At 39.3% G+C, this 115,343-nt stretch carries 90 protein-coding genes and 2 tRNA genes (2 of these 92 running past the window's edge); 60 read left to right on the plus strand and 32 right to left on the minus strand.

Going from position 1 to position 115,343, the window contains the following annotated elements; genetic code table 11:
* The 5 genes from AABJ44_RS02970 to AABJ44_RS02990 form a co-directional block, all read right to left on the minus strand.
* Positions 1-707: the 5' end (the start) of a substrate-binding and GGDEF domain-containing protein gene (locus tag AABJ44_RS02970; RefSeq protein ID WP_338370373.1), read on the minus strand. Its footprint begins 1,192 nt before the window's first position; 707 of the gene's 1,899 nt are visible here — the first part of the coding sequence; its start codon is at positions 705-707; the stop codon falls past the left edge of the window.
* Positions 708-750: 43 nt separating this feature from the next.
* Positions 751-2,913 (minus strand): ATP-dependent DNA helicase RecG, encoded by a 2,163-nt coding sequence (recG, locus tag AABJ44_RS02975; RefSeq protein ID WP_338370374.1) that lies wholly within the window; start codon positions 2,911-2,913, stop codon positions 751-753.
* 38 nt (positions 2,914-2,951) lie between these two features.
* Entirely contained in the window at positions 2,952-3,545 is a 594-nt protein-coding gene (locus AABJ44_RS02980) for a YggT family protein (RefSeq protein WP_074641100.1), read from the minus strand.
* On the minus strand, positions 3,542-7,270 hold the full coding sequence (dnaE, locus tag AABJ44_RS02985; RefSeq protein ID WP_338370375.1) for a DNA polymerase III subunit alpha: 3,729 nt from the start codon (positions 7,268-7,270) through the stop codon (positions 3,542-3,544). Before dnaE ends, AABJ44_RS02980 begins: the two co-directional genes overlap by 4 nt.
* Positions 7,271-7,358: 88 nt before the next feature.
* On the minus strand, positions 7,359-9,245 hold the full coding sequence (locus tag AABJ44_RS02990; RefSeq protein WP_338370376.1) for a methyl-accepting chemotaxis protein: 1,887 nt from the start codon (positions 9,243-9,245) through the stop codon (positions 7,359-7,361).
* Positions 9,246-9,467: 222 nt separating this feature from the next.
* On the opposite strand from AABJ44_RS02990, the gene AABJ44_RS02995 reads away from it, so the two are divergent.
* The 3 genes from AABJ44_RS02995 (at position 9,468) to gltX (ending at position 14,164) form a co-directional block, all read left to right on the plus strand.
* The gene (locus AABJ44_RS02995) at positions 9,468-11,129 is read left to right on the plus strand and encodes a putative bifunctional diguanylate cyclase/phosphodiesterase (RefSeq protein WP_338370377.1); all 1,662 of its coding nucleotides are present in this window, start codon (positions 9,468-9,470) and stop codon (positions 11,127-11,129) included.
* The gene (locus AABJ44_RS03000) at positions 11,130-12,506 is read left to right on the plus strand and encodes a sensor domain-containing diguanylate cyclase (protein WP_338370378.1); all 1,377 of its coding nucleotides are present in this window, start codon (positions 11,130-11,132) and stop codon (positions 12,504-12,506) included.
* Between the two features lie 86 nt (positions 12,507-12,592).
* Entirely contained in the window at positions 12,593-14,164 is a 1,572-nt protein-coding gene (gltX, locus tag AABJ44_RS03005) for a glutamate--tRNA ligase (protein ID WP_338370380.1), read from the plus strand.
* On the opposite strand, the gene AABJ44_RS03010 is transcribed toward gltX, so the two are convergent.
* On the minus strand, positions 14,159-14,605 hold the full coding sequence (locus AABJ44_RS03010) for a low molecular weight protein-tyrosine-phosphatase (RefSeq protein ID WP_338370381.1): 447 nt from the start codon (positions 14,603-14,605) through the stop codon (positions 14,159-14,161). The two genes, gltX and AABJ44_RS03010, sit on opposite strands and share 6 nt — an antisense overlap.
* Positions 14,602-15,366, minus strand: coding sequence for an HAD family hydrolase (locus tag AABJ44_RS03015; RefSeq protein WP_338370383.1), 765 nt, complete (start codon positions 15,364-15,366; stop codon positions 14,602-14,604). The genes AABJ44_RS03010 and AABJ44_RS03015 overlap by 4 nt, the downstream gene beginning before the upstream one ends.
* Positions 15,367-15,540: 174 nt before the next feature.
* Here AABJ44_RS03015 and AABJ44_RS03020 point away from each other — a divergent pair, with 174 nt between their 5' ends.
* Entirely contained in the window at positions 15,541-18,417 is a 2,877-nt protein-coding gene (locus tag AABJ44_RS03020; protein ID WP_338370384.1) for an EAL domain-containing protein, read from the plus strand.
* 14 nt (positions 18,418-18,431) lie between these two features.
* Here AABJ44_RS03020 and urtA read toward each other — a convergent pair whose 3' ends face one another.
* The gene (urtA, locus tag AABJ44_RS03025) at positions 18,432-19,628 is read right to left on the minus strand and encodes an urea ABC transporter substrate-binding protein (RefSeq protein WP_338370385.1); all 1,197 of its coding nucleotides are present in this window, start codon (positions 19,626-19,628) and stop codon (positions 18,432-18,434) included.
* An 18-nt stretch (positions 19,629-19,646) separates the two neighbouring features.
* Positions 19,647-22,679, minus strand: coding sequence for an adenylate/guanylate cyclase domain-containing protein (locus AABJ44_RS03030; protein ID WP_338370386.1), 3,033 nt, complete (start codon positions 22,677-22,679; stop codon positions 19,647-19,649).
* Positions 22,680-22,805: 126 nt separating this feature from the next.
* Between AABJ44_RS03030 and AABJ44_RS03035 the strand changes: the two genes are divergently transcribed.
* Genes AABJ44_RS03035 through AABJ44_RS03080 form a run of 10 tightly spaced genes read left to right on the plus strand, consistent with a single transcriptional unit; the run spans position 22,806 to position 37,651 of the window.
* Positions 22,806-23,312 carry a chemotaxis protein CheW gene (locus tag AABJ44_RS03035; RefSeq protein ID WP_338370387.1) on the plus strand — a complete coding sequence of 169 codons (507 nt, stop codon included), beginning with the start codon at positions 22,806-22,808 and terminating at the stop codon, positions 23,310-23,312.
* A complete protein-coding gene (locus tag AABJ44_RS03040) occupies positions 23,299-23,742 on the plus strand; it encodes a hypothetical protein (protein ID WP_338370388.1) in 444 nt (147 codons plus the stop codon). The genes AABJ44_RS03035 and AABJ44_RS03040 overlap by 14 nt, the downstream gene beginning before the upstream one ends.
* Entirely contained in the window at positions 23,739-24,791 is a 1,053-nt protein-coding gene (locus tag AABJ44_RS03045; RefSeq protein ID WP_338370389.1) for a chemotaxis protein CheB, read from the plus strand. Before AABJ44_RS03040 ends, AABJ44_RS03045 begins: the two co-directional genes overlap by 4 nt.
* The gene (locus tag AABJ44_RS03050) at positions 24,788-26,179 is read left to right on the plus strand and encodes a CheR family methyltransferase (RefSeq protein ID WP_338370390.1); all 1,392 of its coding nucleotides are present in this window, start codon (positions 24,788-24,790) and stop codon (positions 26,177-26,179) included. The genes AABJ44_RS03045 and AABJ44_RS03050 overlap by 4 nt, the downstream gene beginning before the upstream one ends.
* Positions 26,180-28,285: a hybrid sensor histidine kinase/response regulator gene (locus AABJ44_RS03055; protein WP_338370391.1), complete on the plus strand. Its 2,106-nt coding sequence runs from the start codon at positions 26,180-26,182 to the stop codon at positions 28,283-28,285.
* Positions 28,278-30,128, plus strand: coding sequence for an adenylate/guanylate cyclase domain-containing protein (locus AABJ44_RS03060; RefSeq protein ID WP_338370392.1), 1,851 nt, complete (start codon positions 28,278-28,280; stop codon positions 30,126-30,128). Before AABJ44_RS03055 ends, AABJ44_RS03060 begins: the two co-directional genes overlap by 8 nt.
* 13 nt (positions 30,129-30,141) lie before the next feature.
* Positions 30,142-31,959 (plus strand): methyl-accepting chemotaxis protein, encoded by a 1,818-nt coding sequence (locus AABJ44_RS03065; RefSeq protein ID WP_338370393.1) that lies wholly within the window; start codon positions 30,142-30,144, stop codon positions 31,957-31,959.
* Positions 31,959-33,749: a methyl-accepting chemotaxis protein gene (locus tag AABJ44_RS03070; RefSeq protein WP_338370394.1), complete on the plus strand. Its 1,791-nt coding sequence runs from the start codon at positions 31,959-31,961 to the stop codon at positions 33,747-33,749. Before AABJ44_RS03065 ends, AABJ44_RS03070 begins: the two co-directional genes overlap by 1 nt.
* A gap of 25 nt (positions 33,750-33,774) precedes the next feature.
* Positions 33,775-36,477 carry a hypothetical protein gene (locus AABJ44_RS03075; RefSeq protein ID WP_338370395.1) on the plus strand — a complete coding sequence of 901 codons (2,703 nt, stop codon included), beginning with the start codon at positions 33,775-33,777 and terminating at the stop codon, positions 36,475-36,477.
* 10 nt (positions 36,478-36,487) lie between these two features.
* Entirely contained in the window at positions 36,488-37,651 is a 1,164-nt protein-coding gene (locus AABJ44_RS03080; RefSeq protein WP_338370396.1) for a tetratricopeptide repeat protein, read from the plus strand.
* Between the two features lie 277 nt (positions 37,652-37,928).
* Here the strand turns inward: AABJ44_RS03080 and AABJ44_RS03085 are convergent, their stop codons facing one another.
* Together AABJ44_RS03085 and AABJ44_RS03090 are read right to left on the minus strand one after the other, a co-directional pair.
* A complete protein-coding gene (locus tag AABJ44_RS03085; RefSeq protein ID WP_338370397.1) occupies positions 37,929-38,534 on the minus strand; it encodes an SGNH/GDSL hydrolase family protein in 606 nt (201 codons plus the stop codon).
* Positions 38,535-38,568: 34 nt separating this feature from the next.
* Positions 38,569-38,892, minus strand: coding sequence for a PQ-loop domain-containing transporter (locus AABJ44_RS03090; protein ID WP_074641059.1), 324 nt, complete (start codon positions 38,890-38,892; stop codon positions 38,569-38,571).
* 173 nt (positions 38,893-39,065) lie between these two features.
* Between AABJ44_RS03090 and AABJ44_RS03095 the strand changes: the two genes are divergently transcribed.
* The 3 genes from AABJ44_RS03095 (at position 39,066) to AABJ44_RS03105 (ending at position 41,855) form a co-directional block, all read left to right on the plus strand.
* Entirely contained in the window at positions 39,066-40,697 is a 1,632-nt protein-coding gene (locus AABJ44_RS03095; RefSeq protein WP_338370399.1) for a sensor histidine kinase, read from the plus strand.
* Positions 40,690-41,391 (plus strand): response regulator, encoded by a 702-nt coding sequence (locus tag AABJ44_RS03100; RefSeq protein ID WP_338370400.1) that lies wholly within the window; start codon positions 40,690-40,692, stop codon positions 41,389-41,391. The genes AABJ44_RS03095 and AABJ44_RS03100 overlap by 8 nt, the downstream gene beginning before the upstream one ends.
* Positions 41,392-41,453: 62 nt before the next feature.
* Positions 41,454-41,855, plus strand: a complete 402-nt coding sequence (locus AABJ44_RS03105) for an RrF2 family transcriptional regulator (protein WP_074641053.1) — start codon at positions 41,454-41,456, stop codon at positions 41,853-41,855.
* 1 nt (position 41,856) lies between these two features.
* On the opposite strand, the gene AABJ44_RS03110 is transcribed toward AABJ44_RS03105, so the two are convergent.
* Both AABJ44_RS03110 and AABJ44_RS03115 read right to left on the minus strand, forming a co-directional pair.
* Positions 41,857-42,525, minus strand: a complete 669-nt coding sequence (locus AABJ44_RS03110) for a hypothetical protein (RefSeq protein WP_074641051.1) — start codon at positions 42,523-42,525, stop codon at positions 41,857-41,859.
* 84 nt (positions 42,526-42,609) lie between these two features.
* On the minus strand, positions 42,610-43,728 hold the full coding sequence (locus tag AABJ44_RS03115) for an aldo/keto reductase (RefSeq protein WP_338370401.1): 1,119 nt from the start codon (positions 43,726-43,728) through the stop codon (positions 42,610-42,612).
* A gap of 251 nt (positions 43,729-43,979) precedes the next feature.
* Here AABJ44_RS03115 and AABJ44_RS03120 point away from each other — a divergent pair, with 251 nt between their 5' ends.
* Complete coding sequence (locus tag AABJ44_RS03120; RefSeq protein ID WP_338370403.1) at positions 43,980-46,076, plus strand: SpoIIE family protein phosphatase; 2,097 nt, start codon at positions 43,980-43,982, stop codon at positions 46,074-46,076.
* Here AABJ44_RS03120 and AABJ44_RS03125 read toward each other — a convergent pair.
* From AABJ44_RS03125 to AABJ44_RS03135, 3 genes are all read right to left on the minus strand, one after another.
* Complete coding sequence (locus tag AABJ44_RS03125) at positions 46,073-47,779, minus strand: carbon starvation CstA family protein (protein WP_338370404.1); 1,707 nt, start codon at positions 47,777-47,779, stop codon at positions 46,073-46,075. The genes AABJ44_RS03120 and AABJ44_RS03125 overlap by 4 nt on opposite strands.
* A gap of 68 nt (positions 47,780-47,847) precedes the next feature.
* A complete protein-coding gene (locus AABJ44_RS03130; protein WP_338370405.1) occupies positions 47,848-48,351 on the minus strand; it encodes a DUF8052 family protein in 504 nt (167 codons plus the stop codon).
* A gap of 101 nt (positions 48,352-48,452) precedes the next feature.
* On the minus strand, positions 48,453-48,878 hold the full coding sequence (locus AABJ44_RS03135) for a DUF1016 N-terminal domain-containing protein (RefSeq protein WP_338370406.1): 426 nt from the start codon (positions 48,876-48,878) through the stop codon (positions 48,453-48,455).
* A 301-nt stretch (positions 48,879-49,179) separates the two neighbouring features.
* Here AABJ44_RS03135 and AABJ44_RS03140 point away from each other — a divergent pair, with 301 nt between their 5' ends.
* On the plus strand, positions 49,180-49,524 hold the full coding sequence (locus AABJ44_RS03140) for a hypothetical protein (RefSeq protein ID WP_338370407.1): 345 nt from the start codon (positions 49,180-49,182) through the stop codon (positions 49,522-49,524).
* Positions 49,525-49,567: 43 nt separating this feature from the next.
* The gene (locus AABJ44_RS03145) at positions 49,568-50,623 is read left to right on the plus strand and encodes an ankyrin repeat domain-containing protein (protein ID WP_338370409.1); all 1,056 of its coding nucleotides are present in this window, start codon (positions 49,568-49,570) and stop codon (positions 50,621-50,623) included.
* A 441-nt stretch (positions 50,624-51,064) separates the two neighbouring features.
* Here AABJ44_RS03145 and pta read toward each other — a convergent pair whose 3' ends face one another.
* Positions 51,065-52,096 carry a phosphate acetyltransferase gene (gene pta / locus AABJ44_RS03150; RefSeq protein ID WP_338370410.1) on the minus strand — a complete coding sequence of 344 codons (1,032 nt, stop codon included), beginning with the start codon at positions 52,094-52,096 and terminating at the stop codon, positions 51,065-51,067.
* Positions 52,097-52,493: 397 nt separating this feature from the next.
* On the opposite strand from pta, the gene AABJ44_RS03155 reads away from it, so the two are divergent.
* The 4 genes from AABJ44_RS03155 (at position 52,494) to AABJ44_RS03170 (ending at position 56,384) form a co-directional block, all read left to right on the plus strand.
* Entirely contained in the window at positions 52,494-52,979 is a 486-nt protein-coding gene (locus AABJ44_RS03155) for an Lrp/AsnC family transcriptional regulator (protein ID WP_074641036.1), read from the plus strand.
* Between the two features lie 100 nt (positions 52,980-53,079).
* Positions 53,080-54,252 carry a pyridoxal phosphate-dependent aminotransferase gene (locus AABJ44_RS03160; protein ID WP_338370411.1) on the plus strand — a complete coding sequence of 391 codons (1,173 nt, stop codon included), beginning with the start codon at positions 53,080-53,082 and terminating at the stop codon, positions 54,250-54,252.
* A 23-nt stretch (positions 54,253-54,275) separates the two neighbouring features.
* Positions 54,276-55,634 carry a tetratricopeptide repeat protein gene (locus AABJ44_RS03165; protein WP_083379665.1) on the plus strand — a complete coding sequence of 453 codons (1,359 nt, stop codon included), beginning with the start codon at positions 54,276-54,278 and terminating at the stop codon, positions 55,632-55,634.
* A gap of 3 nt (positions 55,635-55,637) precedes the next feature.
* Positions 55,638-56,384, plus strand: coding sequence for an RsmE family RNA methyltransferase (locus AABJ44_RS03170; protein WP_338370413.1), 747 nt, complete (start codon positions 55,638-55,640; stop codon positions 56,382-56,384).
* Here the strand turns inward: AABJ44_RS03170 and AABJ44_RS03175 are convergent.
* A complete protein-coding gene (locus AABJ44_RS03175; protein WP_074641032.1) occupies positions 56,377-56,730 on the minus strand; it encodes an ArsR/SmtB family transcription factor in 354 nt (117 codons plus the stop codon). The two genes, AABJ44_RS03170 and AABJ44_RS03175, sit on opposite strands and share 8 nt — an antisense overlap.
* Positions 56,731-56,918: 188 nt before the next feature.
* Here AABJ44_RS03175 and AABJ44_RS03180 point away from each other — a divergent pair, with 188 nt between their 5' ends.
* The 9 genes from AABJ44_RS03180 to AABJ44_RS03220 all read left to right on the plus strand — a co-directional run bounded on the left by AABJ44_RS03180 (position 56,919) and on the right by AABJ44_RS03220 (position 69,029).
* Positions 56,919-59,768 carry an efflux RND transporter permease subunit gene (locus tag AABJ44_RS03180; RefSeq protein WP_338370414.1) on the plus strand — a complete coding sequence of 950 codons (2,850 nt, stop codon included), beginning with the start codon at positions 56,919-56,921 and terminating at the stop codon, positions 59,766-59,768.
* A gap of 175 nt (positions 59,769-59,943) precedes the next feature.
* Positions 59,944-60,735 carry an outer membrane lipoprotein-sorting protein gene (locus AABJ44_RS03185; RefSeq protein ID WP_338370415.1) on the plus strand — a complete coding sequence of 264 codons (792 nt, stop codon included), beginning with the start codon at positions 59,944-59,946 and terminating at the stop codon, positions 60,733-60,735.
* Positions 60,736-60,837: 102 nt separating this feature from the next.
* A complete protein-coding gene (locus AABJ44_RS03190; protein ID WP_338370416.1) occupies positions 60,838-62,520 on the plus strand; it encodes a hypothetical protein in 1,683 nt (560 codons plus the stop codon).
* A 64-nt stretch (positions 62,521-62,584) separates the two neighbouring features.
* Positions 62,585-63,397: a hypothetical protein gene (locus AABJ44_RS03195; RefSeq protein WP_338370417.1), complete on the plus strand. Its 813-nt coding sequence runs from the start codon at positions 62,585-62,587 to the stop codon at positions 63,395-63,397.
* The gene (locus tag AABJ44_RS03200; protein WP_338370418.1) at positions 63,384-64,259 is read left to right on the plus strand and encodes a hypothetical protein; all 876 of its coding nucleotides are present in this window, start codon (positions 63,384-63,386) and stop codon (positions 64,257-64,259) included. Before AABJ44_RS03195 ends, AABJ44_RS03200 begins: the two co-directional genes overlap by 14 nt.
* Positions 64,260-64,262: 3 nt before the next feature.
* Positions 64,263-64,946 carry a 16S rRNA (guanine(527)-N(7))-methyltransferase RsmG gene (gene rsmG / locus AABJ44_RS03205; RefSeq protein ID WP_338370419.1) on the plus strand — a complete coding sequence of 228 codons (684 nt, stop codon included), beginning with the start codon at positions 64,263-64,265 and terminating at the stop codon, positions 64,944-64,946.
* 37 nt (positions 64,947-64,983) lie between these two features.
* Entirely contained in the window at positions 64,984-66,144 is a 1,161-nt protein-coding gene (locus tag AABJ44_RS03210) for an aminopeptidase (RefSeq protein ID WP_338370420.1), read from the plus strand.
* Between the two features lie 3 nt (positions 66,145-66,147).
* Positions 66,148-68,175 carry a putative bifunctional diguanylate cyclase/phosphodiesterase gene (locus AABJ44_RS03215; RefSeq protein WP_338370421.1) on the plus strand — a complete coding sequence of 676 codons (2,028 nt, stop codon included), beginning with the start codon at positions 66,148-66,150 and terminating at the stop codon, positions 68,173-68,175.
* Between the two features lie 50 nt (positions 68,176-68,225).
* Positions 68,226-69,029 carry a M15 family metallopeptidase gene (locus AABJ44_RS03220; protein WP_338370422.1) on the plus strand — a complete coding sequence of 268 codons (804 nt, stop codon included), beginning with the start codon at positions 68,226-68,228 and terminating at the stop codon, positions 69,027-69,029.
* Between the two features lie 17 nt (positions 69,030-69,046).
* On the opposite strand, the gene AABJ44_RS03225 is transcribed toward AABJ44_RS03220, so the two are convergent.
* Positions 69,047-71,137 carry a [Fe-Fe] hydrogenase large subunit C-terminal domain-containing protein gene (locus AABJ44_RS03225; RefSeq protein WP_338370423.1) on the minus strand — a complete coding sequence of 697 codons (2,091 nt, stop codon included), beginning with the start codon at positions 71,135-71,137 and terminating at the stop codon, positions 69,047-69,049.
* A 117-nt stretch (positions 71,138-71,254) separates the two neighbouring features.
* Between AABJ44_RS03225 and AABJ44_RS03230 the strand changes: the two genes are divergently transcribed.
* The gene (locus tag AABJ44_RS03230) at positions 71,255-72,085 is read left to right on the plus strand and encodes a Cof-type HAD-IIB family hydrolase (protein WP_338370424.1); all 831 of its coding nucleotides are present in this window, start codon (positions 71,255-71,257) and stop codon (positions 72,083-72,085) included.
* 25 nt (positions 72,086-72,110) lie between these two features.
* Here the strand turns inward: AABJ44_RS03230 and AABJ44_RS03235 are convergent, their stop codons facing one another.
* On the minus strand, positions 72,111-73,271 hold the full coding sequence (locus AABJ44_RS03235; protein ID WP_338370425.1) for a class I SAM-dependent methyltransferase: 1,161 nt from the start codon (positions 73,269-73,271) through the stop codon (positions 72,111-72,113).
* Between the two features lie 318 nt (positions 73,272-73,589).
* Between AABJ44_RS03235 and AABJ44_RS03240 the strand changes: the two genes are divergently transcribed.
* A complete protein-coding gene (locus AABJ44_RS03240) occupies positions 73,590-74,345 on the plus strand; it encodes a ParA family protein (protein WP_074641004.1) in 756 nt (251 codons plus the stop codon).
* Positions 74,338-75,306, plus strand: coding sequence for a ParB/RepB/Spo0J family partition protein (locus AABJ44_RS03245; protein WP_338370428.1), 969 nt, complete (start codon positions 74,338-74,340; stop codon positions 75,304-75,306). Before AABJ44_RS03240 ends, AABJ44_RS03245 begins: the two co-directional genes overlap by 8 nt.
* On the opposite strand, the gene AABJ44_RS03250 is transcribed toward AABJ44_RS03245, so the two are convergent.
* Both AABJ44_RS03250 and AABJ44_RS03255 read right to left on the minus strand, forming a co-directional pair.
* Positions 75,303-76,655, minus strand: coding sequence for an aminopeptidase (locus AABJ44_RS03250; protein WP_074641001.1), 1,353 nt, complete (start codon positions 76,653-76,655; stop codon positions 75,303-75,305). The two genes, AABJ44_RS03245 and AABJ44_RS03250, sit on opposite strands and share 4 nt — an antisense overlap.
* Before the next feature lie 9 nt (positions 76,656-76,664).
* Positions 76,665-77,699 (minus strand): LacI family DNA-binding transcriptional regulator, encoded by a 1,035-nt coding sequence (locus AABJ44_RS03255; protein WP_074640999.1) that lies wholly within the window; start codon positions 77,697-77,699, stop codon positions 76,665-76,667.
* A 60-nt stretch (positions 77,700-77,759) separates the two neighbouring features.
* Between AABJ44_RS03255 and AABJ44_RS03260 the strand changes: the two genes are divergently transcribed.
* The 7 genes from AABJ44_RS03260 to AABJ44_RS03290 all read left to right on the plus strand — a co-directional run bounded on the left by AABJ44_RS03260 (position 77,760) and on the right by AABJ44_RS03290 (position 83,500).
* Positions 77,760-78,239, plus strand: coding sequence for a hypothetical protein (locus tag AABJ44_RS03260; protein ID WP_338370429.1), 480 nt, complete (start codon positions 77,760-77,762; stop codon positions 78,237-78,239).
* Between the two features lies 1 nt (position 78,240).
* Entirely contained in the window at positions 78,241-79,386 is a 1,146-nt protein-coding gene (locus AABJ44_RS03265; protein ID WP_338370430.1) for a hypothetical protein, read from the plus strand.
* Positions 79,387-79,405: 19 nt separating this feature from the next.
* Positions 79,406-80,140, plus strand: a complete 735-nt coding sequence (locus AABJ44_RS03270; RefSeq protein ID WP_338370431.1) for a FecR family protein — start codon at positions 79,406-79,408, stop codon at positions 80,138-80,140.
* An 18-nt stretch (positions 80,141-80,158) separates the two neighbouring features.
* The gene (locus AABJ44_RS03275) at positions 80,159-82,300 is read left to right on the plus strand and encodes an energy-coupling factor transporter ATPase (protein WP_338370432.1); all 2,142 of its coding nucleotides are present in this window, start codon (positions 80,159-80,161) and stop codon (positions 82,298-82,300) included.
* Positions 82,297-82,875, plus strand: coding sequence for an NUDIX hydrolase (locus AABJ44_RS03280; RefSeq protein ID WP_338370434.1), 579 nt, complete (start codon positions 82,297-82,299; stop codon positions 82,873-82,875). Before AABJ44_RS03275 ends, AABJ44_RS03280 begins: the two co-directional genes overlap by 4 nt.
* Positions 82,876-82,894: 19 nt before the next feature.
* Positions 82,895-83,380, plus strand: a complete 486-nt coding sequence (locus AABJ44_RS03285; protein WP_338370435.1) for a hypothetical protein — start codon at positions 82,895-82,897, stop codon at positions 83,378-83,380.
* Between the two features lie 48 nt (positions 83,381-83,428).
* Positions 83,429-83,500, plus strand: a tRNA-Cys gene (locus AABJ44_RS03290).
* Between the two features lie 112 nt (positions 83,501-83,612).
* On the opposite strand, the gene AABJ44_RS03295 is transcribed toward AABJ44_RS03290, so the two are convergent.
* Positions 83,613-85,031, minus strand: a complete 1,419-nt coding sequence (locus AABJ44_RS03295) for an alanine/glycine:cation symporter family protein (RefSeq protein ID WP_338370436.1) — start codon at positions 85,029-85,031, stop codon at positions 83,613-83,615.
* Between the two features lie 139 nt (positions 85,032-85,170).
* Between AABJ44_RS03295 and AABJ44_RS03300 the strand changes: the two genes are divergently transcribed.
* From AABJ44_RS03300 to AABJ44_RS03340, 9 genes are all read left to right on the plus strand, one after another.
* A complete protein-coding gene (locus tag AABJ44_RS03300; protein WP_338370438.1) occupies positions 85,171-88,194 on the plus strand; it encodes a leucine-rich repeat domain-containing protein in 3,024 nt (1,007 codons plus the stop codon).
* 11 nt (positions 88,195-88,205) lie between these two features.
* On the plus strand, positions 88,206-90,368 hold the full coding sequence (locus AABJ44_RS03305; protein WP_338370439.1) for a hypothetical protein: 2,163 nt from the start codon (positions 88,206-88,208) through the stop codon (positions 90,366-90,368).
* A 9-nt stretch (positions 90,369-90,377) separates the two neighbouring features.
* The gene (locus tag AABJ44_RS03310; protein ID WP_338370441.1) at positions 90,378-91,385 is read left to right on the plus strand and encodes a glycosyltransferase family 2 protein; all 1,008 of its coding nucleotides are present in this window, start codon (positions 90,378-90,380) and stop codon (positions 91,383-91,385) included.
* A gap of 167 nt (positions 91,386-91,552) precedes the next feature.
* Complete coding sequence (gene prs, locus AABJ44_RS03315) at positions 91,553-92,791, plus strand: ribose-phosphate diphosphokinase (RefSeq protein ID WP_338370443.1); 1,239 nt, start codon at positions 91,553-91,555, stop codon at positions 92,789-92,791.
* A 13-nt stretch (positions 92,792-92,804) separates the two neighbouring features.
* A complete protein-coding gene (locus AABJ44_RS03320; RefSeq protein ID WP_338370444.1) occupies positions 92,805-93,917 on the plus strand; it encodes an FGGY family carbohydrate kinase in 1,113 nt (370 codons plus the stop codon).
* Positions 93,904-94,554, plus strand: coding sequence for an HAD family hydrolase (locus AABJ44_RS03325; RefSeq protein ID WP_338370445.1), 651 nt, complete (start codon positions 93,904-93,906; stop codon positions 94,552-94,554). The genes AABJ44_RS03320 and AABJ44_RS03325 overlap by 14 nt, the downstream gene beginning before the upstream one ends.
* Positions 94,555-94,562: 8 nt before the next feature.
* Positions 94,563-95,405, plus strand: a complete 843-nt coding sequence (locus tag AABJ44_RS03330; protein WP_074640964.1) for an MBL fold metallo-hydrolase — start codon at positions 94,563-94,565, stop codon at positions 95,403-95,405.
* Positions 95,406-95,466: 61 nt separating this feature from the next.
* A tRNA-Arg gene (locus AABJ44_RS03335) sits at positions 95,467-95,540 on the plus strand.
* A gap of 31 nt (positions 95,541-95,571) precedes the next feature.
* Positions 95,572-96,885 carry a cyclic nucleotide-binding domain-containing protein gene (locus AABJ44_RS03340; RefSeq protein ID WP_338370446.1) on the plus strand — a complete coding sequence of 438 codons (1,314 nt, stop codon included), beginning with the start codon at positions 95,572-95,574 and terminating at the stop codon, positions 96,883-96,885.
* Here the strand turns inward: AABJ44_RS03340 and AABJ44_RS03345 are convergent.
* Entirely contained in the window at positions 96,882-98,558 is a 1,677-nt protein-coding gene (locus AABJ44_RS03345) for a formate--tetrahydrofolate ligase (RefSeq protein ID WP_338370448.1), read from the minus strand. The two genes, AABJ44_RS03340 and AABJ44_RS03345, sit on opposite strands and share 4 nt — an antisense overlap.
* 155 nt (positions 98,559-98,713) lie before the next feature.
* On the opposite strand from AABJ44_RS03345, the gene AABJ44_RS03350 reads away from it, so the two are divergent.
* Positions 98,714-99,367 (plus strand): hypothetical protein, encoded by a 654-nt coding sequence (locus AABJ44_RS03350; protein ID WP_338370449.1) that lies wholly within the window; start codon positions 98,714-98,716, stop codon positions 99,365-99,367.
* Here the strand turns inward: AABJ44_RS03350 and AABJ44_RS03355 are convergent.
* From AABJ44_RS03355 to AABJ44_RS03370, 4 genes are all read right to left on the minus strand, one after another.
* Positions 99,334-100,080: a pseudouridine synthase gene (locus tag AABJ44_RS03355; protein WP_338370451.1), complete on the minus strand. Its 747-nt coding sequence runs from the start codon at positions 100,078-100,080 to the stop codon at positions 99,334-99,336. The genes AABJ44_RS03350 and AABJ44_RS03355 overlap by 34 nt on opposite strands.
* Positions 100,081-100,095: 15 nt before the next feature.
* On the minus strand, positions 100,096-101,457 hold the full coding sequence (locus tag AABJ44_RS03360) for a citrate/2-methylcitrate synthase (protein ID WP_338370452.1): 1,362 nt from the start codon (positions 101,455-101,457) through the stop codon (positions 100,096-100,098).
* A 138-nt stretch (positions 101,458-101,595) separates the two neighbouring features.
* On the minus strand, positions 101,596-102,207 hold the full coding sequence (locus AABJ44_RS03365) for a helix-turn-helix domain-containing protein (RefSeq protein ID WP_074640952.1): 612 nt from the start codon (positions 102,205-102,207) through the stop codon (positions 101,596-101,598).
* Positions 102,185-103,264, minus strand: a complete 1,080-nt coding sequence (locus AABJ44_RS03370; protein WP_338370453.1) for a hypothetical protein — start codon at positions 103,262-103,264, stop codon at positions 102,185-102,187. Before AABJ44_RS03370 ends, AABJ44_RS03365 begins: the two co-directional genes overlap by 23 nt.
* Positions 103,265-103,396: 132 nt before the next feature.
* Here AABJ44_RS03370 and AABJ44_RS03375 point away from each other — a divergent pair, with 132 nt between their 5' ends.
* Complete coding sequence (locus tag AABJ44_RS03375) at positions 103,397-104,683, plus strand: vWA domain-containing protein (RefSeq protein WP_338370454.1); 1,287 nt, start codon at positions 103,397-103,399, stop codon at positions 104,681-104,683.
* Between the two features lie 44 nt (positions 104,684-104,727).
* Here the strand turns inward: AABJ44_RS03375 and AABJ44_RS03380 are convergent, their stop codons facing one another.
* Positions 104,728-105,126 carry a tetratricopeptide repeat protein gene (locus AABJ44_RS03380; RefSeq protein ID WP_074640948.1) on the minus strand — a complete coding sequence of 133 codons (399 nt, stop codon included), beginning with the start codon at positions 105,124-105,126 and terminating at the stop codon, positions 104,728-104,730.
* A gap of 41 nt (positions 105,127-105,167) precedes the next feature.
* On the opposite strand from AABJ44_RS03380, the gene AABJ44_RS03385 reads away from it, so the two are divergent.
* The 3 genes from AABJ44_RS03385 to AABJ44_RS03395 are packed head-to-tail and all read left to right on the plus strand — an operon-like array spanning position 105,168 to position 107,832.
* Positions 105,168-105,641: a hypothetical protein gene (locus AABJ44_RS03385; RefSeq protein WP_338370455.1), complete on the plus strand. Its 474-nt coding sequence runs from the start codon at positions 105,168-105,170 to the stop codon at positions 105,639-105,641.
* 5 nt (positions 105,642-105,646) lie between these two features.
* Positions 105,647-106,609, plus strand: a complete 963-nt coding sequence (galE, locus tag AABJ44_RS03390; RefSeq protein WP_074640944.1) for a UDP-glucose 4-epimerase GalE — start codon at positions 105,647-105,649, stop codon at positions 106,607-106,609.
* Complete coding sequence (locus AABJ44_RS03395; RefSeq protein WP_338370457.1) at positions 106,609-107,832, plus strand: M20 family metallo-hydrolase; 1,224 nt, start codon at positions 106,609-106,611, stop codon at positions 107,830-107,832. Before galE ends, AABJ44_RS03395 begins: the two co-directional genes overlap by 1 nt.
* Before the next feature lie 515 nt (positions 107,833-108,347).
* On the opposite strand, the gene AABJ44_RS03400 is transcribed toward AABJ44_RS03395, so the two are convergent.
* Together AABJ44_RS03400 and AABJ44_RS03405 are read right to left on the minus strand one after the other, a co-directional pair.
* On the minus strand, positions 108,348-109,424 hold the full coding sequence (locus AABJ44_RS03400; RefSeq protein ID WP_338370459.1) for an MraY family glycosyltransferase: 1,077 nt from the start codon (positions 109,422-109,424) through the stop codon (positions 108,348-108,350).
* Positions 109,425-109,439: 15 nt separating this feature from the next.
* Positions 109,440-111,098, minus strand: a complete 1,659-nt coding sequence (locus AABJ44_RS03405) for a hypothetical protein (RefSeq protein ID WP_338370460.1) — start codon at positions 111,096-111,098, stop codon at positions 109,440-109,442.
* 67 nt (positions 111,099-111,165) lie between these two features.
* Here AABJ44_RS03405 and aroA point away from each other — a divergent pair, with 67 nt between their 5' ends.
* The 3 genes from aroA (at position 111,166) to AABJ44_RS03420 (ending at position 114,795) form a co-directional block, all read left to right on the plus strand.
* Entirely contained in the window at positions 111,166-112,518 is a 1,353-nt protein-coding gene (gene aroA, locus AABJ44_RS03410; protein WP_074640938.1) for a 3-phosphoshikimate 1-carboxyvinyltransferase, read from the plus strand.
* Positions 112,505-113,674, plus strand: coding sequence for a DNA adenine methylase (locus AABJ44_RS03415; RefSeq protein ID WP_338370461.1), 1,170 nt, complete (start codon positions 112,505-112,507; stop codon positions 113,672-113,674). The genes aroA and AABJ44_RS03415 overlap by 14 nt, the downstream gene beginning before the upstream one ends.
* Before the next feature lie 74 nt (positions 113,675-113,748).
* Positions 113,749-114,795, plus strand: a complete 1,047-nt coding sequence (locus tag AABJ44_RS03420) for an endonuclease/exonuclease/phosphatase family protein (protein WP_338370463.1) — start codon at positions 113,749-113,751, stop codon at positions 114,793-114,795.
* 3 nt (positions 114,796-114,798) lie between these two features.
* On the opposite strand, the gene AABJ44_RS03425 is transcribed toward AABJ44_RS03420, so the two are convergent.
* Positions 114,799-115,343: the 3' portion of a Smr/MutS family protein gene (locus AABJ44_RS03425; protein WP_338370464.1), read on the minus strand. The gene runs 19 nt beyond the window's last position; the window shows 545 of its 564 coding nt (coding positions 20-564); the start codon falls outside the window, past its right edge — the gene reads right to left on this strand; the stop codon is at positions 114,799-114,801.

The following is a 115,343-nucleotide window of genomic DNA, read 5'->3' on the forward strand; positions in this document are numbered from 1 at the left end:
TAAAATGTTGAGGCAAAAGAGATTTTATCAAAGCCGGTTACAATAAAATCCTTAGGTACTGAAAATCCATGGTCTCTCAAACCAATACAGACTGCAATGGCAATATTGTCATTTGCACAGATAAAAGCATCCGGTGGATTTTCCCGCTTAGTTAACTCCATCGCATATTTAATACTTGTAATATATTCCCAGTTTGTATAGCGGATATTTTCGTCTTTAAGTTCAATTCCATTTGTTGATAAGGCTTTTCTTGTTGCATCTAGACGTTCATTTGAATCTGGATGTTCTTTTGTTCCTGCAAAAAAGGCTGGATTTTTTATATGATGTTCCTTAACAAGATGGTCAACCATTTCGAACATGCCTTTGTAGTTATCAATTCCAACATAACTGAGGCCATCTAACGGGACTCCAATACTGACAGACGGTACATCATTTGCTACCAGAAGCTTTGATATATTATCTGGATTATTTCCGGTGTTAAGCATATTTGAAAAAACTATGGCACCGTCAAAGTTCTTGTAATCTGAAAGATAAAAAATGGAATCTTCGCCCTTTTGTCGGGATTCCGGGTGGCTGAACGCTGCAAAACTTAAAAATAGAAAGATATCAATGTTTTGTTTATCAGTTACTTCCTGAATTCCTTTAAGAGCCTGTGCGATTCCAAGATTGTTCCAGCCGTTGGCGAAAACTGCAATTCTCCGTTTCATATCTATAATTATATTACAGAAAATTCAATAATTAAATAAAAAATTATTTTTCCGAGATAAAAGAAAGTGCATCTGTTCGGGCATCCTGCATAATGCCCATGTCGCGGGAAAGATCTGCTATTCGGAAACCGAGTTCTCCTGCCTGAACTGTGCCGTTGAGTTCTCCAGGACCTCGGGTTTTAAGATCCTGCTCTGCGATGAAAAATCCATCTGTGCTCTGGCGGAGGGCTTTCATTCGTTCAATGCCGGTTTCTGTAATGTCTTTGCTGTAAATAAGGAAGCAGTAAGACTGAGCGGTGCCGCGGCCAACTCGTCCTCGCAGCTGATGAAGCTGTGCCATACCAAAACGATCTGCCTGTTCAATTACCATACAGGTTGCATTCGGGACATCGACACCTACTTCGATTACTGTAGTTGCGGCGAGTATTTGAATTGCACCGTCACGGAAGGCATTTAGAATCTGAACCTGTTCTTCTTCGTCGACCTTACTGTGCACAAGAGCACATTTATATTGAGGATAGATGTGGTCACGCAGGTGGGTAAAGGCCCGCTCTGCCGATTTTATGTTTTCATCGCTGTCGATTGCCGGATAAACAAAATATGCCTGATGTCCCTGAGCGAGTTCCTTACGTACGGCTTCGTAAGCATTGATTTCGTTTCCTTCTTTTACAAGATAGGTTGTGACTGGTTTTCGTCCGGCTGGCATTGTATGAATAGATGAAATATCGAGATCTCCAAACACTGTGAGGGCAAGACTTTGTGGAATTGGAGTTGCGCTCATCATAAGTAGATTCGGTTCGAATGTCATGCCGCGGTTAGTTACTCTACCTTTTTCTAGAATTGCCTGGCGCTGTAAAACTCCGAAGCGATGCTGTTCATCAATTACAGCGAGCTTCATATCCTTGTACTCAACATTTGATGAAAAAAGTGCGTGTGTACCAACGACAATATCAATATCGCCTTCTTTAAGGGCTTTGAGCAGCGGGGTACGGCCTTTCGCACGGAGATTTCCGGTAAGGAAGGCTGTTCTTACTCCAAGTGGTGCCAGAAGTTTTGCAGTAGTTTCAGCATGCTGACGGGCAAGGATTTCTGTTGGAGCCATAAAAGCACACTGACCCTTCCAGCTGATTATTCTCAGACAAAGGAAAAGTGATACAAGCGTTTTTCCAGAGCCTACATCTCCCTGAAGCAGACGGGCCATAGTAAAGCTTGGAGTTGTTGGCGGTGGAAGGTCACGGTCTAATTGATTGAGAATTCGTTCCCGTTCGGTGTAGGCGCGGTCAATTTCGGCATCCATCTCGTAAATTACGCTGCGCTGGTCGTCTGTGAGCGGGAATGGCAGGGAGTTGAAGAAATCGAGCTGCAGCGGGGAAAGGCTGTCAGTGAAGGTTTTGAGGTCGACAACTTTTTGATCGGACTCTCTTTGCGGAGCTGAAGAGACGAGAACTCCCGAAGCGCCTTTTCTCTCAAAGACTCGTTTTGCAATCACAGACTGGAATTGAAAAAGTTCTTCAAAGGCAAGTGTCTGGCGCGCGGCCGCCGCCTGGGATATTTCGGTGGGGCGGTGAATAAGGCGGATTGCATCCTGTTTTGAAAGTAATCCGCGTTTTTGTATAATTTCGGCCGGTATCTCGTCTTCAATACCAAACGCATATTGTGACAGTGCCTGTGTTATGGCTTTTGAAATAGCTTTTTGAGTAAGTCCTTCTGTAAGAGGATAGATAGGAATTACACCGCTTTCTTTTGGGGAAATGGATGTGAGGTCGAGCGTTTTACCGGGCTCTGATTCCGTATATTCTGTGTGCTTGATTGCTTCAAATGCAGTGCTCTGTAAAGCACCGTATTTTACAAAAAACTGCCCGGTCACAGTGATTATAGTTCCCGGGACAAGAGATTTTTCTAAAAAGGCACGGTTGAAGCAGATAAGTTCTGCAGTTCCTGTACCGTCTGTAACAATAAGCTTGAGTGTTTTCATTCGCCCATAGCCGAACCATTCCTGGCGGACTACCTGAGCAACTGTATGCACTTTTCCGTTCTGTCCGCGCTCACCAAACGTTACTTTACGTGTCCTATCCTCGTAGTCACGCGGATAATACTGGAGCAGATCGCCTACTGTGAAGATATTAACTTTAGCCAGCGTTTTAGTAAGCTGAGGCCCGATTCCAGAAATTGATGAAACCGGGGTTTTTATATCAGAAATCTTCAAGGCGTGCTCCCACAGTAAATCAAAAAAACTTCAGAAAATTAGAAAGGCATTCTATAACAGAGGTTCACAAGAATCAGAATAAGGAAATGTCCAACGCCAAGAGTTACCAGAAGGATAATCCATGACAATAAAAGTGAAGTCTGGTAGCTCATATTCTTTTTTGAAAATGTTCCGGCGATTTTGTATGACATCTTATTCAAAATCATATCAACCTGATTCCAGCCAGAGTCATAAGAGGTTCTTCCCTTATTGATAAGAAGAACTATCCAGCGAATAAGAATCAAAAGTGTAAAAATTCCTATGATTGAAGAAGCGATTCCCCATAGAGAGCTCAAAATTGTTCCAAGAATTCCACCAAAGAAGATTCTTCCAGTACGCTGAATTCCAGCAAGAATTGCAGAAGCAAGAGAAAGAATTCCAATAGATACAATAGGAGAAAAATCAATGCTTCCTATTCTCAGAAATCCCAATTTTCTGAAAAGCCCCATATAAGGTTCACAGATTGCAGTCATTACATGTCCGAATTTTGTAAACCTTGCACCTGGGAACCAGGACATCAGAATATATACAAAACATAAAAGTGTATAAATAGAAAGAACTCCGGCTAAAATAGTTAAAATTGTTTGAATCACTCTGTCCAAACCTCCCGTACGAAATTGATTTCCTTCAGTGCCTTAATTGTTGTGTCATCAGCGCTTACGGAAATCTGGTCATTTGCCTTTACGACATAAGGATTATTTCCCGTGTCTATATGAAAATATACTGAGCATTTACCCATTTTATCAAATAAAAAATCACGTAATTGCGAAATTGCTGATTCAGAAGTGAAATTTGAGTCTATTTTGATATGTACGGACTGTGCAGAATGCTCTTCCATCTTTTCAACGTCTTCAATTGCATCTACGATAAGAGACGGTGTATCGCGGCTGCCATCAACTTTTCCACGGAAGGCATAAACACTGCCATCTTCAATCTGACCGCGCATTGTCTCCCATGTTTTTGGGAAGAAGGTTAAATCAATCTGGCCGTCCATATCATTCAGTTTAGCAAAGGCCATCTGAGCACCTTTTTTGGTAGTAATCTGATGGATTCCTGTAAGCATGCCAAGTGCAACATATGATTTTCCGGCATCACGCATCTGCCATGCTCTTGCACCGCTTGCTTCAAGGGCTGCTTTTTCTGCCTTGCTTTCTTCTGCAATTCTGTTGATGTTGCTTGCCCTTACGGTAACGGCTCTGTCAATTGCCTTGCGGTAGCTGTCCAAAGGATGTCCGCTTACATAACAACCGATACATTCTTTTTCCATATTAAGAAGTTCCATATTTGGAATATCTGCAATCTTCTTAAACTGGAAATCTGCAAAGTTTTTTTCTTCTTCTTCAAGTTCACCAAATAAATCGCCCTGGCCTTTTCTCTGATCTTCAAGATAAGATGAAACATAATCAAGAACGGCATCCATATTTGCAAGAAGTGTAGGGCGGTTTAATACGGTTCCATCTTTTTCTTTCAGATGGTCAAAAGCTCCGGTTTTTATGAGAACTTCTATTGCCTTTTTATTTACAAGAGTTTTTTCGCGTCCGTCTTCATCCTTTTCAACAAGACCACATACACGCATAATAAAGTCCATAAAGCTCTTGTATGGACCGTTTGTTTCGCGTTCCTTTATGATTGCAGCAGCGGCTCCTTCTCCCATTCCTTTGATTCCTTTAAGACCAAAGACAATGCGGCCGTCTACAACGTCAAAGATAATATCAGAGCGGTTTACGTCCGGAGCATCTACTGCAACGCCCATCTTGCGCGCTTCTTCAATGTAGAACGGAAGACCATCTGTAGAAGTGATTTCGTTTGTAAGGTTCGCTGCCATGAACTCGGCAGGGTAATGCGCTTTGAGCCAGCCTGTGCGGTAAGCAAGAACCGAGTAAGCGGCAGCGTGAGACTTGTTAAATCCGTAGCCCGCAAACGGAATCATGATTTCAAAGATGTCGCCGGCGTGTTCTTCTGTGTGTCCGTTTTTAACGGCACCGGCAATAAACTCTTCCTTCTTTTTCATAAGAACGTCGAGTTTCTTTTTACCCATTGCACGACGGAGCATATCGGCACCACCAAGAGAGAAGCCAGAAATAATCTGGGCTACCTTCATAACCTGTTCCTGGTAAACCATAATACCGTAGGTTTCTTTCAAAAGGTCTTCGAGGGCTGGGTCTGGGTATTCAATCTTTTCCGGGTGCCATTTTCCTTCAATATATTTAGGAATATAAGCCAATGGACCCGGTCGGAAAAGCGCATTCAACGCTACAAGCTCTTCAATACAGCGCGGTTTACATTCACGCAAGATTTTCTGCATACCAGGAGATTCAAACTGGAATACTGCAACCGAGTCTCCGCGGTCAAAAAGGTCAAAGGTCTGTTCGTCGGTTTCACTTACGTTGGCGGTAATGAATTCCGGAGTTCCTTCCGGACGGTGTTTATTTATGATTGCTTCCGCATAGCGGATAAGCGAGAGGGTTTTGAGTCCAAGGTAGTCGAACTTTACGAGACCACAAGGCTCAATAATATCCATTGTATACTGAACACCAACTTCACCTGTTTTAGGATCCTTAAATACAGGAGCCCAGTCTGGAAGCGGAGTAAGACCAATTACCATTCCCGAAGCGTGAAGACCAGTGTTTCGCTTTACACCTTCAAGACGGAATGCAAGATCAAAAAGTTCCTGATAGCGTGGATCATCTTTGTATTTTATCAGCTGACCGCCATCTGGCATTTTTTCTGTAGGCTCACTGAATGCATCCTTGAGTTTTGCTTTAGGATTATCAGGAATACATTTTTTGAGTTCGTTTACTTCTGACAGTGGAATATTCAAAATACGGCCAACATCGGCAATACAGTTCTTTGGCTTTAGAGTACCAAAGGTAACGATGTGTCCAACGTTGGCGTCACCGTAAAGGTCGCGGGTATGCTGAATGATGTCCTGGCGATAGTCGAAGTCCATGTCGACGTCGAAATCCGGCATGGATACACGTTCTGGGTTTAAGAATCGCTCAAAGATCAATCCGTATCTGAACGGGTCGATATCGGTAATTGTCATGGCGTAGGCTACTAACGAACCCGCACCGGAACCTCGTCCCGGACCAATCGGAATATATGGTTTTGGACGTTTATTTACATTGTCATAAGTTGATTTGGACCAGTTGATGAATTCCCAAACGATAAGGAAGTAGCCGGAGAATCCCATTGTAAAGATGGTGTTCATTTCGTAGTCGGCACGTTCGCGGATTTCGGGAGTAATTTCCTTGTAGCGTTTTTTCAAACCTTCTTCTACAAGATATTTTACATAGTCGTTCTGGTCGCTCTGATAGTCGTCGCCGTGAGTACGGAACTCTTCAGGAAGTTCGAAGCGTGGAAGACATTCCTTAAGCTCTGGAGTTGAGTACTGCTTGATTGTAAGATTACACATGTTGGCAATCTTAATTGTATTGTCATAGGCTTCTGGACACTGAGGGAACAAAGCACGCATTTCGGCTTCTGTCTTGAAGTACCAGTTATCAAGATCCATGTCGCCGCCCATCTTTGCATGCTTTTCATGGAGCTGATTTTTGAATCCAATACAGCGTAAAGCATCCTGAGCAATGGCGTCTTCTTTTTCTACATAGTGAATATCGTTTGTAACAACAAGCGGAATGTCCAGTTTGTGAGCCAGAGCAATCAGTTTTTCTGCAACAACCTTCTGCTCGGGAATTCCGTGGTCCTGAAGTTCGATATAATAATGATCAGGACCAAATAGATTTTTATACTTAAGGGCAAGTTCTTCTGCTTCTGCGTCCATTCCTGCAAGAAGCATTTGAGGAAGTTCTCCCTGAATACATGCAGAGCAGCAGATAATTCCTTCGTGGTACTGTTCAAGAAGTTCAAAATCTATACGTGGTTTACCATAATAAAGTGCATTTTCATCACAAAAGGCGCGGCTGGAAAGCCAGCACATATTTTCATAGCCCTTCTGATTTTCGCAGAGAAGAATAAGGTGGAAGTAGTGTGCGTGACGGTCTCCTTCTTCTCCTTTATGGCTGTAAGGAACATCTTCTTTTTCATAATGGCTTCCGTAGGCAACATAAAATTCTTCACCTACAATCGGGTTGATTCCGTTTACATGGCAGAGCTTTTCAAAGTTGAGCGCACCGAACATGTTTCCGTGATCGGTGAGTGCAAGGGCTGGCATGTTAAGACTTTTTGCCTTTGCAACAAGCTTGTCGAGTGTGGCACAACTGTCCAAAAGAGAATAGTCAGAGTGTACATGAAGATGTACGAAATTTGAAACTGGCGTACCTTCTGGGGCAGCCGGAAATTCATGATAATCAGCCATTTTTTAATGCTCCCGGAGATTTTAGTATAACATAAAAGACAAAAAAAAACACGGCGCGCTGCCGTGTTTTTCTTAATAAAGGCGAGTCTTATTTACCGAGCTTAAACATATCAAGCTCTTTCATAAGTCCCTTGAGATTTTCCTGAGTGCTGTTTGTAGAAGCTGTTGTAATTGCAATAGCATCAGAAATCTGCTGAGAGAAGTCATTGATCTGATTCATGTTATCAGAAATAATTCTTGTTACTTCTGAAAGATTCTGCATTTCCTTGATAACCTGTTCACCACCAACGAGCATTTCTGCAGATCCATTCTTTACTTCTACAGTTGTGTCACTGATAGCGCGCATTGCTTCGAGAACCTGCTGGTTACCTGCAGTCTGTTCATCCATTGCGTTGGCAATAACAGTTTCCTGTTCACGAACCTTCTGAGAAAGCTCATAAATATTTTCGAATGCTGCCTGTACGTGATTGATATCAGTTGTAATTCCGGCAATAGCTTCAGAAAGAGAGCGGAGGTTTTCGTCGATAGCTTTACTCTGATCTCCAGACTGTTCAGCAAGTTTTCGGATTTCTTCAGCAACTACTGCGAATCCCTTACCAGCTTCACCTGCATGAGCAGACTCAATAGCGGCGTTCATAGCAAGGAGGTTTGTACGGCTTGCAATGCTCTGAATGATACTTGAAGCCTGGAGAATACCTGCTGACTGCTGGAGTACAGCATCTGCAGTTTTAACGGCTGTCTTAACCTGCTGCTGCCCTTTATCAGCTGCATCAGTAAGAGAGTTTACTACAACATTGTTCTTTTCAAGAATCTGTGAAACGCTGGCAATATTTGCAACCATCTCTTCTACAGCGGCAGAAGACTGTGTAACGCCTGCAGCCTGAGATTCAATAGAATTGTTAAGGGCACGAATATTACCCATAATCTGTTCGATAGAAGAGTTAGATTCTTCTACACCAGCAGACTGGTTTTCAATTTCCTGCTTCATGCTTGAAAGTGATTCAACAATATTTGCAACGTTTTCTTTTGTAAGATCCATGTTGTGAACAAGGTCATCAGACTGATTTGAAGTCTTTCTTGTTGAAACATCGATTTCGCGAAGCATATCTCTTGCCTGGTCTTTGAATGCATTGATTCCCTGAATAATGATACCAAGTTCACTTCGATGTGTTGGCCTACCATCTGCAACAGTATAATCTTTCTGAGAGAGTGCTGAGGTAATGGCTGCAATCTGCTTAAGACAATGAATAATATCTGCAACAAGAAGTAATGTAGCTACAGTAAAGTAAGCAACGCTATAAATCAGAATTGGAGTGATTCGTTTGTAAACAACTGAAGGACCTGCTGCAAGGTTTGCAGGGGTAAGAACAGAAATAATCAGGAATACACAACCAAGAAGCGCAAATGTAAGTGTAAGTACGTTTCTCTGAATGATATTAAGAGGAAGCTCTTTGTTATTAAAAGGAATAACATAGAGTTTTGGTTCAATAATACGAATATGAAGAATATAGAACAAAAGACTTACATCAAAAAGGGATCCGAGCATCAAAAGACTAAGGAAGATTCCTGGATTTCCACCATTAAATGCAGAAAGATGTATGCCATGATTTCGTACATAGATACCCATAACCTGTCCAATAAGAATCATGGAACCAACTGGTATTACAATATTAAAAAGGTCTACAAGTTTAAGCTGTTTATTGAACTTTTTAATTCCTTCTGGAGTAAGCTGTGCTTTCATGATTATATAGCGCAACAGAAATGTCATACATGCACCTGCAATTACGACAAGTGCAACCATTAAGTTGATTATTGGAGCTCCGAAAACAAGTCCAAAGTCATCCATGCTGAACAAACCAGTAATTAAAGCAACTGGTGTCATTACCATAAATGGTGTAGCATATAGAAGGAAAATCATTAAATATCCGTACCACGGAACATAGATGCCATTAGCGTAAGTTTTTTTTGAGCTCATAAAATCTCCTGTTTTTTTGTTAAAATTTTTATTAACAATAATCCTTTATATTATACGGCATGATTCAAAATAAGTTAAGAATTATTTTGACCAGCCTTTTTTCTTGCAGAGATAAATGGCTCATGATAAAATTATGTTATATCGAAAAGTTCAGACGTAAACTTGTGATTTAAGGATGGGGGGAGAGAATTTATTACGTCAGGTATTCTGGAGGATATTTGAGTGTTTTACTATAAAAAATCTCTTCTTTTAACCTTGTTTACAACACTATCAATATTCTGTATCTATTGTATTTCAGCTACTACAAATGGAAATTCCGGAATTCTGACGATGGGAAGTTTTACAATTCCGATTGTCTCTTTACAAGGTATTATTGCTGCCGTTAATGCTTTGTGCTGTATCATAATGGTATTTATAGATTTTAAGAAGGGCAGCAAAATTGCTTTTACGATAATGGGAGTATCTATTGCTCTTGCCCTGATTCCTATTTTTACCGTTCATTCTCTGGCACCACTTCCTGGAATTGTATCTAATATTGTTTCTCTTGTTTCAATAATCATCATTTATTCCTTCTATAAAAGATCATCAATGAACAGCCTTACAGATTTTATTACAGGCTTACCAAACAGACGTTATTATGTGAAAGAAGTAAATGAAAGACTCAGCGTAAAACAAACTTTTTATCTCGCAAGTATTGAGATAGAAGATTTTAAGAATATAAATGATGTATATGGAATTCGTGCTGCAGATTTTATTTTAGTTGATACTGCCAAAAAACTGAAAGGTAAGCTTGGTGAGAACGAAATGCTTTTCAGAATTACCGGCGGTCTTTTTGCAATGCTGCTGAATGAAAAAACTGTACCGGAAGAAAAACTAAAAAATGTAATCCGTTCTGAAGTCATGATGCTTCCCCCAAAAGAAGGTGAAGATCTGCTTGTAAAAAACAGTTGTATTGTTTCCCTTGCAGCAGGTATTGTTCATATTGGTTCAAATGATAATTACAAGGATTCTGCTTCTGTTATGCGTGATGCTGAAATTGCGCTGATGGAGGCCCGCAAGTTACAGAATCAAAAAATGTGTCTTTTTTCTGATTCATTAAAGAAACTGGATTTTGAACAGAAAGAAGCAGAGTTTCTTATAAAAGATGCAATGCAGAATAATTATTTCTACCTTGTATATCAGCCGCAGTTTACTACAAATGAAAAGAAACTCCGTGGTTTTGAAACTCTTATTCGTTGTAAAAAGCCGGACGGTTCAATAATTAGTCCTGCAAATTTTATTCCTGCTGCGGAAAAAACAAATCTAATCACTTCTATTGATGATTATGTTTTGCGCCGTGCTATGACAGAGTTTAAGCCTGTTGTTGTAAATGAAAAAAAAGATTTTGTTCTTTCAATAAATGTTTCGGCAAAGAATATTGGAACAGAAAATTTTGCACAGAAACTTAAACAGATTATTGATGAAATTCAGTTCCCTCCAGAAAATCTTGAAATTGAAATTACTGAATATTCTTTTGCAGAATCTATGGAGACTACGGTAGAAAATATCCTGTCGCTTAAGAGTCTTGGAGTTCAGATTGCCCTTGATGATTTTGGAACCGGTTATACTTCAATTGCTCAGCTTATGAAGCTGCCTGTAACTCTTTTGAAAATTGATAAGAGTCTTATTGATAATATTGAAACAGATCCTGTTATGTGTGACATGGTTGATTCTGTAATTTATATGGGCCATATCATGAATTGCGAAGTTATTTCAGAAGGTGTTGAAAATGAAAACCAACTTGAAATTCTGAAAGAGCACAAGTGTGATTTTATTCAGGGCTTTGTATGGGGTAAACCTCTGGATTTTGATTCTGCTGTCAGCTTGTGTAAGGATACAAAATAAATGAAATCCAGAGCCAGTTTCTCAAAACTATCAGTTTTAGTTATCTCTATTTTATTACTTGTTGTTAACGGCGCGCTTGGAACAATTTTAATTCTTCAGTCACGTAATGATTTACGCCAACAGATGCAGGGGCGTATGCTGGATATTTTGAATAGTGCAGCGTCTCTCCTTGATGGTGACGTGCTTGAAAAACTTCAGAAAGAAGATGAAGATACTCCTGAGTATCAGTATTCACTGGGAATTCTACGCGCCTTTCAGGATAACTTTAAACTTGATTATATTTATGGAATCCGGGATATGGGAAATAAACAGTTTTCGTTTACTATTGATCCTGCTCCTGTTGACCCGGGTGAATTTGGTGAGCCGATTGTTTATACAGATGCTCTTTATTCTGCAAGTCTTGGAATTGCGGCTTTTGATAAAGAACCGTATGAAGATAAATGGGGACGATTCTATAGTGCTTACGTTCCGGTTTTTAATTCCAAAGGAAAGGTTGGTGGAATAATTGCCGTTGATGCTGATGCAGACTGGTATGAAAAACGGCTAAGGGAACATATTATAACAGTTCTGATTATTTGTATTGTTTCGCTGCTAGCCGGTGGCATTATTGTATTTCTTGTAATCAGTAAATTACACAGACGGTTATCATTTATCAATATAGAGATGAATCTGCTTACGGAAGAAGTTGATGAGCTTGCTCATGCATTAAAAATAGCTTCCGGCCGTCGTTCTGATTCTTTTGAATATAATGATTCTTACAAACTGTATGAGGAGGATTCTCAGTCTTTAAAACGAGATGAATTTGAGGAACTGTATAATTGTTTGAAATATGTACGGAACGAACTTCAGCAGTATATTGATGATGCTCATAAAATGGCTTATACAGATGCTCTCACTGGAGCTGCAAATCGAAACGCTTATGTAGAGATTATTAAAGAACTTGATGCACAGCTGGCAGAAAGAGAACTTGATTTTTCTATTGCTGTTTTTGACATTAACGGACTTAAGCCTGCAAATGACAGTTTTGGCCATGACTATGGTGATATGCTGATTATTACAGCTTCTGATATTTTAAAAGACTTCGTTGGTTCAGAAAACCTTTACAGAATAGGTGGAGATGAATTTGCAGCTGTATTAGATATATCTGATGATAAAAAATTAGATAAAATTTTTAAGGCTATAGATTCTGCAGTTGCAGAAACAAATGAAAAAAATACAGAGTTTAATTCAGAGGCTCCTCTTGCCATATCAAAAGGATATGCAATTTATGCTTCTGGAAAAGATTCAGATGTGCAGTCGGTTTTCCGCCGTGCAGATGAACAAATGTATTCAGATAAAGCTGCCTATTATAAGAAGCATGACCGTCGCCACCGATAGCATATCTATTGAGACAACTCTTCAAAATCATTATAATCAATCATTACTTTCTATATTATTGATTTTTTGAAATAACGAGGTTTTTTATGAGTGAAGTAAGAGTTCGTTACGCACCTTCCCCAACTGGAATGCAGCACATTGGTGGTGTTCGCACTGCACTTTTTAATTATCTTTTTGCACGTTCACAAAACGGAAAATTTATCCTTCGTCTCGAAGATACAGACCGTACACGCTACGATGAAAAATATGTACAAAATCTTTACGATACAATGGCATGGCTTGGAATCGACTGGGATGAAGGCGGTTCAAAAGGCGGCGAATACGGTCCTTACGTTCAGAGCGAACGCTTTGAGCTTTACAAGAAATATGCTTATGAACTCGTAGAAAAGGGAGAGGCTTACTACTGTTTCTGTGATGCAGAACGCCTCGACCGTATCCGCAAGATTCAGACAGAAAATAAGATGGCTCCAGGTTATGACCGCAACTGCCGTCACCTTACTCCAGAAGAAGTAAAGGCTAATCTCGATGCAGGTAAGCCATACGTAATCCGTCTTAAGGTTCCAATGGAAGGAGAAACAAAATTCTCTGACCACCTTCTCGGCGATATCGTTTGGAAGAACGAAGATATTTCTCCAGATCCAGTTTTGCTTAAGTCTGATGGTTTCCCAACATATCACCTTGCAAATATTGTTGATGACCACTTTATGAAAATCAGCCACGTAATGCGCGCTCAGGAATGGATTCCTTCTACTCCACTGCATGTTCAGATGTACCGCGCTTTCGGCTGGGAGCATCCTGAGTTCTGTCACCTTCCAATGGTAAACGGTTCAGATGGAAAGAAACTTTCTAAGCGCCACGGTTCTACATCTTTGAACGAGTTCCGTGCCCGCGGTTATCTTCCACAGGCTATCGTAAATTACGTTGCTATGCTCGGTTGTTCTTACGAAGAAGGAAAAGAATTCTATACAATGGAAGAACTTGCAAAGGCATTTAAGCTTGAGCACCTCAATAAGGCACCGGCTGTATTCGACTACAAGAAGCTTGAATATTTCAACGCTAACTATATCCGCCAGCTCTCAACAGAAGAACTGTACAAATGGACTCTTCCATTTATTACAGGTACTGGCGATGCAACTCTCGAAATCAATCCTGAGAACCCACAGCCAAAACCAAATGTTGGTCCAGAGTTCTCTGGCGTTGCTCTTGGCGAAGACGGAAAGCCTTACTGCGTAGACAAGAGCATGAACATGAGTTCAGAAGATGTTGAAAAGACATTGATGGGACTTATGCCTCTTATCCAGGAACGTCTTAAGTTCCTTACAGAAGCTGCTGAAATGGTTCACTTTATGTTTACTGAGCCTGCAGTTCCTCCTGTAGAGCAGCTTGTTCCAAAGAAGATTGATGCAGCAAAGACTAAGGAAGTTCTTGAAGCAGCAAAAGATTTTGTTCACCAGTGCTTCAGCCTCGACCACGAAGGTGCAGAAGCTCTTGCTAAGTCTAAGGCAGAAGAGCTTGGAATTAAGCTTGGCGACTTTATGATGCCAATCCGAATGGCTGTAACCGGAAGCCGTGTTTCACCACCGCTCATCGGTTCAATCCTCGTTCTTGGCGAAGAGAAGTCTCTTGCCAGAATTGAGAAAGCTATCGCTACATTATAATTTTTTCAGGAAGGCAGTGCAGCCTTCCAGAATATCTTCATAAGTCTGGTCAAAGTTGCCTGTATACCATGGATCTGCAATGTCACGGCTCTTACCTGCAAAGGATAAGAGCCGTACTATTTTATGGTCAGTGTCTGGAGCCCACCAGCGGTTCATGTAATATTCGTTTTCGTCGTCCATTGCGACAAGATAATCAAACTCATCATAATCAGCATTTGTAATCTGACGGGCAGCACGGCGGCTGAATGGAATACCCATTTCGCGGAGTTTTGTGCGGGTGCCGTAGTGTATATCGTTTCCAATTTCTTCACGACTGGTAGCGGCTGATTCAATTAAGAATTCGTGCTCGCGGCCGGCGCGGCGTACCAGTTCTTTCATAACAAATTCTGCCATTGGAGAGCGGCAGATATTGCCGTGACATACAAATAAAATCTTAATCATAAAATATTTTCCTTAATCCAGTCTGCAACGCCATCTGCTTCGTTTGATTTACAAACTTCATCTGCGATTTTCTGAACTTCTGGAATTGCGTTTTTCATGGCAATTCCTTTTCCGCAGAGTTTTAGCATTCCGATGTCATTAAAATCATCGCCAAAGGCTGCAATCTGTGCGGGAGATATTTTTAAATGACTGCACAGTGCTTCTATAGCCTTTTCTTTTGTTGCACCCTTTTTACTGAGTTTATACCATGGAATATCAGAAAATGGAAGATAATCAATTTTGTCCAGACCAATGCTGGAAACGACCTTTTCAATTTTTTCCTTGTCCAGAGATTCAATACAAAGTTTCATGCAGGGGGCATTGAAATCAGAAAAATCATTGTACTCCCAGAATTTATCAGGAAGTTCTTCCTTTGAATTAGAATAAAGTCCAAACTCATTGTCTACAGAAAGAACTGCATCTGGTCCAAAGACCTTAAAAGTTGCGTCTATAAGAGTACGTATTTCTTCAACGGAGAACTCGCAGGAATAAATTTTTTCTCTGCAGGTTACAATGCCGCCGCCATTTGTAATAAGAATATCTGGAGAAAGCCCGTCCAGATATTTAATTGCATTTATTCCGGCACGTGAAGTACAGATGCCAAACAGCACACCTTTTTTCTGTGCCTCAGCAATCATAGCTTTTGAATAATCTGAAATTGATTTATCGTCGTGAAAAAGAGTTCCGTCCAGATCGGACAAGATGATAGATATATTTTCCATAATAAATTATGAAAGATTTTTTCGGTTTTGACAAGGTACAGAAGAGACTTAACTTCTTGTTTACGAAAGAAATATTAAATTTGTAATGCCTATAAACTGTGGTATAATTATATATATTAAGTGCGACTGTAGATGAGCAATCAATACAACACTGAAAAACCTAAAATTCTCCTTGTGGACAGCAATGCTGAAAATATAGCCTTGCTGAAAGAAATTATTTCATCTCAGTACACAGTTATAGATACTTCACCTGAAGATGTTTTTGAAATTCTTTCAAACGGTCTTTATGATATTGCTTCTGCAATTATTGATATTCGACTGGCCGCTCCTATTGTCAAAAAACTTCGTGGCTTTATTCCGACTGAAAAGATTCCAATTCTTATTAGTACAGATATAGAAAATTCAGATTTAGAAGCTGAATTATTAACACTCGAGGTTCTGGATTTTCTGAAAAAGCCTTATGATGAAAGACGTGTTTTAAATCGCCTTAAAACTGCCATAAAACTTGCAGAAGCAAATAAGGCTATTGATGAACTTGAGAGAGATGCACTTACCGGACTTTTGACAAGAAAGGCGTTTTTGCTTAAAACGGAACAGTTTATAGCTGCCAATCCGGAAAAAAAATATTCTTTAATTGCTTTTGATTTTGATAATTTCAAATCTTCTAACAGTTTGTATGGCGTAGAAAAATGTAATGAGTTTCTGGCGTTTACTGCAAGAGAAATGATGAAGGCTCTGCCTGAAGGAATTTCTGGCCGTTATGGTGGAGACCAGTATATTCTTTTCTTTGAATCAGAACATGATTTTGATATGCAGCGCCTTACACGCATAAGTAAACTGATTCTTGATAAAGCACCAATTCCTCATCAGATAGTTAAGATGGGAATTTATACTCCGATAGATGTTGAGATCCCTATTGTTATCTGCTGCGACAGAGCATTCCTTTCAATCAGTAGAATTAAAGGTAAGTATGGAAAAGACTATGCCTTTTTTGAAGATGAACTGCAGAGTCAGCTTTTGAATGAACAGCGTATTACAGAAACAATGGAGCGGGCTCTTGAAGAATGTCAGTTCCAGGTTTTTTATCAGCCGAAGCATGAAACAATAAGCGGGAATATTGCAGGAGCAGAAGCTCTTGTTCGCTGGAATCATCCTGAATATGGTTTTATGTCGCCGGGGCAGTTTATTCCGCTTTTTGAAAGAAATGGTTTTATTGTAAAACTAGACTGTTTTGTTCTTGAACAGGTTTGTAAAGATATTCAGAGATGGAAACAGGATGGACTTCCTCTGGTTCCGATTTCTGTTAATGTTTCCCGACGCGATTTTATAGAGTCCGGCTGTATTGATAAGCAATATCAGATTGTTGAAAAATATAATATAGACCACAGTCTTCTTCACATGGAAGTAACGGAGTCTCTTTATTCGGAAAATACAGATCTTATTATTTCTCAGGTTAAGAGAACTCAGGAAATGGGCTTTGTAATTGAGATGGATGATTTTGGTGCCGGTTATTCTTCTCTTGGCTCTCTCTCCACTTTTCCTTTGAATGTTCTGAAACTTGATATCAGCTTTGTACGAAATATTGTAAAAAATGAAATTGTAATTGAAAATATCATTAAAATGGCTCATCGCATGGGGCTTCTTGTAATTGCCGAAGGTGCCGAAACTGTAGAGCAGTTTAAGATTTTAAGAACACTTGGCTGTGATTACATACAGGGCTATTATTTTTCAAAGCCGCTTCCTGTAAAAGAATTTGAAGCATACCTGAAAAAATCTTCAGTCCTTTCCTGTGGAAATATCACACTCAGAGATTTTGCTAAAACCAGAACGTCTCTTAGCGAAGATATGCTGATGGCTGCGAATGAGGTTGCAGAAGGAATTCCTGGAGGATTCTTCTCTTATCATGCAGATGGCGGCCTGGAACTTATTTCCTTTAACAACGAACTTATCCGCATGTACGGATGTTCGACAGCTGAAGAATTCCGGGATTATGTAGGAAACTCGTTCTGTGGAATTGTTCATCCTGATGACTTTACCCGCGTGCAGAGAAGCATTGATATGCAAATTACAGAACATAACAATATTGATTATGTTGAATATAGGATAAAGGCAAAGGATGGTTCTGTAAAATACGTAAAGGATTATGGACGTTTCGTAAAGACAAAAAATTACGGTGATATTTTTTACGTATTCCTTAATGATATTACTCTGGAAGAAAGGGCAAAGGCAGATGCAGAGGCAGAACTTGTCCGAAAAATTGAATTACAGAGAACTGCAGACCTTGCTTCAAATGCAAACCGCGCAAAAAATATTTTCATGTACAATGTCTCACACAATATTCTCGAAGACATGCAGACAATGGTCGGTCTCACAAATGAAATCAAGAACAGCGTGAAAGACAACTCTGCGGCTCTTGCAAATATAAAGAAAATTGAAAAATCAGAAGAACATATGCTCAGCTTTATAAACAATGTTTATGAGCTTGCCCAGATGGAAAACGGTGATATCCAGCTGAATGAGGTTCCTATTGATATTACAAAGGCTATGGAAAAGACCTATGCCCTTATTGAAAAAGATGTAAATGAAAAAGGAATCGAAGTAGAATACTGGTCGGAAATTACTAATCCGTATATTTATCAGGATATTATGCATACAACAAATGTTGTAATGAACATCTTAATGAATGCAATAAAATATACTCCTGAAGGCGGAAAAATCCGTTTTGGACTCAGACAGGAACAGGCTGAAAATCCGAATGAATGTATTATAACTTTTATCTGTGAAGATACTGGAATTGGAATTTCACCGGAATTTATTCCTTATATCTGCAAGAGTTTTGCGCGGGAAGATAACGAGGTTAATGCCAGTATTCAGAGTGCAGGTCTTGGTTTGAGTATAGCTAAAACCCTGCTATATCTTATGAACGGAACAATTGATATTAAGAGTGAGATTGGAAAAGGAACCACCGTTACGACAAGACAGCCTCATCTCTATGCAAAAAAAGAAGAGGTTGAAAGATCAACCTCTCTTACAGGAAATGTTCATTTATAAACTGTAATTGCAGATTATAATCCGCGGGCCCACGCATAAGTGCTCAGATAAGGATCTGGACGTACGGGTGCTTCGGAAGAATACAACTCATCTATCTGACCTTTTTCATTGATCTTTCCAATACGGGTTATTTTATTCAGGTGCTGATTAGAGCCCTCGAGGGTTACCATTCCTTCTGGAGCGATATAGGTTAGCCCCTTAGCTGCAATTCTTACAGGTTCAACGTCAAAGGTTCCGGCTCTTGTGCATGCAGAAGCCCAGAGATTTACAGCAATATAGGCAGCCTCTTCAGGATCTCCTACAGCTTTATTCTGACCGAACTCTTTTTTGTAAGCAGAAACAAATCTTGTGTTTTTAGCTGATGCAGTTGATTCAAAATAGTTCCAGGCAACATAATGGCCTTTCAGCTTTTCAATTCCTATAGATTTTATTTCGCTGTCAGAAACAGAAAAACTCATTACAGGAATAGTGTCAGCATCTATACCAGAATATTTTAACTGAGAAAAGAAAGACTGGTTAGAATTTCCATTCAGGGTATTTATAATTATGTCTGGCTTTAGCTTCTGGATTTCCTTTATAACCTGAGAAAAATCTGCTTCATGCATTGGAACGTAAGTTTCTCCTACGCATGTTCCGCCATTGTTTTTGAGCTGAGCTTTAATTATTGCATTTGCAGTACGAGGGAAAATATAATCGCTTCCAAGAAGATATATTCGTTTTCCAATGTTTGTAATACAGTAATCAATTGCCGGAACTACCTGCTGGTTTGGAGCAGCTCCCATATACATGATGTTAGGGCTTGCTTCAAAGCCTTCGTATTGAACCGGATACCAGAGAAGACCGTAATCTTCTTCTACAACTTTTTTGACAGCCTTGCGGGAATCAGAAGTCCAGCAGCCAAAGATAGTTGCTACCTTATCTTCCTCAAGAAGTTTACGTGCTTTTTCTGCAAACATGCGGGGATTACTTTTGCCGTCTTCTTCTACTATTTTTATCTGACAGCCAAGTACACCACCAGCTTCATTCAATTCCTTTATTGCAAGAAGTTCTGCATCTCTAACTCCCACTTCACTTATAGACATAGTACCTGTGAGGGAGTGCAGAATACCAACCTTAACATATTTCTTTTTAGGTTTCTTGCAGGAAACGAGTGTTAAAATACACAAAATAGAGGCAGAGACAATAACTGCCCGAGTAAAATATCTTTTCATATCTCTCCTATCCTAAATCTATAAAACGTCGTAAGTTTTCATTTTGCCTTTGCCTTTTACCTGGCATTCAATAGGCTCACTGAATTTTAAATCCTTTTGATCACTAAGATGTTCTTTCAAATCTTCTGTAATTCTTATTCCACCCGGGTTTGCTGCTGTTTCCATTCGGCTTGCAACGTTTACTGTATTTCCCCAGACATCATAAATAAACTTATGAGTTCCAATTACTCCTGCTGTTACAGGGCCGCAGTTAAGACCGATTCGAATCTGGAATTTAATATCTGCTGTTTCATTGTATTCTGCAAGGTCTCTCAGCATGCCTTTTGCAAACTCAATCATTATTCGTGCATGATTTTCATTTGCTTCAGGAACACCACAGGCAGCCATGTAAGCATCTCCAATGGTTTTGATTTTTTCGACACCCATATCTTTTGCACGTTCATCAAAACGGGTAAACAGATTGTTGAGAGCCTTTACAATTTCTTTAGCGTTATGTCCGCTGGAAACTTTTGTAAATCCGACAATATCAGAGAAGAGCAGTGTAACGTTCTCAAAGTCTTCACCAAAAGATTTGTCGCCGGTTGTTTCCTTAAGCTTGTCAGCAATTTTATCAGGAAGAATAGAACGCAAAAGTTTATCTGATTTATCCTTTTCGATTTCAAGGTCAACGGTACGCGCCTGAACAAGAGCTTCAAGCCGGATGTTTTCCATTTTGATTCTGTGTTCGCGAATCAAAAAGTAAGCAATTCCTGTACCTGCCAGTAACGAGAACAGAACAACCCAGAAAATAGGACGCTGCCATATATATGGCTTTTGATAGAAGAACATCATTTCGTCGTTATTTGACTGAAGACCGTTTCCGTTTATTGCATATACTAGGAAGGAATGTTTTCCAGGAGCAAGGTTTGTGTAAGAAACAACGCGTTCAGAACTTGGAATTGTATAATCCTTATCAAAGCCAGTGAGCATGTGTGAGAAGGTTAAACGCTCAGGCGCATCAAAACTGATTCCTGTGTATTTAATGTCAATTCTCTTTGTGCCTGGTTTCAGAACAATAAGTTCGCCGGTATTTTGATGAGTTACTGAATCAATAGTAATTGTTTCAATCTGAACCAGAGGAAGTATTGTACTCTTTCGGATTTTCTGAGGATCGTAAACTGCTATTCCATCTACAAGAGGAATCCACAGTCTGCCCATGCTGTCTATGATGGCACGGGCTGTAGAGGTTGCTCCGTCAGAATCAAGACCATCATTCCTGTTGTAATATTTTGTCGTAAGGCTCTGACGTTTACCTTCAAAAAGCTCTTCAATTTCTGTCATTGAAAGAGATGCAAGACCATGATTATTTGTTATCCATGCATCATTTGAAGCATCAAACATAATCTGGAAAATTGAGTTTGTGCCAATTCCGTTTTCAGAGTTTATAGTATTACATTCAAGTCTACTGATTCTTGTAGTGTCAAAATCTTTTATACGTGTAATTCCACTTCCGGTACAAACCCAGAAGTTTCCATTTGCATCCTGATTGATTTTGAAAATTACATTTCCTGCAATTCCATCTGCTGAGGTGAGGTGTGAGAAAACCTTTTCATTTTTCAACAGAAAGATACCGCCGCCGTCTGTGCCAACCCAGACAATTCCGTGAGTATCCTTGTAAATTGCCATTACATATTCTGTGTCGAGATCTCCGGTATTCTGTTTAAGGGAAACAATACTGCCATCTTTGTGAATGATGCTGAGTCCTGTTGTAGTACCAACGTAGTATTCATCCTTATCAGTTTCGATTGCAACACGGACTTTGTTTCCTGCAAGGCCATTGTCGGAATCCCAGCTTTTAATTGTTTTTCCATCATAGATGAGTTGAGCAGGTTTTGTATAACAGCTGACAAGAATTTTTCCATCTGTGGTTGCTTCTACGTGACGAACACGAAGGTCTTTTGTATATCGCGTGAGTGTGTTTTCTACAGGTTCATCATTTTCATAACACAGTAGTCCCTTGTCTGTTGCTGCCCAGATTTTTCCATCAGGAGCTTCTACAATACTGTTCACAGTTTTACCAAGGCGGTGCATTATGAATTTACCGTGAGTCATTTTTCCAATACCGTTTCGGTCTGTAGCAAACCAGATATTGTCTTCACGGTCCTGAATGATTCTGTTGATATTTGAATCGGTAAGTTCAGGTGCTCCCTTGTATTCTTCGAATTTGTTATTTGCATAAACGACAAGACCATGCTCTGTACCAAACCAGATTACATCATTGTCATCTTCAAGAATGGTACAAGTTGGCGTGTGGTCAAGCAGTGTATCTGTTTTTAAAAGAGTAACCTTGTTGTTGTGCATTGTGGCAATGCCTTTGTCTCCAAGACCAACCCAGAAAGTTCCTTTATGATCCTGGTAAATTGCCGTTGCAAAATAGGTTGAATATTTTTCGAATTCTTCACGAGGTTTAAAAACTCCATCTTCACAGAGGAAGAGTCCGTTTTCATTAGAGGTCGTAAGCCAGATTCGTCCGTGGTCATCGCAGAAAAGATTTGATGCGATTACACCGTTTGCTGTGGTTCCGGCTCCGAACTGAGGATTTATAAGTTTTCCGTCTGGAGTAATGTAAACTACACCGCTGGCTGTTCCAACCCAGATGTTTCCAATGGTATCTTCGCAAAGAGCACGAACTGAATTATTAGGCAGACCGTTTTCAATTTTATAAGTCTTATTGCCCGCATCAGATATTCTGTGAAGTCCTTCATCATTAGAGCCAACCCATATATCTCCCCGGCTGTCCTGTATAATAGTTCTCGCAGAAACAAAATCGTATTCTTTGTTTGAAATTCGGTTCAGTGTAGTGAACTCAACTCCGTCAAATTTAACAAGTCCTTCGTATGTTCCTATGTCTATATAACCGTCTCTCGTCTGATAAATGTCATTTGCAGTAGTCCCCGAAAGTCCTCCAAACTCACTCCAAGACTGATAAACATAATTATCAAAGAAACTGCTTTGTGAGAAACATGAAAAAGAAAATGTTAGAATTATTATAGAAAAAACTAACTTTTTCATAATAAATATTATCTGCCCAAAATTATATAAAAGCAAATTTTTTCAAAATACTATTCTTATTAAAATCATGAATAACACTAATTTATTAGTGGAAATATTCTAAATATAGGTCTATAATATAGTATTATGTCAGAAGAGATTTTATCATTAATTAAAAGTGGCAAACAGGAAAAAACAACTGAACATAAAATTGAAAAGAAAACAACCTGGCTTATTTTTACAATCGGAAATCAGGCAGATGGTAACAATCAATATGCAATTCCAGCTGAAATTGTAAAAGAAATTCTGCGTGATGCAACAGTCTTTCCTCTTCCTTTTGTTCCTCCCTATGTAAATGGTGTCCTTAACAGATACGGTGATCCTTATGTTGTAATTGATTCCGCCGTACTTGAAGGAAAAGAACCTCAAAAATCGCTTCTTTTTATCGTTATGAATGATGAAAGTCATACCTGTCTTCGAATTACAGATGTAAAAGACTTTTTTACTGCCTCAGAAAAAGATGTAGTAAAATTTTCAGAAGCAGAACTTTCTGATTTTTATGATGGCACCCTTAACATAAATGGGCAGGAAGTATTTGTACTGAACGTTCAGTCAATTATAGAGAAAGTAGGAAAAGAAATTGCCGCAGCCTGATAGATTTATTAGCATTGCTTATCAACAGATAGACTTTTTGATACCAAATGACTGTGTGGCTTCTTCAGTTGGTGTAAAAGACCTTGATATGAAGCAGATTCAGGGTACAGAAAGCGGTATCTATGATTTTGATGAAGTAGCTTCAGTTTTTATGCAGTCTCCTCACGAATCAGAAATTAAAACAATGATTGTATTGAAATCTGAGGATGCTGAAAATCCGCTTAATCATATTTCCATCATCACTACACAGGAATGTAAGGTCTGTACAATTCCATTAAGTGAATTGTCTCTTTTTTCTGATTTTTATGCAGAACAGTTTAAGAAATTTGGTGTACTTGCCTGTGGCTTTAAGGATGAGAAACTGCGGATTCTGTTAGATGTGTATAAGACAATTCATTATATGACTGATAACGAACTGGAGGAATTATGATTCGTGTTCTTGTGGCTGGCTCTTCTGCCGTTGTTCGTTCTGTATTAAAAGAAATAATTCTCAAAACCGCAAAACTTGAGTGGGTCGGAGAAGCTGCTTCTTATGGTGCTCTTAAAGATGGCCTGTCACAACAGAATCCCGATATCGTAATTTCAGATAAAAATCTTTTTGATTCAGAAAGACCAAGCACACTTTCAGATTACAGCCATACAACACAAGTTCCTGCAATTATTTATTATACTCCAGATGCAAAACCTTATTTTACTCCGCAGAATATAAAGTTCGTTGAGATGCCGGAGTTTATAAATTTTTCTACTTCAAAAATTTCAGAATATGCTGAATATCTTGAGCAGCTGATTATGGATGTAAAATGTTCAGTGGTTTTTGGAAATCATCCTTCTGCCTTAAATTCTTCTTTGAACGAAGATGGAAGTATTTCACAAGCTTTACAGGTAGTTTCAAAGAATTATAAGGGCCGTAAATTTAAGGCTGTACTTGTTGGCGTTTCAACAGGAGGTCCTGGTGCGCTTCTTGAATTCCTTAAGGGAATAGGAAAAAACTTTCCGCTTCCAATTATTATTACGCAGCATATAGATTCATTCTTTGATAAAAATCTTATAACCTGGTTAGGCTCAGAATCTACAATTCCAGTTCACCTTGCAGAAAATAATGTCAGACCATTGCCTGGACATGTTTATTTTGCACCTTCAGATGTTCACATTACTTTTGTTGCATATCCGGAAAACACTTTTAATATCATTTTGAATCATGATGCGCCGGTTAATTTCCTTCGTCCGTCAGTAGATAAAATGTTTGAAAGTGCTGCCAGAGTTTTAGGCGCAGATTGTATTGCCGTAGTGCTTACAGGAATGGGAGCAGATGGCGCAAAAGAATGTCTGCATCTTAAACAGATTGGTGCTTATACAATCACACAGGATAAAGCTTCCAGCGTAATTTATGGAATGCCAAAGGCCGCTTATGAAATGGGCGGTTCATGCGAAGTGCTTCCACTGAATCAGATACCACAGCGATTATGGAGTCTTGTATGAACGAACTGATTGAATTGTTAAATTCCAAGATTCTCGTTTATTCAGGTATCTACGTTGCTAAATCGCAGCAGCAGACTCTCATTTCGCATATAGAAAAGAAAGCCTCTGTTCGTGGAATAACTCCAATGGAATTCTGCCGCAGCCTTGTTCCTCATACTCCAGATTTTGATGAAGTAATAAATCTCGTTACAGTAAATGAAACATATTTCTTCCGCGAGGAACGACAGTTTGATTATCTGAAAAAAGAAATATTCCCAAAGTACATGGGAAAAAATCTTACAATCTGGACCTGCTGTTGTTCGACTGGAGAAGAACCGATTTCTCTTCTGGCACTCGCACTTTCTATGAATGTGAATCTGACAATTTACGCATCTGATATTGATGATAACGCTCTGGCTGCAATTAAAAGAGGCCGCTATTCTTCATTCTCACTTCGTTCTGACGGTCAGAAATATCACAAGCTTTTAGAACCATTCTCAACAAGAACTGAAACGGAAATAATTTTTAACCGCGATTTTCTTTATCGTATCCAGACTTTTAAGTTTAATCTTATTCAGGATGGACTTGATAAACTGCCGTTCTTTGAGAATGTAGATATTCTCTTTATGAGAAATGTTTTCATTTATTTTGATAAGGAGACAAGAATCCTTGTTACTAAAAAAGTTACTGAACGTCTTAAGAATGACGGCAGACTTTTCTTTTCAATGAACGAAATCGGCTCAATTGATAATACAGTAATTCCTGACAATTTTTACAAAACTAATACAGGTGATGTTTACTATTTTGTGAAAAATCAAAATGCAAAACGAGCAGACCCGGCAGGAACTCCAATAGACCGCTGCCTTAAAAAGAAGGAATCTGAACGTAAAAAAGAAAAGATTCAGAATGCGGTTCAAAAAGTTAAGATTCAGAAATTTGCAGAAACAAATAATAACCTTCGAGAAGCAAAGGCTGCTCTTGATGCAGTTTCAAAAGGCAGTTCTTTTGACGTAAAGAAAGTTTATGAAGATGTCTGCACAGAAATAACCCGCGGTGATTTTGCTAAGGCCCGTGCCATCGCCCGCACAATTTCCGGAAAAGATACAAAAAAATATTCGTACTTTATGCAGGGCTATGTTGAGTATCATGCAGACAACCGTGCAGATGCAGAAACTTTTTTTGCAAATGCCGAAAGTATTTCTCCAGATTTCTGGCCGGCCTTTTTCTATCACGGAATGGTGCTGCGGGATCTTGGCCGTACTGCACCGGCGCTCAACTGTTTTTCAAAATGCAAGGAGTTGATTTCCTCTTCTGGAAACGATGTTCCTTATGACTTTACGCTGGATTCCTTTAGTCCGGCTTACATATATTCGCTTTGCGATACTTTTTCTATGGGAGGAGGGCAGTAAATGAATCTTGATAAAAACCTGTTTAAGACAGACTATATTTCCGAAGCTCGTGAGATTCTTGACTCTCTTGATGATATTGCAATTCTTGCATCAAAAGAAAAAAGAAATACAGGTTGCTTAAAGGAAATTCTCCGCCTTCTGCATACGCTGAAGGGGTCTTCCCGTATGATGGAATATGTTCAGATTGAAAAGGTTATTAACCATCTGGAAACTGTTTTTAAAAATATCCAGAGCAACCAGACTGAAATTCCAAATAAAATAATTCAGCTTTTAATGGGCGTAAACAATCTGCTGCATAAGGTAATTGATAGTATTGAAGATGGCGCAGACGGCACTTTTGAACAGTATGAAGATGTGCTTAATAATATCGACCAGTCAATGGAGGGAGATGATTTTAATACTGATTTCTCGGTGAAGCAGGCTGAGTCGGAGAGCGTTGAGAACTCTGATGCTTCTGGGGATGAGCAGGTGAATGAAGAGAACTCGGAGTTCTTCCACGATTCTCAGACAATCAAAGTTCAGATTTCGCAGATTGATTCAATCCTCCAGTCTCTCGACAAACTTATTATGCGTCAGATAAAACTCAAGAACGAGATTGAGGTTTTAAAAGGAAAGAGTGAAGCTTCTGAATTCCAGGAGTTCCAGGAGCTTTCAGAAAATATTTCCGTTCTCGAAAATCAGAGTGTAGATATTCAGAAAAATATCATCTCGCTTCGTATGCTTCCGTTTGATATGATTCTGCGCCCTATTAAGCGTTCAATTGTAGCTGAAGCATTAAAGACCGGAAAAAATATTGAGTTTGATATTCCGCAGTCAGAAATCACAATAGATAAATTTATTCTGGAAAAGCTTCCTGCAATTTTGATTCACCTTGTACGAAACTCAATTGACCATGGAATTGAATCGCCGGAGGAACGTAAAAAACTTGGTAAGCCTGAGATGGGAACAATATCTATTTCTGTAAGCCAGGTTTCCAACAGAATCTTTGTAAATGTAAAAGATGACGGTCACGGAATTGATTATGAAAAAATCCGTGCGAAAGCTCTTCGTCTTTTTCCTGAACGCGAGGCTGAGATTCTTTCTGCAGATTCTACAGACCTGCTGCAGTTTATATTTGCTTCGGGCTTTTCAACAAAAGATGAACAGACAGAACTTTCTGGGCGCGGTATTGGTCTTGATGTTGTGCGAACAGAAATGGATAAACTTAAGGGAAAAATTACAGTTTATTCGGAGCTTAATAAGGGAACTGATTTTGAACTTTCTCTTCCGGCTTCTCTTGCTACACAGGATGGACTTTTTGTTTCTGTTTCAGACAGTTCATATCTGATTCTTTCTCATTACATCAAAGAGATTCTCACGATAAATAAAGCTGATTTCTTGCAGCTTCAGCACGGTCCGGTTTTGAATATTCATAATGAGCTGGTTCCGATTTTTGATTTTGATATTATCAATAATAATTCAATCAAGAGAACAAATACAAAGACAGAGGTGTCTGTTGTCATTCTTGAATATCTGAATAAAAAGATTGGAATTATGGTAGATAAGATTCTGCACTATGGTACTGTCGTAATTAAGCCTGTACCACCTCTGCTCAAGGATTTTAATGCGCTTCAGGGTGTTGTGTTCGATGAGAACTACCGCATCATTCCGGTTCTGAATATTCCAGATACAATCCGCCGCTTCAAGGTTGTAAACGTTTACGATATTAAGAATCTTGAAGTTCGCAAAATGCCGAAGATTTATTCTGTACTTGTTGTTGATGATTCTCATACAACCCGCCATATCGAACAGATTATTCTAGAAGCAGAAAACTATAATGTTTCTACAGCAGTTGATGGAATTGATGCTCTTGAAAAAATGAAGCAGCACAAATTTGATCTTGTTGTAACTGATGTAAAAATGCCTCGTATGGACGGATTTGTCCTTCTTCATAATATGCGGCATAAAGAAGAATTTAAAAATATTCCGGTTATTATGGTTTCCTCTGTGTTCGAAAGTGACACTCTGGATAAGGCAAAGAATCTTGGTGCACAGGGCTATATTGTAAAATCTGATTTTGAACGCGAAAGCCTTACTGCAAAGGTAAAGGAGCTGCTGCATGAGTAAGGTTCTTGTTGCTGTCCCATCAAAAATACTTTCCAAGGTAATTTGTATGGAACTCAAAAAACTTGGGTATGAGACGGAAGTTTTTTCAGACGGATATTCTGCATTCAAACAGATTGTTCATGAGTCGCCGGATCTTATAATTGCGGATAAAGAACTTCCTGAAATTAACGGTATTGAACTTTGTCACATTCTTAAGACCGGTTCTCCAAAAAGCGCCCTGCCTTTTGTTCTTGTTTCTGTAGATGATTCTGTTTTTGATTTCTGGAATACTGCAAGAGAAGCTAACCGGGTTGTGCTTGTAAAAAATGATAATATTGAAGTTCTCGTAGACACCGTTAAGGAACTGCTCGGAAACGGATATGTAGAGGTTCAGGATTTTTTTACAAAAGATGATGCAGAACAGAAAGAAACTGAAACTTCAGATAAATCAGAAGAAGAAACACTTGCCTCGTGGGTTGTCACAGCAATGGCTAACAGTGATTTCTTTTTTAATATGACTCAAAATGTAATTCAGTTATATTCTGCTGTAAAAGAAATTGATTTCCTTGTAGAGCAGATTTTCAGAATGCTTTACAGTGCCTGTGCATTTGATGCTGCTGCCCTGATACTGGATAGTCATCCTGCTAAAGTATATATAACCGGAACGGAATTTTTTGATGTATCTATTGGAGATGAATTCTGGAATATCTGTAAGGTTGAGTATGAGCAGCAGGCTAAAAAGAATCATACAATTACTTATGAAGAAAAGTATTTTGAAAATATTCTTCTGACTCATCCATCAAGAGAGAAATTTGAATCTTACCGTTCTTTTACATTAAAAAGCGAAAAAGACTTTATTGGAACACTTCATATTGCTTCTACACAGAAGAAACTCTTTAATTACAAGATTCAGTCTTCAATAGATTTTATAACACCAGCTTTGTCAAATATTCTGCAGGAAGCAATCAGATGCTTTGAACTTACCCAGCAGGAATCAAAGCTTCGGGCTGCCTTTTCAAAGTTTGTCCCGGCAGAAGTAATCAGCGACTTTTTGAGTTCAGGTGAAAATCAGGAGCTTGCAAATCAGAATGAAAAACGAAATGTAGTAGTCCTTCTTTGTGATATTCGAAGCTTTACTTCAATCAGTGAAATCAACAAACCAGAAAATGTCGTAAACTTTTTGAATACTTATTTTACCTACATGGTAAATATAGTAAAAAAGTACGGTGGTACAGTAGATAAGTTTATTGGTGATGCCATCATGGTTTTGTTCGGTGCACCAATCAGTTACAACGATAATGCAAGGCGTGCAGTTCAGGCTGCAATTGAAATGTATTCTCAGCTGGATGCAATTCCGGTTAATCAGCTTAAGTTTCCTGAAGGAGTTAAACTTGATATTGGAATTGGTATTCATTCTGGAGATGTTATTGTAGGTCAGATTGGTAGTGCGGATAAAACAAACTATACAGTAATCGGTGATACAGTAAACCTTGCATCGCGTCTTGAAGGTCTTACAAAGTTATATGGCGCAAAGATTGTAATTTCTCAGGCAGTACGGGATGAACTTGGAGATTCAATGAATGTGTTGCTTCTGGACTCTGTAAAAGTAAAAGGTAAAAAAGAAGCTGTTTTTGTTTATCGTGTAGATGAAAAACCGCTGCCAGAAGATTTTACAGATGCCTATGAAAAGGGCTTTAAATCATACAATGAAGGAGCATTTACACTTGCAATTCCTTATTTTGAAGCAGCAGTAAATATTCTGCCGGACAATAAGGCTGCAAGACTTATGCTTGAACGTTGTGAAGAATTCTCAGTGAATAAACCAGATAATTGGGATGGCGCAATTGCGCTTACATCAAAATAAAAAAGAGGTGGATATGAATATAAAAGAAGAATTCACGCAAAAGAAAACCGTCATGGAAAAAGACATCAATTTTGGAGCAGAGGTTACCAAACGGGTAGTTCTTTCCAATATGTGTTTTGAAATCCTGACTATGGCTGCCTGTATTTCGATGGGAATCGGAGAGCTCCGGATTATCAAGCTGCCGTCAATAATTGGACTGGGAGTCCTTATTTGTATGGCACTTCATGCTTTAGCTCTTGTGATGGGCATTGTACTTGTAACACAGGCAATTACTGAAGATTTGTCTTCATTCTATTATTATGATTCGACTGAAAAAGAACGAACAAAACTTATGAAGCAGTTGATGGGAATGCCTGCAAGAATTGGAGTTGTAGTATTCATCTTCTTTATAGTCTGCGGTTCTATCTGGATTTCTTTGTTTTCTGGAATTGCACATCTGAGTCTTAATACAGTAATTCTTGTTTCCTGCATGCTTTTCCTTGGTGCGTATTGTGCTACAGTTCATGCTATTACGGGAATTACTCAGAAAATCTGTTCTAAGCATGCTGCAGAAATTGTTCGAAAAGGTGTATCAAAAATTGAGGTTGAAAAGAGACACTATTTTGGTATGAACTCTTCAACCATCACTGTAATTCATATTTTTGCTCCGATTTTAATAATTGGTATATTGTTCTTTATTCTTGCCTGGCGAACCTATGCTTCTTATACAGCAACAAAACTTGTATTCTTCCATCTTATTGTTTTTGGAGGACTCAGCCTTATAGCTTATCTGTATTATTCAGGAACTCTCTTCAGACGAATGATGCGCTCAATTAATAACATGCATGATCTGATGAGTGGAATAAATAAAGAAAATCTTCGTAAGGTAAAATTTGAAAAAACTGACCTCTCAAATGAGTTTATGTACAATGTTTACCTGCTCAACACAATTGTAGAGATTCTTCAGAAAATCCTGAAGCAGAGTCAGAAAATCAGTATGGATGTAATTGAGTCAAGTAATGAACTCTCTGTTATTTCCCGTGAGACTGCCGTTACCTCTCTTGAACAGAACTCTGGTGTTAAGGAACTTCTTTCTGCAATGGAAGAAACAGACTCTCTTTCAAAGAACATTGCAGAAAAAATTGGTGAGGTTTCTCTGGTTGCTAAAAAGACAACAGAAAATATTGTAGATGGTTTCAGTATCCTCAAGCAGAACATGCAGAAGCTTGATGAAATTAAAGCTGCAAATGATATTACAGTAGATGGAATTAAGATTCTTACAGAAAAGATTACCGGTATTTCAGATATTGCAAGAATCATCAATGGTATTGCAGATCAGACAAATATCATTGCATTTAATGCTGAAATTGAAGCTTCCAGTGCCGGTGATGTAGGTGAGAACTTTGCGCTTGTAGCAAATGAAATCCGCCGTCTCACAAACAACACAATTCAGTCTACAAATGAAATCCGTAAGCGAATTATTGAAATACAGCATTCTTCAGATGCACTGCTTATTTCTTCTCAGAATGGCTGTAACAAGATTCTTGATGGAACTCAGATAATCACAGAGTTGAATACACGCTTTGAAGAGCTCCAGCATTCATCAGAAACAATGGACTATGCATCAGAAGATATTAAAAAGATTATTGAGCAGCAGACAGCTTCTTTTGCACAGATTGTTATTACCCTGCGTCAGATTGCAGAAGCAGCAGAAACCTTCTCAACATCAACGCAGAAAATCAGTGATTCGGCACAGAACCTCTGCCTTATTTCAGACAGCCTGAAGAAGCTTCAGCCAGAGGAAGCAATTACCGAATTAGAAAACGCTGGTACAGCAAGTGAGGTGAAATAATGAAACAGAACGAAAAGTATTTATCACTCGAAAGAAGAATTTTGCGTGCAAGTCATATCCCTGATATTGCCTGTGGTTTAGTACTTCTTTTGTATACAGTTTTTATTTTGAATCTTAAATTCTCAACTCACTATCCGTTAATTATTACCGTTGCACTTGGTGTTTTGTTTGCACAGTTTGTATGTTCAACTGTTACAAATCATATGTTCATGGGTAAGGTTTCAAAGAGAATTGAAATCTGGGAAAATGAAGAAATGACAAAGGAAGAGCGAACAAAACTTTTCCTTGATTTGCATAAACTTCCAAAAAAGAAATCTCTTGAAACTACTTCTTATTTCGTTGTGTGTGCCATTGCACTTGCAGCTGCCTATCATTTTATTTATAGAGTAAATCTCAGTATAAATATCGTTAGTCTTTGCAGCTGTTTCCTCGGTGCATACGTAGCAGGTCTTCTTGCTCTTGCAAACACACGCGGAATTTGTAATGAATATGCCTGTCGTATTGTTGAAGAAGGTATTGATGAAAAGATTCTGAACAAGAAATCTTATTTTGGAGTTTCATATCACAGAACCTTTGCTCTTTACTGTACAATCCCAGTCGTATGGGGAATTGTTTTAGCAATGATGCTCTTTTATGTGTATTATTACAATAACGTTCCTTCTGCATCTGCCGGTTTCCTTCCTGCTGATGCTTACGGACTTGGCTTACGTAAGGTTCAGCTTTCAAGAATTGGCGTTGTTCTTGCAATAAATACAATTGTCGGAATCGTTTCGGTTTATTCCTTTCTGAACAGTATTCTTATTTCTTCTGATAAACTTCAGAACGCAATGCTTCATATCATCAAAAATGATATTTTTACAGTAAAGCTTGTTCCAACTGATTTTGAATCAGAAGTTTCTTACAACCTGTATCTTATCAATCAGATTGTACTTTTGTTCCGTTCAATTTTGAATGATGTACACGAGATTGGTAATACAATGATTGAGCCTATTGAAGGGCTTACAGAAATTGCTCAGTCTACAGCATCAACCTCTCTTGAACAGTCTACTGGTGTAAAAGAGATTCTTGCCACAATGGAAGATACAGACCGCCAGACACGTAACATTGTTGAAAAGATTGCAGATGTAACAACCGTTGCAGAAGGAACTGAAAACAATGTAGATGCCGGTTTTGAAACCCTTCAGTCTAACCTTGATAAGATGACAGAAATTACAGATGCTAACGTTTCAACAATTTCCGGAATCCGTGAGCTTGGTGAAAAAATCGGAAGCATCTGGGAAATCGTAAAAATCATTAACGATATTGCAGATCAGACTCGTATCATCGCTTTCAATGCTGAGCTTGAAGCTTCAAGTGCCGGTGACAGCGGAAAGAACTTCCATATTGTTGCTAATGAAGTACGCCGTCTTGCAGCAGGAATTACAAATTCTGTTGATCAGATTAAAGACAGAATTACAGAAATTCAGCACTCCTCTGATAACCTGATTATTACTTCTGAGTCTGGAACAGAAAAGATTCGCGAAGGTCTTGAGCTCTCAGAAAAACTTAAGGAGAAGTTCAACGATATTCAGAGTTCTTCAGAAATTACAGTAGAGTCTGCAAATCAGATTAAGGAAATCATTAATCAGCAGTCTACTTCGTTCGATCAGATTGTTGCAACCGTACGTCAGATTTCTTCGGGAATCGAAAACTTTTCTAATTCTACAGGAACTGTTAATAATACTGCACAGAAGCTTAAAGAGGCTGCAAATCTTCTTGAAAATCTTCATGTTCAGATTATTGAAGAGTAACGTAAGATTAGTATAATATTACCGTATGGATAAACAAGAAAATAAAAAGAAGAAGCTTCCTCTTGGAGTGAGGCTTCTTCTGCTGCCTTTTAAACTACTGCTGGTGCTGCTTATTGTAGTGCTGGTATGGTTTACCTTCTGCTATTTTGACAGAGTAAAATCAACAGATGCACTCCCGCCTGAATATGCAGTTTATTTAAGAACCGATTCTATATGGGACACAGCAGAACCTTTGCTGGATCTTGATGCAACTCTTATTGCAATGACCAGTCCTGAATTACAGAAATACCGCGATACTTTTCTTAAAGTAAAAAGTTCCAGACTGAGAAAGAGTTTCTTTGTACGAACAGCCCTAAAAAGAAGACTTGATGCCGCAGTATACGACGGTAGTGCAATTGGTATTCTTGATGCGGGGGTTCTGTCTGGTGCAGTAAGAATTGTGCCTTATGCTATTCCGCGTATTAAAAAACTTTCTGGATTGCTTGAGCTTTCTTCTAATCAGTATGGAAATTACTATCAGCTGAATGAGTCAACTTTTTTTGTATTAAAAAAGAATCTGATTATTTTTTCAACCGATAAGATGCTGCTTGAAAATGCAATGACTTATTCAAACAGTAAGCTTTATTCTAAAGAAGAACTTTCTGCTATGACAGCAAAACTTAAAAATCCTCTTCGTATTTTAGCTAACGGTAAGAATCTTTTGAGATTTGTTGAAAATATGGATAGTGAAAAATCACTTGAAGATGAGAAAGAAAAGAATCCTTCAGCTTTGAAAAACTATCTTGAAGCAATAGTTCCTTATCTTTCTGAAAATGAATTTACTGAATTAACTTTTGGAATTACACAGAACGAGTTTAATTTAGGAATTTCAGTTCCAATGAATACTGAAACTGATGAAGACCATCCTGTGCTGCAGCTTTTGAAAAGGGAATCTTCTGTTCCAACCTTGCTTCCAAAATTCAGCGAGGATGTTCAGTATTATACTCTTATTTCCGCAGGAACTCTTCAGAGTCTGAAAGATGCAATCCTAAAAATACTTCCTGCAGAAAAGGATTTTTCTTCAACCTGGAATAAATCTGATTCTGTAAGTCGAATTGTATTTAATACACCTTTAGATGAACTGCTTTTCTCATGGACAGGAGATGAGTTTGCTGTCTTTGGAATAGAGGGAAAATCAGAACCTGTTTTTGCAATTAAAGTTGCAGATGAAGCAAAACGCAGTGAAATTTTTGACAGAATTTTCTCATCATACCTTCTCAATTCGAATGACAGCCTGCTTGTTGATGGTGTTCGCTTACCTTGCGTTCAGATGCCAGGTTTTGTACTCTCGGTTTTGCAGGCTTTAAATATCAATGTGCCAAAGCCGTATTATCTTATTAGAGATGGTTATCTTTATATGTCTCAGTCTCCGGAAAATCTTGTAGCAATAAATTCTGGTGCACATAATTCAAAAAGACTTACAGGAAGTACAAACTGGCAGAGAGTTTCTTCCAGTCAGACTCCATATTCAACACTTTCCCTTTATTATAACCTTGAACGCAGTGTGCCGTTCTTTGTGAAGGGTAATTCTGCAATGTCAAAGATTCTTGCTCTTTATAATTCAGGAAGATTTGATCTTCGTATAAAGGATAGTGTATTAAGCGTTCAGCTTCAGGCTTCTGCCGTTGAACTGGAATCTTCACGACATATTCCTGGTTTTCCTATTGAACTTGAGAATAAAACAAACACAACACTCGTAAAATCAAATGCTAAAAAGAGTAAACTTGTTTTCTGGCTTGAAAATGATTCTTCTGTAAATTCTCTGGACTGCGGAACATTTGCCCGTGGTAAAACAGAACTTCCAGAAGTTCAGTACATTGTTGCAGCTAGTGAAGCAACTACTAAGGCAAATAATGGAGAACTTTGGGCAGTAACAAAGAGCGGTATGGTTTATCTTCTGAATGGAAAACTGGAAAGTGTATTTGGATATCCTATTCTTTCCGGAGTTTCAATGACTTGTCCGCCTTTCGTTTATAAGGATTCTCTCGTTCTTGCCGGTAATGACGGAGTTCTGTGCTTTATTTCTCAGACAGGAGAAGTAAGTCAGTTTGAGACAGATGCAGAAGATGGAATAAAATCTGCTCCAGCTGTAAATGGAGATATTCTGGCGTTCTATGAAAAAGGATTCTTTGGTGGAATTCATATTTATAAAAATCTGGAGCCTGTAACAAAGGAAGGACCTCTTGAACTTGATGGAATTGCATATGGTTCTCCATGTCTGTTTACTGCAGGTGGAAAACAGTATACAGCAATGATTACACAGGCTGGTCAGCTTTATGTTTATGATTTCAATGGAGAGCTGCTTGATCCATTCCCGGTTGGATTAAACGGAGTATTCTATATGAATGTTGCAATGGCAGACGGATATCTCTTTGCTCTTTCTGCTGAAGGCGAATTTTATAGGGTAGGGCTGGATGGAAAGTCAATGAGAATTAAGATTCCGTATTTTACAGCAAAAACAGGCCGCATAACCGTTTGTGATTATGATGGACAAGCCGGTGAAGAAATCTTTATTTCCGGTGATGGAAACTCCCTTTATGGTTTCAACAGCCTTATGGAGATGTTACCGCATTTCCCTGTATCTGGTTATGGTAATCCTTTGTTTGTAGATTTGAATGGTGACAATAAAAATGATTGTCTTGCCATAACATTTGATAACAAAATATCAGCTTCTAATGTTCTAAAATAAGGAGTTTTTTATGAAAAAAATGCTGCTTACAGCAATCGGTCTGCTTAGTATTATTCTTTCGTTAGCTTCCTGCGCAACCTTGCAGCAGGATATCTATACTTATACAGAAGAAAATACTTATATTTTCAGCTCAATTGAAGTTTATGAAGATAAATTCATTAAGATTGATGCTAAAACTCAACTGGATGGAAAAGCTCCTCTGGAAGAAGTGACAGGCTTGCTGGCTGATATAGCAGCATATAAGAGCTCAACTAATGTTATAGAACCGTATTTGATGGCTCGTCTTCGTGCTTTTGAAGGACTCTTGTACAAACTTCAGGGCCGCAATCGTGATGCAGAAAACGCGTATAATGAAGCACGCGGACTTCAGAAGGGTGATCAGTATGTTCAATTGCTTGGTAGCAGACTTGTAAAAAATCCCGAACAAAGCCTTTCAATGATAGAATCTGTATTAAAGTATGATACAAAGAATGCAGTACTTCTGCTTGAACAGGGTAAGCTTTTATATCAGCAGAACAAGTATGATCAGGCTATTTCTGTTATTGATAATGCATTTATTCTTTTTGATGGAGATGGACTTCATAACTATAGGACTGTATATAATCCTCTCAGAAGTTATATCTGGGAGCTTTATTCTGCCTATGGAAGTGATCCGGATGTAAATTCTAAGCAGAATTTGGAATCATTGCAGGGAAATCTTACTCTTGATGATCTGGTAAACCTTACAGTTGAAAATACCAGCCTGCTTGCTAATTATCAGGCAGCAAATACAAAGAAAAATCAGAAACAGAAAACACAGGCTTTGATTTCTACTCTAGAGAAGGGCGGTTATTTTTCTGCCGCTTCAGATCAGCAGAATGCAGAAGGTACATCTTCATATCTTATGACAGCAGATGAAATCAATCGCAAGATGGCTGCCCGCTTTATCTGGAATGCTTATGTACGTAGAAGCGGAAATTTGAAGATGCTTTACCGCTATTCAGAAAAATATAAGAAATCAGGCAGAACAAAGAGTCCTGTTTTGGATATTTCTGTAGATGATGATGATTTTGATGCTGTACTTGGTGTAATCGAAAGTGAATTTATGGAACTTCCGGATGGACGAAACTTTAAACCGGATGAAATCGTTACAAAACTTCAGTTTATTAACTGGGTAAAAAAGGCAGACAGATAAAAAAATAAAATAAAATGTGAAAAATTCACAAAATTTTCTTATTTTTGGATGTTTTTTTGCTGCAAAAATTTGACATAAAATCAACAATTTGCTATATTATAAACAGCTTGTAAATAAGCTGATAAACTCTCTCCGATGTCCAGCAACGCTGGACGGCAAGGTTCCCTTCTAGTGTTACTGTCTGGGAACCTTGTTTTTTTTAACCACTGAAATTAAATAAAAACTGCCGGATAATGACATTACCCGGCAGCAAAGGTATAACAAATATAATAGGTAATTAGCCTGCGAGACCAGTTACTGTATTGTTCTTAAGAATTACTTTGTAAGCATAGCTGTAAAGGATTTCAGCTACGTCGCGGAGTGGTTTACGAACACTCAGTCCCATGTTCTGTGCAAAGCGAATTGCTGCTTTTGAAGCTGCAGGATTCCAGAGTTTTGCATTATCAACACTTACAAAGTCACATTTTTCAGAATCTGCAATAGCCTTAATGTGGCGGTTCATTTCTGCAATTGTCTGGTCAGCATTCTCATTATAGAGAGAAATGAGGGCAATTCTGCACTTTGAGTTTGCTGCCTTTACAGCTTCAATAAGCTGAAGATATGCGCTGTCAAATTCTGTGCTGTTTGCTTTGAACAGATTCAAATCGCTTTCACCAAGATGAATAATGATTCCTTCAGGATGCAATGGCTGAACATATGAGCAGAAAGCTTCTTTTGCATTCTTTACAGAAAGATCAGCAATACTCTTGTTCAAAATCTGAAAGTTGAAATCAAAAGCATCTGCAAGAGTTTTTACAGGGATAGAGTTATCCAGACTTCCACCGAATACGATTACCGCATTCTTTTCTGATTTTGCAAGATTATAACCATCGTAATAAAACATATATTCCTCCTGAAATGACCGCCCGGCCAATATTTTAAGCTCCGACTGGAGTTCTGATTACTTCTACGTTCTTAATGTTGTTCTCACGTTTTTTATCCAGAGCAACATTTCTGAAATAAACAACAAGGTTAGACATTACAATTGCAAGGTTCAAAAAGTAAACAGCCAGAACGTAGTTCAGCTGATGATTGATGAACTTAGCAGTAATACCTGCTACGTAGCCGGTGATTATCAAGATGATAAAGGCCAGGCTTGTACCCTTTGCGCTTCTTGCTTTGTAGGCTTTAATTACATTTAAAGGCCATGAAAATCCAAAGCAAACCAGCATTAATGCTTCAAAAAGATGTCCAATTTCCATCGAGTTCTCCTGAGGGCCGTTCGTCCGGCCGGTGATTTTTTATGTCTTCATAATATTCTGATTTTGTGAAATTACAATTTTTCGAAAGAAAGAAAAGTATTTTTTTTGTGTGATATTTTTTTTACTTTCAAAACGTTTTAGAAAGTCCTTTCTTTTGATATTATTTCTATAGAATGGAATCAAAGGTTTCAAAGCCAAAGAAAGGCCGTAGAAAAAACAGTCTCACGGATATCCGCCACGAGATTCAGCGTATCCAGCTGATTCTGATTATTCTGACTACGATTTTTATGAGTGTGGGCGGTGCGGTAATAAATGTAAACGCCAGCGATAATGCGTTCGATCAGAATCTGCAGGATACTGCGGAATTGATAACGCGGATTTATGGGTTTATGCGGGATGCGCCGCGCCGCGACCTGTGCATATGTATGGACGGAATTGCAGCGGAGCTGGCGGATGTAGACGTTATTTCCATTGTTGATACAGAAAATATCAGAGTTTATCATACAAATCACAATCTTATGGGAACTGAGTACGACGGTACTCATCCGGATTTTACCACTCATAAAAAAGGTTTTTATACAGAAAGCGATATCGGACCTTCTGGTCCACAGCGTCGTACCTATTCAGCAATTTATGATGAAAAGGGCAACTATATCGGATTTATCATGGCGATTATGCTGAAAACCTCAATCCGCTCCTTTACTTACAAAATCGTACTTTTATTTTTGAGTGTTACAGTTGCTGCGATAATCATAGAAATCGCAATATGCCGCGCCTTTTCCCGCAAACTTAAGCGGCGGCTCCTTGGTTATGAACCCGACACCTTCTCTTCAATGTTCCGCATCCGCGAAAATATTCTGGAATCTACATACGATGGAATCATTGCTGTTGACAGCGAAAACAACGTTCAGTTTTCAAATAAAGCGGCAGATAAGATGCTTGGCTGTGTTGATGATGAAAAAATCACCCATATCAAGCAGCAGGTTTTTGCAGAAAAATATCTTTCCGAGGTCTTAAAAAACGGCACCGCTGAATTTGGCATTCAGCAGGAAACAGAAAACGGTACCGCTCTTTTAATGGACTGCGTTCCCGTAATGGAAGACGGAATCCTCAGCGGTGCCGTCGCTCTTTTACATGACCGTACTGAATATACAAAACTTATGGAAGAACTTTCTGGAACCAAGTATCTTGTAGATTCAATGCGTGCCAATAACCATGATTTTACAAATAAACTGCATGTAATTCTCGGTCTTATTCAGATTGGTGAATATGACAAGGCTGTGTCATATATTGAAAATATTTCGATTATCCAGCGGGAAACTTTGAGCACTGTTATGCACGCGGTAGATAATGCCTCTTTTGCAGCTTTGCTGATTGGAAAAATTGCCCGTGCTTCAGAATGTAATGTTCGTTTTGTTCTAAAAGAGGGAATTCGCTTTAAGAGTTCTGATATTGCAGTTCCTTCTGAAGCTCTTGTAACGATTGCCGGAAATCTTATAGACAATGCTCTTGATGCAATGAATATGAAGCTTACAGACCTTAACCGTCAGCGGGAACTTGAGTTCGGCGTGTTTACAAAACCTGGTGAACTTTTAATTACAGTCCGCGACACTGGCTGCGGCATCCCGGATGAAATCCGCGACAGAATTTTTGAAAAAGGTTTTTCTACAAAGGGTACAGGCCGCGGGGTTGGTATGTATCATACAAAGCAGCTTGTTGAAAGTCTTGGCGGAACAATCAGTTTTGAATCAGAGAAAGACATTGGAACGTCTTTTATGGTATTATTAAAGGGTAATTATGTATAAGGTTCTGATTGTTGAAGACGACCCAATGGTTGCCATGATAAATGAACAGTATGTATGCCGCAATAAGAGTTTTCTGGTTCAGAAAACCTGTCGTAACGGCCAGGAAGCTCTTGAGTACCTTGAATCTCAAAATACAGAGGCAAACGGAGATTCTTCAATTGATCTTGTAATTATGGATGTTTTCATGCCACTTATGAACGGTATCGAATCCCTTAAAAAAATCCGAGAAAAGAAGCTTGATTGTGAAGTAATTATGGTGACGGCTGCAAATGATCCTTCAACACTAGAAGAAGCTATGCATCTTGGAGTTATAGATTTTCTGATTAAGCCGTTTGCCTACGAACGGTTTCAGGTTGCACTGGAAAAATATATTGCAAAAGAACTTGCCTTCCGGGACGCAAATAAAACCATTGACCAGAGTTATGTCGACAGTCTTATTTCCAGTCCTGTATCTTATCATTCTCAGAACGATGAGCTTCCAAAGGGAATTCAGAAAAAAACTCTGGATCTTATAACTGATTATCTTAAAGAAAAAAAAGGCTGGGTATCTGGAGATCAGATTTCAGAAGATGTTGGTCTTTCCTCAGTTACAGTCCGCCATTATATGAGTTATCTGACAGAAACAAAGGTTGTTAATGTAGAAATCAATTATGAAACCGGCGGCCGCCCAAGTATGCTTTATCGTAAGTCATAAGTCTTGACCCTGGTTGTTTTTGTGCTATAATCTACCTATATACAAACAAGGATAATAGATAAATGATAGTTTCTACTAAAGGCCGCTACGCTCTTCGTGTAATGATTGATCTGGCCGAACAGCATAAAAGTGAACGAGTACCTCTTAAGGAAATAGCTGAACGCCAGCAGATTTCACAGAAATATATTGAATCAATTATGACTCTTCTGTCTAAAAACGGTTTTGTTGATGCCGTTCATGGAAAGGGTGGTGGTTATAAACTTAATAAAAAGCCTGATGAATATAAGGTTGGCGACATTCTTCGTCTTACAGAAGGAAGTCTTTCTCCTGTTGCATGTCTGGAAAAAGGTGCACCGGAGTGTTCTCGTAAGGCAGAATGCAGAACCCTGCCAATGTGGACTAAGCTTGATGAACTTGTAGAGGGATATCTGGATAGTGTTTCTCTCGCAGATTTGATGCGATAGCTTATAATTCTTCTAAGGTATCTTTGGGAATTTCAATAGTAGCAATGGTTTCTGTATCTGTCGTCTGGAACTGAAGATGATCAGAAGCCAATCCTAACTTTTTCAACATAATCAAAACGGTTATAATTCCAAGGCCAGAGCCCTCTGTCTGATCAATATCATTGATGGCATCGGCCATGGTATTATAAACCTTTGTCTTTTCAATCTTTTCTTTGATTCGTTTATATTCAGATTCAGTAATTTTAGTATTATTCGAAACAGTAATTGAAATTACATCATCAGCTGAAAGCAGAAGGTGAACCTCAAGCTTTCCGGCTTCAAGTTCAGTTTCATAATGCAAAGCGTTTTCATCGAGAGTTTCCTTAAACTCCTTCATTCCATGCTTATAATCATTTTCATCATTGATGTTCAGACTATGCTCTTTGAAGTAAATGCGCTTTGCATTAGCTTTGCTGGCATTGTCGAGAAGTTCAAATAGACAATAAGAAAGATAGTTAAACAGATATTCCTGATTGCATTCCTGTAAGAATACTTTAAGAATCTTGAGAAAACGATCTTTCTGCTCTGGTGTAAGTGTATAGCAGAAGAAATCAACTGGTTTTCGTGATTGAACTGCGGCCTTTATGCTTTCAATATCTGCTTCACTTATAACTTTATTATCTACTTTCATAACTTTAACCTGTGGTAATTTTAACTATATTATAACTCTAATTTATAAAAGTTCAACTAAAAAATAACCATGGTTATTTTTAAATTACGACGAAAAAGCTGAAGAAACCTCTTTCAGAAGGTCAATAATCTTAAGTCCCTGTGGGCAATGACCCTGACAGTTACCGCATTCAACACATTCTGCAGGATTTCCAGTCTTCTTTAACTCCTCGTTGTAATGCCATTTGAACGATGCAATGCCATAGCGCTTGCTTTCGTTGTAAAGTTCAAACATACGTGGAATGTTAATCTTCATAGGACAGCCACCGTTTGTTTCATCAACACAATAGCGGCAGGCTGTACAAGGAATTGCAATTGTAGATTTAATAAGTTCAGTTGCTTTCTTTACACATTCCTGTTCTTCTGCATTGAGTGGAACAAAATCCTTCATGTAACTCATGTTGTCTTTGAGCTGTTCCATATTGCTCATACCACTGAGAACTACAAGAATATTGTCCATGCTTGCACAGTAACGTACAGCCCAGCTTGCTACACTTGCATCTGGATTGTAGTCAGTAAATTTTTTTTTAGCATCCGGCATGATGTTTGCAAGACTACCGCCCTTAATTGGTTCCATAATAGATACAGGAATACCATAGCGCTTACAGATTTCGTAACATTTACGACTCTGAACATTGTCGCTTTCCCAGTCAATATAGTTAATCTGGAGCTGAACAAGTTCAACCTCAGGATGTTTGCTGAGCATCATCTCAAGAGCATCAGCAGAGTCGTGGAAACTGAAGCCAGGGTGCTTAATTTTTCCTTCTGCCTTCATTTTCTGCATCCATTCAAAAGCTCCGAGTTTTTCTGCTGTTGCAAAAACATCTCTGTTCAGGGCATGGAGGAAATAATAATCAAAATATTCAACTCCGCATTTTTTGAGCTGTTCATCAAAAGTCTTCTGAAGCTCTGCAGGATCTTTCATATTCCATAAAGGCATTTTGCTTGTAACCTGAAACTGTTCACGTGGATATCGTTTTGCAACAAGCTCACCGAAAACGCGTTCAGAAAAGCCACCGTGATATACCCAGGCTGTATCAAAATAGGTAAATCCTTCTGCCATGTATGCATCAATCATCTCTCGTGTTTTTTCAAGATCAATGTTTCCCCAGGTTTTATCTTCTGTGTAAGGAAGTCTCATCAATCCAAATCCAAGTTTCTTCATATGGGTTTTATCCTCCTGGAAAAAAATGTAAACATTTAAGCAATGTATGCCTTGATGTGGCCGTATACCATGTTTTTTTCCTTATTTATAAAAAGTATAAACTATAAATGAGGATTCCGATTGTAAAAAACGTGATGTAAATTGTAAAAATATTATCGAAATCTTCAGAGAGCCCCTGTGTAAATATAAAGGAATTTTCTTTGTCAATTTGAATTTCTTCTGTTACAATATAAAGAAGGAAATTGTTTATAATGAAAAATTGTTCTCTTTTGCGATTCAAGCCGCAACTTTTTTTGCTTGTTTTTTGTTTTCTTTTTTTGTTTTCTTCCTGCAAGGGTAAATCTGAGCCTCCAAGAATCTATCTTGATGATGCTTTTTACTGGGCACTTTCTGATGTTGACAGCACAATAGATGATGCTATAAATCTGGATTATAAACATCTCGATAATATGGGCTACAAAAATCTTATGGATCTTGTTGGCCGTGATGGTGAATTTATCTGGCTGAAAGCAGATTTTGAACTTATTCCAGAACTTAAGAATGATGACCTTTCTATGGTCATTCCATATCTTCACTTTGCCGATGAACTTTATCTTAATGGCTTATATATAGATGATTATGGAGTTATGGAGGCCGGCCTTTCTAATCCTATGATTCAGGAAGCCGGCTATGTAGCAAATCTTTTTGATTTTCCTGAACTTTATCTGAAGCAGGATGGAATCAACACAATTTATATCAAAGTATTCTGTCTTGGACATGCAACAATAACAGACGGTGTATTTATCGGTTTAAGACAGGATGGCTGGCGAACTTCAGATAATATGACATTCTGGAGATCCAGATTCTATATGTTCTTTGAAGGAATGATGATTCTTTGCGGTGTATTCTTCTTTATGCTTTACTTCATGTTTGATAAGAATGTAAGCTACCGCCGTTTTGGAATTTTGAACTTCCTTACTGCATTGTTCTTCTCAATCTTCTTTATTACAGATATTCCATGGGCAGGTTTTCATGGAGGTATTCCATTCTTAATTTACGTTAAATTTGCTAAGAGTATCTGTTTCTTTGCAATTGAATTTGTTTTATCTATGTTTATCTGCAGCTTTATAGAATATAAGTTGTCGAAATTTGGAACTGCGATTCAGTATCTTTCATTCTTAATCAGTACAACAATGGTACTGCTGTCTCCAGATTATGTATGGCTGTTTTCTAAGACTCTGGTAATGATTCCAATTTCATGCTTTGGATTGCTTTGTTCTATAGCTTATACAATCATAAGTCTGAAAAATCTTAAAGTTCAAACAAAGGCCCGTTTTGTACTTATTGCAATGGGTGTTTTGTTCTCGATAATGGGTGTTGATATCATCATAAAAGGTGCTTTCCGAAATATCAAAATGCCGTTCATTTCCATTTTTGGATTGACTGCTGTGATTATTGTATTCTTCGTTTATTTCTGTCGTGATTACAGTAAGATTGCCCGCCGCCTTGAGTATCTGAATAAAGGGCTTGAAGATGAAATTAAACTTCAGACAGAAAAACTTACTACAGCAAATAAAAGCCTTCAGCATGACCGTGAGATTTCCCTCAAAGATATGAAAATGGCTGCGATTGTTCAGAAAAAGTTCTTCCATGCGCCTGAGCATTCGCTTAAAAACTGGGATTTTGCAGTTCGTTATGAACCTCTTTCAATCGTTTCTGGAGATCTCTTTAATTTCTATCACGAAGAAGATCTCTTAAATGGTATTTCACTTTTTGATGCTTCTGGACATGGTGTTGCTGCGAGTCTTGTGACAATGCTTGCTGAAAATATCATTCAGCAGACTTATTGTGAAACCCTTGAGAGTGGAGAACGGGTTGCAGATGCCCTCAAGCTTATCAACGAACGATTTATTGAAGCTAAGGGTGAAATTGAAAACTACCTTACAGGTATTCTGTTAAGTACAAAAGAAAATTCAGATGGCAGCTGTACTATGGTTATGTCAAATGCGGGGCACCCGTATCCTCTGTATTACAATGCTAAAGAAAAGGTGGTTGAAGAGCTGCTTCCTTCTGCCGATATGCCGTATACAGGACCTGTCGGATTAAGCGGACTTGGCGTAGAATTCTCTGAAATGGAATTTACAATGCAAAGCGGAGATATTCTGTTCCTTTTTACTGATGGTATTACAGAAATGCTGAATGACAAGAAACTTGATTTTGGAATTGATCCTATTAAGGCTATTATTGAAAAATATAACTCTGAAAGTGCAGAACAGATTATTTCCAGAATTATGGATCGTATGGAAGAGTTTATAGCAGACACACCTCGTGTAGATGATGTGTCTGTTATAATTCTTAAACGAGCTTAAGCGTTCTTTTTCTGCTTAGCGAATGTCTGTACGCCTTCGATAACGAGGATAACAGCGAGCACTGCCATAGCAAGAGCGAAGAGCAGCTGGAACCAGTTACCCCAGAAGAATGCATTTGGAGCACCAGCACACATAGCTTTTACCTTACCAATGATTGTAAGAACAAGCTGTGTAAGTGTTGCTGCAAGCATGAATACCATTGGGATGAAGAACATCTTGTTGTTCTTTCCAGCCTGACCAAGCCATGCTGCAACTGCCATCAAAGCAATACCTGCGAGGAGCTGGTTAGCAGCACCAAAGAGACCCCAGATTGCTGAAAGCTTGAGACCACCAAGGATACAACCAATAACAACCATAAGACATGTACCGAACAATGGGTTAGCAAGAAGTTTGCGGATTCCCTTAGCGTCTTTCCATGTTGCTTCTCCGTCCTTAAGGAACAATTCAGAGAACATGAAGCGGCTGAGACGTGTACCAGTATCAAGAGAAGTAAGAGCGAATACAGAAACTGCAAGTGTAAGAAGAGCATAGATTGTATTGTAAGCGCTTGAACCTTCTTTTCCGAACAATGTAGCAAGACCAGCACCGAATGCTGCAGATGGAGAACCGAATCCGTTAGCCTTGTACTTGTCGAATACCATACCAACAGCAATCAAAGAAATGATACCAAGGGCAGATTCAATAAGCATTGAACCATAACCGATAGCCTTTGCGTTCTTTTCGCTGTCGAGCTGCTTAGAAGAAGTACCTGTAGAAATCAATGAGTGGAATCCTGAACATGCACCACAAGCAACTGTAATGAAGAGTGCAGGGAACATAGTACCAATATTTGTCTTCCATCCTGTGAAAGCAGGAATTGTGAATGTAGCACTTCCTGTGATTGGTGATGCAACAATTCCAACAAATGCAAGAGCAATCATTGCATAAAGGAGGAATGATGAAAGGTAATCACGTGGCTGGAGGAGAATCCAAACAGGAACAAGAGAAGCAACTGCAATATAAATACCAATAAATACAATCCATGCAGTACGGCTCATAGCAAAACCAACGTTCAATCCAAGAATAGTAATGAGAACGATTCCAACAAGTCCGATGATTGTAGCTGGAAGAGTCTTAAGACCGCATTTATTTGTAAGGATACCGTAAACAATAGCAAGTACAATGAAGCACAAAGAAATCATAGCTGTTGTCTGGTTTCCGTTAGGATTTGTTACAAATCCGAATGAACCGGCTGCAGAGAAGAAAGTTCCTGCAACAACGTTTACGAAAGAAGCAATTACAAGGATAAGTACGAGCAGGGCAAAAATGATGAAAAGTTTCTTTGCTTTAGAACCCATTGAAGACTTAATGATTTCTCCAACAGATTTTCCATCGTGACGAAGTGAAGCAAAAAGTGAACCAAAGTCCTGAAGACCGCCGAAGAAAATACCTCCGACTACACACCAAAGGAATACTGGAACCCATCCGAAAACAGCTGCCTGAATAGGGCCGTTAATTGGACCTGCACCTGCAATAGATGAGAAGTGATGTCCCATCAAAACGGCAGGTTTAGCCGGAACGTAGTCTACACCGTCATTCATTTCATTTGCCGGTGTCTTTCTTGTAGGGTCGATTCCCCACTGTTTTGCAAGCCAAGAACCATAGAAAATATAGCCGGCCAGAAGCAAAACGATTGCAGCAATAATAATTAATAATGCTGTCATTTGAACTTACCTCCTCGTAAATTCGCATAAGTTTTTATAATATAAAAAAAATCTTCGTCGGGAGAGAGTCACGACGGACTTTTTATATTCTTGTTAATGAGCTTTGCATAATCCTTGCCCTGACGATTTGTGTAAATTGTCATATCCGTAGTGTTGCATACGGCAAGCTTAAAATGGCTCCAGCCGTGAAAACTGAATTTATAGGATTTATAAAGCTTTGTTTTTTTGATTGTGATTGCAGTTTCAGGAGAAATCGATTTCGTAAAAATCAAAAGGGTAACATCTGAATTGCGATGTCCGTTATATGGATGAACTTTTGCAAGTCCCGCATTCCAGGCAGTATTTACGAGTTCTTCGAGCTTTTCAGAGGTTAGTTCATCAGGAGAAGCAAAGTAAACGAATTCGTTGGAATCTATGTCAGCAATATGTGCTGAACGTACAAGAAAATACTGTTCATTATGAGAACGGAATTCTGCTTCGGAGCAGAAGGGAGGGGTTATATCTTCGTTTTTTACTGTATAATACCGCTCAAAGGCAGGCAATAACTTTTTTATGACCTCGGAAGGTTCCATCGGGTATTCCTTGTATTATAAGTATATGGCATGACTTATTAAGTGTCAATAAAGAGTTTTAGTCTGACTGAATTTTATTGAGTGGTGCTTTATTTTTTTTCCTATTTTCTTGCGGTCCAAGCGTTATTAACGGATTCAAGTTCGTAGTATTCTCGTTTGTCTGGATCGGAAATCTGAATAAGTAAGCGATATTGTGTCCAGCTCAATTGGGAACGCAGTGTGTTCCCAATTGGATAAAATCGATAAATTTGCCTGCAAAATTTTAATTGACGTACAGAAAATCCACTGCCAAATTCAACTTCAAGTTTTTCAGCAAGTGTCTTTACAAGATATGTTCCATAATCTGCACGATCTTTACCTTGCTGTTCTTCTTCAAATATACGTCTTCCAAGATTCCAGTACATTTGAACCCAGCAAAAATCAACACTTCTGACAGCGTTTGTACGTGCTGCATTAATAATTTTTCTGGCATCTTCCAGAATGTTCTTCGATTGAAAATAGTTAGATTGGTTAATAGATTTTTCCATACCATACCTCATGAGTTATTGGATTTTCAGCACCAGTCCAACCCCAGGCCTGAATTATGGTAAAGAAAAATAAAAAAAATTAAATGTAGATAGAACCGCACATACTAAAAAATACAGATAATTGTTGGATATGGTCTTCTGTGCAGCAGGCTTTACGCTTTCAATATATATAATGTTTTAGGAATAGACAATGCTTTACCCCTTAAAAATTAAAATTATTTGGTATAATATTGGAATTGATACGGAAGAATTTACGTAAATAACTTCAGTAAAGGAAATTACAAAAAATATATTGAAGAAAATGAATATTATTATTTTGATCCTTAGTTCTATAGATATTTCATTGATTTATATAAATGATTATATAAATTCTATGCTTATTGGTGAAATTATTTTTGATATTTCGGGAGGGCTTTTTTCATTTTTTGTATTAAATTTTCTATATTCAAGGAATGAAAAAGTAGTAATCATTTTGCGATATATATTACTATTTTTTTCTTTCTTTATTTTAATAGTATTAATTGTTTGTTTTATAAAAAGAGATTTTAATAGATTATCCAATAGGTTATCTCCATTTATACCTTTTACATTGGCTTATTTTGGTATTGTTATTCGGCAAAAACTTGAAGATAAATATATAATATAAATATTACCTCATTAAGTTATATTCTATTCTAGGAGTTATATTTATGAAAAATTATTTTATTTTTCTTTTATTATTAATTTCTACAAAACTATTTGCAATTGATAGTTATAAGTTGAATGTTAATGGTTTTGAAACTAATTATTATTATTTAAGAAATGATATTCCATTTATGGAACAGCCAGAAAAAAGTGGAAAAATTATTGGTAAACTAAATCAAGATAATGAAATATATGTGAATGAAAAAGAAAGTTTAGATGATTGGCTGTATTGCTATGTACCAAAATATGAAAAATATGGTTATTGTTCTAAGGAATATTTAAAAAGAAAAAATTCTTTTTCTAGTGTTATGTACAAATTATGTGAAAATGATAAAGAAGCAATTGATATGGTAAAAAATCATCAAGTGAATTCTTGTGAAATAGATAAAATTTTTTATTGGTTTAAAGATCAAAATGAAGAAACAATTCTTAAAATGATAAAATATGCCTATGAATGTGGTAGTTTTGAATATGGTAGTACAACACCTTTGAATGAGGCTACAATAAATAATTATAATAAGATTGTTGATTATTTATTAAGTGTGCCAGAATATAAAAAAGATATTAATTCTAAAAAATATGATCAATATGCTCCACCTTTATTTTGGGCTATATCAAATTGTAATATTGAAATTATGGAAGAATTATTACAAAACGGTGCTAACCCTAATTTTACAACAGCTGATAATAAAAACGCTTACAAAATACTTGATGATCGTATAAAAAATAATAAAATTTCAATAGAAGTTGCAAATGAATTAAAACAAATGTTATCAGATTACGGCTATCAGTTTGAAAATCCAAATAATATTAAAATTGACGATAAACTGACAGTAACAGAAAACCTTAGACTCAGAACGGTTCAAGGAGCTGGTTTAATCATAACAACAATAAAGCAAGGTTCACCTGTAAAAGTTAAATTGCTTGGAAAATATGAAGTAATTGATGGCATAAACAGTAGATGGTTTTATATTGAGGTTATGGATGGAGCTAAAGACCGGGAAGATAATTCTATAAAACAAGGTACTTCCGGCTGGTGTTATGGTGGATATTTAGAATAGAATAAACGACATTTTCATGAAAATGTTATTAATCAAGGTTCTTTGATATTTCAAAAACGCAATTCAAATAAGACATAGTTGTTTGAGACGTTATGAAAAGGTTAGCGATTGTAGTACCTAGGGAACGGCACTGCGTAGCAGGGCAAAAACAATCCTGTGGATTGTTTTTAGTGAGTCTTCGAGCAACTGTGTTGCGAAGGGCTAAGCAGTCCCGAAGCGAAGCTGAGTGGATGAGCCGCGTTAGACGGCGAAGTACGGAAAGCGCGACCGGCTGCGAAGCTGCCGGGAACCACCGGAATATGATAAATAAAAAAGCCCCTGAACTCTAAAACAAGCTCAGGGGCGAAGTGTCATATTATTGTTTTATGCCTGAAGTGCAGTAACTGCAACTGTAGGTCGCACGCTTGCGCGTGCTTACCGAGTTTGCTACGCAAACTCGCTTTAGGCCTGCAATGCTGTAACTGCCACCGTTGCAATTACGTCTTCTACAGAACAGCCGCGGCTCAAGTCGTTGAGAGGCTTTGCGAAGCCCTGGCAGATAGGACCAATTGCCATCCAGCCGCCCATGCGCTCACAGATCTTGTAACCGATGTTACCAGCGTTGATGTTAGGGAAGATGAATGTGTTAGCGTGTCCTGCAACCTTGCTTCCTGGAGCTTTGAGTTCTCCAACTTTTGGAGCAACTGCAGCGTCGAACTGGAATTCACCGTCCAATGCCAAATCAGGAGCTGCTGCTTTAGCAAGTTCTGTAGCCTTCTGTACCTTTGTAACAGTGTCGTAGAACTTAGCATCGTTTCCTGAACCCTTTGTAGAGAATGAAAGCATTGCTACACGTGGATCAATTCCTGCAATTTTCTTTGCTGTATCTGCTGAAGCAACTGCAATGTCTGCAAGTTCTTCTGCTGTTGGTTCAATGTTGATAGCGCAGTCACCGAATACTGCAACTCCCTCTGGAACGTAAGGATTTCCACCCTCTGGAGCAACCATGATAAAACATGATGAAACTGTCTTGAAACCAGGAGCTGTTTTGATAACCTGAAGACCTGGACGGAGTGTGTTAGCTGTTGAGTGACATGCGCCAGAAACAAAACCGTCTGCATCTCCAGCCTTAAGAATAAGAGCACCGTACATTGTGTGGTCCTTAAGAATTGCAGCCTTTGCTGCTGCTACATCAGCATATTCTGGAGCTCCAGTCTTTTTATTGATTTTTCCTTCACGAGCTTTGAAAAGGAGTTCTGCATATTTGTCTGCATTTGCGTCTTTTGCTGGGTCAATGATTGTAACTCCGCTCAAATCAGCATTGCATCCGCTTGCCTTAATATCCTCGTCGCTTCCAATCAAAATGATTTTTGCGATTCCGTCTTTTACGATTTTAGAAGCTGCTTCAACAACACGTTTATCTTCACCTTCGCAAAGTACGATTGTTTTGTTTGCAGCCTTAGCTTTGTTAAGTAAGTCTTCTACAAAATTCATATTATTCCTCTGAAACTTAGAATATACCTTAGCGAATGAATTTTCAACCGTTTAAAAAACAAAAAGCCGGTGCTTAACCGGCCTGTAATGTGCTCTCAGTCGACTAAGGACTGGCACTATAAATGTCCCAGCAGTAAGCCGCTGGCGCTTTAAGAATGTCTACGTATTATACAACCTCGACCAGGTGTTCTATCTTTGTCGGAAATTGCATATTGCCTCCCATTCAAGCAGCCGGGGTGCGTCCTCATCTCGCTCTTGGCTACAACTTTATGATAGCACAGCTTTTATATATTGCAAGAAAAAAAAGTGCTTTTTGAAGAAAAATCTCATTGTTGAATTAAACGACTTTCTATAGTAAAATATTATATTCATTTTTACACATTTGGGGGTTCTTACTATGGATGAGATACTTGATTTGCTGCGTCAGAATGCACGTCTTTCGGTTGAAGACATTGCTGCTATGACAAAGAAGACTACGGACGAGGTTAAGCAGATTATTAAAAAGCTTGAAGACGACGGAGTTATTCTCAAGTATGCCGCCATTGTGAACCCGGAAAAAGATAAAGTCGCGAAGGATAAGGTTGTCGCGGAAATTCAGATTCAGGTACAGCCACAGCGTGAGCATGGCTTTGATGCTATTGCGGACAGAATTTACCGCTTTCCACAGGTTAAATCGCTTTATTTGATGAGCGGCGGTTATGACCTTAAGGTTTTGATTGAGGGTGACAATCTTAAAGATGTTGCACTGTTTGTAAGTGAAAAACTTTCTACTCTGGAAGGTGTTCGTTCTACTAAGACTAACTTTGTTTTGAAGACATATAAAGAAAACGACATTGTTTACGTTGAGGACGAACGCGACAGAAGAGAGACTGTTCAGTCGTAAGACATAACGTCATTGCGAGGAGTGAAACGACGAAGCAATCTTCTTAGAATGGATTGCTTCACTACGTTCGCAATGACGGGGATTTTTTTTGGAGACTAATTTGAATACACGAACTGATAAATTTTCCAGCAAGATGATGGAAATTCCACCTTCTGGAATCCGTAAATTTTTTGAACTTTGTATCGGGCATGATGATATTATTTCGCTGGGTGTTGGCGAGCCTGATTTTCCGACTCCCTGGATTATGCGTGAAGAGGCTTTTTACCACCTGGAAAAGGGCCACACTTCTTATACTTCTAACTGGGGTTTGATTGAGTTGCGTGAGGAAATTGCTAAGTACCTCGAACGCTATAAGCTTTACTACGATCCTAAAACTGAGATTCTGCCGACTATTGGTGCGAGTGAAGGTCTGGACCTTGTGCTCCGTTCTATTTTGAATCCTGGCGATGAAATTATTGTCTGCGAGCCTTGTTATGTTTCTTACCAGCCACTGGCTGCTCTTTGTGATGCTAAGGTTATTCATCTTGATACAAGTGTGAACGGCTTTTATCCTACTGCTGAACAGATTGAAGCTGCCTGCACTGAAAAGACTAAGGCTGTTATGTTCTGTTCGCCAAGTAATCCGACCGGTCGTATTATTCCGGCAGAAGAACTTGAAAAGATTGCAGAAGTTGTAAAGAAACATCAGATCTGGTGTTTGAGCGATGAGATTTACTGCGAGCTTTTATACGATGGACGCAAGCATGTTTCTATCGGCGAGTTCCCTGGAATGAAGGACTACGCCATCATTTTCAACGGTTTTTCTAAGTCTTTTGCTATGACTGGCTGGCGTATCGGTTATATTGCCGCTCCTCATGACTTACTTGTACAGTGCTGTAAGCTTCATGCTTATAGTTCTATCTGTCCACCGATTTTCAGTCAGTATGCTGCTGCAGAAGGTTTGCGTCACGGCTGGGATGAGGTTGAAAAAATGCGCGTAAGCTATCAGCAGCGTCGTAATATCATGCATAAAGCATTTATTGATATGGGACTCCCTTGTGTTGAACCTGAAGGTGCTTTCTATATGTTCCCTGATATCCGTCCTACAGGTATGACTTCTGAGGAATTTGCCACCGAAGCAATTTCAAAGTACAATGTAGCTGTAGTACCAGGAACTTGTTTTGGTGACGGCGGTGAAGGATTTATCCGCTGCTGTTATGCTACTGATATCAATAAGATAAAAATTGCTATGGAACGGCTTGCCTGTCTTGTAAAGGAAAAAACTGGCAAATAAAAAATATATAAAGGAAAGAGTGGATGATTATATCAATCTTAATAGCGGTAATAGTAGCGCTTCTTCTTATTGCGATTATTGTTGGTATTAAAAGCATTAAGCGTAAGGAAGAGAAGAAAGATGTATCTGTAAAAATCCAGAAGAAAGGAAAATCTGCGATTCTGAAGGAGGCTGAAAAGAAGCTTGCTCATGATCCGCACAATATTCCTTCGCTGGAAACTATTGGTGATATTTATTATGGCGAAAAGGATTGGGAAAAGGTCTGGAATATCTATAAGACTTTATATGATATTTCAACTGCTCATCCTGAGATTGATATAATCAAATGTGCTCTCCGTATGGGTATTGCAGCGTATGGACTTGGAAAAAATGAAGACGCTGTAAGTGCCCTCATGCTTTGTATAAAGAAAGATCCTAACAATTTTGACTGTAATCTGTTCCTTGGTAAAGCGCTTATGAAAGCTAATACCTTTGATAAGGCAGTTTACTGTTTTAAAAAGTGTAAGGTCATTCAGCCCGAAAATAATGAAGTAAATATGCTTCTGGGAACAGCTTTGTATAAGGCTCAGAAGTATAGAGACTGTCTTCCATTCCTTAAACGCGTTCTGGATGAAAATCCTGGAAATAAAGAAGTGCTTTTTGATATGGCTGTTGCTATGACTGAATGCGGAATGGGTGATAAGGCGCTTAAGGTATTTATGCATCTTAGACCTGATCCTGAATATGGTCCACAGGCTTGTCTTGAAGCGGGTAAAATGCATGAACGTGTTAAGGATTTTGCTTCTGCTGTAAAAGATTATGAAATCTCAATGAGACTTCCTTCTGTTCCTGAGCAGATTATGCTTCAGATTAAATATCGTCTTGCAAATACTTATATTGCTATGAATGATATTTCGAAGGCGCTTACTCTTTTACGTCAGATTCAGGCTGCAAAGCCTCAATATAAGGATGTTGATGCTCTTGTTGCTCGTTATGCGGAGCTTAATCAGAATAAGAATCTGCAGACTTATCTGATGTCGGGTACCAGTGACTTTGTTGCTTTGTGCCGTAAGTTTATTGCGACTTATTATAAAGATTCCTTTGTTAAGGTTGAGGACGTTCAGGTTGCTTCTGAAAGTGTAGAAATTATCTGTGAGGTTGAAACTCCTAAATGGGAAGCTAAGCAGATGTTCCGTTTCTACAGAACTCAAAATGTAATTGGTGATATTAACGTGCGTGACTTCCATAGCAAACTCCGTGATACTAAGTGTGATAACGGTGTTTGTATTTCTATTGGAGGATTCTCAGACAGCGCACACAAATATATTGACGGCCGTCCTGTAGACTTAATTGAAAAGGATGAGCTTGTTAAGATTCTCAAGAGAATCAATATGTTCTCGTAGTTTATGAATATTTGTTTATTTTCAAATGACGAAATCTCTAAGCCTCTGTCTCGCAAAGATGAAAGGGCAGAGCATATAATCAAAGTTCTCCACAAAAAAGCCGGTGATACTTTTACTGCCGGTATTATTGGCGGGGAAAGTGGTGTTGCGCGGATAACCGCAATTGATGACGATGGCATTTCTTTTGAATTCACCGCGGGCGGTAACGGCAAACCACTTGCTCCTTTTGATATGATAATTGGTTTTCCGCGTCCTATTCAACTTAAACGACTTCTTCGCGATATTGCGGCTCTGGGAGTAGGGCGTGTGTATCTTACCGGAACTGATCTTGGCGAAAAATCTTATATGCAGAGTACTCTTGTAGAACGGGGCGCGGCTTATAAGATGCTTCTTGATGGAACTGTTCAGGCGGGAAGTACTCATGTACCGGAATTGTTTTTGTTTAAGACTCTGGATGAATGTCTGAACTCTATTGAAGGAGAACTTAAAACTTCTTCTGACAAAACTGCCCGTTTTGCTCTTGATAATGTGAATCCTGCCTGTAGTTTGAATAAGGCTTTGGGTGAGGCTCAGTCGGTTAAGCGTGTGATTGCTGCTATAGGAAGTGAGCGTGGCTGGACTGACAGGGAACGCCGCTTGCTTGAGTCAACTGGCTATGTTCGCTGTGGAATGGGTGAACGTATTATGCGTACAGAGACTGCGGCTACTGTGGCAGGTGCGATTATACTGTCGGGTCTTGGGATTATTTAGACATATTTTTCTTCTCATCAATAGTTGCGAGAATTTTATCCATTGATTTTATAAGCTCAGAAATTGTCTTGAAGTTTTCCTTGAGGTTTAACTGATAGAAAATCTGAGTGCCGATTTTTAAAGGCACAATGAGTCCTGCTTCCTTTAATACCTTAAGATGGTGTGAAATTGCGGGGCGGGAAAGCTTTGATTTTGCTGAGAGGTTAGAAACGTTGATGCCATCAGAGCCTGCTTCAGCAATGTCCATAATCAGCTGCTGGCGGTATTCATCACTCATAGCAATGAAAAACGGAACGCATGCGTTGAATGTTTTCAGTGTTTTTTTGATTTCAGCCTTATCTATCACAATTTACCCCTTTTAATAAGAATAAAACGATATTTTTTGCTTGTCAATATGATTAAATGATTAAAAAATTAAACATTTAATCAAAAAATCATTGACTTTAAAACTTTTTGTTATTATCTTCTTGGTTATAACGTTTAAGCGTTTAAGTTATTAAACGGACGAACAAATAACAACGAAGGAGAATAGTAATGAAAGCTACAAGAGCTATTTTCAAGAGACCTCAGTTGATAATTGCGCTTTGTGTAATCATCACTGGTGTTCTTGGATTTTTTATTAAGGACTTACAGATTGATAACTCAATCCGCCAGTTCCTTCCTCAAAAAGATGCTTCTTACACACGCCTTTCAGAAACAGAAGAGCAGTTTGGAAGCATGATGGTTATTGGTGTAAGTATGGAAGCCCGCAATGGCACAATTCTTACTCCAGAATATATTGATGTTGTGCGCTGTATTACAGACCGCGCACTCGAAGCAGAGGGAGTATCAGATGTTGATTCTCTTACTCATATTGATTATGTCTGCGAATCAGATGGGGCAATTTCTGCAAGCCAGTTGATTCCAGATTCTTACACAGGTTCTGCAGCAGATATCGCTCAGCTTGAAGGACGCCTTATTGAATGGGAGTCAATGTACAACCGTGTAATCGTAAATGACGATATGACTGGAACTCAACTTCAGGTTACTTTGGCACCTTACAGCCACGAGTTTGAGATTGAACGTGCCTCAGCCCTCGGTTCAAAAAAGATTCGTTCTGAAGCAGAAGAGGAGGAAGATGTTCTCAATGCAATTACTGCAATTGTAAACGAAGAAACTGCCGATCACAACGTAGATGTAAAGATTTATGGTAACCCGGTTGTAATGCAGAACTCCCGTGTGTTCATGCTTGCAGACCTTACTCGCCTTATTCCTCTGGTAATTGTTGTAGTTCTTCTTTCACTTTACTTCAGTTTTAAGACAATGGACGGAACTTTACTTCCTTTGATTACTGTAGTTATGGCAACCACCTGGACAATGGGACTTATGGCTTTGTGTAAGGTTACCTTTACTCTGGTTTCAAGTGTAATTCCTGTTGCTTTGATAGCGGTTGGTTCGGCTTATGGTATTCATGTGCTGACACATTACTACGTTGCCCTTGATATGACAGAAGGTGAACTCACAAAAGAAAAATATACTGAGGCTGTTTTCAACGGACTTCATGAAGTTATGGGTGCGGTTCTGCTTGCAGGTATTACAACAGTTATCGGATTCATTTCTTTGATTTCCAGCCCGATTGCACCGCTTCACAGCTTTGCAGTTTTCACGGCAGTTGGTGTAACAATTTCGCTCCTGCTTGCAATCACCTTTATTCCTGCAATTCTTCTGCTTAAGAATCCGCAGAAGGTAATGGCAAGTCGTAACAAGAAACATAATATCAGCGAAAAGCTTGCTGCAAAACTTGAGCATGCAAGAAGACTTCGCGGCGGTAAGTCTGCAGATGAAGCTGAGGGTGAAACTCTATATCAGATTTATCATTTCTTCTGCGGTTCTAAGCCACGCCTTTATCTTTCAATTATTGTGATGGTTGGTTTGTCAGTTGTCGGTTTACGTTTACTCCATATCGATACCGCACTGGTAAATTATTTCCCTGAGAGCTGTGATATGCGTCAGGATATCAACTACATCGACAAGCAGTTTGCGGGAACCAACAGTTTGTATCTGAACGTAAAGGGACCGGAGAAGGGTTCTCTTACAAATCCGGAAATCTTAAAGGCTGTTGATGATATGCAGGAATATCTTGAAGAAGAATATCCTGATATCGGTAAGGTTGTTTCTTTCACAGAGTTTATCAAGAGAATTAATCAGGTTTGGCATGTGCCTGTAACTGATGGCAGTGCTGCGGCTGGTGCCGGTGATGCAGCTGCGATGGTTGAAGCTAATACAGCTAATACAGATGACTTCGGCGGCTTTGATGATTTTGGAGATTTCGGCGACGATACATTCGGAAGTGATACTTTTGGTGATGATTCGTTCGGTGATGACAGTTTTGGAAGTGATACTTTTGCAGATGCAGAAACTTCAACTTTTGATGCATCTAACTGGACTGATCCAAACACAGCTTATGCTGCTGCCCTTGAACAGCGGGTAACAGTGGAAGATGTAATTGGAATGATTAATAAGGCTTATGTTGCTGCCGGTGGAAAAACTGCAAGTGTTGAAGATATCGTAAACGAGCTTCAGAAATCTGTGAACTACAACGGAACTGCTTATTACGAGATTCCTTATGATGCAGCAAAGTATCCGGTTGCAAGCCGCGAAGAATTGGCTGGTGTTGTTCAGGGATATCTGACATTGCTTAGTGGTTCTCTTGACCGCTTTGTTGATGACGACATGAATCCACAGGTTATGAGAATTACAGTTCAGCTTAGAAACCATTCAACACAAACAACTGGTGACATTATCGCTGCTGCTCAGAAGTATGCAGAAAGTCACTTCCCTGAAGGTTACACACTTGAAGCAACCGGTACTGCAGAAATGGAATACACAATGACAAAGATGATTGTATCAAGCCAGCTTACAAGCCTTGTGATTTCACTCTTGTGTGTATTCATCATCATTGCAGTGGCTTTCAAGAGTGGCTGGGCCGGACTGCTCGGTGCTGTTCCACTTGCCCTGGCAATCATTTTGAACTACATGGTTATGGGGTTTGCAGGAATCAACCTGGACCTCGTAACAAGTATTATTGCATCGGTTGCAGTAGGAGTTGGAATTGATTACACAATCCACTTCCTTACAACTTACAAAGAAGAGCGTGCAAAGACTGACGACCTTGAAACTGTTACACGCATGACCTTCCGTAAGAGTGGTCATGGTATTGTAACAAACGCAATCGCAGTAGGCTTCGGCTTCCTCGTATTGTGTTTCTCAAAGTTCGTGGTTTTGAGATACATCGGAATCCTGGTAGCGATTGTAATGTTTACTTCAAGCTTCCTTGCTATGACAGTTATTCCGGGCTTCTTGAATATGTATGCACCACGCTTTATTTCAAAGAAAAATAAATAGGTGTTAGGTTTTAGGTGCTAGGTGCTAGGGAGTAGGGGGAAGTCTCCCCCTCGCTTCAGCCCGCGATGCGGTCTTACGCTACCCCCTCTGCAGGGCTCAAGCGCCGCCCCGCAACGCCTGGCTTCCCTAAAACCTAGAACCTAAAACCTGAAACCTAATAATAGGAGATATAAATATGAAAAGAACAACTAAACTTACAACATTGGTCGCAGTAATGGCTGCTTTAACAAACTTCGCTTTCGCAGATGAAAAGGGAAACGAAATTATGAACAAGGTTGCGGACTTCAAAAAGCCTGCTTACTCGGTTACTGATGTTTACATGATTCTTACTGACAAGAAGGGAACTCAGGATGCTAACGGTTTCCGTGAGTACGGAAAAGAAGACGGCAGTAAGACTTACATCGTAATGGATTTTAAGACTGGTACTAACAAGGGAACACGCTTCCTTCAGATTACTGATGACAATGGGCCTGATGAAAAACATATTTACCTGCCGGCCCTCAAGTCTGTTCGCCGTGTAAACTCAAGCGAAGGTTCTAAGGCTTTCATGGGTTCAGATGCAACTTATGACGACCTCACAACACGCGATGTTTCTGAAGATGAGCACCAGTATCTGGGTGAAGAAAAAATGAAGGTTGAAAGCGGCAAGGAATATGACTGCTATAAAATCAAAGAGATTCCTATCGATAAGAAGGGAACTCAGTACAACTTCCGCCTGGTTTGGGTTGATAAGGAAACTATGTATCCGATTCACACAGAAATGTATGACAAGAATGACAAGCTGATTAAGGTTCTTGAGGTGCTCGACATTCAGAAGATGCAGGGCTACGACATGCCAATGGAAAACAAACTGACAAATGTTCAGACTGGCCACAGTACTACTTTGAAGATTGCTAAGGTTGTAGCGCTCGATCAGGAGATTCCTGCACGTTACTTTACACAGAACTTCCTTACAACTGGTAAATAAAAAATTACAACGTCATTGCGAGCACGAAGTGCGTGGCAATCCATTTAAATAGATTGCCACGTCGCTCCGCTCCTCGCAATGACGGATACTAGAGGTATATATATGAAACTTAGTAAATATATTCTTATGACATCGGCTCTGCTGCTCGGTGGAACTGCCTGGGCAGAAGACTTTGGAGATTTCGGTGGATTTGGTGACGATGCATCAGACAGCGCTGCTTCTAAACTTGAAGTAAGCGGCGGTGCAGATACAGAGCTTCGCGCGTATGTAGATGTTGATGAAGTTAGGGCTGATAATATTGAGCTGGATGTAATTCCTTCTGCAAACCTTGAATTGAAATACAGCGGAAACAAATCTGATGTAGAACTCAATTTGAAGATTGATGAATATACTATCAAAAATCATCCGGAGGATATAATCGACGAGGCAGTGCTTCGCGGACGCTTCGGAGATTATTTTACTCTTGAAGCCGGTAAGATGAAGGTTGTCTGGGGTAAGGGAGACAAACTCCACGTACTCGATAACTTTAATGCAGACGACTATTCAGATTTTATAATTCCAGATTATCTTGACCGTCGTATCAGTACACCAATGGTTCGCGGTATTGTAAGCCTTCCAGTTGCTAATCTGAATCTTGAAGGAATTTATACACCGCTTCTTCCTGCAGACCGCTTTGCTACTGATGGACGCTGGACGCCAGCACAGGTTACAGAAATGACTGAAGGTCTTACAAAGCTTGCAAAGGTACATCTCGCTTCAGCAATTGCTAATCTTGAAAATGCAAGACTTGAAGCTGCAACTGCATCTGCTCTGGAAGCACTGGGAACTTCGGAGGCAAATGCAAGTCTTACAACTCTTGTTACACAGGCTTATGCAGATGGAAAGATTTCTGCTGATCCAACAAAGGTTGCTGCTTTGATGCAGACTGGAAAAACTCAGCAGGAAGCAACAGTTCTTGTACTCGCTGCAGCATATAAAGATTATCTCGAAGAAAATCTGACAGCAGCAAATACTGAATATACTCTTTGCCTTGCAAACGCAAATAATCTTTCTGCAAATCCTGATGTAATCTATCCAAACTTGTGGACACTTAAATACGGACAGTTCGGTGCGCGTGCTACCTGGACTCTTGGTCAGGTTGATATGGGTGTAAGCTATTACAACGGCTGGTACAAGCAGCCTTCTGTAAATGCTTCAAAACTAAACAGCTTCCTTACAAGCTATCTTGCAGATGGTGCTGTTGATGAAGAGGAAAAGTTCCTTGCTTACGATAAAAAGCAGACTTTCGGACTCGAGGCTTCAACTGTACTCTGGCACTTCAATGTTCGCGGTGAGTTTGCCTACAACCTTACTGATGATATAGATGGAACTGATCCATGGGTACATAATAACTCAATCGGCTGGCTTGGTGGCTTTGATATAGATCTTCCGTTCTGGAATGCTAACTTGAACGTTCAGGAAATCGGCTCGTTTGTTTTCCATGGAGATGAGTGTGATAAAAATGCACTCGATGTTGATTATGGTGTAAACGGATATACAAACAATAAGGTTGTCTGCAATATCACAACATCATTCATGAATGACAAGATTGCTCCGGAAGTTACAGTAATGTACGGAATTGAAAATAAAGATCTCGTAGTAATGCCAAAACTTGCTTTCAATGCAGATCAGAACCTGACACTTACAGCCAGCGGTATGTATATCTGGTGTGGTGACGATAACAGCGAGTTCAAGTCTTGGGAAGATAACAGCTTCGTGAGTCTTGCAGCAAGTTATCAATTCTAATTTTGCTCAAAAACCTCTTTCCCAATCTTTAAAAGACAGTTAAAATGGGGAAGAGGTTTTTGAATTGAATAACGAAAGAATTAAAGAAATCTTGCTGGACATTTCTCCATGTGAGATTGATTTTACAGTTACCCAGACAGGTAAAGAAAGCAAGAGAGTTAACGGCTTTTACAAACCAGATACACATGAAATCTTCCTTCATAATCTGAATTTTAAATCTGACAACATGCTGATTTATACAGCAGTACATGAATATACACATCATCTTTGTACTATAGAAAAGCAGGAAAATGACCCTAGTTACGGAAAAGCCTGCAAGGTTCATACTCAGGAATTCTGGGCAAAGTTTGGTGACCTTCTGAAAATAGCAGAAGAAAAAGGTTATTACTCAATCGGTTGGGAAAGCAACGAAGAACTCAAGGCTCTTACTCAGGATATTAAAGAAAACTATCTTGCAAAGAACGGCCAGCTCATGCAGGAATTCGGTAAAAAACTTGCCCGTGCTTTTGATCTTTGTCAGGAAGCAGATATCCGTTATGAAGATTATGTTGACCGTGTACTTTGTCTTCCACGTGGGGCCGCAAAGGATATCCGTAAGGTTGGTGCAGTAGAAGTAAATCCTGCAATCGGTTTTGAAAATATGAAAGTAGTTGCGAGTGTTCGTAAGAAGGATGCCCGTGCTGAACTAGAGCAGGAGTTCCTTGCCGGCGGAAAGAGCCCTTCATCTGTACGCGAAATGATGAAGCAGAAATCAGCTCAGGCAAATGGAACTGATCCTAAAACAAAACTTGAAAAAGAAAAATCACGACTTGAAAAAACAATTGCGCAGCTTACACAGCGCCTTGAATATGTGGAGGAGAGTCTTGCAAATATGTAAATCAAAATGGGCTGGAGCTCTGGCGGTCATGTTCATAACAGGAAGTTTACTTTTTGGACTGGATATGCCTGAAATGCCGGAGATGCCTTCTATGCCGACAGTTGGAGGCGGTTTTTATACGCCAAGTTTTCCGACAAGGCCGGGTAATAAGAAGACTCCTTCAGACTCAGAAAATTCAAATGAAAAATCAGAAAGCGTACTTACAGAGGCTCTGACTCCGGAAAGTACACTTAATGCTGCTTTGTCTAAGGGTAATACTCTTACTGCTTATGATATTTCATCGCTTTATGATTCAGGACTTTTCAGTGATATTTCATCACTTTATTCCAATGGATCAGCTTCGAACTATAATACTTCAACTTCTACCAACGTGGTACTTCAGCAGGTTTTGAATAGTTTGAATGAATTAAAAAAGCAGCAGCAGGGAGCAAGCGCAAAAGAAAAGAATGAGCTGCAGGCAGTTAAGACTGATGCAGAAACTTTTAAGCGCCGTGAACCATCAATCCTGCGTTTTAAAATAAACGGATATAATATATCTGATTCACTTACAAAAGTGTTCTTCAGCGAAACAGAACCAGACGGAACTTTTCTTTTGACAGGAGACAGAAGATATTTTGTAAATCAGCAGGTTCGAACAGAAACTTTTTATCTGCTTTTTAAAACAATGAGTTCAAACGGCTCTTCCATTACCTATAAGGTTCAGCCAAGCATAGTTCAGGATTCAAAGAATGAAAATTCTTATGTTTACAGACTTGCAAATATAAAAAATCTGGAAGCAGAAAAAACAGGAAATCTTGTTGTCATGCATTTTTCTGGAGATTCTCTTTCAGCAGATTTACTTTTGGATATAGATAGTAAATAGAATATGATTGATTTAATTGATGGCTTAAAAAAATGTGGCATTCCAGATTCTGTAGCAGAACCGCTTGCAGTAAAAATGGAAGCCTATATAAAAGAAATTATACTTTTCAATTCTGCGTATAATCTTACAAATACCAGTGACCGCGATGAACTTGTTGTAAGACATATTTTTGATTCTCTTGCAGCATGGCCGAAAATTATGTCGCTGGTTGAGTGTTCGCGAAGCGACTGTGCCGAAACCACCACTGTTACTCTAGCCGACATTGGAAGCGGCGGTGGCCTTCCAGGCATTCCTCTTGCGGCAGCGTTTGCCTGTGCAGGAGTTGATAATATTCGCTTTGAGCTTGTTGAGCGTATGGAAAAACGCTGTGCCTTTCTTGAAAACTGTGCAGCAATTCTCGGGCTCAAAAATGTTACAGTAATCAACAGCGAAGCAGAACGTATAGATCCGGAAGCTTATGATTTAATAACCTTCCGTGCCTTCCGCCCGCTTGATAAAAAAATGACAAAGACCTTACTGTGCATTGTAAAAGCAGGAGGTAAGCTTTGTGCTTATAAGGCAAAGGCTGCAAGTATAAAAGAAGAAATGGATGGAATTACCGCACTTGTTCCAGAGTACGAGGTTTTCCCGCTTGCAGTTCCTGGCCTTGAAGATTCGGAGAGAAATCTTGTAGTAATCACAAAATAGATGCCGAAAAAAAACGACATGATACGAGGAGTTAATAATGAGCTTGATAAAGAAAGATAAAAACCGTACACCTGCACAGGTAGTAGTACAGGATGTAGTAAAAATCAAAAAGGGAGAGAGAGTTTTAATTATTGCAAACCCAGCAACTTCAGAAATTGCACAGGATTTATATTCAGCCAGCTGTGAAATCGGTGGTCAGACAACACTGATGTTCCAGCCGGACAAGACCAGCTTTGATAATGCGAATCCGGAAGTTCTCGCGGCTTTAGCTTCGCGTCCAGACGTTTATTTTTCAATTTCGAATATCAAGCTTGGTAAAGATCCACAGGCTACAGCAAATCCATATGTAACAGATGATGGTCAGAAGTTTACTCATATTGCAGATTATCTTATGGACGGTCTTAAGGTAATGCGTGGTGCCTGGACACCTGGAATCACCGTAGACATGATGAATCGCACTGCTGCTATCGATTACAAAGAACTTCAGAGCCGCTGTACACGCCTTGATGAGCTTTTTAAGAATGCAGTAAGTGTTCATGTTACAGCACCTGCGGGAACAGATCTCATAATTCCAATAAATGGCCGTGCCCTTATGTTTGATGACGGAGATTTCTCAAAGCCTGGAACTGGCGGAAATATTCCTGCCGGCGAGGTTTTTATCAGTCCTGTTGTGGGTGGAAGTCAGCTTAAGTCTGCAGACGGTAAAGTTCTTGAGCAGCAGAGCGATGGTTGTGAGGGCGTTATTGTTTACGATGGTTCAATGACTTTTTCAGATGGAGATTCAATTATAGAAACTCCAATTACCTGTAAGGTTGAAAAAGGTTATGTAACAGATATTTCTGGTGGAGCAGAGGCTCGTCGTCTCCTTAAGACAGTTCTTGAAGCAGAGCTCCGTCCTTTCGTCCTTGAAAAAGAAGGTAAGCTTCCACAGGGACAGGCAGCAGTTTATAAAAAGAATGCACACAATATCGGTGAACTTGGAATCGGTTTGAATCCTGCTGCTACAATTACTGGAAATATGCTCGAAGACGAAAAAGCTTTCCATACATGTCATTTTGCAATCGGAGAAAATTACGATAACGATGCACCAAGTTTAATTCATCTTGATGGAGTTGTGCGCGATCCGACAATTACTCTTACTTATGCTGACGGAACTTCCCGCACAATTTTACAGGATGGTTCATTGCAGCTGGAGTAAAGCATGAGTAAAAAGAAAGACCGTAGAATTAAACGGTTGCAGTGGTTTCCAATCTGGCCAACTGTACTGCAGATGATATTTACTGAATTCGCAATTTTTGTATTTACGTCTTTCATTTGTATGTTAGCCGCTCTGGGAATCATAAATACTCTTATAATCAATAATGCACAGGAATGTCGTACCGTAGTAAAAGCTGTTGAGGAAAACTGGAAAAAAGATACTCCTGAACAGCTTGAGGAACGACTATCCTATTATACAGAAACTTATAGAGATATAAACAAAATATATCTTGATGATCATAACAATGTGGTGAACTTATTGCCGCAATTAAAGCAGAACCTCGATGAAGAAACCCTGGAATTATTTGATACAGTTGGTGTGATTCATTTTATTGATAAAGATTACAATGATGATGACATTGAGTTTCATGTATCAACAGATAATGACAGGCCTTCTGATTTAATCCGGAATATAATTTTTTACAATCCGAAAAATCTTTTCAAGTTGATTCATGTTGAAAGATTTTTGCAGGACCGTGAATATATTTCCTGGGCAGCAAAAGAAAGTTTTGGACTTCATGTGATTTCTGTTTATCGCACCGATATTCCGAAAATCAACTTGTGCTTTAAAACTGTCTACAGACTGAATGAATTTCAGTTTACTCTGCTCGTAACAGTTTTATTTTTCTTTATTGTAGTTTTATTTGTCAGTACAATTTATGAGGTAACAAAACTTATTGATGCTGTTCACGAGCGTTCGCGTATCAATAAGCTTGTAACAACAGATACAATTACAGGCGGATATAATAAAGAATACTTTCTGCAGAAAGCAAAAAAAGAGATTTCACGCGGACACAGAAGTTATGCTGTTGTTCAGCTGCGTCTTGAAAAGTATAGAAATTACTGTACAGCTTATGGACTTAAGCAGGGTGAAAATCTTCTTGAAGAAATCAATTCAACTCTTGTTCAGATGCTCATGAAAAAAGAGTTTGTTGCTCATGTTGAAAAATCTGATTTTGCTCTTCTTCTTAATTATCAGAATGATGAAGCTCTGGAAATCCGGATTCGAAATATGATGAATATTTTGCGTGAGCATAGGGGTGGACAGCATCTTACTTTCTCAGCTGGCGTTTGCCATGTTGTTGCACGCGATGAGGATATCGGGGTAATTATAACCTGTGCCGGACTTGCTATTCCAAAAACTGTAAAACTACAGGATGAAATTGTCTGGTTCAATGATTCCATGAAAGAAGAACAGGTTTGGGAACGTCGTATTGAAGATGATATGGAAAAGGCTCTGGAGAATCATGAGTTTCAGGTTTTCCTTCAGCCAAAATATTCAACAAAGAAAGAAGAACTTTCTGCAGCAGAAGCTCTGGTTCGCTGGATACATCCTGTGTTAGGTTTTGTATCGCCTGGAAAGTTTATTCCGATTTTTGAAAGAAACGGTTTTATTCTTCAGCTTGATGATTATATGCTTGATGCAGTTGCGCATTTACAGGCAGCCTGGATGAGTCAGGGGAAAAAGCTCGTTCCGATTTCTGTGAATGTTTCACGCGCCCATTTTGCAGAGGAAAATCTTGCTGAACACATCTGTTCGATTGTAGATAAGTTTAAGGTTCCTCATGAATATATCGAGCTTGAACTTACAGAAAGCGCCTTCTTTGATGACAAGGCTATGTTACTAACAACCGTTCGTAAGTTAAAAGGTTTTGGCTTTAAAGTTTCTATGGACGATTTTGGTGCAGGGTATTCTTCTCTGAATTCTCTTAAGGAACTTCCTCTTGATATAATAAAACTTGATGCAGAATTTTTTAGAAGTGTAGATGATATTGAACGTTCAAATCTTATTGTCGGCCAGACAATTTCACTTGCCAAAAAACTTGGAATGGAAATTGTTGCAGAGGGAATTGAAACTCGTGAACAGGTTGATTTTCTTGCTAAGCAGGATTGTGATCTTATTCAGGGGTTCTATTTTTCTAAACCTCTGCCGGTTGCAGAGTTTGAAGAACGTGCATATCCAAAGGAGTAAAATATATGTGTAAATATCTTAAAAAATCATTGTTAATAATTTCGTCCATTATGATTTTGAATTTTACAGCTTGTGCAAAATCAAAAAAATCAAATGAAGTACAGCCAGAAGCTGAAGCACAGCCGGTACAGACAGTTGTAAATCCTGAAATAGAAAAATTAAACAAAGTTCTGCTTTCAATGACAGACCGTTGTAAGGCTGCTATTCCAAACGGAGATCCAGAAGAGTTTCTTGCAGATCTTCATAAAGTTTTGGATTCAATTGCAGATTTTAGTTCAGAGGATTTGAGTCCTTTTTATCTGATAGATAAAACTCATACAGTAAGCAGTACTTACGAGCCTAAGGGACTTATTCATCTTGAAAACTGCTCTGCATATAAGGTGAATAAAAACAATTTGAGTCTGCGTCCAGAAGCTTATAAAGCATTGGGAGAACTCGGAACCGCTGCAAAGGCAGATGGCGTTACACTTACAATCAGTTCAACTTACCGTTCTTATGATTATCAGAAAAATCTTTTTGATTACTGGGTAAGTGTTGATGGTCTTGAAGAAGCTGAGCGTGAAAGCGCAAGACCTGGAACAAGTCAGCATCAGCTTGGAATGGCTTTGGATTTTGCTCCTGTTGATGATGCGTTTGATAAAACTCCGGGTGGAAAATGGGTTTACGAAAATGCCGCAAAATACGGCTGGTCACTCAGTTTTCCGCAGGGCTATGAAGATGTAACAGGATACCGTTGGGAATGCTGGCACTTCCGCTACATTGGTGTAACAGCGTGCCAGTTCCAGAAGAAGTGGTTCGGAGACGTTCAGCAATTCATGATAGAATTCCTGAACGCCTGGGAAATGTCATCCTGAACTTGATTCAGGATCTATCAGACGTGGATGTGAATGATTCGCTCCATGATAAACGATGCATCATCCTTCAGGTGCTTAGCGGCATCCTGAACGGAGTGAGTTCCGTCTTTCATTTCTGCAATACTCTTTAAGAGCAGTTCATTACCCGCATTCTGTTCATCCATAGAATTCTTAACTTCAAGCTGCTGGTCTTTTACTTCACCGGCAAGACTAACGACTGAGTCAAATTCCTGCTGAACAGTACCCGCCTTGGAGTATGCATTATCAACCATCTGTTTAATATTCTTAAGAACTTCTCCAATCTGCTTTGCCTGACGACCTGAGTCTTCGGCAAGCTTTCGGATTTCATCTGCAACGACACTGAAGCCTGCACCGAATTCACCGGCATGAGCAGCCTCAATCGCAGCGTTCATAGCAAGAAGGTTTGTCTGGCTGGAAATCTGACCGATTACCTTACTCATTTCAACCAGCTGTTTAGATTCCTTTTCAATTTCACCAACAAGATTTGTTACTTCCTGAAGGTTTGTACGTCCAATTCCAGTTGCATTTTCAAGATCATTTACAATGACAAAGTTCTTATCAATGATTGTATAAATAGACTGAATTGCCTTAATCATCTGTTCAACGGCAGAAGAAGAATCAGAAACTGTAGCACTCATGTTTTCTGTAACATCAGAAAGGGAGATGATGTTGTTCTTTGCAACTTCAAGCATGGAAATACTTTCACTGGTTACCTTTCTGATTGCAGCATTTAATTCTACTGTGTGATCTTCATTAGCCTTCTTAAGTACGTAGTGATGACAGTTCTGAACCTTGTTCTTTCCATTGAAAATTGCAAGAGCCATCTGTTCGCAGGAATTGTAACCACAGGCACCGCAGTTATAAATATCATCCTGAGAATGCTTTCCCATCTGTTCAAGAATTCTTCGTACTTCTTCGCGCGTTGGAAGTTTAAGCAGCGAATGGAAAACTTCGCTTCTGTCTGTATAAGCACGTTCATAAATACCAGGCTTCCAGTATGCATCAAGCTTTTTCTGAAGTGCTTTAATTGCCTTCTGTTTTTTATGGCCGCTTAAAGTGTGCAGTTGTTCGCGTCTTTCAATACAGCGTTTTTCTACATAAGATTCAATTTCATCAAGTGAGATATTATGATTTACAGTTCCGGCACCACGGTTACAACCTTTTTCACAGTTCAGACAGTCAACAAGTTTGAAATATGGTTTTGAACCGTTAGCCATACATTCATCAAGATGCTCAAAATATTCAATAACAGCAGGGTGTCCTTCAATCTTACGGGTCTGTCGTGCAATTCCAGGAACAAGGCGTTCTGCAGTGAGCATGAGTCCGCCTGGAGTAGAGTAGCGTGTGCCACGTTCGGCAAGAGGGTTATCATAATCAACCTTAGGGAACTTTTCCAGATTGATATTGTTTTCTTCAAAATATGCAGAAAGTGATTTCATTGTTACGTTATAGTCACCTCGGCCGTTTTCATCAAATTCACGGCGCTTTGCATAACAAGGTGAAATAACAACAATCTTATGATTCTTATACTCCTGATGGAAATGGCGGATAAATTCTACAGTGTGAGCCATAGGACTGTCGCCCTTGGCAAGATACTGAATAAGATTTGGTCTGTAAGTTTCGATAAAAGCAACAAGGGCCGGACAAGGTTGAGCAATCATTAAAGGTGGATTTTCCCTTGTCATCTGCTCAACGTAGGTTTTAGTTGTGAGCTCTGCACCAAATGAAACATCAAAGATGGCTTGTACGCCAATAGATTTGAGCCAGCCATTTAATTCAAGGTCATGGCCTTTAAAGTTTACGGCTACAGCAGGTGCAACAATTGCAACAAATGGTGTGCCGTTTTTAAGCTCATTAAAGAATGCTGCTGTATCATCTATTCCGGTTCGGGCTCCGTGTGTACAGGCTTCAATACATGCACCGCAGCCGATACATAAATCATGGTTTAAGGTAACATAATCACCTGAACCATCATTACAAAGCTTTACCGGACATACTGAAATACAGCGATGACAGTTACAACACTTTTCGCTATCAACGTTAATTACAGGACTAAAATGCAGTCCATCAGCATTCATGCTATCCATAAACTATAAAACTCTCCTTCCCCTCACTTAACTGTAAGCATTTAATTTTAACATACAAATCTTAATTTACAAACAAAAACTTGTTAAATAGGTATTTTTTCTGATATACTCCCATTCATGAATTCTTGTGAAAAATTAGATGTTCGTTTGATTGCATTGGACCTGGATGATACTCTTTTAAATGATAACCGTGAAATAACAGATATGACGGTTGAGGCTCTTCGCGAATGTGCTGAGCGCGGAATTTATGTTGTGCTTTGTTCAGGCCGCGCAGAAGATGCAATTCTTCCTTTTGTGAGAAGACTTGAAATTGCCGGAAAAGAAGCTGGACGTTTTTTGATTGCCATAAACGGCTGTTCAATTTTTGATCTGCATAAACGTCAACAGATTTTCTGCCGTAAAGTTGAAGCTGATATTCTGACCCGCACTAATGAAGTTGCAGAGGCACGCGGGCTTCGCAGTGAAGTTTATACACCTGATACAATCTACTATCGTGAAGAAACAAAATGGACAAAACTCGATGTTGACCTGTGCGGACTTAAAGGCGCAAAGGTTGAAGATTATGATGAATTCCTTAAGCGCGGTTTTACAAAAATGCTCGTTCCTGGAGAACCTTCAGAACTTCTTGAACTGCAGAGTGAGCTTCGCGCTGAGTTTGGAGAACGCGCCGTAATCTTTACAAGTAAGCCGTACTTCCTTGAAATCCTTCCACCGAACTGCGGAAAGGGAGAAGCTGTAAGCTGGCTTGCAAATGAACTAGGCTTTGGAATGGACAAGGTGATGGGCTTTGGCGACAGTATGAATGATGAAAGCCTTATCCGCATGGCAGGTTACGGTGTCGCAATGTGCAATGGGCTTGAGGAAATGAAAAAGGTCGCCCGCTTTGTTACAGACTTAGACAATAATCACGACGGTGTCGGCGATTTTATAAAGAAGCACGTATTATAACGTCATCCCGAATTTGATTCGGGATCTATTTATAAAACTCGGGTGTGATTCCGAGTGACTTCATTAACTCCGGTGGTTGAGAAGGAGACGCTGTATCTAAAACACCGGCTTTTTTTATCGCCCGGATTAAAATATTCTTCGGCGTATGTTCCATATCAATAAACTCGAGCATCTGAACTTTGTAGCCCTGCTGCTCCAGCCATTCACCGCGAAGGGCGTCTGTAACAAGAGAACTGAATTTTTCCCTTATGATTCCCCATTTTAATAACGGCTCAAATTCTGCTGGAACTTCGCCTTCTGCACCGTCTGCTTTTCCGCGAGTCTGAAGTTGTGTATTTATCTGATGCTGGCAGCACGGCACACTAAGAATTGCACGGGCACCTCGTTCTACGGCGTATTTCAAAGCAAAATCAGTTGCAGTGTCGCAGGCATGAAGTGTGATTACAATGTCAGGACTGTGAGATCCGGAATAATCAGCTATGTTTCCTGTGTGGAAAATAAGTCCTTTAAGTTCAAGTTTTTGCGCCATGTCATTACAGTATTTAATAACTTCTTCTTTCAGATCGAGACCTTCAATTTCGCATGGAATGTGGCGGATCTCTGTAAGAAAATAATGAACTGCAAAAGTCAGGTAAGATTTTCCGCACCCAAAATCTGCAATGCGAAGCGATTCTTCCTCCTTTGTTTTATCAGCAAATTCCGGAAGAATATCATCAATGAATTCCAGAAATCGGTTTATCTGCCGGAACTTATCATGGCGTGAAGAAATCACCTTGCCTTCATCATTCATAATTCCAAGCAGTACAAGGAATGGAACAGGCGCCCCTTCCGGCAGCAGGTAATTTTTCTTTTTTGCAGGTAATACTTTGAGTGGAGTTGAAGTAACATTTATTGTCTTCCTCAGTTCTGTAATCTTTCCCTTTTTATTTGTAAGCAGAGTAATCTCTTCGTTCTCAGTTCGCTTTACACAGTTCTTAAAAGTAGTGCCCACATTAGCATCCAGAAACTTCGAAAGCTCCGCCTCTGTCATTTTGTTATGGAATACCTGAGTTTTAGTGAACATTTCTTCCTGATACAATGCCCCGTCCGCCGTATTCACGAGTTTAAACTTAATTTTCTGATATGGCCTGCCAAGCTTCTTTTCGATGTCTCCAGCCGGTTTTGACAATGTAACACTAAGTATCATTTTTTTTTACCCCGTAAGTTTTATAAAACGTACACATAGGACTTCTGCATTATAAAGAACTAAAGAAAAGTTTGGCGCGAGGGAGCAGATTTGTAGGGCAAAAAGACTTTGTTTGTGGCTGCCGCGGGAGCGGCAGTATAATAGTTTCTATACCACAAACAACGTCTAGCGCATTATTGCGCGTTTTTGTCCTATAAATATGCGACCGGGAGCCAGAGTGCACGGTTTGTTTGTTTATAATGTGTAAGCCTCTGTTTTTCGAGTTCACAAATAATTAAACAGTATACTAATTATTTAAAAAATGATACATTGTGTTATATGGGAAAGTGTATTGTTTTTGTAAACCAGAAGGGTGGTGTCGGCAAAACTACTTCTGCAATCAATATTGGTGCATATATCGCACTCGCAGGTAAAAAGGTTCTTCTTGTTGATTTTGACTCACAGGGAAATATGTCTAGTGGTGTAGGAGTTTCAAAAGACAAGCCTACTATTTATGAGCTTCTTGCCGGTCAGGTAGAAGGTGAAAAGGCTGTTAAGAAAACTCCTGTTGAAAATCTTGATGCAATCAGTGCTTCAATTGACCTTTCGGGTGTTGCAATAGAGCTTGCAGACCAGGAAGACCGCGAATTCTATCTTAAGAATGCGCTTGAACCACTTAAGGCTATTTATGATTATATTCTGATAGACTGTCCACCTTCCCTTGGTATTCTTACACTTAACGGCCTTGCAGCCGCTGATTCAGTACTCGTTCCTATGCAGTGTGAATATTTTGCCCTTGAAGGAATCACACTTCTTTTGCAGACCGTTCAGAAGGTTCAGAAAGGAATTAATCCTGACCTTAAGATCGGTGGTATTTTCTTTACTATGTATGATTCACGTACACGTCTTGCCCAGGATGTTGTAATGCAGGTTAAGTCATATTTCAAGGATGTAGTTTTCAATACAATTATTCCTAGAAATGTACGACTTTCAGAAGCTCCTTCACATGGACTTCCTATCTGTAAATACGATCCTGAGTGTGTAGGTGCCCGCAGTTATGCAAAACTTGCAGAAGAGGTGATTCGCCGTGGCTAAAAATGCATTAGGAAAAGGTCTTGGTGCACTGCTGGGTGAGAATCCTGCAGCGCAGGAAGAAGTTGCCGTTTCTACAGGTGCTGTAACTAACGGAGGACTTCATAACACAACTCTTAAAAGAACAAAACTTCCTGCTGCCATTAAGATGGAAGAAGACGGAAGTATGTGGCTGGATCCTGCACTCCTTAAGCCTAATCCAAAACAGCCTCGAATTGAATTTAATCAGAAACAACTTGATGAACTTTGCGAATCAATAAAATCAAACGGAATCCTTCAGCCAATTATTGTTGAAGATGCCGGAGACGGAAGTTTTTATATTATTGCCGGTGAACGTCGTACACGTGCCGCAAGAATGGCAGGACTTACAAAAGTTCCTGTTCAACTCCGTAAGTTTGATGAACAGCAGAAACTCGAAATGGCACTCATTGAAAATATTCAGCGTGCCGACCTTAATCCAATAGAAGAAGCTACAGCTTATTATAATCTTATTCAGATGGGAGACCTTAATCAGGAAGAAGTTGCAAAGCGTGTAGGTAAAGCCCGTGCAACGGTTGCAAACGCTATCCGCCTTTTGAAGCTACCTGAGGATATTCAGCATGCGCTTGTAAATGGTCAGATTACTTCTGGTCATGCCCGTGCTCTCCTTATGGTAAAGAACGATGCAGATATGCGCGTTATGTTTGCTAAGATTGTAGGAAACGGACTTTCCGTACGCGAAGCAGAAGCTCTCGCCGACACCTATAACGGCGGTGGCCGCGCTGCTGCAAAGAAAGACGATGATAAAAAGGTTCAGAAAAAAGATCCAGATGTTCTTGCCTTTGAGCAGGAGCTCAGAAATATTTTTGGAACCCGTGACGTTTCCCTCAAGGGTGACATCAACAAAGGTTCCATCATAATCGGCTTTGATAATAAAAAGGACTTCGATAGAATCTACGAAGTCCTTATGTCTAAGAAAGCTTAATTTAACCCAAGGAAGGCCTTACAGCACTCATACATCTGGCTGATGTCTTCCTTGCTGGTGATTTCCCATGGTGCGTGCATGCTCAAAACTGCAACGCCGCCGTCCAATACATTCATTCCGTATTTTGCTGCGTGGTAGGCAATTGTTCCGCCGCCACCCTGATCAACTTTTCCAAGTTCTGCCATCTGATAAGTTACGTTAGAGTCATACATAGCGGCACGGACCTTAGCAATGAACTCTGGGTTTGCATCGCTTGCTCCAGACTTACCGCGGCTTCCAGTATATTTCTGGAATGTAACTCCGCCACCGAGCATGCTTGTGTTATCCTTATCAAAAAGATTTGCATTCATAGGATCGTAAGCAGCATTAACATCACTTGAAAGCATATAGCTGTTTTCAAGACAGCGTCTTAAAGTAAGCTCACTGTAAGATGCTTCTGTACGTGCAACAATTTCAGCAGTCATATTTTCAAAAAGATTAGAAGCCATGCCAGTTGCACCAACGCTTCCGATTTCTTCCTTATCTACACAAAGACAGCAGGTAGTTCTTTTTCCTGCATGGATCTCAAGCATAGCGGCAACAGAAGCGTAAGCACATGAACGGTCATCCTGTCCATATCCAAGAATCATAGAACGGTCGAGTCCCATATCGCGGGCTTTTCCGGCTGGAACAATTTCAAGTTCAGCAGATTCAAAATCTTTTTCTTCGATGCCGTACATTTCTTTCAAAAGTGCAAGTACAGTCTTTTTGCTTTTTTCTTTAAGTTCTTTCTTTTCTTCTTTTGTAAGATTGTCAGTGTTGCTTGGAGAAACTGAGCCCATAATTACATCAAGGTCTTCGCCCTTAATAAAGTCACTGGCCTTTTCCTTCATCTGATCCTGAGCAAGGTGTGGCAAAATGTCAGAAATACAGAAAACAGGTTCGTCCTGATTCTCGCCGATTACAACATTTACAGATTTTCCGTCTTTCTTTACAACAACACCGTGAATGGCCAGAGGAATAGTTGTCCACTGATATTTTTTAATACCGCCATAGTAATGAGTGTTCATGTAAGTAATGCAATCTTTCTCGTAGAAAGGATTCTGCTTTGCATCGAGGCGAGGGGAATCAATATGTGCACAGAGAATATTCATTCCTTTTTCAACAGGTTCAAAGCCAATTTCAAAAAGTCCAACGGCTTTGTTCATCTTTGTTATATAAACTTTATCGCCAGGTGTAAGTTTTTTGAATTTTGTAATGTTTTTATAGCCTTTTTTTTCGGCCATTTTGATGATCTGCTCAACGCATTCTCTCTCTGTCTTTCCGTTGTTTAAAAAATTCTTGTAATCAACAATCAATTGTTCATTCATATAAATCTCCTAAATCTTTCCGACAGACTCTCTCTCGATTATTCCGCACTGAACAAAGCTTTGCTGCTGTTCTGAGTCATCCTCATTGTTAATCTGCTTCAAAATAAGTTCAGCAGATTTTCGGCCAATGTCATAGAGAGGAATTTCTACAGTAGTGAGAGCTGGCTTAAGATATCTCGACATAGTACGATTATCATAACCTGCTACAGAAATGTCTTTTCCTGGAACAAGCTTTTTTTCATAAAGATAATCATATACACCGGCAGCCATAAGATCATTAAAGCAGAAAACGGCAGTGTAATCAGAATCTTCAAGAAGCAGCTTTGCATTTTCATATCCGCTTGGAGTATCCCATGCAGCATACTTGATGTCAGAATCTTTAACAGGTAAAGCGTTTTCCTTCATGGCCTTTTTAAAGCCCTCAAGGCGTCGTCCAGTATGTATATTATTTTTAGTTCCTGCAATTACAGCAATTTTTTTGTGTCCGTTTTCAATAAGGTGCTTTGTGAGGTCGTAAGCAGCCTTCATATCATCAAATTCAACAGAAGAAATGCCCTTTTTTTCGGTAAAAGCATAAGAAATAACAAGAGGAACATTCAGATTGTCAGGGATACATGAAATACATCTTGCATGCCCTGCAACGTAGATAATTCCATCTACCTTAATTGACTCAAATTCATCAATTGCCTGCTGAACAGACTCTTCATAACCCTTATTGTGATACCATTTTGTTCCCCATTTTGAATAGAAACGGAGGTTTTCAAGAATAGCCTTGTATTTGTGTTCATCAAAATAGGACATAATGCCATCAATAATGCCGGGTGAACTGAATTCTGTAAGGTCGTCTATGATAATTCCAACCGAATTTGTTTTTGCGGCACGAAGTCCACGAGCCATGTAATTAGGATGATAGCCTGTTTCCTTGATAATTTTTAAAACCCTTTCCTTGGTTTTTTCAGAAACATTTGATTTTCCGTTAAGAATATTTGAAACTGTAGTGATTGAAACGGAACATTTTTCCGCAATTTCTTTTAAGGTAACCATTTGCTACCATTATAGCGTTAAAAGTAGACAACTGTCAAAATGTAGGATAATATATATGATATGAAAAAGAAATTATCAGTCTTATTTTGTTTATTTATCGGCATTTCCCTTTATGCCCAGTCAGCAGATGTAATCACAGAGTTACTGGAATCAAAAGAAGCAACCTTCGGACAAGTTAGTTACCTTGCAGCTGTTCAGACAAATCTGATTGGCGAGCAGGATTCCTATGAGGCTGCAGTAAATGCTTTGTATGAAAAAGGGCTTATCCCTGTTTTAGAAGATCCTGAGGCTCCAATTCCTCTTGTTGATGTAGTTTATATTTATTCCAGACTCTGGCCAATCAATGGCGGCTTAATGTATCGCATTACAAAAGGCTCTCCCCGATATGTTTTTAAACAGTTTCAGGCAGATGGAATTTTGAATTCAAAGCAGGAGCCTGGAGATTTTATTTCCGGTGCAAAAGCTTTAAGTATTTATACATCTTGTGTAAATAAATACAGTGGCTTTGATATGGAAGCTGTTTCAATGGAGAGTGAGTAATATGAAAAAAATTATTCTGACAGTTCTTTTAGCCGTTTCATGTGCTTTTTCATCATTGACAGCACTTTCATGGAGCGGAGTTATTGATAATACTTCAAAATTAAGTCTTGATGACAGTTTTAAGCCTACAGTTTTCAATCAGACAAATGGTATTTATTTGTCGCTTTCTTCAAAGTTAAATGAAGAAGGAACTTTAAGATTTGTAACAGAAGGTTTGTTTAAGGTAAATCCAATTATGGATTTAAACAATAACAAAACGACCTTAAAGTTCATCGCAGATGTTGATTTGCTTAAATTATCTGGTGACTGGGCAGTTGGTTCTGGTAATCTTTCTTTGAGTGCCGGTCGTTTTCAGTTTTCAGATTTTTCTGGTGTAGTTTTTTCACAGGTAAGCGATGGTCTTTATCTTAATTACAAAACTGCAAAAATCAGAACTTCATTCTATGCCGGCTATACAGGACTTTTGAATGCATTGAATGTCTCAATGGTTGATAACCAGCTTGATGCAGATGATAACTTCTATGCACTCTGTCCAAAATATGTTCCGGTGTTAGCTGATTTTTCTTATAAAGGACTTTTTGGTTCAAATACTATCGGACTTCAGGCAGCTTGTTTTATTCCGGTTTCAGATGAAAATACTATGAAAGCATACGGAACTTTTATTCTTAATGGAAATTTTGGAAATGTAGGTTCTTATGATGCCCGCTTTACACTTGGAACAATCAAGTTTGAAGATTTTATGCTTAATGCAAAACTTGATGCAAACTTCTTTGTGAGCTCAACTGCTATGTTAACTGCCGGTGTTGAATATGCTTCTGGAAATCAGGGTAATATAAAAGCATTTGAAACAATAACTTCACGTACTTTTGGTTCTGGTTTATATAGCCCAAAGGGTAATGGAGTAATTATTCCAAAACTTGGCGTTATGTATTCAAACGGAAAGGTTTACGCAAGCCTTACAGAAAGAGGCATTATTGCAATGTCTGAAGATGAAACAAAGTTTGATGGCCTTGATACTTCAGCAACAATTACTTACAAACTGTTCAGCGATGTTTTGCTTGGCTGTGATATTGGTGCTTATAATTGTTTTAATCCAAAAGAGAATACACAATATTACGCAACTATAAAAGCTTCTTTGGCGTTCTAAAAAAATACGGAGGAAGAATATGAGAAAAATTAAGTCTATAATAATAGCTGCAGTTCTTGTTGTTTTTGGAACCAGTGTTTTTGCAGAAGATGCTACTGTAACTTTTGTAAGCGGTAAGGTTGAAGTGCAGCGCGGTGGTAAATGGATTGCTCTTCAGAAGGGGGATAAAGTTGCCAAAGCTGAAACTATAAGTACAGGCTTTCAGTCAGAAGCTAAAATCAAGATTATTGATTCAGTAATGTATCTTGGACCTGTAACTAGAATTACTCTTGAAGAGCTTTCTACTGCAAATCAGACAGACAATGTAAATGTTTATCTTAAAACCGGAACAACCCGTTCTCAGGTAAAACATGTTGATAATAAGCGTGTGAATTACCAGGTTCATACAGCGGTTGCCGTTGCGTCTTGTCGTGGTACAGACTGGATTCTTGACGATTCAAATACCATTAAGGGACTTGGTGGAACTGTAGAGTATAATGATACGGAGAGTGCTTCAAGATCTGTTGGTGGTGTTCTTATTCAGGCTAATCAGACAGCTAAGCTTGATGACAATAATAATGTTACACCAACTGTTTCAAATGTTGTTTCTTCTGCAGAAGAGGTTAACTCAACTGCAGCTACTGCCGGTTCTCTCGAAGGTGAAGGTGGAGCAGGAGCTGGAACAGAAGTTGCTCCTTCAAATGGCGGAAACAACGGTGGTGGAGATACTCCAGAACCAACTGGAACTGTAGTTATCACAATAGAACTTCCGTAATAATTCTTTACTAGATAATTGAGCGTAATAACAGTTAAAAATCTGAATTTTAAGTATCCGCAGAATAATAAGGCGGCCCTTTCCGATGTCTCGTTTGGCATTGAAAAGGGCTCTTATGTTGCTATTGTCGGTTATAATGGCTGCGGTAAAAGTACATTAGCACGTTTACTGTGCGGCTTAGAGGTGCCGGATTCAGGCACAATCTCAATCGAAGAAAATAACAGAATAGGAATAGTTTTTCAGTCACCTAAAAATCAGCTTGTTAGTGGAATTGTTTCAAGAGATACAGCCTTTGGTGCACAGAATCTGGGCTTAAATGCCGGTGAAGTTGAGCTGCGCGTAATTGAATCTCTGAATATTGTGGATATGCTGGACAGAGCTTCTTCGTCTACTTCTGCATTGTCACTGGGGCAGACTCAGAAAATTGCTTTGAGCGGAGTTCTTGCTTTGCGTCCTGAGATTCTGATTCTGGACGAAGCAGTTTCTATGATTGATCCGGAGGCTCGCGTAGAGATTCTGGAATTTTTGCGGTACTGGCATAAATGCGGAAACACAATCATTCAGATTACACACGATATGGAAGTTCTGCAGGATGCAGACAGTGTAATTGGAATTGAAGAAGGCCAGGTTTTCTTTTACGGAACTCAGAAAGCCTTTTTAGAAAATAAGGAAAATGTACGGAGAATCTGTGGTGAGCCGCTGCCGAAAAATGAGCGGAAAACAGAAGATACTGCGATATCTTGCAAGGAACGTGAAGTATCGTTAAAACTCCAGAATGTTACTTACACTCATGAAAATACAATGCACGGTGTTTTTGATGTGAATCTTGAATTTCACTGTGGAACTTTAACGGCTTTGACCGGTGCATCCGGGGCTGGAAAATCTACAATACTCGAGCTTTGTGCCGGACTTTCAATTCCAAAAGAAGGAAAGATTTATTGTTCGAATTCGAAGCGTCCGGTGCTTGCTCAGCAGAATGCTCAGGCAGCGCTTTTTGAGGCTTTTGCGGCAGATGATGTTGCATTTGGACCTCGTAATCAGGGGATGAGCGGTAAGGCGCTGGTTGAAAGGGTAAAGCAGTCTATGGATGAGGCTGCAATTCCGTTTGATCAGTTTGGAGAGCGCAGAACTTTTGAACTTTCTGGTGGAGAACAGAGACGACTTTCCATTGCAGGAATTCTTGCAATGGATTCCGATATTATTCTGTTTGATGAACCGACTGCAGGGCTGGACAGCAGAACCCGGGCAGAAGTTATGGCACTTTTGAGGCGGCTTGCTTCAGAAGGCAAGACTGTGATTTTTAGTACACATAAAAGAGATGAAGCTGATTTTGCGGACCGCGAAATTGTAATAAAAGAGGGGCGGGTAGTAAGCGACAGTATGGATGTGATGGACGGTGAGGGTGGTTGTGAGACAGAACTCCCTCCAATGGAAATCGCTGGAATGATTGCAGGCCTCAAAAATCTTTCTCTGGGGCTTTCGCGTTCGCGCCGAAAAAAATCCGCCCCGGCAGAAAAACTGCCGCCCGCGCTCCGAATCCTCCTGTTTACCGCACTGTTCGTATTCTCGCTGGCAGTTAGACCTTTGTGGCTTTGTGGTACAGCGCTTGGAGTTACCGTATTATATTGTATTTTCTGTGGCTTCAGTCTTCGTAAACTCTTTGTTGCAAGTTTGAAAATTCTGCCGTTTTTATTACTATTCAGTGTCTTCCAGATGATCTTCCATCCTGCCTTACCAGATGAAGTTCGCTTTACAAGCTGGAAATGGTTTATGGTAACTCCATCAAAATTATTGTTCTGCCTTGCAACAATAATGCGAACAGACGCGGCACTTGCCTGTATTTCGGGTTTCTTTGTTTCAACACCTGAATACGATTTAATGGACGGCCTGAATATTCTTCTTACACCGCTCCGCCTCTGCCGCATTCCCGTACGTTACCTGATACTGATAATTGAAATAATCTTCAGATTCATTCCGCTCCTCGTAGACGAGGCGGTATCAATCTTAAAAACGCAGGCAATCCGTGGCGGCCTTGGCACAGTTAAAGGAAAGCTTGCTAAAATAAGGGCCGTACTTCCGTTAATTGTTCCGCTGATTATTCAGTCAATCAAACGTTCCGAAGCACTTGCCGACGCAATCACAATGAGGTGTTTTAAATGACAAAACAGATAAATGGACTTAAAAACGATTTTAAACTCTGTCCGATGTGTGGCAGTAAAAAAATCGAAAATCATGGAAACCGAAAATGGATCTGTCCGGACTGTGGCTTTGATTTGTACTGTAATGTTGCAACTGCCGCAGGTATTGTTATTTACGATAAATACAATAATGTGCTTTTTGAAGTCCGTGCTAAAGAGCCGCGAAAAGGTTATCTGGCCGTGCCGGGCGGCTTTGTAGATTTCGGCGAAAGCGTTGAAGAGGCCGTTATCCGAGAATGCCGCGAGGAAATTGGAGTTACTGTTGAAGGTGCTCAGTTTCTCTGCAGTGCTCCGAATGTTTATGAGTATAAGAATATTGAATATAAAACCTGCGATATATTCTTTACAGCAGCTCTTCCTCCTCAGTTTGATACAATTGAAGATTATATAAAGAGTCTTAAAGCAGAAGAAAGCGAGGTTCAGTCTTTTGCTTCTTATAAGATTTCTTCACTTGAAGATATTGAAAAATTACCGCTGGCGTTTGAAAGTTCCCGCATTACTCTTCAGCGCTGGTTGAGTATGTCGAAACAACAATAAAAACGAATAAGGAAAATTTATGAATCAAAAAATCTTTTTTATAATAGGAATTCCAACCGTACTTATGGCAATTATCAGCATTGGAATGCCTTTTTACTGCCGCAGCATTCTGAATCAGGCTGGTCAGAAACTTTTACCACTTGTACGAAAAAAGCAGATTATTTCACATTGGGTAACTCCAATATTAAGTTATCTTCTTGTTATTTTGCCGTTTTTCATCAACATGGGAAGATTTGGTATGATTATTCCTTACTGTGGAGTAGTGGGACTCTATATAGTTCTTAAAGAATCCTCTTTTGCTCCAGACAGCGGTGTATATGAAAAGCTTTTAATTAACAGTTCAACAATTGTAAAATATGAATCAATAAAAGAACTTCCTGAAGAGCCTCAGGCAAATGTATTGATAATCACAAATAAAAAGAATCAGAAAATTCAGCTGATTTTTGATAATCCTAATGAGGCTCTTGAAGTTTTAAATGTTTTAAAGGAGCAAATGAAGGTTTGATATATTGACAAAGGTCTCTATCTTCTATATATTAAACATACATTTTTTGGTGTGGTACCCAAGCGGTAAGGGACTGGTCTGCAAAACCATCATTGGTAGGTTCGACTCCTATCCACACCTCTTAGCAAAAGAACTTCTTCGGAAGTTCTTTTTTTTATCATCCCGTCGAAGCAAAGCTCCGGGGTGTTTATATATAAATAGGGCTGCCCGATTATTCGGACAGCCCGTTTTTTTAGAGTGTAGGATACTTATCGAAGTATGCCTTTGTTTCTTTAGCAACTAATCCGCTCAGAACAATCAGAGAGATACAGTTAGGAATGGCCATAAGACCGTTTGTGATGTCGGCAATTGTCCATACAGCAGAAATTGTCATGTATGGTCCGATAGCAACCGCAGCAATATAAAGCCAGCGGTAAACCTTTACAACAGCCATATTTCCACCAGTCAGATATTCAAGACACTTTTCTGAGTAATAGTCCCATCCAAGAATTGTTGTGAATGCAAAGAATACGAGACAGAGCATCAGAAGGAACTGAACAGAAATCTTATCACCACCAAGGATTGCTGAGAATGCCTGAGAAGTAAGAGCAGCACCAGTAGCACCGCTGTTCCATACATCACCACCAGCAAGAACGATAGAAAGACCTGTCATTGTACAGATGATAAGAGTATCAATTACAGTACCAGTCATGTTTACCATCCCCTGCTCAACAGGTTCATCAGTCTGAACGGCAGCCGCAGCGATTGGAGCTGATCCAAGACCAGCCTCGTTAGAGAAGATACCGCGGGCAATACCTTTCTGCATAGCCATACGGATGATTGTTCCGGCTGCAGCACCTGCAACAGCGCGAACTCCAGTATCAACACCAAATGCACCCTTGAAAATCAAAGCAAATGCATGTGGAATGTGAGTTGCGTTCATAATAAGAACAGAAACACCAAGGAATACATATATAATAGCCATTACAGGAACTACTTTTTCTGCAACCTTAGAAATTCTCTTAAGACCACCAATTACAACAAGTGCAGTAGCAATAGTAATGATTGCACCACCAATTACAGTAGCCCATGTATAGCTGTTTTCACCAATAGAGAAAGCAATGTGTGCCTTGTCTGCATCAAAAGCATTCTGAATGGCACCACAAATACCGTTTACCTGAGTAAATGTACCAATACCAAAAAGACCTACGAGGGTTCCGAAAATAGCAAACAGAACAGCAAGCCATTTCCAGTTCTTTCCCATACCTTTTTCAATTACATAGAAAGGTCCGCCAAGAACGTGTCCATCTTCTTTTACTTCACGGAATTTAATGGAAAGCATACATTCAGCATACTTTGTTGCAGTTCCAAGAAGAGCAGCAACCCACATCCAGAAGAGAGCACCAGGACCACCGGCAAGAATCGCAGTAGCAACACCAACAATGTTACCAGTTCCGATTGTTGCGGAAAGTGCAGTACAAAGTGCAGAAAAGCCAGAAAGTTCTCCCTTTCCTTCGTTTTCCTTAAAGATACTCTTAAAAGCACGTCCAAGCTTTGTAAACTGAATACCGCGTGTAGCAATTGTCATTACGATACCAGTGACCAGAATAAGGGCAATTGTCGGGATACCCCAGACAATGTCATCGATATTATTTAGTATTTTTTCAAACATAACAATATTTTATATCATTATGATTTTAACGGTCAAGGTCTCGGTTCTTTTGCTGTTGAGGCAAGACTACCTCATTTTTTCTTGTTTTATACTATATTGTAGTTTATAATTTTAACATTGATATTGTGAGAGGTATTATATGAAGAAACGTTTTTTTAGCAGTTTTTTAGCGCTGCTTTTTATTCTGCTGATAACCAGCTGTGCCGGAGCTTATAATGATTACAAAGAAAAAAACACCGGTTCAGTTTCATTAAATGTTGGACAAATAGCACAAAGCGTCCTGCAAGCAAACCGTTCAATAAGCCGTGAGGGAGACGAAAAAGATTTTATTGAACCCTGGCAGTGTATTTCGTCAGCAGTTCTTAAAATTAATGTAGAAACAAAAGGTGATTATAAAACCTCTGAAACAAAAGAACTTTCCTTTAATTATGCAAAGTACATGGGCTTTGTTGAAGATTATTCAAATGAGCCAGTTACATCCGATAAGCCTGTTGAGGAAGAAAATTATTTAGAGACAACTTTCAAAGATGAAGTTATAGAATTGAAAATTCCAGTTGGTAAAACCATTTCAATTGATATGACAGTAGATCAGGAATTAAGCTGGGATGAAAATAAACTTGAGCAGTTTTATAACCAGCTGCTTACTGAAATGGAAAATTCTGGAGCCTCTGAGGAAGAGATAGCAAAATTTACTTTTGAATCATTTAAAGAAAGTCTTGACTTACAGTTTAATGGTGAAATGGGAATCCGTCTCAAAGGTACTTCTGAAGAAATCACAGTCCACGAAGGAGAAAATCCTGTTACAATCACCCTTAAAGAAGTTCCATATAATGGTGGAGAGGAAGTAGAGAGAAAATATTATCTTATTCATTTACAGAGTCAAAATGCTGCAACTCTAACTTACGAGGAGCCAATTTCATTTGAATACATGAGTATTGATGAAGACGGAGCAAGACTTAAGGCAATTTGTTATTACTATGAACCTGTTGGTTATTTCATAAATGAAGAAAAGAGTGATCAGGATTGGAAAGAAGATGATTTTGGCAATCTCTATATGGATATCTATTTTGATTATAATGAAGAAGCCAAAAAGGAAGGTTTGTATCAGACAGTTGGATTAGATAATATAGAGAACAGATATACAATAACTTTATACAGCGCTAAAAATCAAACAGACTCTGGTATCTATATGATAGCTAATTCAGATGGTTTGCAAGTTTCTTACGGAGAATGGAAAGATATATCTGGAACTGATGCAAAAATACCGTCTTTTGAATTTACAGAAAACCTGTATTTAAATGATCTTAATGGTCTTTCTTTTGCAGAGGATAATACCCTTACATATTCAGATATGAGTGATGGTTTCATGTTCAAGAGTGCAAATGGAAAAGAAATTGATTTTGGAAAGTTAGAACCTTTTAATGGGGAAATAACTGAATATTATCAGTATTACAATATTTATTTGCAGGAGCCTGGTGCAGAAACTTCGGTAGTCTATAAAGAGCCTGTTGAATTGCCATATATTGAAGATGCTTATGGTGCTGAATTAAAAGAGTTCGTATACCGTAATTGTAATATATTTGGCTGGTATTATGACAACGAAGGTGAATGGATAACCAATGGAAATCTGATATATAAGGATGTTTATTTTTATTATGATGAAAGTAAAATAATGGAGCTTTCTTATCAGTCAAGGGGAATGACAGATGAAGAAGAATCTTATTTATTGTCTATGTATGCGTTGAAAAATAATTCTGGAGAAGGAATTTATTTCATTGAAAAAATAGACAATGAGAATATTGGCTATTCTTACGGAAAATGGGAATCAACAGCAGCTGGTGCAAGCCCACTTACATCAATAGAATTTACCGAAGAATTGGCTTACAACTTTATAAGTGATTGTATTGGTTTTGCACCAAGTTCTGGCAATCAAAATATACAGGTTTTTAATGGAACTTCTAGTTTTAATTTCGCATCAACAAATGATGTGACAATTAAATTCGAGTCTCTGGTAACAGCTACTCCTGTAAATGGTAGTGGCACAATTAATCCAGTTTTGCCAAATCAGTTTACAATTGCTATTGCTTCCGCAGAAGAAACTTATTATCTGAACAAGGGAACAATCGATTTTAAACTTACTGATGCTGATGGCCAGGAAATTGATGTCTCAAATGTATTTTGGGAATATGAAATCAGCCATGGAAAAACAACAATCCCAGATAATGGTACTTATTATACTTATGAAAATCCTGGCTCACTGGAACTCAAAAATCTTCCAGCCAGCGGTACTTACCAGATCAACGTTTTTGTAACACCAGCTAATCGGGATTATGAAAATTTTGAGATGGCTAATGCTGTGTTTAATGTAACTGTAGATGATAAGCTTTTATTAGAGTTCAATCTTTCATCATGTTATGTAGAAAATGAGTTCACTTCGGATTTCCAGAATCTGGTTGATTCGCATAATGCAAAGATTGTTCTTCAAGGTGAAATTAATGAGGAATACGGAATTTTTCTTGCTAAATTAAAGGCTGCTATATACCATCCAGAAAATCCTGATGATCCAGTATACAATTTATACGATTTAGACTTATCTCAGGTTACAACTACCAATACAGATAATGAAGAGCAAGGATATTTTTCAAACTGTTTAGCATTACACTCTATTATTTTCCCAGAAGATTTTACAACAGTTAATAACTGGTCTTTCAACGACTGTATTAATCTGGAGAAAATAGAATTAGGTACAGCTGTAGCAATAATTGGAACATCTACTTTCTCAGGCTGTACAAATCTTTCTTCTGTTGTAATACCAGAGACAGCTCAGTTAAAAGTGATTGATTCTTCAGCTTTTGAAGGTGATACAGCTTTAACATCACTGACACTTCCAGCTTCAGTTATTGCTCTTGGTGATAAGGCAATTGGTAGAATAGAATCACTTACTTTACTGGATGAAGATGGTACCTGGTGGTATATAGAAGATGATGAACTAAGGAGCGCCTGGATTTCCTGGTGGGAAAATCCAGATGAGGCTAATCCTCCAAATGAAAATGCAGATGGTACTTTAGATGGTATTGATGGAATAGATTCATCTTGGTCACTTGCTGAGAAAATATTATATGCAGTAAATGAAAAGCATTGTTTGTTATTCTGTCAAAAATAGGAGAGTTGAAAATGAAACATATAAATACAATTAAAAGCGCAATATACGTAATTTTAATTTTCTTATTGAGCCTTATGCTTTTTGCCTGTGATAGCAGTCTTAGTGAAGCAAAGAAGGAAAATCGTGATGCCGAAACTGTTGCAGGAATCAAGGTAAGCGGAAAAATTACTCTTGCTGGTGCTGGTCCTGCTAAAAAAGTAAGCCGTTCAGCAACTTTTTCTATGCCAGAAGCTATCACCTGGGTTATTGCAGCAGAAACCGCAGATTATGAAGCAGGTGTTTCTGGTGCTTCTGCTTCAGCTTCTACAACTTTAGAAAGCTTTGAAATTATTTTCCCAACAAGTGGTGACTGGTTAATAAATGTAAAGGGGTATTCTGGACTTTACGGCGACAATGACGGCGATGGGCAGGTAGATATACCGGTTAATCTATCTCCTGCATTTTCTGGAAGTCTGGAAGAAATTTCTATAACAGAAGATGGTCTTGATGAACCTTTAGACATTGATGTTTATACAAATAAAAACTCTGGAATCGGTATTGTAAATCTTGCAATTTCGGATATTTCTGAAGCAATAACAAAGGGAACTGCTGTCTTTACAAGTAGAACAAATGACGATCAGCCAATAACAAATGACTTTAATTTTGATGGTGGAAATACCGCTATTTATGTTACCAACATTCCATCAGGCTGTTACACATTAAATCTGACGTTTGAGGATGACATAGGCAACGTTCTTTACAAGTGTAATGAATCAGTTAACGTATACGAAAGTCTTACAACTGATACATGGTATGGAAATGCACCATATTTGATTGACGGTACATTCGTAATTACTCAGGAACTTATAACTGCTTATGGTGCAGAACCTGTGCCAGATACAGATTATGTCTTGTATACCGCTGTATCTGAAGGTGGAGTTTATACCTACTCTTACTATCGAGTAGATGATGTAACTGAAGATATTTCAGATGTGACAGCTACTGCTGAAACAAAATTGAATTACTGCTTTGATGCCGATGGATATTTTTACACTTTTATTAAGGATATAAATTCTGGATATAAAGTCGTATCAAGCAAATTCATGGATAATTTAGATATTGATACAGCAATAAATGACCTTTCTGGAATAACCATTGATAAAAAAACAAATGTTTTGTATGCATGGTTTTGTAATGGATCTACATACGATATTTATAAATTTCCAAATCTTATTTCAAATGGTAATACAGAATATGAAACAGTTTCTGGCGGAGATTATAGTCATATTAATGAATGGTTTGATCATTCAAACACAAACCTTGTTATTAATGACGGTATAATGTATGCCTTTACAGCTGGGGGACAAGGAAGTGGTTTAATTTATAAAAAGCTGTATGTAGTTGATAGCTCCAAATCTTCTGCAAAGGCAAAAGAAATAACACTCGATTATGAAAGCGCTGGGCTTTCAGATGATGCTATCAGCTCGTTAGAGCTTACAGATGTAATCTACCAGGATGGGGCTCTGTATCTGCTTGCGAAAGAGTCAAATACATTTAAAAGTAGAGGTGCCTTGATAAAATACGATACTTTGACTGGTGACATAGATATTATCGGATTTTCAGATTCGGTTGCAGAGGTTGCTGATTTAGCAAGTGTAAAGCTACAAGCTTACTATTCATATGGAACAACCACTCTGCCACTATATACAGATGAAGAACACTCGGAGTCGTTAGTTATTCCAGCTAATACATCTTTTATAGAAACTGATTATAATCAAGAAGTTGTCATATACGATGAAATGCCTTCATTGTGTACTCCAGCACCTCTTGCTAACTCTCTATCAGAAGATGCATTTTATGGACCTGTAAGATTTATAGCAGTAAAACCTAAAAAACTTGTTATTGCTGATGATGGCATTGCATTTTATACAGATTCAGAAGGAGTCTTAAAGTATAAAAATGTAAACCGTGTTGTTACTGTTGATTTGGATTCTTTCTCTATGGATACAAATAATATCCAGGCTTGCTTTACTAATGAAGTTTCTAATGCAAAAACTGTGTTTAATCCTTCATTAGAAACTTCATACCAAAATGCATTATCAGCTTACATCTCTGATAGTAACATTGCTTATTATGAAGGTAATGATTTGACGGATCCAAGTCGCGGTATCCTCGTTATCCCATGCGGAGACTAAGCTAACACTTTGAAAACTATTCCGCATATTTCAGTCTGCATCCCACTGTATGGCACTGAGCCGCTTTTGGCTCAGTGCCTTCGTTCTGTCTTTCTGCAGGATTTTGATTCTTTTGAAGTTATTGTTTTATCTGATGCAAGCTTGGGAAAAGATGAAAAAGGGCGTAATGGCAGAAAGATCACAAAGCATGTATTAAAAGAGTGCAAAAAAATCAGAAAAGAAAATGGACTTGCAAAAATCTCTGTACGATTTATAGAGCACCGTGAAAATATGGGCTTAGTTGAAGTTCGCCGTTCTCTTATCTTTTATGCCCAGGGTAAATATATTTCATATATCGATAGCGATGATGTGATGGTGCAGGAAGCTCTAAAAACTTTGTACGAAACCGCAGAAAATCAGAGAGCAGATATTGTTCAGGGGCACTCAACGGCCGGTAACTTTGATGCTTCTGGTAATTTTATTCCGGCAGATAAAAATATTTATTCAAATATAACAATAGGTTCTGTTTGCGGTCATGATATTCAAAAGAACTGGCTTACTAATGGAAGTATTGCCGGAGTCTTATGGGCGAAACTTTATAAGAGGGCTTTGCTCGAAAAAGCTTTTGAAAGTATTCCTCACATTGAATGTAATATGGCAGAGGATTTTTTGATTTCTTTTTTTACTACGTTTTATGCAGAAAAATATGTAGGTATTGAAAATCTGGTATATCAATATAGAGCTCAAAGTGGTATGAGCAGTAAGAGGAAAATTGATTCACTTAAGAAAATCCGCATGGTATGTTCAACGGCAAGTGTTTTTGCTGTTATTTCCCAATCTGAAGAATTAAAAACTCTAGATGAAAATGAAGTAAATTGTGTCCGCCGTTATTCATCTTATTATCTAAAAGATAATATTAAACAACTGCAGGATAACGTTATTCCTGAACTCAAAAACACCGCCCGCGAAATTCTCTGCGAATACTGGGGAGAATCGTTTGTGAATAGAATTGAAAAAAATATGGCAGAAAATAACTGACTATAGCGGGTTCGCTTTGTAATAACGGCGGGGGGTTTAGGGGGTGGCCCCCTAGGAGGAAGGGTAGGGCGCAATGAAATGCGCCCGAGGGAGGGGCTCCTCCCTCTTCCTAAAAAATCAAGATTCTGATATATTACATGTATCCCACTATATAAAAGAGGTTAATTATGCCTTATACAGAACCAACAAGTCTTGCGATTGTTGCGTGTCCTGGTGGCGAGGCTTTCGCCAATGAAGTCATAACGCACCTTAAACACATGTACAAACACCGCTTCACCTTGAAGAACGATGTATTGTCTAAGCGTTATGAGCTGACTAAAGAAGAGCTTGTGAACAGAATCAATCTGCAGAATGATTTGCAGACGTCTGATCTGTGCATAAGAGGTGCAACCGATAAGTACCGTCCGCCTGTTTTCAAGGTAAATGCTCGGTTTACTTATTTTGCAAATGGTGAGGTGAAAACTGAACTGCTTGATACTGTCCGTGGAAAAGACGTTTTCATTTTCCAGGATGTTGAGAATCATGAAGTTCTTTCACTTAATGGCGGTGCAAACAAAGTTCGGATGACTGTAAATGATCATCTTGTTTCACTGCTCGTAACTATTGATGCTGTGCGAATTGCCGGTGCTGAGAAAATCACACTTGTAGTTCCTGCGTATCCGTATGCGCGTCAGCATAAGCGTAAGGGTCGTGAAGGTCTTACTGCCAGCCTGCTTGGTCATATTTATGAAATGCAGGGCGTAAACCGAATCATCACTCTCGACCTGCATTCCCGTGAAATTGTAAACGCTTTCTCATCTTGTAATCTTGATAACCTGCATGCAAGCTATCAGATTATCCGTGAGTTGAGCAAGATTGTTGATTTGACTGGTAAAACTGAGGATATGGTTATTGTATCTCCAGATACTGGTGCTATTGACAGAAATAAATTCTATGCTTCTGGACTTAAACTTCCACTTGCTATGATCTATAAAGAGCGCGATTACTCTATTGTAACTCAGGACGCTCATTCTACAAACATTAAGTCTGTTAAGTTACTTGGTGATGTTAAAGGTAAGGTTGCATTCCTTGCTGATGATATGCTGGGTACTGGTGGAACTCTGCTTAAGGCTATGGAGTTCCTTAAGAACGAAGGTGCTACAAAGGTTATTTGTGCAATTTCCCTTCCATTCTTTACAGGCGATGCAATCAAGAACTTTGATGAAGCTTATGAGAAGGGCTTGTTCTACCGCATTATCGGTACTAACGCCGTATATCACGAAGAGCTTCTGAAACGTGAATGGTATATCAGCACTGATGTAAGCGGATTGTTTGCTAACGTAATCACCCGCATTCACTACAATCAGTCGTTGAGCGAACTGCTTGATAATAGAAATATTATTGAGAAGGTGGTAAAGCACGAATAACGTTGTCCTTTGCGTGGACATCGGAACGACCTCGCTTAAGGCGGCGCTTGTAACTGCTGTGGGCGAGGTCGTTTCTTTTTGTTCCGTTCCATTTGAAGAGCCTCATGACAGGTTTGTTGCCTGCTCCTGGTACGACGCATTTTTGCGCGCGGTAGAAGGACTTGCTTGTGGTATGGGCGGAACGGATGCTGCAGGGGCTGTGCGTGTGGCCGGTATTTCTGTTTCCGGCAATGGCCCAACTGTTGTAACTGACTGCGGACTTACTTTCCGCTGGAATGAGGATACGGGCGCGGTGTCGGAGCTTGTGCCGGAATGCGCTCGGACTTCTCTTTTTATTCCAAAAATCCTTTCTGTTAGAAAACAATTTCCAAAGGTCTGGAAAAAATCGAAGAAGCTTTTTTCTGGTCCTGAATATCTTATATATGTTCTTACGGGTAATGCTGTTACGATTCTTCCGGAGGCTCGTTTTGAAAAAGCTTACTGGAATGATGATATGCTTGAAGCCTGTGGAATTAAAAAAAATCTCCTGCCTGGCTTTGTAAAAACTGCATTTAATTGCGGTGTGTTTAAGAGTGAAGATAAACTTGCTTTAGAGTTTACTGAAGATTGTCCGGTTTTTGCCGGTGGCCCTGATTTTGTTGTGGCTCTTATTGGTACGGGAACTTTACAGGCCGGGCGTTTGTGTGACCGCTGTGGCAGTTCGGAAGGTCTTAATTTCTGTACGGACCGTCCTGTTTCGGGTGAAAGTCTTCGTACTTTGCCTTCTGTAATCAGCGGGCTGTGGAATGTTTCTTATCTTATTCCAGATAGCGGGGAGCTTTCTGAAGAGGAACGTCTTAATGCGGTAGAGAAGGGCGTTGGATGTCTGAGATCTGCGGCTGAGACTGCCGGTATCTCTTTTCCTTCTGAGATGTCTGTAACAGGCGGTCAGACTAATGATGAGCTTCTGCTTAAAGATAAGGCTGAACGACTTGGTATGAAGATTCTGCGCCCGGCTGATAATCACTTTGTACACAGTGAACTGCTTGGCGATGCCTGTGCCGGCTGGTTTGGTCTTGGCGTTTATGATTCTCTGCAGAGTGCTGCGGAAAAAATTGTGAGGTTGAAAAGTTATGAAAATCTATAAAATTCCGAGTGACCTCAAAGCCTTTATTTTTGATATTGATTCAACTTTATATACAAATTCTGTTTATGCCTTTGAACAGGTGGACTGTCAGGTTCGTCAGTTTGCAAAGGAGAGGGGAATTACTGCGGATGAGGCACGCCGTATGGTTGCTGATTACCGCAAAAAGTTTGCAGCAGAGCATAATGGCAGTAAGGTTAGCCTTGGAAATACTCTGCTTGCTTTTGGTGTGCCTATTGAACAGAGTGTGCAGTGGCGGCGGGAACTTCTAGAGCCATCGGATTTTCTTGGCCGCGACGAAAAGCTTATTGAAACTCTGAAAATCCTTCAGTCAAAATATAAACTTATCTGTGTTACAAATAATCCTGTGCTTCCTGCCCGAAAAACTCTGGAAGCTATTGGTGTTTCTGAATTCTTCCCGGAAATTGTCGGTCTTGATACCTGCTTCAAATCAAAACCTGCTGTTGAGCCGTTCCAGACTGCAGTTGAGCGTCTTGGAGACGGAATTCGTGCAGAAAACTGCCTTGCTGTAGGTGACCGATATGATATGGACATCGCTTTACCCATTGAAATGGGCATGGGGGGAATTTTGATAAGTGGTGTAGAAGAAGTATACCAAATTTTAAAAAGTGTGTTATAATATTATTAATGAAAACGCGACCGTTCATTTCAAATATTGAATTGACCAATGATGGTAAATTATCTCTATTTTTTATTGGAACTGGCAATGCCTTTACTAAAACGTCTTTTCAAACCAATCTTCTGCTTGTAAAAGGTAAGGAGCATCTTCTTATTGACTGTGGAACTTTATGTTCTTATGCTTTTGAAAATCTTTACAACGGAAAAATCACAGATATCAGGAATCTTTTGCTTACACATCCCCATGCAGATCATATTGGTGGTGTTGAAGAAATGGCTCTTGCCGGTAAATACATTACAAAGCAGAAAATAAATCTTATTATAAATGATGAGTTTAAAAAGCTTCTGTGGAATCAATCTCTTCGTGGCGGTATTCAGTACAGCGAAGAAGGGAAAATGACTTTTGAAGATTATTTTAATCAGCTTAAGCCAAAACAGATTCTGAAGAAGCCTTTTGAAATGTATGAAATTGACGCTTTTGGAATGAATCTTAAACTATTCAGAACCCGTCATGTTTGTACAAAAAGAGATTCACTTAAGAATTCTCAGATTTCCTATGGACTGATTATTGATGATAAGGTATTATTTACTGCCGACACTCAATATAATCCAACTCAGTTGAAATTTTTGCTGGATAAATATAAGAATATCGAAGTTATTTTCCATGACTGTGATATAAAAGGTTTTTCTCGAGGCGTTCATGCCGCTTATGATGAACTGAATCTTTTACCGGCTGAGATTCGGGCTAAGACTTATCTGTGTCACTATTCTGAAGCAGTAAATACAATTGATGCTTTGGTTGATGGTTTTGCAGGTTTAGCTAAGCACTGGGTTTATTATGATTTTGATTAGGTAATGATTTTGCTATTGTAATACCTAACCAAAATGTAGTGCGTTCGAATAAAATTAATAAGGTCCTGTAGCTCACTTGGATAGAGCGGTTGCCTCCTAAGCAACAGGTAGTGCGTTCGAATCGCATCAGGATCATAAAAAATTCTAAAAACGATGGGGAGTTCTTATGAAAAAGTTGCTGGTGGCTTCTTCTAATCAAGAAGTGTTGGGTGTTGTTAAGAATGCCTGTCTGAATTATTCTGATTATTTTGAGCCTATCTTCTGTCCGGATACAGAAGAAGCCATGAGCTTTGTTGATTATGAACTCCCGGAAATCAAAATTCTTGATTTTACATCAACTGATATAGACTGTGATAAAATTTTAAAAGCAATCAGTTCTGACCCTTGGCTTCATAATGGTGGAATTATTGCTGTTGCAACAAATCCTTCTGAAGCGCAGAAAATTGAAGATCTTAAGGATCCTAACATTCTGATTGTTCAGACTCTTTATACTTTCAAACAGAATTTCAGCGGACTTTTGCGAAGTCTTATCCGTAATCAGCAGTTCCTCTTTAATCGTGGTATGCAGGATCGTATTGGAACAGAAGAGAAGGGATTTTTTGTCTGTGATAATAATCCGATGGATATCCGTCTGTATACCGGCTTCCTTGTAAATTATCTGTATTGTACAAACCGTATTGATGATAATGGACGCTTTGCCCTTCAGTCTACTCTCATGGAACTGCTTACAAATGCGCTTGAGCACGGTAACTGTGGAATCTCTTATGAAGAAAAATCTGAATGGCTGAATAACGGCGGTATCATTCTTGATTTGATAGATCAGAAACTTCGTATGCCTGAGTATGCTGAACGTAAGATTCATATCGAGTATGAAATCGGAAAAGAAAAATCTACCTTTGTTGTAAAAGATGATGGTGATGGTTTTGACTGGAGATCAAGACTGAGTGATTCTGCTCCTGGCGTTGAAGAAGCACATGGACGTGGTATTGCCCTTTCAAAATCTCTTGTTTCTGATTTGCGTTATAACGATAAGGGAAATGAAGTTACTTTTGATATTCAGAATATCAGAAATGTTTCAAATACAGTTCCTGGAATCATGATGCCGTTTAATGCAATTGAATATAAAAAGCACGATATCATCTGCCGTCAGAATGAGCCTTCTAATGATTTGTACTTTATTGTTTCTGGACGCTACGGAGTATATGCAAACCGCAAACTGATTTCGGTTCTTACTCCAAACGATATGTTTATTGGTGAAATGGCATTCCTTTTGAATGACCGCCGTTCTGCAACAATCATGGCGGCTGAAGATGGAAAGCTGATTCGCATTCCAAAGACTATGTTCTTAAATTTAATAAGGAAGAATCCGCATTACGGACTCTTCCTTTCAAAGCTGCTTGCACAGCGAGTAATCCGACAGAACCGAAGAACACTTCAGCTGTCTGCCGAGATTGCACAGCTGAAGGCTCAGAAGTCTTAGAATAATCCGCTGATTACTCCATTATCATCCACATCAATATCCAGTGCGGCAGGTGCCTTTGGAAGGCCTGGCATTGTCATGATGTCGCCGGCGAGTGCTACTACAAAGCCTGCTCCAGCATACAACTGAACGTCGCGAACCGGGAATGTGTAGCCGCTTGGAGCTCCAATGAGTTTTGGATCGTGGCTGATAGAGTTCTGAGTTTTAGCAACGCATACTGGAAGTTTTCCATAACCTGCGTCTTCAAAAGCCTTAAGCTTTTTAAGTGCTGCAGAGTCAAACTCAACGTCATCTGCACGGTAAATCTCTTTAGCAAGTTTTCTGATTTTGTCAGCAAGTGGAAGATCTAGTTCGTAAAGAGGATGGTAATCAGCTTTACCGCTGTCTGCAAGTTCTGCAACAGCTTTAGCGAGATCTTTGGCACCTTCTCCGCCTTTTCCCCAGCCTTCTGTAAGAATTGCCTGAGAACCAACATTGCGGCAAAGTTTTTCGATAAGAGCAATTTCTTCGTCTGAGTCTGTAATAAACTTATTGATTGCAACTACAGATGGGAGTCCGAACTTTGCAATGTTTTCTATATGAGTCTTAAGGTTAGCAAAACCTTTTTCAAGTGCTGCTGTGTCTGGCTTACTGAGATCTGCCTTGGCAACTCCACCGTGCATCTTAAGTGCGCGGATTGTCGCAACAATTACAACTGCGCTTGGCTTGAGGCCTGCGGCGCGGCACTTGATGTCGAGGAACTTTTCTGCTCCAAGGTCTGCTGCAAAGCCTGCTTCAGTTACAACATAGTCTCCTGTTGCAAGGGCACACAAAGTTGCGTTAACACTGTTACAGCCGTGAGCGATATTTGCAAATGGTCCGCCGTGTACAAAGGCAGGATTCTTTTCCAGAGTCTGTACAAGGTTTGGTTTGATTACATCTTTAAGAAGGGCAGCAATTGCGCCTGTGCACTTAAGCTGACCAAAAGTAATGTTTTCGCGGGCATAGTTCTGGCCGATTACGATACGGTCAATGCGTTCCTTAAGTTCGCTGATTGTACGGCTCAAACATACAATTGCCATAATTTCTGAAGCAACTGCGATTGAGAAGTGATCCTCGCGAGGAACTCCCTGAAGGCGTCCGCCGAGTCCGATTGTGATGTTGCGGAGGGCACGGTCATTCAAGTCTACACAGCGCTTCCATGAAATTGTGCGTGGATCAATTCCAAGTTCATTGCCCTGCTGTAAGTGGTTATCAATAAGGGCTGCAATCAGGTTATTTGCAATTGAGATTGCGTGAATGTCACCTGTAAAGTGCAGGTTGATGTCTTCCATTGGAACAATCTGTGCGTATCCGCCGCCACAGGCACCGCCTTTTACACCAAAACAAGGTCCAAGACTAGGCTCACGAAGAGCGACAACAGTTTTCTTTCCGATTTTATTAAGTCCGTCTGCAAGTCCAATTGAAACGGTGGACTTTCCTTCACCAGCCGGAGTAGGGGTAACAGCAGTAACAAGAATCAGTTTTCCAGGCTTTGAAGCAGCCTTTTCCTGCAAGGCACGAAGTTCATCAAAAGTAATTTTAGCCTTATAAGGCCCATAATTTTCGAGCTTGTCTGCTGTAATTCCGATTTTTGCAGCAACATCTGCAACCGGAATCATTTTGTTTTTCTGAGCGATTTCAATATCTGTCATAAAACGTCCTTTGGGTATTTTTCAGTTCACATTTTATATGATTAGAGGGGTTTTAACAAGTAAGGGGAAAATCTGATAACTAAGGAGAAAATTTGCACTTCAAATATTTGAAAATACAGGAATCTCCCCTTATAATAAAATAAGAGGAGAAAAAAATGGATGAAAAACTAATGGAAAAAGTTAAGGTGAAGGCAATGAGTTCTCTGCTTCATCGTAATGTGCTTGGCGGACTTGGTATGCTGCTTCCTGTAATCAGTATTATTGGCGGGCTGTTTGTAAAAAATAAACCGGAGTCCTGGTGGTATTCTATCAGCGTAACTTATTATATTACGCCGGCGCTGCCGATTATTCTGGGGGCCTGTGCTATTTTTCTTTTATGCTATAGATCTTATGAGAAAATTGATACGATTATAAATGTTCTTTCGGGAATTTTTGCATTTGGAGTAGTTTTATTTCCTTGTGCTAATCCATATGGAATTGAATCGGTTGGTTTCTTTCAGATTCCTGTTGGAGTTTCTGATATAATTCATTCAATCTGTGCAATGCTGCTTTTTGCTCTGCTGGCTTATAATATTGGCTGGCTTTTTACACGTGGAACTAATGAAAGAAACAATAAAATCTACAGAATCTGTTCTTACGCAATGATTATGATTATGGCTATTTTCTTTATCATCATAATTGCAGGCTTGTTTGGACTTAATTATCCAAAGTGGCTGACAATGGTTGTAGAGGCTGTACTGCTGCTTTTGTTTGGTTTTGCGTGGCTGGTAAAAGGTCAGTTATTCAACTTTTCCAAGTCGTCGTCGTAAAGTTCTTTATATTCACCGGGCTTAAGTTCCGGATCAAGTTCGAGCCTTCCCATAGAGATTCTCTTGAGGAAGGCTATTTTATTTCCAACGGCAATAAACATTCGCTTTACCTGATGGTATTTGCCCTCGTAAATTGTGAGGTGAGCGGTGCTGGCGTCAATCCATTTGATTTGAGCTGGTTCTGTGGTGAACGGCGGGTCATTGTCGTCCGGTCCAACTTCTATGCCTTCTGCGAACTGTGCGGTGATTTCTTGCTGATGGTCGGGAGTCTCAGGATGTTCAAGGCAGCACAGATATGTTTTATTGATGTGGTTCTTTGGGGATATGAGACGGTGAGTCAGCTCTCCATCAGTTGTAAAAAGCAGAAGGCCTTCTGTATCCATATCAAGACGGCCTACAAGATGAAGTTTGTCCTGTAAATAAGGAGTTCTGAAACTGTCATCAAGCAGATCAAAAACAGTCTGGTGTTCACCGTCTTTATTTGAAGAAACTACGTGCTGAGGCTTATTCATCATCAGATATACATGCTGGTGAAGATTTACTTTTTCGCCGTCTACGCTGATTGTGTCAGTGTCCGGATCTATCTGAGTGGCAGGATCATAAGTACGGCTGCCATTCACAAGGACTTCATACTTGCGGAGAATCTTTCTGATATCTTTTCGCGAGCCAAAGCCCTCGTGAGCCAGCAGCTTGTCTAAACGTTCTTTTGCCATGAGCGGAACTTCAGATTATTTTCTGTCCATAAGCGGAACAAAGTCGCGCTCTTTTGAGATGTTCTTGTAAGCTGGGCGGTAAATACGACCACCACTTACAATTTCCTCAATGCGGTGAGCTGACCATCCTGCAATACGAGAAATTGCAAAGATTGGTGTAAAGAGCTCACGTGGAATGTTGAGCATCGTGTAAACGAATCCTGAATAGAAGTCTACGTTTGCACAAACACGCTTATCTGAATGGTGAACTTCCTGAATGATAGAAGGCGCAACCTTTTCAATCAAATCATACAAAGCAAACTCTTCCATGCAGCCCTTTTCTTTAGCAAGCTGTTTAGCCTTTGCCTTAAGAAGAACTTCACGAGGATCGCTGATTGTATAAACTGCGTGTCCCATTCCGTAAACAAGACCTGAACGGTCAAAAGCTTCTTTTGTTGCAATCTTTTTGATGTAAGCAGAAACTTCTTTTTCGCTTGTCCAGTCTTTTACGTTTGCCTTGATATCATCCATCATTTCTACAACGCGGATATTTGCACCACCATGGCGGCGTCCCTTAAGGGACCCAACGGCAGCAGCCATTGCAGAATAAGTATCTGTATCAGCAGATGAAACAACGTGAACTGTAAGAGAAGAGTTGTTACCACCACCGTGCTCTGCGTGAAGAATAAGGGCAAGGTCAAGAATCTCTGCTTCAAGACGAGTGTACTGCTTGTCTGAGCGGATAAGGCGGAGGAAGTTTTCTGCAGTTGAAAGCTCCGGCTTAGGATTATGAATGAACAGAGATTTATTGTCGTAGTAGCGGCGCTTTGCCTGATAGCCGTAAGCTGCAAGTGTAGAGAATCGGGCAATCAGCTGAATACACTGCTTGATTACGTTTGCAACACTGCGGTTTTCAGGATCATCATCATAAGAATAACTTGCAAGAACACCACGAGCCATCTTGTTCATGATGTCGTTTGAAGGTGCCTTCATAATCATGTCTTCTGTAAAGTTTGAAGGAAGAACACGGCATTCACCAAGATACTTTGAGAAAGTTTCAAGCTTATCCTTATTAGGAAGTTCTCCAAAAAGAAGGAGATAAGCGCACTGTTCGTAACCGAACTGGTGATTCTTTTCTGCGTCTTTAATAAGATCTTCTACGTTATAACCGCGGTATACAAGGCGGCCAGGAACTGCAATTTTCTGACCATCCTGCATTTCGTAACCAACTACATCACCAATGCGTGTAAGTCCAACAAGAACACCGGTTCCATTCGCGTTACGGAGGCCTCGTTTAACATCGTATTGCTGGTAAAGTTTCTGATCGATAGGGTCGTTGTGGACCGCGAGTTTCTCAAGCTTCTTCAGAATAGCTGTTTCTTCTTTTGTTGACATCATTGCCTCCGTTTATACAAAGAGATTGCATAATTAGTTGTCTATTTGCATAATTATGCATTTGTAATACATTAAAATTACATAATTATACGGATTTTTGAGAGATTATGCAATGAGTTTTGTAAAAAAGATGTTGTAGGTTTACTTTGCAAAACGTTCGGCAGGGGTTACAAACCAGACTGCTTCCATTGTTGTGTCACCGTCATTTTCGAGAACATGAGGCGAACCTGAAGAGAACGAAACGCTGTCGCCCTCTGAGAGGAAGTATTCTGTACCTGCGTAAGTGAATTTGGCGCGGCCTTTGAGTATGAGACCGATTTCGCGGCCGATATGGCCGAAAGAACCGTGATGTGTATGTGAGCCGGCAGGAATCTTTATGATGTAGGATTCTGTAGAGTTTTCGCCGCTTGGAGCACCAGGGCGTGCGAGTTCTTCATAAATAACTTCGTCTTCTTTTACAGAAGCGCGTGATTCTCCGCGAATAATATGAACAGGACGTTCCTTGCGGTATTCCTCAAAAAGATATTCAAGGTTAATGTCCAGAACATCAGCAAGAGCGAGCAGAGTATCAATTGCAGGTGAAACGTGATTTCTTTCAATCTGAGAAACAAGACTTTCACTTACACCAGCTCGCTGTGCTACAACTTTAAGTGTATAGCCTCTGTGCTCTCGTGCCTGACGGAGCTTTTCACCGAAGTGATAAGGGATTTTTTTTGCTTTTGGTTCCTCATCAGGATTTTGCGAAGGTGTCATTATTTTGTTTCTCCTTGTTTTCTTCTGTTACGAATTGAATAAAGTAATCTTCCAGTGTTTTTCTAGGGCCTTCAAGCTTAAGGCGTGCACGGGAACGGGCATTATCGCGGCGGATTGTATACATGGAATAGAAGTCTCTGTAGTCAAGACCGGCATCGGCCTTTACGTGCTCTCCAAGGAATTTAGAAACCTCATCACGACCAATAGCAGGAATACCCTTAGTTTTTAATATAGTACGCAGGGTTTGAATCTGTTCTGTAGAAATACCGAAAAGGAATTCCTCCATTGCCTGAGAAACCCCGTCGTCTCCCATTTTATGCTTAATAAAACTAATCCACTGATCATCCATCTGCATGGAAATCAAAAGAAGTTCACTGGTTCCCATCATTGTTCCAAAGGCTGGAGCAAGCTTACGTCTTGCTGTCCATACCGACTGTAAAATTGGAGCAACGTTTTCACTTGTTTCATCATTCCAATGTTCCCAAAGCAGCAGAAGTGAAAGTGCCCATTCACGGCGGAATTCCATTGGCTGCGAAGTATCAGAAATCAGATTCAAATAAACGTCCTCTGCAAGCAGAGAGAACATGGAAAGTATAGTTTCTGTATCAAAGGCCTTGGAAAGTTTTTCGTAATCTTTTCCCAGATGGCCTGCGTATTTTGCAAAGTTAGAAAGTGTATGTGCCTTAGCTATAAGGAGACTTTTTCCGAGAACGGCTTTAGAAGGAAGGCGGAGAGTACGGTCTCCTGCGTCCTGGTGTTTAATAAGAGATTCAATAAGAGTTGTTCGGGTTCTTGTGCTACCAGAAAGCTCTGAACGTTCAAGCAAAGAAGGGAATTTTGAAACTGAAAAATCTATGGAGTTTAAATCCATGATTCGGTTAACAAAGGTTTCGTAATGTTCTTTATCGTGTTCTTTAGTGTAGTCCAGCAGCTGATTTATAAGTTCATTTTGACGGTCGGTAAACGCACCATTACTATCGGCAGCGGAATGCTGATCTTCTGCTGTATGATCGAGAAACGAATTTATGTCAACCTGTTCAAATTCTTGAGTATCCATATTGTCAGTTTATTAGAGTCAGAACTTTTTAATAATACTAAAGCGTTTAAGATATACTAAACTTTAGTTCTTCTATTATAAATCATATTTTTTATTTGTCTAGCCGATAATTAAAAATAAAGGATAGTTCTTATGATAAAAAAACTGATTTTTTCAGCAGCTTTTCTCCTGACTTTTTGTGTTGTATTTGCTCAGGATGCAAACACTTCTGATAGCGGGTCACAAATTGAATTATACACTGCAAAACAGCAGCAGTTACGTATAAAAGCAGAAAATGTCCGTCTCATACCAGATACAAAGAACGGCGGCTATCATTTATATGTCAAAAAAACAGAAAATGTAAATTCAATCCTTTTGACAGAGACAACAAAGGATCCTGCCGGAAAAAGCGACAGCTATGCTTATCGTACAAAAGAATATAACTCAATAAACGGAGATGAAATCCGCTATCTTGATGGTAAAAAACTCGAATCAGAGGGTTCAAAATACAGTCTTGTAGATTCAACAGTTGAAAATACGAGTTTTTTTGGTCCTGCCTTTCATATTTATATTCCGGAAACAATTATTTACGGTTATGAATGGTCCCGTCATGGCGAAATAACCATTGGAAAAGGAACTTTCATCAATATCCGTTCTTTTGAAAAGCCTTATGCTGATTATACCGGTGATTTTATGGACAGTCCTTTTATGTTTGACTTAAAGATTAAAAAACGTCCTAAACCGCAGCCAAAACCAGAGCCAAAACCGGCACCTCTTCCAGAGCCTGAACCGGAATCAGAACCTGAGCCTGAGCCTATTGAAGAGCCGGAAACAATCCTTACAGATGACTATAATCCTGTTGCAAGTGAAAAATTTAAGGAAATGTCAGATGATATTATCTATTCCAAGGGACCTGAAACAATTATTGATGATATAAAAGGGCTTTTGGAAGATATTGAAGATAAAGATAATCTGGACCTCGTATTTGCAATTGATGCTACGGGAAGTATGAAAAATGATATTGATAAGCTGAAATCTGATATGCAACCAATGCTCGCCGAGATTTTTGGTGGAAGTCCGGGTGTAAGAGTAGGATTACTGTTTTATAGAGATTATGGCGACACCTTTAAGTATATGGATCTGCCTGTAAAAGTGTTCCCGTTTACCTCTAATTTTACTAGCTTTTCAAAAAATCTGAACTCAATCCGCATTTATGGTAAGGAAGGTGGAGATATTCCTGAAGCTGTTTATGAAGCAATGTATGCATCATGCGAGTTTTATTCATGGCGCACAACAGCACAAAAGAAAATCATTCTGATTGGAGATGCAGAACCACATCCAACACCAAGAGGAACCAGAAAATATTCAAAAGATTTTGTAATGGGATTAGCAGCGAGCAGAAAAATTAAGATACACTCAATTCTTCTGCCTCGTGATTAGATGTTCACAGCCGGAATACGGCTGTGAAACTTTGATGATGGATTTTATTTTTTAAGTTCAGCTAATTTTGCTTCAGGAATCTGATTTATACTGATAGTACAGAGCTTTTTATAGGCACCTGGAAGCATTGCAGCATAAACATCATAAATCTGAAGAATTTCATTGAAAGTGTTGTAAGCCTTATCATATTTATTCTGAGCAAGATATACACGGCCAAGCTCATATTTAGCTTCCACATAAATTGAAGCATCAGTTCCAAAGCGTGCTATAACAGTATCGTAGCAGAATTCAGCAGATTTATAATCACCGATTCCAACATAATTCTGTCCCATCTGAATTATCTGAGCAGAAGTTTTATCTTCTGGAATTTCTTTAAGAGTTTTACATGAAATAAAAAGTGACGAAATAGCAGCAAGAACTGCAAGAATGATTAATTTTTTCATAGTGCTAGAAGTTTACCTCAAAAAATTATAATATGGAAGAGATGAAAATTAGATTTTGCCTGATTTTACCTCTGCTGTTTATCATTTGTCTTAGTTCCTGTGCATCAACTCCTGCTGTAGAAGGCGGGAAGTCAACAGTGGCTCAAGACGTTCATAAAGAAAAAAAACAAAATTCTAAAAAGTTACTTTTTGAGGACTGGAAATATAAGGGATTCGGGCAGCCGCTGCCGGTTTGGTTTGAGGCGGCTTATAAGGGCGATGTAGAAGAAGTTCAGAAGAAAATATCCATTCCAGAAAATCATAAAGTTGAAATTGTAACTGCTCAGGGAATCAACAGTGATCAGGCAAATAAAAGTTTATTACAGAAACTTGTCGTAAAGTCTGAATTGTTTGAACTGTATGATTCAAGCTGGGGGCTGCTTAGTGAAAAGGAAGCTGCTGACAGCAATTCGTATCCTTATTTTGCTGCGGCGGTTTTATTGATAGATAATAATTTGCGTAATAAAGAGGAGTAAGTTATATGAAAGTATTAGTTATTGGTGGTGCAGGTTATATTGGAAGCCACGTTGTAAAAGAAATGATGAAGGCTGGCCACGAAGTTGCTGTATTTGATAATCTTTCAAGTGGTCTTCGCTGCAATCTTTTTCCACAGAACGAATTTATTTATGGAAACATTTTGATTCAGGCAGATATTGAAGCAGCTTTTGCAAAGGGCTTTGATGCATTTGTTCATCTTGCTGCATTTAAAGCTGCCGGTGAGTCTATGATTCTTCCAGAAAAGTACAGTGTAAACAATATCACTGGAACTCTGAATATTATGAACGCTGCTGTAAAGTATGGCTGTAAAAAAATGATTTTCAGTTCATCAGCTGCAGTATTCGGTTCTCCTGAATATCTGCCTATTGATGAAGATCATCCAAAGAATCCTGAAAACTACTACGGCTTTACAAAGCTTGAGATTGAACGCTTTATGGGCTGGTATGATAAGCTTAAGGGAATGCGTTTCGCAGCCCTCCGTTATTTTAATGCTGCAGGTTATGATCCTGATGGCGAAATCCGCGGACTCGAGCAGAATCCTCAGAATCTTCTTCCACGTGTAATGGAAGTTGCTGCCGGTATGAAAGATGGTATGAAGGTTTTTGGAACTGATTATGATACAAGAGACGGAACCTGTATCCGCGATTATGTTCACGTTACTGACCTTGCACGTGCTCATGTTATGGCACTCGACTATATTACAAAGAACGACAAGAGCCTTACAGTAAACCTTGGAACAGAAAAGGGAACAACTGTAAAAGAAATTATCGATGCCTCACGCAGAATTACAGGTAAGACAATTCCTTCAGAAGATGTAGAGCGCCGTCCTGGTGATCCTGCATGTCTGTATGCAACTTCAAAGCGTGCAAAGGAGCTTCTCGGATGGGAGCCAAAATATTCTGACGTAGACACTCTCGTTAAAACTACCTGGGAAGTATACAAATAATGAATGCAAAAGAATTCTTAAAAAACAACGAGCGCGATATTGTTGCGCTTGAAACTCTTCTTACTTCTATTCCAGCTATTGCTCCAGAAGGCAATGGTGATGGAGAAGAAAAAAAATGCCGTGCCCTCGAAGGCTGGCTTCGTGATAATGGTTTTGATAAAAACGGATGTACGATTGAGCGTTTTGAAGCTCCAGACAGCCGTGTTAGTGCCGGTGTAAGACCAAGCCTTGTTGTAACAATTCCGGGTAAAGACGATTCTCAGCGTGTATGGGTAATGGCTCATATGGACGTAGTTCCAATCGGTGACCCTAAACTCTGGAATACAGACCCATGGACTGTTGTAGAAAAAGACGGAAAGCTTTACGGGCGCGGTGTAGAAGATAACCAGCAGGGCCTTTGTTCTGCCGCTTTTGCCGCTCTTTACTATCTGAAAAATGGAATTACTCCTGCTCGTACTGTAAAACTGCTTTTTGTAGCTGATGAGGAAAATGGAAGTGCATATGGAGCAATCTGGCTCATTAAAAATACAGACCTTTTCCGCAAAAATGACCTTGTTCTGATTCCTGATGGAGGAGACAGCGAAGGCCGTACAATTGAAATTGCAGAAAAAAATATTTTATGGATGCGCGTTCATGTTATGGGAAAACAGACTCACGGAAGTCGCCCAGACAGCGGAGCCAATGCATGTCTCGCCGCGTGCGCCCTCTCTTTAAAATTGAACGAACTTGAAAAAGTATTCGATAAACGTGATTCACTTTTCGAACCTGACTATTCAACATTCCAGCCGACAAAGCGCGAGAAGAACGTAGACAGTATAAATATCATTCCTGGAGAAGATACGTTCTACATGGACTGCCGTATTCTGCCATGTTATTCACTGGCTGAGGTTCTCGCCGAAGTAGACAAGCGCTGCCGTGAAGTAGAAGCTCAGTATGGTGTAAAAATTGAATACGAAGCTCCTCAGCAATCAGAAAGTCCTGCAACTCCGGTTACTGCTCCTGTAGCTCAGAAACTGGCAGCTGCAATCAAAAAGGTTCACAATATCGATGCTAAGTTTATTGGAATTGGTGGCGGTACTGTAGGTGCAGAACTCCGCCGCGAAGGAATTGATGCAGTTGTCTGGAGTACACTGGATGACCAGGCTCACCAGCCGAATGAATACTGCATCATTGATAATCTGATTAAGGATGCCGAGACTCTTATCGAGTTCTTTGCAGAATAATAAATTCCTCCCCAGTTTTTCTGGGGAGTTTATTTTATGAAGAAAGTAATAAATTACATTTATTTAACAATAGATATCCTTTCTCCACTATTATTATTTTTTAATTTTTCTACACCTTTTATTTTTTGTTTATTCAATTCATTTGTTGGAATCATTAGTTTTATTATCAATTTTAAGGATTTTAAAGAGTGTGTTTATTGGAATAAATATTTTTTGATTCCTGTCTTTGTATTGAGTCTTTTTATGCTATGTTTGGGAATTAAAGGTTTAGCAGATAAAGCATTCCTGTGGTTCAATATATTATTGATTTTTTATAGCTTTACTCAGTTTTTATGGGTGATTGAAGTTTTAAGACATCTTTATGAATATCATAATACATTACTAAAATTATATATATGTTTAGTTTATCCAATAAGATTATTTATATATATATGTTTAATTTTATCTTGCATTTTACCTGTGTAAATAAAAAAAAGAGAAAGACTTTTTAAGTCTTTCTCTTTTTTTTACAGGAACTATCTTACCTTAAGGAAGATTCCCATAATTGCACAGGTAATCAAAAGCTGAAGAATCATAAACTTCAGTAATACCTGTGTAGGGGACCAGCCACGGTTTTTGCGCATGTGGTCGTGGAGAGGGAATCTTATATTTTCGAAAATCTTAATCTTAAAGAAACGGAGAAGGAAAACCTTCAGAAGTCCCATTCCACCGTTAATCATAATGATTGACGATGTTGCGAGAATAACGAATGGGTTTCCGCTGATCATAACACCAACCCCGATAAAATATCCAAGGGCACGGCTTCCTGCGTCACCCATAAGACATTTACTTGGGAATGCATTGTGCCAGAGGTAACCCATTACAACACCTGTCATAGCAAGCAGAAGAACAGCCCAGTTAGCACCAGAAGGAAGATGCTGAATCAAAAGGTATGCCGCAATATCTTTATGACCAAGTACAAAGTAAAAAAGAATACCTAAAGTCAAAAGTGCAAGCAGAACCAGGGTAGAAGAAAGGCCGTCTACACCATCTGTACAGTTAGTTGTATTAATTGAAGCCCAGAGAATTATTGTACAAATCACAATATAAACGATTGGATTAACAGCAACTTCATTAGCCAGGAAAGGAAGCCAGAAGCGTACGATTCCATCTGGAGAAATCTGCTTAAAAGAAAAATAAAGAATAAAGGCAGTAGCAACACTGATAATCAGATCAAGTGCACCTTTAAGATATTCACCCCAGCTTGTTGTACTGCGGTCATCAAGGTAACCTGTAAGCATTGTAATCCATGTGATGATTACAATTGAAGCACGAGTCCAGTTCATTGGACAGATAAGGAAACTGATTATAACGAAAATTGAAATGAAAACAACACCGGCTCCGGTTGGCTTTCCTTTAGCCGCTTCTGCATTATCTTTAAGTGTAAATTCACGGCCGCGGTCATGAGGAAGAACATTGTAGAATTTTGGAATCAGTTTGTACGCAAGAAAAAATCCAAGATAAAGTGCTACAGTAATAAGTACAGCATAAGATGTAAGGAGTCGTGCAGGACCCCAGTAATTTTGTAGTAACATACCAAGATGATAAAGCATATAAAAACCTCTGTATTAGAATGAAAGATGTGTCATACCGGTAAAAACCATAACAACACCGTGCTCGTTACAATAATCAATAAACTCTTCATCGGAAGCAGTTCCGCCTGTCTGAAGAATAGCTTTTACTCCGCTATCAATCAGCTTTTTAGTTGTTTCACAGAATGGAATTGCTCCATCACAAACAAGAATTTCTCCGATATTACTTGTATCAATTTCCTTGCTGATTTCAGACTGGTCTCCGACAATTCCACTTGCTCTTTCTGAGAATTTTATTGCTTCGTACAATACACCGTCAATCGCTCGTTTTTCTGATGTACAGCCCTGAGAAATTCCGCAGATAGAATTCTGTTTAAGGAGAACTGCAGAATAAGAACGGGCACCCATTGCAAGCAGCATACCGAATACCAGTTCATCAGTTTGAATCTGAGAAGGACGATTCTTAGTTCGAACCTTCCACTGATTAAAGAGAGTGTTATCCTGAGTCTGAACAAGAAGCCCGCCATTTATAAAACGGGCTTCAAGATTTATGTTTGTTACTTTTGCAGAAGGTACAAGCTTAGTTTTTTTATTCTGAGAAAGAATCTGTTTTGCTTCTGTAGTAAAACTTGGTGCTACAATGGCAGCAAAGTTTCCTTTTACAATTTCCTCTGCGGCTTCTGTATTTATAACCGAACTGCAGGCAAATACTGTGTCTGTGGTTGTAACAGCATCATAAGTAAAGGTTGCCTTAAAAGAATCAAGAACATTAGTTGCGTGAGAAGCACCGAGAATTGTTCCAAATTTTACTGCAAGTGAGAAAACAGTTCCTGTAAGCGGAGTAAACTGTGTTGTAAACTCATAACCATCGCTGTTTGTACTTTTTACTGTAAGCTGATCTTTAAGCAGAGCAAACAGAGTGTTTATCTGGCGCCAGGCATAAGAAATATCATTTACAAGAGTATAAGTTAAATCCTTAGCCTGATATTTCAAAAAGTTTCCAACAGAACCTTCTTCAGATGGAGATTTATAGAAATATGCTTCCTGCTGAGCATTCATTCCGTAGTGGAGCTGAAGTTCGCGCTTAAAAGGAAGCATCATATAATTCATAAATAATTCATTGTATTTTGAACTTTGAAGAATTGATGCTGAAAGACCTGCATCAAAAGCAGAAACGAGATTCAATGCTTTTGCGGCAAGGTATGTTCTGAAATCCTTTGAAATGTTTCCTGTACGAAGCTGAATCATAGCTTCTTTATAATCATTAGGATCTGTCAGAATCAAAAGATTTTCATAGTTAGCAAATGCACAACGCAGTGTAGTTGTAACAAAAAAATTCTTTGGATAAAGCTGATTATCAAACTGTTTGGAAACAATTGAAGTATTGATGGAAGGAAGCATATTCATGCAGACAATAAAAATATTGTTGTCTTCTGCATCAGGATGAGAGATGTAAGGCTCGTCTTCTTCATGATATTTAGTCATCATAAGGCGTCTGATAAGTTTGTATGTATCGGCCTTAACCATGTTATTCTCCGAAAGCGAATTTTCCCTTGTTACAGGAATCTTCTGTTTTTTGAGAATTTCTTCGGTTTTATTTGCTGATAAAATTATCCAGCCTTCAGATACAAGAAACTCGGCAAACTCAACAAGATTTTCTGTGTTTTCAACGTGAATTACAGCTCTCTTTGTCATAAGATATATTTTAGCAGAAAAAGTACCGATTGAAAATAGACAATAAAATAATGTAAAATATGAAGATATGAAAGCTGTTGCAAAAAAGTCTGTACTTTCGGGACACATTACAGTCCCTGGTTCAAAAAGTCATACAATCCGTGCGCTGATTCTTGCCGCAATGGCAGACGGCACATCTCATATTTCTAATCCGCTTCCAAGTAACGATTGTCTCTCAACTGCTGCCGCCGTTCGAAAGGTTGGTGCAGAGGTTGATTTTGGTGATGGTCAGGGAAGCAGCGCTGTGTGGACTGTCCGTGGTGCCGGTTCTGGACTTCATCTTCCTGATGGTCCGATTGATGTTGGAAACTCGGGTTCACTTATGTACTTTTTGTGCCCTGTGCTTTCTACTTTGCCAGGTGATTGTACCTTTACCGGCGATGAGTCTATCTGCCGCCGTCCTGTAAATCATCTGATTGATGCGCTCTGTCAGTTTGGAGCAAATGGCCGCAGCCTTAATGCTGGTCCGGACGGAAAGCCTGGAACAACTCCACCTTTCACTTTCTGTGGTCCAATCGATGTAAATAAAAAACTTGTTACCGAGGGAGCCCTCTCTCAGTATATAAGCGGATTTATGATGGCCGCTTCTCGCCTGAATGGAACTCTTAATATGGAGCTTACAAATCCTAAGGAAACTCCATATCTTACAATGACAAAGCTGTGGCTTGAGAGTGTAGGAGTTCCGGTTCAGATTAGTCCGGACTTTAAGAAAATCTCCGTGACCGGTCCCGTTCCTTTTAAGGCTTTTGACCGCGCAGTTCCTTCAGATTGGGAAGGTGTTGCATTCCCGATTATTGCTGCTTTGATTTCTGGCAGTGAAATTACAATTGATAATGTTGACGGCTCTGGAAGCCAGGGTGATGATAAAATCGTAGAAGTGCTTCAGTCTGTTGGAGCTGATATTGAATGGAATCGTGAGACTGAGCAGCTTGTGGTACGCGGTGGAAAAACTTTGAGTACCGAAAGTCTGCCGAACGGCGAGCTCGTTGTAGAAATGTCTGCATTCCCTGATGCAATTTGTGCCCTTGCAGTACAGGCCTGTTTTATAAAAGGTAAAACTGTATTTACTGATATTGATATCTGCCGCAAAAAAGAGACTGACAGAATTAAGGCAATGACCAGTGAGCTCAGTAAGCTTGGAGCCCGAATCGAAGATGAGGGCGACCGTCTCGTTGTTTACGGTGACGGCGGTGCAAGTATTCACGGTGGAGAGGTGGAGTCTTATAAGGACCACCGCATCGTTATGTCGCTTGCCTGTCTCGGGCTTGGTTTGGCGGATGGCGAAAAAGTAACTGTAAATGATGCTGAATGGTGCAGCGTAACATTCCCACACTTTTTTGAAGTGATGAATAAACTTGGAGCCGGTTTTGAAACAATCTGAAAACCCGGAGTTCCTCCAGAATCAGCTGATTACCTACATAGGAAATAAACGTGCTCTTTTAGATTTTATTGGCGGTGGTGTACAGGAAGTACAGGCGCGGCTTGGTAAATCAAAACTTAACTGTCTTGATGTATTTTCAGGTAGCGGGATAGTAAGCCGTTATCTCAAGCAGTATGCTGAATCAATCACTGTAAATGATCTTGAAAAGTATTCCTATATAATCAATCATTGTTATCTCACAAATAAATCAGAAGTGGATTTTAAGTCTTTGGAAGAGATGCACGTTAATCTTACAGAAAAAATCGAACGCCACATGCATAAACTTGAACAGAAATGTGAATTCAAAAAGGCTGGTTTTATTTCTGAACTGTATGCACCGGCCGATGAAACACAGATTAAAAAAGAGGAACGCTGTTTTTATACACCTTATAATGCAGCCTATCTTGATGTCGCTCGTCAGATGATTGAAAAGGAAATCCCGGCACACTGGAAGGAATTTTTCATAGCGCCTCTTTTATCCGAAGCTTCCATTCATGCAAATACTGCTGGCATTTTTAAAGGTTTCTATAAAAATTCAAAAACAGGAACAGGGCAGTTTGGTGGGAATGCCCGCAATGCTCTTACAAGAATCACGGGAAAAATCTCATTGCCTCTTCCTGTCTTTTCTGATTTTAAATGCCGCTATCGAGTATTCTGTAATGACGCAAATGAGCTGGTAAATTCTGAAGAGCTTTATCACTGCGATTTTACAGATGACGGCAAATTTGACCTCGCATACTTCGATCCTCCATACAATCAGCATCCTTATGGTTCAAATTATTTTATGCTGAATCTGATTGCTGACTATCAGCGTCCAGATGCAGAAAATATCAGCCGCGTTTCAGGAATCCCTAGAGACTGGAACCGTTCAGATTACAATAAAAAACGTCGTGTTGCCGAAGTCTTCGTAAACCTCGTCCGTAACGTCCGTGCCCGTTTTGTTTTGATTTCCTTTAATTCAGAAGGCTTTATTCCAAAAGATGAGATGATAGAGCTGCTTTCTGAATGCGGTAAGGTAAGTGTACTCGAAGCTGATTACAATGCTTTCCGTGGTTCAAGAAATCTCAGCGGCCGTGAAATCCACGTAAAAGAATTTCTTTTCTTAGTAGAAAAATAAAAAAAATCACATATTTACTCACAAAAAAACGACAATTTCGTACAACTCTGCCTATTTTAACAGTAGAGGTTTTTATGAAGAAATTGCTTGTTATTTTAGTGATGGTGTGCGGCATTTTGTCTGTAGCCGTACTTACAGGTTGTAAAAGTCAGTTTGTAAAGGAGTCGTCTTTCCGTCGCTCCGGCTCAACATCAGAAAGGGGCGGGGGAAAACAGTCTCTTTCTCTAGTCTGCTGGAATGTCCAGACTTTTTTTGATGCTGTAACTACAGGAAATGAATATCAGGAATTTAAGAATTCTGAACGCTGGACTAAAGAAAAATATGTAAAGCGTTTAAATAAACTTTGTGAAATTATGACAAATCTGAATCCTGATATTTTTGTTATGGAAGAAGTTGAAAATACTGAGGTAGTTCAGGATATAGCAAATACTCTGGCGGGCGGTTCCTGGGAACACAAGAAAAACTGGCAGTATACGTGTTTTACAAAAGAACTTGGAAGTGCAATTGGCTGTGCTGTATTTTCGAGATATGAAATTTCAGAATTAAAAACACATGCTCTTGATATAAGAACTCAGGAAACAAGTCAGCCTTCTTCCCGCCCGCTTATGCAGCTTACAGTAAATATAGGAAATCGAGAGCTCGAACTTTTTGTAAATCACTGGAAGTCAAAATCCGGCGGAGAAATGGAAACTGAAATCTGGCGTGACTGGCAGGAACTGGTTCTGGCAGAAAGAACAACAGATTTGATAAAAGAGATGCAGGCACCTTTGATTGTGATGTGTGGAGATTTTAATAGAAGTGCCGAAGATTTTGTAATTGAAGCTGCTGGTGGTAAAACAACAAATACAGTTTTGAGGGGAAACTCAGAGACTGTAAAAGTCTGGTCTCCATGGTTTAATTCAGCCGGTAAGCTTTCGTCTGAAAACGGCAGTTATTATTATAACGGAGAATGGGAGCGTATAGATAATATTCTTCTGCTTGGGAATCTGGAAATGACTTCGTTTTCAGCAGTTAGAGATTCTCCTGTTGCAGATGAAGAAGGAATCCCTGTTTCTTATAAAGTCTATACCGGAGAAGGTTATTCCGACCATCTGCCTCTTAAGTGTGTAATTTCCTTTTAGAGATTATTTCAGTAAAACCCAGGTTGCTCCGCTTCCGCCCTCAGCCTTTGTCTTAGGATGACCCGAAGCACCACAGCGTTTATCGTGCTCGATAAAACGACGTACAAGTTCACCAAGAACAGGATCTGAACCGGAAGAGTGAATTCCTTTTCCGTGAATAATGAGCACCTTACGAAGTCCGCGTGCTTTACAGTCAGTAATAAAGCGGTCCAGACTTTCCTGCGCTTCTGTCTGATGTAAGCCGTGTAAATCAAGACGAGCTTCAGGCTGCATGCTAATCAGATAATTTCTGTCATATAGCTTAGAACGTTCTTCCTGCTCTTCTGCAATCTTGTCTTTGTCTATTGTTCCGTATCGGCGAAGCCACAGCTCCATTGGATTTATCTGTTTTGAGTTTTCTGCTTTAAGCTGCTTTTCAAAATCTCGTTCAGCAGCGCGCGCTTTTTCTTCTGCAGTAGGAGCGTTTGCCTTTTTGTGCGACACCTGATTCTTTCCGCTTTCCTTCTGTTTTTTTATCTGATTTTTCTGCATTGAATCCCATTGATTCA

It is taken from the genome of Treponema bryantii, from assembly GCF_036492245.1.
GTDB classification, from domain to species: Bacteria; Spirochaetota; Spirochaetia; order Treponematales; family Treponemataceae; genus Treponema_D; species Treponema_D bryantii_C.

Coding starts and splice junctions, on each gene's coding strand:
- dnaE (WP_338370375.1), bottom strand. CDS start 7,270: ATGGCTGATTATCATGAATTTCCGGCTGCCCCAGAAGGTACGCCAGTT.
- AABJ44_RS02990 (WP_338370376.1), bottom strand. CDS start 9,245: ATGAGCTCAAAAAAAACTTACGCTAATGGCATCTATGTTCCGTGGTAC.
- AABJ44_RS03000 (WP_338370378.1), top strand. CDS start 11,130: ATGAAATCCAGAGCCAGTTTCTCAAAACTATCAGTTTTAGTTATCTCT.
- gltX (WP_338370380.1), top strand. CDS start 12,593: ATGAGTGAAGTAAGAGTTCGTTACGCACCTTCCCCAACTGGAATGCAG.
- AABJ44_RS03010 (WP_338370381.1), bottom strand. CDS start 14,605: ATGATTAAGATTTTATTTGTATGTCACGGCAATATCTGCCGCTCTCCA.
- AABJ44_RS03015 (WP_338370383.1), bottom strand. CDS start 15,366: ATGGAAAATATATCTATCATCTTGTCCGATCTGGACGGAACTCTTTTT.
- urtA (WP_338370385.1), bottom strand. CDS start 19,628: ATGAAAAGATATTTTACTCGGGCAGTTATTGTCTCTGCCTCTATTTTG.
- AABJ44_RS03030 (WP_338370386.1), bottom strand. CDS start 22,679: ATGAAAAAGTTAGTTTTTTCTATAATAATTCTAACATTTTCTTTTTCA.
- AABJ44_RS03035 (WP_338370387.1), top strand. CDS start 22,806: ATGTCAGAAGAGATTTTATCATTAATTAAAAGTGGCAAACAGGAAAAA.
- AABJ44_RS03045 (WP_338370389.1), top strand. CDS start 23,739: ATGATTCGTGTTCTTGTGGCTGGCTCTTCTGCCGTTGTTCGTTCTGTA.
- AABJ44_RS03050 (WP_338370390.1), top strand. CDS start 24,788: ATGAACGAACTGATTGAATTGTTAAATTCCAAGATTCTCGTTTATTCA.
- AABJ44_RS03055 (WP_338370391.1), top strand. CDS start 26,180: ATGAATCTTGATAAAAACCTGTTTAAGACAGACTATATTTCCGAAGCT.
- AABJ44_RS03060 (WP_338370392.1), top strand. CDS start 28,278: ATGAGTAAGGTTCTTGTTGCTGTCCCATCAAAAATACTTTCCAAGGTA.
- AABJ44_RS03065 (WP_338370393.1), top strand. CDS start 30,142: ATGAATATAAAAGAAGAATTCACGCAAAAGAAAACCGTCATGGAAAAA.
- AABJ44_RS03070 (WP_338370394.1), top strand. CDS start 31,959: ATGAAACAGAACGAAAAGTATTTATCACTCGAAAGAAGAATTTTGCGT.
- AABJ44_RS03075 (WP_338370395.1), top strand. CDS start 33,775: ATGGATAAACAAGAAAATAAAAAGAAGAAGCTTCCTCTTGGAGTGAGG.
- AABJ44_RS03080 (WP_338370396.1), top strand. CDS start 36,488: ATGAAAAAAATGCTGCTTACAGCAATCGGTCTGCTTAGTATTATTCTT.
- AABJ44_RS03085 (WP_338370397.1), bottom strand. CDS start 38,534: ATGTTTTATTACGATGGTTATAATCTTGCAAAATCAGAAAAGAATGCG.
- AABJ44_RS03090 (WP_074641059.1), bottom strand. CDS start 38,892: ATGGAAATTGGACATCTTTTTGAAGCATTAATGCTGGTTTGCTTTGGA.
- AABJ44_RS03095 (WP_338370399.1), top strand. CDS start 39,066: ATGGAATCAAAGGTTTCAAAGCCAAAGAAAGGCCGTAGAAAAAACAGT.
- AABJ44_RS03100 (WP_338370400.1), top strand. CDS start 40,690: ATGTATAAGGTTCTGATTGTTGAAGACGACCCAATGGTTGCCATGATA.
- AABJ44_RS03105 (WP_074641053.1), top strand. CDS start 41,454: ATGATAGTTTCTACTAAAGGCCGCTACGCTCTTCGTGTAATGATTGAT.
- AABJ44_RS03110 (WP_074641051.1), bottom strand. CDS start 42,525: ATGAAAGTAGATAATAAAGTTATAAGTGAAGCAGATATTGAAAGCATA.
- AABJ44_RS03115 (WP_338370401.1), bottom strand. CDS start 43,728: ATGAAGAAACTTGGATTTGGATTGATGAGACTTCCTTACACAGAAGAT.
- AABJ44_RS03120 (WP_338370403.1), top strand. CDS start 43,980: ATGAAAAATTGTTCTCTTTTGCGATTCAAGCCGCAACTTTTTTTGCTT.
- AABJ44_RS03125 (WP_338370404.1), bottom strand. CDS start 47,779: ATGACAGCATTATTAATTATTATTGCTGCAATCGTTTTGCTTCTGGCC.
- AABJ44_RS03130 (WP_338370405.1), bottom strand. CDS start 48,351: ATGGAACCTTCCGAGGTCATAAAAAAGTTATTGCCTGCCTTTGAGCGG.
- AABJ44_RS03135 (WP_338370406.1), bottom strand. CDS start 48,878: ATGGAAAAATCTATTAACCAATCTAACTATTTTCAATCGAAGAACATT.
- AABJ44_RS03140 (WP_338370407.1), top strand. CDS start 49,180: ATGAATATTATTATTTTGATCCTTAGTTCTATAGATATTTCATTGATT.
- AABJ44_RS03145 (WP_338370409.1), top strand. CDS start 49,568: ATGAAAAATTATTTTATTTTTCTTTTATTATTAATTTCTACAAAACTA.
- pta (WP_338370410.1), bottom strand. CDS start 52,096: ATGAATTTTGTAGAAGACTTACTTAACAAAGCTAAGGCTGCAAACAAA.
- AABJ44_RS03155 (WP_074641036.1), top strand. CDS start 52,494: ATGGATGAGATACTTGATTTGCTGCGTCAGAATGCACGTCTTTCGGTT.
- AABJ44_RS03165 (WP_083379665.1), top strand. CDS start 54,276: ATGATTATATCAATCTTAATAGCGGTAATAGTAGCGCTTCTTCTTATT.
- AABJ44_RS03170 (WP_338370413.1), top strand. CDS start 55,638: ATGAATATTTGTTTATTTTCAAATGACGAAATCTCTAAGCCTCTGTCT.
- AABJ44_RS03180 (WP_338370414.1), top strand. CDS start 56,919: ATGAAAGCTACAAGAGCTATTTTCAAGAGACCTCAGTTGATAATTGCG.
- AABJ44_RS03185 (WP_338370415.1), top strand. CDS start 59,944: ATGAAAAGAACAACTAAACTTACAACATTGGTCGCAGTAATGGCTGCT.
- AABJ44_RS03190 (WP_338370416.1), top strand. CDS start 60,838: ATGAAACTTAGTAAATATATTCTTATGACATCGGCTCTGCTGCTCGGT.
- rsmG (WP_338370419.1), top strand. CDS start 64,263: ATGATTGATTTAATTGATGGCTTAAAAAAATGTGGCATTCCAGATTCT.
- AABJ44_RS03210 (WP_338370420.1), top strand. CDS start 64,984: ATGAGCTTGATAAAGAAAGATAAAAACCGTACACCTGCACAGGTAGTA.
- AABJ44_RS03215 (WP_338370421.1), top strand. CDS start 66,148: ATGAGTAAAAAGAAAGACCGTAGAATTAAACGGTTGCAGTGGTTTCCA.
- AABJ44_RS03220 (WP_338370422.1), top strand. CDS start 68,226: ATGATTTTGAATTTTACAGCTTGTGCAAAATCAAAAAAATCAAATGAA.
- AABJ44_RS03225 (WP_338370423.1), bottom strand. CDS start 71,137: ATGGATAGCATGAATGCTGATGGACTGCATTTTAGTCCTGTAATTAAC.
- AABJ44_RS03230 (WP_338370424.1), top strand. CDS start 71,255: ATGAATTCTTGTGAAAAATTAGATGTTCGTTTGATTGCATTGGACCTG.
- AABJ44_RS03235 (WP_338370425.1), bottom strand. CDS start 73,271: ATGATACTTAGTGTTACATTGTCAAAACCGGCTGGAGACATCGAAAAG.
- AABJ44_RS03240 (WP_074641004.1), top strand. CDS start 73,590: ATGGGAAAGTGTATTGTTTTTGTAAACCAGAAGGGTGGTGTCGGCAAA.
- AABJ44_RS03250 (WP_074641001.1), bottom strand. CDS start 76,655: ATGAATGAACAATTGATTGTTGATTACAAGAATTTTTTAAACAACGGA.
- AABJ44_RS03255 (WP_074640999.1), bottom strand. CDS start 77,699: ATGGTTACCTTAAAAGAAATTGCGGAAAAATGTTCCGTTTCAATCACT.
- AABJ44_RS03260 (WP_338370429.1), top strand. CDS start 77,760: ATGAAAAAGAAATTATCAGTCTTATTTTGTTTATTTATCGGCATTTCC.
- AABJ44_RS03265 (WP_338370430.1), top strand. CDS start 78,241: ATGAAAAAAATTATTCTGACAGTTCTTTTAGCCGTTTCATGTGCTTTT.
- AABJ44_RS03270 (WP_338370431.1), top strand. CDS start 79,406: ATGAGAAAAATTAAGTCTATAATAATAGCTGCAGTTCTTGTTGTTTTT.
- AABJ44_RS03280 (WP_338370434.1), top strand. CDS start 82,297: ATGACAAAACAGATAAATGGACTTAAAAACGATTTTAAACTCTGTCCG.
- AABJ44_RS03285 (WP_338370435.1), top strand. CDS start 82,895: ATGAATCAAAAAATCTTTTTTATAATAGGAATTCCAACCGTACTTATG.
- AABJ44_RS03295 (WP_338370436.1), bottom strand. CDS start 85,031: ATGTTTGAAAAAATACTAAATAATATCGATGACATTGTCTGGGGTATC.
- AABJ44_RS03300 (WP_338370438.1), top strand. CDS start 85,171: ATGAAGAAACGTTTTTTTAGCAGTTTTTTAGCGCTGCTTTTTATTCTG.
- AABJ44_RS03305 (WP_338370439.1), top strand. CDS start 88,206: ATGAAACATATAAATACAATTAAAAGCGCAATATACGTAATTTTAATT.
- prs (WP_338370443.1), top strand. CDS start 91,553: ATGCCTTATACAGAACCAACAAGTCTTGCGATTGTTGCGTGTCCTGGT.
- AABJ44_RS03325 (WP_338370445.1), top strand. CDS start 93,904: ATGAAAATCTATAAAATTCCGAGTGACCTCAAAGCCTTTATTTTTGAT.
- AABJ44_RS03330 (WP_074640964.1), top strand. CDS start 94,563: ATGAAAACGCGACCGTTCATTTCAAATATTGAATTGACCAATGATGGT.
- AABJ44_RS03340 (WP_338370446.1), top strand. CDS start 95,572: ATGAAAAAGTTGCTGGTGGCTTCTTCTAATCAAGAAGTGTTGGGTGTT.
- AABJ44_RS03345 (WP_338370448.1), bottom strand. CDS start 98,558: ATGACAGATATTGAAATCGCTCAGAAAAACAAAATGATTCCGGTTGCA.
- AABJ44_RS03350 (WP_338370449.1), top strand. CDS start 98,714: ATGGATGAAAAACTAATGGAAAAAGTTAAGGTGAAGGCAATGAGTTCT.
- AABJ44_RS03355 (WP_338370451.1), bottom strand. CDS start 100,080: ATGGCAAAAGAACGTTTAGACAAGCTGCTGGCTCACGAGGGCTTTGGC.
- AABJ44_RS03360 (WP_338370452.1), bottom strand. CDS start 101,457: ATGATGTCAACAAAAGAAGAAACAGCTATTCTGAAGAAGCTTGAGAAA.
- AABJ44_RS03365 (WP_074640952.1), bottom strand. CDS start 102,207: ATGACACCTTCGCAAAATCCTGATGAGGAACCAAAAGCAAAAAAAATC.
- AABJ44_RS03370 (WP_338370453.1), bottom strand. CDS start 103,264: ATGGATACTCAAGAATTTGAACAGGTTGACATAAATTCGTTTCTCGAT.
- AABJ44_RS03375 (WP_338370454.1), top strand. CDS start 103,397: ATGATAAAAAAACTGATTTTTTCAGCAGCTTTTCTCCTGACTTTTTGT.
- AABJ44_RS03380 (WP_074640948.1), bottom strand. CDS start 105,126: ATGAAAAAATTAATCATTCTTGCAGTTCTTGCTGCTATTTCGTCACTT.
- AABJ44_RS03385 (WP_338370455.1), top strand. CDS start 105,168: ATGAAAATTAGATTTTGCCTGATTTTACCTCTGCTGTTTATCATTTGT.
- galE (WP_074640944.1), top strand. CDS start 105,647: ATGAAAGTATTAGTTATTGGTGGTGCAGGTTATATTGGAAGCCACGTT.
- AABJ44_RS03395 (WP_338370457.1), top strand. CDS start 106,609: ATGAATGCAAAAGAATTCTTAAAAAACAACGAGCGCGATATTGTTGCG.
- AABJ44_RS03400 (WP_338370459.1), bottom strand. CDS start 109,424: ATGCTTTATCATCTTGGTATGTTACTACAAAATTACTGGGGTCCTGCA.
- AABJ44_RS03405 (WP_338370460.1), bottom strand. CDS start 111,098: ATGACAAAGAGAGCTGTAATTCACGTTGAAAACACAGAAAATCTTGTT.
- aroA (WP_074640938.1), top strand. CDS start 111,166: ATGAAAGCTGTTGCAAAAAAGTCTGTACTTTCGGGACACATTACAGTC.
- AABJ44_RS03420 (WP_338370463.1), top strand. CDS start 113,749: ATGAAGAAATTGCTTGTTATTTTAGTGATGGTGTGCGGCATTTTGTCT.